Raw genomic sequence first — 115343 nt, 5'->3', positions numbered from 1 at the left:
ACAGCTCGTTCATCACGGTGTCCTTGACGACCTGCTCCATGCGCCCCTTGATCGCTTCGGCGACGGCGGACGGCGTGCGGCTTTCGTCAGTAGCGGAAGGCACGGGCGCGATCTTCTGCGCGGCGCGGCGCGCAGCGGCTTCGGCGGCTTCGCGCGCCCAGTCGGGCGTGTCGATCACCGGCGGCACGGCGGCCGGCCGCGCGTCGACCGCGCTGCCGAGGCCTTTGGCGGTCGCGACGGCGGGCGTCATCGCGGCGGGACGCGCGCTGTATTGGCCGCTCTGTTGCTGCTGCTCGGCTGCGAGGCGGCGCGCGTGATCGATGAGCCACGGATTCGACTCGGCCATCGTGCGCGGCGCGGCGGCTTCGTTCGATGCGATAGCCGGCGGTACCGGCACGCCGGCAGCTTTCAGCACATCCGCGCGGATGTCTTTCGACAGGCGCGCGGCCGCGGCGCGGGCGCTCGCGCCGGAAGGCGCGGCGGCAGCGGCGGGCGTGGCCGGTGCGTTGAACGATGTGGCCGCGCTGGACGCCGACTGGCTCACGGCGGGCGCGGGGCCTGTCGCGATGGCCGCGGACGCGCCGCTCGTGCCCGGCATCGCCGGGCCGATTGGCGAATTGCCGGGCAACGCGGCGGCCGACGCTGCTTGATTCGCGGACATGCTGAGCGCCTGGCTGAGCGCCGAATTGAGCGTCGTCCTGTTCACCGAGCCGGCCATGAAATCCGCAGCCGCATTCGCCGGCTCGATCGCCGGCGTCGCTTCACCACCCGCTTCCGGGCTCGCGCCGAACACCGACGAAAACACGTCCGGCATTGCGCTCGCGTACGGATTCGTCGGCGCCGCGAACAAGCCGCGCGGGGCCAGCGTCGATGCCGCACCTGAGCCCGTGCCGAGCGCCGCGGCCTGCGCGCCTTCGCGCGCTTTCGGCGTGATCGCGGCGAGGTCGCTATCGGCGAGCGCGACGATTTCGACGCTGCCGTCGTCCATCGTGCGATTCGACAGCACGACCGCATCGGGGCCAAGTGCTTCGCGAACGAGACGCAACGCATCGCGACTGGTAGCACCGACAAATTTACGAATGTTCAAGCTGGACCCCCGATGAGGTATACGGACTGACGGACCGGCGATACACCGTTTCCCATTGCGATCAATTATTGCGAAAGGCGTCGGGCGACGATCGATGGATAAAGACCGTTAAAGGTGGGTAATTCGCGCGATGGACACACGGCAGACGCATCGTTCGACGAGCCTGGGGGAGCCGTGCAAACGCAAACCGGCGCCCCATTGGAGCGCCGGTTCGTTGTATCGACAGCCGCGGGCGAGCGACCTTCGTCAGCCGTGCGCGCCGATCAGATTGACCACCTTGACGTTGCGCGTATCGGGCACTTCCGCATACGAGAGCACCTTCAGCTGCGGCAGGCTGCGGCGCAGGAAGCGCGCGAGCATCGGCCGCAGTGCGTGCTGCACCAGCAGCACCGGAGCGAGGCCAAGGTTCTGCTGACGCGTCATCGCTTTCTGCGTTTCGGTGAGCAGCGTGTTCGCGAGACCCGGTTCGAGGCCCGGGTTCGGTCCGGTCGATAGCGCCTGCGACAGCACCCGTTCGAGGTTCGCGTCTAGGCCCATCACCTGCATGTCGGCGGTCCCGGGGAACCACTGCTGCGTGATCGCGCGGCCCAGCGCGAGCCGCACCGCGGCGGTGAGGTCGTGCGGGTCGGTGAGCTTGGTCGCGTGTTCGGCGAGCGCTTCGAGGATCGTGCGCATGTCGCGAATCGGCACGCCTTCTTCGAGCAGGTTCTGCAGCACCTTTTGCAGCGTGGTGAGCGGCAGCATCTTCGGCACCAGATCGTCGACGAGCGACGCCGTGTCCTTCTGCATCCGCTCGACCAGCGACTGCACCTCGCGGCGGCCGAGCAGCTCCGAGGCGTGCGTGACGACGAGGTGATTCAGGTGCGTCGCGACCACCGTGCTCGAATCGACGACCGTGTAGCCGTATACCTGCGCCTGTTCGCGCAGATTCGTGTCGATCCAGATGGCGGGCAGGCCGAACGCCGGGTCCTGGGTCGGCGTGCCCGGCAGCGCGGCCGATACCTGGCCCGGGTTGATCGCGAGCCACTGGCCCGGATACGCCTCGCCCGAGCCGACCTCGACGCCCTTCAACGCGATCCGATAGCCGTTCGGCCGCAATTCGAGGTTGTCGCGGATATGAATGACCGGCGGCAAGAAGCCGATTTCCTGCGCGAACTTCTTGCGGATGCTCTTGATCCGCTTGAGCAGCTCGCCGTCCGAGTTCTTGTCGACGAGCGGAATCAGCCGGTAGCCGACTTCGAGGCCGAGCGTGTCGATCATCGTCACGTCGTCCCAGCTCGCCTCGGCGTTTTCGATCGGCGCCAGCGCGGCCGGCGCGACGTCGACGAGCGCCGGTGCGTTCTTGCGCTCCTCGGTGCGCTTCTTCATCGTGCGGCCGAGCTGGATCAGGCCGCCGCCGAGAATCAGGAACGCGAAGTGCGGCATGCCCGGGATCAGGCCCATCAGCACGAGAATGCAGCCGGTGATCATCAGCACGCGCGGGTTCGTGAACAGCTGGCCGGTCAGCTGCGTGCCGATGTCCTCGTTGGTCGCGACGCGCGAGACGATCACGCCTGCCGCCGTCGAAATCACCAGCGACGGAATCTGCGCGACGAGGCCGTCGCCGATCGTCAGCAGCGTGTAGTTCTTGCCCGCCGCGGCAAAACTCATGTCGTGCTGGACCATCCCGACGATCAGCCCGCCGATGATGTTGATCACCATGATCAGGAGGCCGGCGACCGCATCGCCTCGCACGAACTTGCTCGCACCGTCCATCGAGCCGTAGAACTCGGCTTCCTGGGAGATCTCCTTGCGCCGCGTGCGAGCCTGCTCTTCGTTGATGAGGCCGGCGTTCAGATCGGCGTCGATCGCCATCTGCTTGCCGGGCATCGCGTCGAGCGTGAAGCGCGCGGACACTTCGGCGATCCGCCCCGCGCCCTTCGTGATCACCATGAAGTTGATCACCATCAGGATCACGAACACGACGATACCAACCGCGAAGTTGCCGCCCACGAGGAAGTGGCCGAACGACTCGATCACCTGACCGGCCGCATCGGGACCGGTATGGCCTTCGAGCAGCACGACCCGCGTCGAGGCGACGTTCAGCGACAGCCGCAGCAGCGTCGAGAACAGCAGCACGCTCGGGAACGCGGCGAAGTCGAGCGGCTTCATCGTGTACATGCTGACGAGCAGCACCATCACCGACAGGGCGATGTTGAACGTGAACAGCAGATCCAGCAGGAACGGCGGCAACGGCAGAATCATCATGCCGAGGATCATGCAGATCAGCACCGGCCCGGCGAGGGCGCGCAGGTTGGTGCTACTCAGCGCATCCGAGCGTCGGGCGAGGAAACCGGCGCGAGCGTTCATGCGGAGGCTCCGTTGTTGTCGTCGCTAGTGGCGTCGTTGGCGTTGTCGTCGGCCGGGTTCAGCGTGTTGGCGGCTTCCTCGGCGGCGTCCTCGTCCGATACGCCGCCCTTGTCGAGTTCGGGCGGCACGTCGAGTTCGGTCGGCGCGACCGGCACGTCGCCGCCTTCAGCCTTGAAGCGGCGCAGCTGATAGACCCACGCGAGCACTTCCGCGACCGCGCCATAGAGCGGCCCCGGAATCTCGCGATTCAGATCGACGTTGTGATAGAGCGCACGCGCGAGCGGCGGCGCTTCGAGCAGCGGCACGTTGTTTTCGGTGGCGATCTCGCGAATCCGCGCGGCCACGAGGTTCACGCCCTTCGCGACCACCTTCGGCGCGCGCATCTCGCCGTCCGTGTACTGCAGCGCGACCGCGAAGTGGGTCGGGTTGGTCACGACCACGTCGGCCTTCGGCACTTGCGCCATCATGCGGCGCCGCGCGATCGCGCGCTGCTGCTGGCGAATCTTGCCCTTGATGTGCGGATCGCCTTCGCTCTCGCGATGCTCACGCTTCACTTCTTCCTTCGTCATGCGCAGCTTCTTGTGGAACGACCACAGCTGGTACGGCACGTCGAGCGCGGCCACCGCGAACATGCCGGCCACCGTCATGCCGCAGCACACCGCGATCAGATGCACGGAGTTGGCGAGCGCGAGATTGAGCGGCTGCGTCGCGAGCGCGAGGAATTGCTCGTGGCGATTCCAGATCGCCGTGCCGCCGATCAACCCCACCACCAGCGTCTTCGCGAGCGACATGCCGAGCTGGATCGGTCCGTTGATCGAAAATATGCGGCCGAGGCCCTCGATCGGGTTCAGCCGGTTGAACTTGGGCTCGAACCCTTTCGCGGACAGTTGCCAGCCGCCCAGCGCCATCGGTGCGAGCAGCGCGGCAAGTCCGGTGACGCCGAGTATCGGCACGAGCGCGTAGAGTCCTTCGCGACCCGCTGTGCCCGCGCCGATCAGCATGCGGCTGGTGTCGAACGCGCTCGCGTGGTTGAAGGTGAGCGACGCACGCAGCATGTTCTGCAAATGCTCGCCGATGCTGCCCGACATGCCCCATACGCCGTAGAACCCGGCCGCGAGCAGCGCGAAGGTCGACAGCTCCCGCGAACGCACGATCTGCCCCTCCTCGCGCGCCTTCTGCAGGCGCCGAGGGGTGGCGGATTCGGTTTTTTCGAGGTCGCTGTCCTCTGCCACAAAGCTCTCCAGTCGGCCGAGGCACGGCGCCTCTTTCCAGTGACAGCGATTATTCCTGCTCGACGCAAGCGCCGATCGGCGGATAAGGGCGGAGAAACGGGGGTATTTCGAAGGATGAGCGGACGGCTCGCGCGTCTGTCACGCAAGCCGTCCGGCATTGGATCGACGTGCGGCTTCAGTAGCCGACGAAGGGGGAGGGACCGCCGCTCGCGGTCTGATCGAGGTGGTAGTACACGTAGCGGCCGAAGAAGTACGGCAGACCGAGGTCGAAGCTGGCGCTGCCGCCGATCTGGCCGGCGAGCGTGTTGAACGCATAGTTGCCGCCGTTGGCGAACAGCGTCTGCGCGTTCACGATGCCGATGCTCGCGACCGCCGATACGTTGTTCGACCCGACCAGCGTGACCGTGCGGGTTTGCGCCGACGACGGGCAATAGAAGCCCGCGAACTGGCTGCCGCACAGCGTGAGCGTGCTATCGCCGAAGAAATAGGCGTTCGAGCCGGAATCGAGGAACGCCTGGACGGTCGTGCCGTTGAAGGTGCTGTTGTTGAGGTCGCCGTATGGGTCGGTCGTGAACACCTGCGCAGCGGCAAGCGGGTTGTTCCCCTGCGTGCCGATGCCGAACACCAGCGTGCCGGTCGCCGATGCCTGCCCGGTGTTCGACACCGGTGCCATCTGTACGATCACGCCGTTGTTGTCGAGCGGGAAGTTCGCGACCGGATTGGCGATCTGTTGCGGAATCGGCACCGCGGTGCGCGTGCACGACGTGCCGTTCGGACAGGCGAAGTAGTTGCTGTAGGTCGCCGCGGTCGTCGTGTTCGCGCAGGTTGCGCCGCAATCGGTCAGCGCGGTGCCGATGCCGAGGATGCCGTTCGCGCCCAGATCGGCGGCCGTGTTTTCGGCCGGGCCGCTGCCGCAGCCGCTTGGTACCGTGCTCGCGGCCTTGTCGCCGATGATCTGCAGCGGGATGCTGCCGGTCGTCGTTTCGCCGCCGAGCGTCACGATCGCGGTACGCACCGAGCCCCACGTGTAACCGTCCGCGAAGGTCGCGCACTCGGCGAGCTGCGCGCCGTTGCTGCCGATCGTACTGACCGGCAGCGCGCCGAGCAGCGTCGAATTGAGCACTGAACTGACCACGCGCAGGCCGAACGAGCCAGTGTCGACCTGGATATTGTCGATGGTCTGACAGTTGCTGGTCGAGCCTGGCGCGCAGATCCTCACGCTGACGGTCGGGATGTTGATGACACCGGCCACGCCCCGGCCGACCGTGATCGGCACCGTGTTCGACGCATTCGCGGAGATCGGCTGCTGGGTCGGGCTGGCCGGCAGCGAACCGCCGTTCAGTCCGTTCGAGGTGTTGCCGCCATTGTTGGAACTGGAGTTGTTGTCGCTACCGCCGCCTCCGCCTCCGCCGCAGGCGACGAGCGTCGCCGTGAGCAGCACGGCAAGCGCGGCCTGCATCCAGCTTTTGATGTTCGCGGTCGTGAGCATGGTTCGCATCGTGGTCCTCGCCGTTACTGGATGTCGGAACCGCTGACGCCGGCCGGCAGCGCGGAGGGCAGCCACGCGACGCCGCTGAACGCGCCCATGTGGCCGCCCGAACGCACCACCAGCCCGCTCTCGTCGACGGCGACCGGCCCCCGCGCGTTGCCGCGCGCGGCCCGCACGGCCTTCACGCCGGCCACGTACTGCGGGAAATAACTGCCGAGCAGATCACTGAGATCGGGCATTTGCGGACCATGCCACGAAATGCCGAATACCGCGCCGCTCGTGCTCAGGTATTCGCGCACCACGGTGCCGTTGCCGAACGTGGTCTCGCGTACCGTGTAGGAAGCGGGTGTGGAAGATGTGGAAGACGCCGCGCTCGATTCAGAACGCATGACACTTTGCGATGTGCCGCTGGCGGGCTGCACCACGCGGGAGGACACCGACGCGTCGGACGGGGGGGTAAGCGGCGCGCTGCCCAGCGCCGCATGGGCGGATTGCGCGGCCGTCAGGGCCAGTAACGAACATGGTAATACGAGCGCCGTGACTCCGGCGCGACCAATACGACTCCACATGAGAAGCTCCTCCCGAGCCGCGGCACGCTTCGCCGACTGCGCGAAGCGGCCGCTTATAGGCAGATGATACGGCACCGCCGCGGCCGCAACGCTGAGGGATGGCCTCACCGGGCGACTGCCCGGCGTTGCGCGGGCCGGGTGCCGTACCGCTTTGACCTCGTAGTATGCCTGCGGATTCTTTCAGCCGGCGCAAGGCGCGCCCACGCGCGCGACTTGCCGACTATTACTAGCAGGAAAACGTACGGAAGATGGGTAGCCGGTACTCATTGAATGCGTGTTTGGCGCAAATCGCGGAGAAGCCACCAGCCCGGCGCGCTTGCCGGGCCGAGTCACTTGCTCAGAAACCGAGGCTCGCGAGCAGATCGTCGACCTGCGATTGATCCTGCACCACATCCGTCTTGCCTTCCGGATTGATCTGCGGACCGTTGAGCAGATGCTCCGGGCTGCCCGTCGACGACACCTCCGCCTTGAGAGCCGCGGCGTTCGCCGCGAACTGCTCGCGCCGCTCGAGCGCGATGTTCTCGACCAGCACGCCGAGCAGTTGCTGCTCGATCAGATAGACGACGTCGGTGATCTTCTTGATCACCTGGCCGGTCAGATCCTGGAAGTCCTGCGCGAGCATGATCTCCATCAGCTGCGAGTTGGTCGCGCTGGTCGCCTCGGGCACGCCGCGCAGGAAGGTGCGCGTGTCGTTCATCAGCGCGCGCACTTCCTCGCGCTCGATCGGCGCCGCGTACCACTGCTCCCAGCGAGCGTCGAGCGTGCCCGCGTCTATCTGCAGCTGCTCCTGGATCGGCTTCGCGATGTCGATCGCCGACAGCACGCGCTCGGCGGCCTGCTCGGTCATGTTGGCGATGTACTTCAGACGATCGCGCGCATCGGGCACGGCTTCGGCCGCGCGCTCGACGTGCTTGTCGAGCCCGAGTTCGCGCATCGAATCGCGCAGCGTGCGCGTCAGTTGTCCGATGCGGGCAAGGATGCGGTCCGACGCGAAGTCGCCGCTGTCGTTGTCCGCTTCGGCGCCAGGCGTTTGGGTCGGCGGCGTCACGTCAGCTCCCGGCTTTCGCCATCTTCTCGAGGATCTTGTTGAGCTTCTCGTCGAGCGTCGCGGCCGTGAACGGCTTGACGACGTAACCGCTCGCGCCGGCCTGCGCCGCCGCGATGATGTTTTCCTTCTTCGACTCGGCCGTCACCATCAACACCGGCAGGTGCGCGAGGCTCGCGTCGGCGCGGATTTCCTTCAGCATCGCGAGACCGTCGAGGTTCGGCATGTTCCAGTCGGAGATCACGAACTCGTAGCTGCCGCTGCGCAGACGCGCGAGACCGGCCGCGCCGTCTTCCGCCTCGTCGACGTTCGAGTAGCCCAGTTCCTTCAGCAGGTTGCGGACGATCCGGCGCATCGTCGGAAAATCGTCAACCACCAGAATCTTCATTCCCTTGTCCATTTCTTTCCCTTTGCTTGATCCATGTTGCGGCCCTCGGCCGCGTCATTCCATCCGGCACGCATCATACCCGCTGAACGCGGTCACCCATCGACGACAAACGTGCCATCACGCGCCGGCTCATGTCCGGCAGCGCGGCGATTTCGTCGGCCGCGCCGAGCGCGATCGCCTCGCGCGGCATGCCGAACACGATGCAACTCGCCTCGTCCTGCGCCAGCGTGTAGGCACCGGCCTTTTTCATCTCCAGCAGCCCGGCCGCGCCGTCGCGCCCCATGCCGGTCAGGATCACGCCAACGGCGTTCTTGCCCGCATGCTGCGCGGCCGAACGGAACAGCACATCGACCGACGGACGATGCCGGTTCACCGGCGGGTCGTCGGACAGATGCGCAATATAATTCGCACCGCTCCTCGCGAGCAACAGATGCGCATGGCCCGGCGCGATGTACGCGTGCCCCGGCAGCACACGCTCGCCGTGCTCTGCTTCTTTAACGGTAATCCGGCACAAACCATTGAGGCGTTGCGCGAAAGATTTCGTAAAGCCCGGCGGCATGTGCTGCGCGATCAGCACCGCGGGCGCGTCGGGTGGCAGTGGCACCAGCACTTCGCGGATCGCTTCGGTGCCGCCCGTCGAGGCGCCGACGATAACCAGCTTCTCGGTACTCAGCAGCGGGTTGTTGAAGAGCGGCGCGGCGCCGGCCGGCGCATGCGCGGTCTGGGTGGCCGCATGCTGCGCGGGCGCGGCCTGGCGTACGCGCGCGCGGGCTGCCGCGCGAACCTTGTCGGCGAGCTTTTCCGCGTAGTCGAGCATGCCGTCGCGAATGCCGACCTTCGGCTTGGTCACGAAATCGACCGCGCCGAGTTCGAGCGCGCGCAGCGTGATTTCGTTGCCGCGCTCGGTCAGCGACGACACCATCACGACCGGCATCGGCCGCAGACGCATCAGCTTCTCGAGAAAGTCGAGGCCGTCCATGCGCGGCATTTCGACGTCGAGCGTCAACACGTCCGGGTTGTGCTGCTTGATGAGCTCGCGCGCGACGAGCGGATCGGGTGCCGTCGCGACCACCGTCATGTCCGGCTGGCTATTGATGATTTCGGTCATCAGGCTGCGGATCAGCGCCGAATCGTCGACGCACAATACCTTGATCTTTTGCACAGCGCTCACGCCTCCTCTGTGGTTCTGACGTTGTTGGAATGAGTCGGGCGCGGGCTCGCGCCGAACAGTTCGATTCTCGGCCGCGCGGCGGCGGCGGCCGGCTTCGCGAACAGCTCGACCCGCTTGCGCGCGGCGGCGAGCCGCTCCGCGCGTGCTTCGGCGCTTTGCCGCACGAGCGCCTGCTCGCGCTCGGCGACGCCCGCTTCCTGTTGCAAGCGCAATTTCTTCACCATCACCTGACCGGTGCGCGGCATGAACGCGACCTTGCGCGGGTGCGAGCCCTGCAGGTCCTCGGCGACGATGCGGATCTTTTCGGTGGCCAGATAGCGGCGCACGAACTCGGAGTTGCGATCGCCGATGTTCATCGTGGTCATGCCCGCGAGCACCGCGCCGCCGCCGAACACCTTGGCCTCGAAGCGCTCGCGCCGCCCGCCCGCCTTGATCAGTTCGTTGATCAGCACTTCCATCGCGTACGCGCCGTAGCGCATCGAGTCCGACGCGGCCTGCGCGACGTCGGCGCCGTCGTCGGGCAGCATGAAGTGATTCATGCCGCCGATGCCCGCGGTGCGGTCCTGGATGCAGGCCGCGACGCACGAGCCGAGCACGGTCACGAGCACCATGTCTTCGCTCGTCGTATAGAACTCGTTGGGCAACAGCTTCACGCCGGGGCGCTGGAAGTGGTTGTCGTAGTACAGGTTCGAAGCGATCGGCAGCGTGCTGCTCATGCGGCCACCCCGCTCGATTGATGCGCGTCATGCGCGTCAGCGCGCGACGGCGCGCGCGCGCCGCCCGCGTCGCGCGTCAGTTCGTAGACGGTCTGGCCGCGCAGCCGGAACGCTTGCGTCACGTACGTGAAGTTTTCCGAATGGCCGGCGAACAACAGGCCGCCCGGTTTCATCAGCGGCTCGAAGCGCGTCAGCACCTGCGCCTGCGTCGGCTTGTCGAAATAGATCATCACGTTGCGGCAGAAGATCGCGTCGAACTGCGTGCGCAACTGGTAATCGCGATTGGTCAGGTTCAGTTGCTCGAAGCGCACGAGCGCGCGCACTTCGGGACGCACCTTGACCATCCCCGCATGCGCGCCCGTGCCCTTCAGGAAGAAGCGCTTCAACCGCTCGGGCGACAGGTGCTTGACCTGGTCGAACTGGTAGACGCCGGCCTCGGCCTTCGCGAGCACCTGGGTGTCGATGTCGGTCGCGAGCACCGACGCCTGGCGCGCGCCGCCGTCGCCGAGCGCTTCGATCAGCGTCATCGCGATCGAGTACGGCTCCTCGCCCGTCGATGCCGCCGAGCACCACACGCACACCGGTTGCGCACGGCGCGGCACGAACTCGGCGAGGATCGGAAAGTGATGGGCTTCGCGGAAAAACGCCGTGAGGTTGGTGGTCAGGGCATTGGTGAACGCTTCCCACTCGGCCGGATCGTTTTCCGCTTCGAGCAGATCGAGATACTGCCGGAACGTATCGATGCCGCGCGCCCGCAAGCGGCGCGCGAGGCGGCTATACGCCATGTCGCGCTTGTGGTCCGACAGCGAGATGCCCGCCCCGCGATGAATCAGGTCGCGGATGCGGGCGAAATCGGCCGCCGTAAATTCGAAATCGCGGCCCGTCTCGACGGACCTGGCCGGCTCTGTGCGGTCAGGTGCTGCCCGCGCGGGGCGTTGTGTTGCGCGCGTTGCCATCATGAAAATTCCTGTCTGCGATATGAGCCATCACGCTCGCCGCCCGGCCGGACTGCCTGGGAGGTAGGAATTGTCGTCGCGGGGTCGCGCCCTCCCGCGAGTACCATCGACATATGGCCGGCTCGCGACACGCGTGCTGCGCGTGCTTCGATGCTTCGCCCATCCGCGGGCGCGATGCCGGTTGACCACATGTCACTCTGCCGTTGCCTAAAATGTTTCCCAGTCCGCGTCCGAGCTCGCCTTCGCCGTGCCCGGCGGAGCGGCGCGCGTGGGCGTGTCGGTCGTGACGCGAGCCGCGGCTGCGGCCGGCCGGGGCTTCAATGTCGGTTCGACGCGTGCGGCCGCGTCGTGCTGAGTGGGGGGCGCCGCGCTCGCCGCGGTTGCCTTCGATTCCTTGCTCGCGCCCACCGGGTTCACCGGAATCGCCGCGCTCGCCGCTTGCGGTGCAGCCCTGGCGAGCCGCGCGGGCGTCTGCGCACGCGTCGCCGGGGCGCTCTGACGCGCCGGTGTGCCGGTTACCTTCCAGCCGCCCAGCACCGCCTGCAACTGCCGCGTCTGATCTTCGAGCGACGCCGCCGCGGCCGCCGCCTGTTCGACCAGCGCCGCGTTCTGCTGCGTGACCGAATCCATCTGCACGACCGCGCGGTTGACCTGCTCGATGCCGCCCGACTGCTCTTCCGACGCCGCGCTGATCTCGCCCATGATGTCGGTCACGCGACGCACCGCCTGCACGATTTCTTCCATCGTCGTGCCCGCGCGGCCGACCAGCTCGGAGCCGCTCTTGACCTTGTCGGCCGAATCGCCGATCAGCTCCTTGATCTCCTTCGCGGCGCTCGCGCTGCGCTGCGCGAGGCTGCGCACTTCGCCCGCGACGACCGCGAATCCGCGGCCCTGTTCGCCGGCGCGTGCGGCTTCGACCGCCGCGTTCAGCGCGAGGATGTTGGTCTGGAACGCGATGCCCTCGATCACGCCGATGATGTCGACGACCTTGTTCGAACTGGTCGCGATTTGCTGCATCGTCGTGACGACCTGGCTCACCACGTCGCCGCCGCGCGTCGCGATGTCCGACGCGTTGACGGCGAGCTGGCTCGCCTGGCGCGCGTTCTCGGTGTTCTGCCGCACGGTGCCGGTCAGCTGATCCATGCTCGATGCAGTTTCCTGCAGCGACGCCGCTTGCTGCTCGGTGCGCTGCGACAGATCGGTGTTGCCCATCGCGATTTCGCGCGCGCCGGTGTCGATCGATTCGGTGCCGCTGCGCACCGCGCGCACCATCGTCGCGAGGCTTTCCTGCATCCGCTTGATGCCCGCGAACAGACGGCCGATTTCATTGTTGCTGAACACCTCGACGGGGGTGGACAGGTCGCCCCCGGCGATCCGCTCGAAACAGGCGGTCGCGTCGTTCAGCGGCTGCACGATGAGACCGCGCAGCGCGAAACGGATGCCGACCACCACCAGCAGCGCGAACACCGTGGTCACGCCGATCAGCATGATCATCAGCGACGCGCTCGACTGCGCGCTCGTTTCCTGATCGGCCACGCTCTGCCGCAACGCCTGGATCACCGCGGCGCCGGCCGTGTCGTAGGCGATGAACATCGGGCTGATCTTCGTGTCCGCGACCGCGTGATACGCGTCGAGATTGTTCGCGTTCAACGCGGCGAATTCGACGTCGACGCCGTCGTGCATCACCGTCGTATGCTTCGCGAGCACATCGTCGAGCAAGGCCTGCTCGACGCGGTGCTTCGGCGCGTCGAGATACGCCTGCCAGCTCTGCTTGCTCTTGCCGAGCAGCTCCTGCCCGCGATCGAGCGCCTTCTTCGCCTCGTCCGCGTTACCGGCGGCCGTCAGCGTGTTGAAGCGATCGATCGCGATGCGCGAACGCAACAGATACGCCGACGCATCGTCGAGCGCATGAATCGCGACCAGTTCGCCGCGTGCGATGCGATCGAGCGAGCCGCTCGCGCGATTCAGCGCGGTCAGCCCGAGCGCGCCGACTACTGCGGTCAGCGTCACCAGAAGAATCCCCACCATCGTCAGCGACGTGCGGATCGACCACCTGCTCAGCATTTCGATGCTCCTTGTGCCGGGTTCCGTTACTGCCTGCGCTCAGACGCCGAGCGTTTCGGTCAGCGACATCTCGGAGCTGGTCATCAGCTTCTCGATGTCCATCAGGATCAGCATGCGGCCGTCGACGGTGCCGAGACCGGTCAGGTATTCGGTCGTCAGCGTCGCGCCGAATTCCGGCGCCGGCATGATCTGATCGACCGCGAGCGTCAGCACGTCCGATACGCCGTCCACGACCATGCCGACCACGCGATGCGCGACGTTCAGGATGATCACGACGGTCTGATGGTCGTACTCGACGCGGCCGAGATGGAACTTGATCCGCATGTCGACGATCGGCACGATGATGCCGCGCAGGTTGATCACGCCCTTGATGAACTCGGGCGCGTTGGCGATGCGCGTCACGTTGTCGTAGCCGCGGATTTCCTGCACCTTCAGGATGTCGATGCCGTACTCTTCCGCGCCGAGCGTGAAGACGAGGAATTCCTGACCGCCGGCGTCCGCCTGCGCGTCGCGGCGGCCATTCGTACCGCTCGCGTTTGCGACGCTCGAATTGATGGATTGGACTTCTGCCACGTTAGCCCCCAAACGGTTGGGATGAATTGAGTTGAAGTTGTGTTGCGATGTCTGTCAGTGCCGCGTTTGCTGCGTGCGTTAGGCGAGGCTCATCGCCTGCGCATGCCCATGCGCATGACGCGATTCGCGGTTCAGCGCCGCGACGTCCACGATCAGCGCGACGCTGCCGTCGCCCAGAATGGTCGCCGCGGAAATGCCGTGCACCTTGCGGTAGTTCGTTTCCAGATTCTTCACGACCACCTGCTGCTGGCCGACGAGTTCATCGATCAGCATCGCGAAGCGCCGTCCCTCGGTCTGCATGATCGTGACGATGCCCTGGGTCGGCTCCTGCTTCGCGTCCGACACGTTGAACACCTCGTGCAGCGCGACGAGCGGCAGGTATTCGCCGCGCACGCGCACCACGCGCTCGCCGTTGGCGACCGTGTAAATGTCTTCGGCTCGCGGTTGCAGCGACTCCATCACGAAGTTCAGCGGCAGGATGAAGATCTCGTTGCCGACCTTCACCGACATGCCGTCGAGGATCGCGAGCGTGAGCGGCAGCACGATCCGCGTGGTGCTGCCCTTGCCCGCGTGCGACGTGATCTCGACGTGACCGCCCATCGACTGGATGTTGCGCTTCACCACGTCCATGCCGACGCCGCGGCCGGACACGTCGGTGACCTGCTCGGCGGTCGAGAAGCCCGGCAGGAAGATCAGGTTCCAGACTTCCTCGTCGCTCATCGTGTCGCTGACCTGCATGCCCTGCTTGGCCGCCTTCGCGAGGATCTTGTCGCGGCGCAGGCCCGCGCCGTCGTCGCTGACCTCGATCACGATGTTGCCGCCGTGGTGCGCCGCCGACAGCACCAGCTGACCGGTGGAATCCTTGCCCGCCGCGCGCCGCGCCTCGACGGTCTCGATGCCGTGGTCGAGACTGTTGCGCACGAGGTGCGTCAACGGGTCGATGATCCGTTCGATGAGGCTCTTGTCGAGTTCGGTCGCCTGACCGAAGGTGACGAGTTCGACCTCCTTGCCGAGTTTCGCCGCGAGATCGCGCACCAGACGCGGGAAGCGGCTGAACACGTAATCCATCGGCATCATGCGGATCGACATCACCGCTTCCTGCAGATCGCGGGCGTTGCGCTCGAGTTGCGCCATGCCGTTGAAGAGCCGGTCGTGCAGCGCCGGATCGAACGTGCTGGTGGTCTCCGCGAGCATCGCCTGCGTGATCACCAGCTCGCCGACCAGATTGATCAGCTGATCGACCTTCTCGACGCCGACGCGAATCGAGCTGCCTTCGGCGCCGGCCGCCGCGGCGGCCGGACGGGCCGCCTTGCGGTCCTGATCGGCGGACGCGGCCGAAGCCGGTTTGGCCGACGCCTGAGCCGCCGCCTGAGCCGCCGCGGGTGCCGCTGGCGGCGGCTCGATGCTGTCCGCCTGACCGGGTACGCTTGCGGGCGCAGCGATGAGGGCCGCTGGGGTCGATGATGCCGCGGGCTCCGTGTGAAGGACCGGCTGCGCCTGCGCTTGCGCCGCGGGAGCGGCGGGCGCGACCTGCGCGGATTGCGCCGGTGTCGGAGCGGCAGCGTCGGGCGTTCCAGGTTCGCCCTGCTGCGCGTCGTCCACCGGCGCGGTGCCACGGCCGATCGTGATCTGACTTTCGTCGATCACGAAGCAGCACACGGCGATGATGTCGTCGGAAGATACGTCGCTCGAGAGCCACAGCGTCAGATCGCTGCCGCTCTTGACCTGCCCGACGATGTTGCCCAGGTTGCCCAGCTCTTCGGTGAGCAGTTCCTGGTCTTTCTCTCCCACGCCCCGTAGCGTAATTTTCAGATGTGGGCCGGCGCTGTCGGCCGTGCCCGCGGCTTGTCCGGTCTGTGCCGGTTCGCCGTCGATCCATTCGCCCGCCGCCTGCACCGCCTGTTCGACGACGTGCTCGGGCGGGGTGCCGCCTTGCTGCTGTACCGCGGTTGCTTGTGTTGTTGTTTGGGTTGCCGTCGCCTGCGCTGCTGCGGGCGCGGGGGCGCTCACGGCCGGCGCGGTTGCGGCGCTCGCCGCCGCTGCCGGCGCGCCGCCCATGCGGCTTTCCGCGTGCAGCTGCTCCAGCTTCGCGCAGATCGCGCGCGCCACCGCCGCATCGGGCTCGGCGCTCGCGCGATAGTCGGCGAGCTGGCCGGACAGCACGTCCTTGGTTTCGAGGAACGTGTCGATCATGTCCTTGCGCAGCACCAGCTCGTTGTTGCGCGCGCGATCGAGCAGCGACTCGAGAATGTGCGTGGTCTCGGTGAGCGCGGTGAAACCGAACGTCGCCGCGCCGCCCTTGATCGAATGCGCGGCGCGAAAGATCGCCGCGAGGTCTTCGGGGTCCGGGTGGGCCACGTCGAGATTGAGCAGCAATTGCTCCATCTGCGCGAGCAGTTCGTCCGCTTCGTCGAAGAACGTCTGATAGAACTGTGTGATGTCGAGTGTCATGCCTGGTTCACCGCGAGAGTGCCTGTCTGGCTTGAGTCGCCGTAGAGGCGCGTCGAGAGCTATCTGTACTGTGTCTAAAGGTGCTGATTGCGCGGATCAAGCCGGGTCCGGTTCGGCCAGCGCCGCCACCAGCTCGGTCAGCATGTCCGGGTCGAGCGGCTTTTCGATCCAGCCGGTCGCGCCCGCCGCGCGCGCCGCCTCTTTGAAGGGTTCGCCCGATTCCGTCGTGAGGACGAGGATGGGCGTCGCCTGATAGGCCGGATTTCCGCGCAGCGCGGTGATCAGATCGAGACCGGTCTTGCCGGGCATGTGCTGGTCGGTCAACACGAGATCGAACGCCATCGCGAGCGCGTTTTCGAGCCCTTCGTTGCCGTCCGCCGCGAGCGTGACTTCATAGCCGGCGCCCGTCAGCGTCGCGGCGAGGATCTGCCGCATCGATGCCGAATCGTCGATTGCCAGGATGTGCCTGATCATGAAAACCTCGCTGCGCTTAACACTGGGCCGCCGGGCGGTGCGCGCCGGTCGGGCGCGGGCCGCGGCCCGGCGGCCGCGGTCTGTTACTGGGCCGGTGGCGCCGCCGCCGGCAACTTCGGTGCAGCCGTCACCGGCTGCGCAAGTCTTTGCAGCAGCGGCTTCGAGCCGGCTGCGTCGTCCGACAGGGTCGTCGTCGTGGAGTCGTCGTGATCGAGCGCCTCCTCGGACTTCCTGTTCAACACGATGATGCTGATGCGACGGTTTTCCGGATCGAGCGGGTCCGCCTTGTTCAGGTTCTGCGTCGACGCGAGACCGAGCACGCGCATTACCTTCGCTTCGTCCATGCCGCCCGCGACCAGCTCGCGCCGCGACGCGTTGGCGCGGTCTGCCGACAGCTCCCAGTTGCTATAGCCCTTCTCACCGCCCGCGTACGGCACGGCGTCGGTATGGCCCTGCACGATGATGCGGTTCGGCACGTCGTTCAGCGTGTGGCCGATCTCGCGCAGGATGTCGCGCATGTACGGCTCGACGACGTCGCGTGCGGTCGCGAACATCGGCCGCTTCTGCGAGTCGACGATCTCGATGCGCAGGCCGGTCAGCGTCGAGTCGATGCGGATCTGCTGCTTGAACTGGCGCAGCACCGGGTTCGCCTCGATCGCCGCCATCAGCTTGACCTGCAGGTCGTGCAGACGCACCTGTTCCTGGCGTTCGAGCGCGCCCGTCAGCTGCTTCACGGAGTCGTCGTCGTTGTGCGACGCGGTGCGCTCGGCGCGGCTGCTGCTGCCGTCGGTCGAGCGGGTCACGCCCTGCGCGTCGGTCGAGATGTCGCGACCGCCGCCCTTCAGGATGCTCGAGTCTTCGGCGCTGCGATCGCCGCCCCACAGCGTGATCTTCAACGGCTGGTTGAAGTAGTCGGCGATACCTTTCAGCTGCACGGTGGAGGCCGAACTCAGCAGCCACATCAGCAGGAAGAACGCCATCATCGCGGTCATGAAGTCCGCGTACGCGAGCTTCCACGCGCCGCCGTGATGACCGGACTTTTTCGGCGCGCTGCGCTTGACGACGATTGCGCGGTCTTTGTCCTTGCTGCTCATCGGTTCGGTTCCCGTCGCCTGCTTATTTCGCCTTGACGCGGCGCACGTGCTCTTCGAGCTCGGCGAACGACGGGCGCTCGGTCGAGAACAGCACCTTGCGGCCGAACTCGACCGCGATCGCCGGCGCGTAGCCGTTCAGGCTCGCGAGGATCGTCACCTTGATGCACTGGAACATCTTGGTCGACTCGGTCACGCGCTGCTCGGCGACGCTGGCGAGCGGCCCGATCAGCCCGTACGAAAGCAGAATGCCGAGGAACGTGCCGACGAGCGCCTGCGCGATCATTTCACCGAGCACCGCGGGCGGCTTGTCGGCCGAGGCCATCGTGTGCACGACGCCCATCACCGCGGCGACGATACCGAACGCCGGCATCGCGTCGCCGACCTTGGTCAGCGCGTGCGCGGGCGCCTCGCCTTCCTGGTGGTGCGTCTCGATCTCCTCGTCCATCAGGCTTTCGATCTCGAACGCATTCATGTTGCCGCCGACCATCAGCCGCAGGTAGTCGGTCAGGAACTCGATGATGTGCTTGTCGGCGAGGATCTTCGGGTACTGCGTGAAGATCGGGCTCTTCGACGGATCGTCGATGTCGGCTTCGAGCGTCAGCGTGCCTTCCTTGCGCGCTTTCGCGAGCAGCACGTACAGGAGCCCCATCAGCTCCATGTAGACGTCCTTGTTGTACTTCGCCCCCTTGAACAGGGTCGGAATGACGCGCAGTGTCGCCCGGATCGTCTTCATCCCGTTACCGAGAATGAATGCGCCGACTCCGGCGCCGACGATCATCAGCACCTCGACGGGTTGCAGCAGCGCGCCGAGATGGCCGCCTTCGAGCGCGTAACCGCCGAAAACGGACAACAGCGTCACGAGTGTTCCCACGAAAATCAGCACTGCCGAGCCCTCACAAAAAAGCGACGGTTACCGTCGTTAGTCAGGTTTACGGCACCGGGGCGGAAAACTTTGGGGAAAAAGACGGCGCTCGAGTCCGGTGTAAACCAGAGGCTTGCGCTGCCTCAACGCGTGCTGCTCAGACGTCGGCGGTGACGACGGTATCGAGCGTGGGGGCGGGGCAGCGGGCCTCGTGAGCTCGCGCGTCGGACACTTGCGGCACCTCGGCCGGGACTCCGGCGACGGCGATTTGCCGCTCGGCCCGCGTTTGCGCCGCCTTCTTCGTCTTGCCCGCGCGCGACGGCGGCTGACACAGCCCGCAAACGAACCCGTGCTGCGGATCGTGCGCGTGCGCGACGAAGTGGCCGCCGCAGCGGCGGCAGGCGCTCATCTGCAGCATGCCCGAGTCGAAGAAGCGCACCAGCGTCCAGGCGCGCGTGAGACTGAGCACCGGCTCGTCGTCGTGCAACTGCACGTGCTCGAGATACAGCCGGTAGCTCTTCACGATCGATTCGATCGCGCGGCAGCCGCCGTGACCGGCCATGAAACGGTAGATGTTGTAGAACAGCGACGAATGAAAGTTCGGCTGCCAGGTCATGAACCAGTCGGTCGAAAACGGCAGCATGCCCTTGGGCGGCGACACCCCTTTCAATTCCTTGTACAGCTTGACGAGCCGGTCGCGCGACAGGCTGGTTTCCGCCTCCAGCAATTGCAGACGCGCGCCCAGTTCGATCAGCTCGATCGCGAGGGTGATTTCCCGGACTTCGAGTACGACGCTCTTACTGGCCATCAGCCGATCTGCTCGACCGGCTGGCTCGCCATCAGGATCGCCGAATGAGCCTGCGCCATCGCGCTGGACTTGTCCTTGTCCGCGAGGGCGGACAGCACCGCGTGATCGTCGAAGCGGAAGCGGCACAGCATCTGGTTGGACGCCGCGAGCTTGACGGTCTGCGCCAACGACAGATTGGCGAGCACGTCGGCCAGCTGGTCCGAAATACCCATGCGGAACATGCCCATCGGCTTGTCTTCGCGCAGCAGACGCTGGGCGAGCAGCAGATAGGAAAGATTGACTTCCCTGATCTCACTGAGCATATGGCTAGTCGTGCTCATGATTTCCCCCGTTCGTATGCCCGGCTGGTCAGGCCGATTTTTTGCGGAAACGTTTGCTCGAACGCGCGCGCTGAATCCGCGCGAATCCGCTCGTCTCTGGTCTTGCAAGCATTGTCTCGAAAGGGGGCACAGCCGAAAATCGGAGAGACACCCCAGCTGGGCGACGGATTAATCCGTCATTTGTGTAGGAATTATTCCTACAACCCGGGTTGCGGCGAGGCACGAATTGGGTCGAATTGATGCGCGGGGCGGGACTGACGATGCGCGCTGGGAATTTATACGGCTGCGGCGTGTACCGGATGGTGAGTTTTCAGAACTTCGCCGCCGCACCGTAAAACGGTGGAAAAGAATTATAAGACGTTTTCACCCGGCTGCAATCTGGCTCGGTTAGAGATCTTTCCCGGCGCATCCCGACCCTCGGGTCCGCCGCTTGCTACGGTGCATTTCGCCTGTCGAGCCTGATTAAGTCGGTGGAATTACGCTTCCCGATGATGGGGACCTGTTGGCGGCTCGACCTTGCGCGGCAGCTGTAACGGTCGATGTTTCGCGCTGTAACAACATTAAGCGTTTGAAAAATAACTCGAATTACCGCGGTCGATCCCGATAATGAAGGCTAAGGGATTACCCGATAGCTATTTCGGAGCACCCTCGGGCGGGGCAAACCGCGCCCAACCGTCCGGTTAGGCAGACGTACCACGCGCCATTCAGCCGTGGTGCGAAGCCCCGGTAAGTATCAAAAATCCGCATGGGATCCGGGTCGGCGCCACAGCGCTAACTCTGATCGACACAGGAGAAAACGCATGCGAATCGCACAAGTCGCGCCGCTCTACGAAGCTGTCCCACCGAAACTCTATGGCGGCACCGAACGTGTCGTGTCGTATCTGACCGAAGCGCTGGTCGAGCTCGGCCATGACGTCACGCTGTTCGCGAGCGGCGACTCGGTCACGTCCGCCAATCTCGAGGCATGCTGGCCGCGCGCGCTGCGCCTCGATCCGACGATTCGCGATGCATTGGCGCCGCACGTGCTGATGATGGAAAAGGTCCGCAAGATCGCGCACGAGTTCGACGTGCTGCATTTTCATCTCGACTACCTGCCGTTCCCCCTGTTCACGACGATGGACACGCCGTTCGTGACCACGCTGCACGGTCGTCTCGACCTGCCGGAATTACAGCCGGTGTTCGACGCGTTCTCGCATGTGCCGGTCGTGTCGATTTCGGATTCGCAGCGTCTGCCGCTGCAGCAGGCCAACTGGCTCAACACGATCTATCACGGTCTGCCGGACCAGTTGCTGACGCCGCAGCCGCACAAGAAGCCCGAATATCTCGCGTTCCTCGGCCGCATCTGCCCGGAAAAACGCGTCGATACAGCTATCAGGATCGCCGCGCAAAGCGGTCTGCCGCTGAAGATCGCCGCCAAGGTGGACAAGGTCGACATGGAGTACTTCAAGCGCGAGATCGAGCCGCTGCTGTCGATGGCGCATGTCGAGTTCGTCGGCGAGATCAACGAGGCGCAGAAACCCGAGTTTCTGTCGGGCGCAAAGGCGCTGCTGTTCCCGATCGACTGGTCCGAGCCGTTCGGCCTCGTGATGATCGAGTCGATGGCCTGCGGCACGCCGGTTATCGCGTTCAACCGCGGCTCCGTGCCTGAGGTGATCGACCACGGCGTGACCGGCTATATCGTCGAGGACGTGCAAGGCGCGGTAGCGGCTCTGCAGCGTCTCGACGAGCTGTCGCGCATCGAAATCCGCGCCCAGTTCGAACGCCGCTTCAGTTCGAAAACGATGGCGCAGAACTATATCGACGGCTATTCCGCCTTGATTGAAACGTCGCGGCGCCCGGTATTGCGCCAGGTCGCGGTCGGCTAGGCGCGCCTGAAAACGGCCAGCGCTTTTACGGCTGGCCGTTTTCGGCCCGCATTGAAGCGGCGCTGTGAACCTTCGCTTATAACGCCGCAATAGCGGCGAGTCCGGCATCGGAATCGTTTGCGCGAGCGAAAAACGAAGTCTTTTGGCTGCCGGACGCGAAAAAGCCGCCCTGTATGGGCGGCTTTTTTAATACAGGGATGGTTGCGCTTCCACGGTGGATTTGCGAGCGGCGAATAAGCCAAACAGCAAAGAAACCTTCAGACCGCCTTCACCTCGTCTCACATCAGGTCGGGCGAGCGTCACGCCGAGCCAATCAGAAATCGCTCGCGATTCTTGCCGACGATCCATTTGGGCGGCTTGCCGCGCCCGCTCCATGTATTGCCCGACTTCGGGTCCTGATATTTCGCCGGCAGCGGCGTCTTCTTGGGCGGGCGGCCGCGCTTGGCGGCGACCGCGAAACCGAGATCCTGCGCGGTCAGACCGTATTCGGCGATCTTTTGGCGGATGTCGGCGACGACATTGTCGATTTCCGTGCGTCGCGCTTCTTCTGCCTGTGCCTGCAATTTGGCAATCTGCGCCTTGAGGTCTGCATATTGAGACATTCGGTTCTCCCCTTTTCTAGAACTCATTCGACCGCAGACTAGCCGCAATTATAAAAATTCGCAATGGCGACTAATACCGGTTTAGCGAATTTTCCTCTGATAATTATTAAAGAGTGTGAATTGTAAAATCTGCGCTTTATCTCGCAATAGTTTATAAATTCTGTGCGGATTGACAATCTTTGACACTCAATTTGGCGCTGTCTGCCTAGAATTGCGCGCTCAAGGTACGTACTCGCCCTTTTCGATGCGTGCTTCTGAAGTACCCATTCTTTTTAGGATCACCAAAAATGCAGTTGTCAAAGCGCCTCGTTGCCGAATTGCTCGGCACCTTCTGGCTCGTGCTCGGAGGCTGCGGCAGCGCGGTCCTCGCCGCCAACTTCGCCGGACCGTTTCACGGATTGGGCATCGGCTTCGTCGGCGTGTCGCTGGCCTTCGGCCTGACCGTATTGACGATGGCTTTTGCGATCGGCCACATTTCGGGCTGCCACCTGAATCCGGCGGTGAGCGTCGGACTGGCCGTCGCCGGCCGATTTCCGGTGCGCGATCTTCTGCCCTATGTCGTCGCGCAGGTGGTCGGCGCGGTGCTCGGCGCATTCGTACTGTCGCTGATCGCGTCGGGCAAGCCTGGCTTCGACCTGGTCGCGAGCGGCTTCGCGACGAACGGTTACGGCGAGCAATCGCCGGGGCACTACTCGCTCGCCGCTGCCTTCATTTGCGAAGTGGTCATGACTGGCTTCTTCCTGTTCGTGATTCTCGGCGCGACCGACCGCCGCGCGCCGGCCGGCTTCGCGCCCATCGCGATCGGCCTGTGCCTGACGCTGATCCATCTGGTCTCGATTCCTGTCACCAACACGTCGGTCAATCCGGTGCGCTCGACGGGCCCGGCGCTATTCGTCGGCGGCGTGGCGATCGATCAGCTGTGGCTGTTCTGGGTTGCGCCGATCATCGGTGCGGTGATCGCGGGTGTCGTCTATCCGCTGATCGCCGAGGATCGCAGCAGCGATGCGCGCAAGCTGGCGCTCGACTGACGGCCAGTTCGACGCCCCGGTCTCGCGATCGTCGCGTAGTGGGTATGAATGGGCGCCTCGGCGCCCATTATTCATTGCGCTCGCCAATGCGATATGAATGCCGCGCCGGCCGCGTGCCGGTGGGCACCGCTGCTAGAATCGGGCGACTTCCCAGCCTCGCACAGGTGTTTTCGATGAACCGTTTCCGCGGATTCCTGCATGGCGTCGCACTGTCGCTCGGCGGCCTGTGCGCGAGCACGATGGCGTTGCCGGCCGCGCCCGCGGCGACGAACACGGCGACCGTCGTTGCGACCGCGGCCCCCGTTGTAGCCGCGGCGGGCGGCAATATCGAAACCCTCGTATTCGTTCGACACGGCGAGAAACCCGCGCAGGGGTACGGCCAGCTAGACTGCCAGGGGCTCAACCGTGCGCTCGCGTTGCCGGCTGTGATCGCCGCCAAATTCGGCAAGCCCGATGCGATCTACGCACCCGACCCCGGCCAGCAAAAAGACGACGGCGGTCATCCGTACTATTACGTGCGCCCGCTCGCGACGATCGAACCGACCGCGATTCAATTCCAGATGCCGGTCCAAACACCGTACGGTTTTGCGCAGATCGACCAGCTCGGCAACGCGCTCGTCGACCCGGCCAATCGCGGCAAGCTGATCGTCGTTGCCTGGGAGCACAAGCTGATCGAGAAGCTGTTGCGGCAGATGTTGAGCACGCATGGCGGTCGCGCGGCCGACGTGCCGAAATGGCAAAGTGACGACTTCGACAGCATTTACATCGTCCGACTCGACTGGCAGAACGGCACGCCGCGCGCGAGCTTCAAACACGATCGCGAAGGGCTCGACGGGCGGGCAACCGATTGCCCTTGCGCGGCCTTGCCGGGAGTGTCGGCATCTTCGGCAGGGGCGGCCTCTTCCGCAACTTCGGCCGCTTCGGCGCCCGCGGCGGATTAATTGAGCAATACAGATGTAAGCCGTGTTTACGTGCGCCGGCGCGGCAAGCGGCGTGCGTGCGCGACGAGCCGCCTGCCGGCTTGAATTGATCCGCCGCAAAGCCCCGTGCGGCGCGGCTGCAAGCGAAGTAAGGTATTTGCGCGCAACGTCCGCGCGAGCGTTTTTTTCTAGCTTCGATGACTTCGACGATGCTTGCAGTCCGTAACATCTGGTCGCAGTCCTGCCCGCCTCGAGTGCGTACATTGGTCCTGCGCGACAAACCTACGTCGCCTCACAGGAGAGACCAACATGAAACGCATCGTCACTCACTTGCTGGTTGCTGCCGGACTCGCGGCGGGCGCATGCGGTGTCGCGCAGGCGCATACGGATCTGAGCGTCGGCCTATCGCTCGGCGCCCCGGTTTATGCAGCGCCCGCGCGCGTCTACGCGGCGCCGGAGCCGGTGTATTACGGCGGCTGGGATCATCGCTACCCGCGCGGCGACTACTACCGCGACTATCACCGCGATGACCGGGGCTGGGGTCACGACAACCATCGCTGGGGTCATGACAATCGAGGCGAGCACCGCGGCTGGCGCGATTGACGAGCGCAAGCGGAGCGCACGCTGCGCGCTTCGCGAGCAACTGTTGCGGCCCGCATCCACGCGAGTGGATGCGGGCCGCTTTCAATCGCAGTGACCACGGTTCAAGATGCCAGTTCGTCGTTGAGCGCAAACAGTTTGCGCAGATGATGCGCAACGCCCGCCTCGAAATTGTTGCCGATGCGCGGCACATGCGGCAGACGGGTGATCAGATCGGGATTGGCGTTGTTCATCATGAATGGATGGCCGGCCGTCTCGAGCAGATCGATATCGTTCATGTTGTCGCCGAACGCGACGCAGTGCGACGCGTCGACACCGAGACGCTCGAGCACGATCTGCAGCGCGCGCCCCTTCGACACATTCGCGGTCATCACTTCGAGACAATCCGGCAATGAATACGTCACGTACAGTCGCTCGCCGAAGTCGCGTTCCAGATTGGCGGCCACCTGCGCGAGATCGGCGGGATCGCCGATATACAGCGCCTTGGCAATGTCGACGCCATCGTGCTTCGGCAGGTCGGTCACTTCGTACGTGAAGCCGGAATCCTGGTGAAATTCCAGCAGATGGGGCGCGTCGCGGTCGATGAGCCACGCCTCGTCTGCAAACAGACTGACGATCACTCGACCATGCGCGCCGACAATTTCGGGCTGCACGAGACGCTGAACGATCGCCGGCGGCAAATCGTCGGCGTGGATCACCGTGTTGCCAGGCGCGTGAATGCGCGCGCCGTTCGAGGTGATCAGATACGGATTGATGCCGAGCAGATCGCGGATGCCCGCGACGTCGCAGTAATGCCGCCCGGTGGCGATCACGAACTGCAGCCCGTCGCTTTCGAGCTTGCGCACCGTGGCGACCGTGAACGGGTCTACCTGGTGATCGGCATTGAGCAGTGTGCCGTCGAGATCCGTGGCGATGACTTTATACATGGTGAGTCCGGCGGCTGAACCGTCGAGGCAGCGGCAAAGCGGGTATTTTACAGGTCTCCCCGAGCCAGCCGCTGCGCCTCGCGCCGCGCCAGTTGCAAGCCGCCATGCGCCGAATCCGCGCGCGGCTCGCGCAGGCGCGCCTGATACGCCTGCGGCACGTACTCGCGCAACGGCGTACCGAGGCCTCCGCATAACGCGACCGGCAGCGCGCCCGTCGCGTCCAGCGCGGCGATCATCTTGCCGACTTCGACGCCGGCCTCGCCGAGCAGCCGCGCCGCGAACGGATGTGCGCGGTGTTCGATCGCGATCGGCGCGAGCCGCGCGTAGGCAGTCTGATTGGCCGTGCACAGCCACACGACGAGACTGTCGCGATCCCGCGCGCCGGTATGCGCGAGCAGCGCTTGCGTGAGATCGTCGACGGCAACGCGGCCATCCAGCGCCTGTTGCGCGTGCACGATCAGCCGAAGGCCGAGCCATGCGCCGCTCGCTTCGTCGCCCGATGGAAAGCCGTAGCCGCTGGCCATGCGGAATTCGCCGTCGCTCGCGAGCGAAGCCGCGACGCTGCCGGTGCCGAGTGCGACGATCACGCCGGGCGCGCCGTCGTGCGCGCCGAGCAGGGTCGTGTAGGCGTCGGTTTCGACGGCCAGTCCGGCGAGCCGCGGCGCCTGCTGGTGAAACTCGGCGAGCCAGTCGCGATTGTTGACGCCCGCCAGTCCGCAACCGAGCACGCAGCGCGACCAGTCCAGCGCGACTCCGGCTCGCTGGAACGCTTCGCCGCAGGCGGCCTGAATGGACTGCCATGCGCGCGGGATGCCGAGCCCAAGGCCCGATGGGCCGCTTGCCGCTTGCGCCAGTTCGCGGCCCTGCGCGTCGCCGAGCACGACGCGCGTGCCGGTGCCGCCGCCGTCGACGCCGATCAGAAAGAAGTCGTGGTTCATCGAATCGAATCAGTTCCGTGGGTGAATAACGCTTAGCGTGGCAGGTCAGTTTGAATCGCACAATTAGCCGATTGGCCAGCTTGCGGCGCACACCGCTTCCGCTATGCTGGCGAACGACATGACCAGGCGGGGGCACGACAGTGACACAACGATGCAACTGGGTATCGAGCGAAGCGCTCGCACGGTACCACGACACCGAATGGGGTGTGCCCTCGCGCGACGACCAGCACCTGTTCGAGATGCTCGTGCTCGAAGGCGCGCAGGCCGGTTTGTCATGGTCGACGATCCTCAACAAGCGCATCGGCTACCGCCGTGCATTCGCCGACTTCGACATCGACAAGGTCGCGGCCTTCACGCCGAAGCGCGTGGATGCGCTCGTCGCCGATGAAAGCATCGTTCGACATCGCGGCAAAATCGAGGCGGCCATCCTGAACGCGCGCGCTGTGCAGCAGATTCAGGCCGAACATGGCTCGCTCGCGAACTTCGTGTGGTCATTCGTCGACGACACGCCGATTCAGAACGAATGGACTTCGTATAAGCATGCACCTGCGTCGACGGAAGTATCCGACGCGCTAAGCAAGGCGCTCAAGCGCTACGGCTGCAAATTTGTCGGTTCGACGATCTGCTACGCATTCATGCAGGCGATCGGCATGGTCAACGATCATGAGACGACCTGCATGTGTCGTGAGCGATGCGTGTCGCTGGGCAAGAAGGGGCGTGGTCGGAAGGCGAGGTGAGGCCACGGCGTCCGCGGGACGCGCAAACGCGTGAATTGGCGCCCTTTCATGCTCGTAGTCGGCCCTTCGTCGGACGACGCACGGCGGATACTCGTCGCCATGCGCTCAGGCGATGCGCGCTCAACAACAAATAACTACCGCCTCGGACGCGGGAGACCAACCATGAAAACACTTAGCTTCCTGACCCACCAGGACATTTACGATCAGTCCGTCTCGCATCTGTTCGAACAGAAACGCGCTGCATTGCTACTGAGGGCGTCGGCGCCTGCCGCGGCTATTGCGGCGGCTGCCCGGTCGGCACCCTGATCAAGCCGCGCGATTACATGACCGCAATGGAAGGCGTTCCGGTGCGCTTCATCGGCAAGCCACCGGCCGAAGTGCCCGCTTACATGGATGTCGGCTTGGCCGCGCTGAAAAAAGCGCTGCTTCGCGCCCGCATCAACGTATACGACCCGGTGACCATCGCCTTGCTCAGTTGCCTGCAAAACGTGCACGACGTGTTCGGCACATGGGAGTGGCACGACCGGCTGGGCTCGATCGCGCGCGAGTTCAGGCTGTCGGCCGAGCGGCTGAGGAGCGCGGCGTAACGGCTGCACGCAGGGGCAAAATCCGACGCTATAAAAGCAAAACGGCGATGTGGCTTCTTTCGAAGCCCACACCGCCGTTCGGCGTATCTAAAAAAGCGTGTTCAGTGCAGCTTTTTCGGCAGCATCTGGCTGCGCAGACGCTTGTGCAGGCGCTTAACAGCTGCTGCCTTCTTGCGCTTGCGAGCCGTGGTCGGCTTTTCGTACGACTGGCGTTCACGCAGTTCAGCGATCAGGCCATTCTTTTCGATTGCGCGACGAAAGCGGCGAATTGCCACTTCGAACGGCTCGTTTTCCTTCAGAAGAATCGTCGTCATGTAATTCCTAACTCAATCACTAGATACGGGTTTAATTGCATGGCGGTAACCGCTCAGGTCACCACTCACGCGCCGGCCCTCCGGTCGCTCCGATTCATGGCCAGTAACAGGCAAACGCGAGGCTGATAAACAACCCCGGCCAAACCACGAATGAAGCGAGAGGCAAAGCGGCCACGGAGGCCGGAAAAGAGAGGTGGGGAGTTCACCGCGGAACGCGGACAGACGTAATGCAAAAGCCGCGTCAGTTGCCGTTTCGCCAACCTTTCATCAACGAAGAACACTGACGAAACAGGCAAAGATCTCAATTCACTCCCGATCATATCAGGAAACTCTCCATCCTACCAGGGGTTTACCGATTGCGCCAGGCTATTCCCTGGCGCGGATCGCCGCCGCGTTGGCGGCCGAGGTGTTCGCCTTATCAGGCGCTCGCTTCGTCCAGCTCACGAATATCGTCGGCGGAGAGGGATAGCTGGACGGCCGCGACCAGGCTCTTCAACTGCTGGACCGAGGTTGCGCTCGCAATAGGGGCCGTAACGCTCGGGCGCGCGATCAGCCATGCAAGCGCGATCGCGGCCGGCGTGCTGCCGTGCCGTTGCGCGACGCGGTCGAGCGCGCCGAGAATCCGCAAGCCGCGCCCGTTCAGGTATTTTTCGACCCGGCTCCCGCGCGCCTTGCCGGCCAGATCGGCCTCGCTGCGGTATTTGCCTGACAGGAACCCGCTCGCGAGGCTGTAATAAACGACCACGCCGAGATGATTCGCGAGCGCCACCGGCTCGCTGTCGCTCTCGTATTGCGCGCGGTCGTACAGGTTGTATTCGGGCTGCAGCAACTGATACCCGGGCAGCCCGTGCTCGTGCGATACCGCGAGCGCTTCCTCGACGCGCGCGCCACTATAGTTAGACGCGCCGATCACGCGCACCTTGCCCGCCTCGATCAGCTTCTGATACGCACCGAGCGTTTCGGCGAGCGGCGTCGCGGTGTCGTCGTCGTGGGAGAAATAGACGTCGATGTAATCGGTTTGCAGGCGGCGCAGCGAGTCTTCGACCGCCGCCTGGATATTTGCGGCCGATAGCCCCTTGCGCTGCGGATGCTTCGACACCTTGGTCGCGAGCACGATCCGCTCGCGCTTGCCGCTCTGATGGAACCACTTGCCGAGGATCGTCTCCGACTCGCCGCCCTGGTTGCCGGGCACCCAGGCCGAGTAGACATCGGCGGTGTCGATGAAATTGAGTCCGGCTTCAACGAACGCGTCGAGGATCGAGAAAGAGGTGGCTTCATCGGCCGTCCAGCCGAATACGTTGCCGCCGAACATGAGCGGGGCGACTTGCAACGAGGAAGTGCCGATCCTGCGTAGTTCCATGATGGCTCCAAGTATGAGTGGGCGAACGCAATGCGGGAAATGGCCGGGCAAACCCGGGACCGTTGAGCATACGCCGCCTTGCACTACGTTGCAGCCCCGGGCACGAAGGCTACGCCGCACGCCTCGCGCTTGAACGCGGTCGATGCATGGCGCAAAAGATGGCGCAACAGTTTGCGCGCGTCTCAAGTTTATTCAGAACACCGCTGGTGTTCACGAATGCCGCCGGCGGCAGCGTCACGAACAACCGCGACGCGGGCACGCGCGACGTGCAGGTGTCGGTCCCGCGGCAGATCACGATCATCGACAACGGTCAGACGCTGTTCCAGATCCAGAGCGTGCAGGCAGACGGCTCCGCCTACCTCGCCGCGGCCGGCTCGTCCAATCAGGGCAAGGGCACGTTAGGCACGTACACAGACGTCTCGGTAATTGTGGCCGGCTCCGTCTTGAGCGTCCCGATCTCGAGTACGCCCGAAGGACGGCGACGCGTTCAGCGTGACGCCCGGCAATGCGAGCGCCAACAGGCAACACGCCTGCGGGTACGGCGGCGTTCGATAACGCGCTCACGACGGGCGAGGCGCGGCTCTCCAACTCGTACTCGAACGTGGTCACGATCCTGGCTTCGGTAGGCGGAGGCGTCGCAGAAAACCTTCTCGTCCGCGCAGAACCCGTCGCTCTTCCAATACATCAATCCCTGGTGTGGGCGAGAGGCTGGCACACGCCGCCAGGCACACCAGCCTCCCCGCAAGCGCAGCCGCACAGCGCATATTTTTCAAGCGCGCTCCCAAAGCGCCCGCTCAGCCCCTTGGTCGTAGCGCCGCTGCCACGCACCCCAGCTCCTCGACAAAGCTCGCGCTGCTCGATGCGCTGCTGCCGGAATTGCGCGTCGGTCTCGTTTGGCGGGGCAAGCCGCAACATCACAACGACGCAAACCGGTCGTTGCCGGCGGTCGCATTGCTCGCGCAGCTCTGGCGGAAGAGGTGGTCGAGCGGGTGCGGGAGAAGTTGGCTAGTTGGCCCTCATTGAGTGCACGCCCATGGCTACGGGATACCATGCATTAGCACCGCCGATAGTCTGTCGCCTGAACTATCGCTCTACCCCACGTGCCCGCAACAAAGCTTTAGTTGACCGACCAGGCGCAATGGTCACTTCAGGAACGTGGACCATGCCTGGTGTTGGCGGTAGTACTGATCCTCCGCAGCATCCAGTCCGTTGTCCTTGTACCAGGGCAGATGCCTGCACGTGTACCGTCCACCGAAACGCACCGCAGCCAGATGAGTTTCGCGGCGGAAGTACCGCTTGTTGTAGACCGCAAAGGTCGTATCGATCGGCGCGCGAAAGATCGGGTCACCGTTGGCGGTCGCCGCGATCTGCTGTTGCCAGAAGCGTGCTTCCCAGTCGATCAGCCCATAGTTCTTCACGCCGTCCGACTGCATGATGGAGAGTGCTTTCTCGTCCATCAGCGCGGGTTGCGAGATGTCGAGAGCAAAGCCGGCCTTGCCGATTTTCAAAGCTTCCGTGGCGTCTATCAGGTCGAACAGGAAAGTATCGGGCAACTCGGGATTCAGTTCGAGATCGGGATCGGTAATGCAGAAAATGTCCGGCAGCCGGTGATAGATGACGTCTGAAAGCAAGAACGCGCGCGGCCCGACATTGTGGTCGAGCCGTGCGACGCTCACCGTATCCTGGATGCTGGCGAGGTAGTCGAGCATACCGGGGGCGCTCGATGCGTTGTCCACGACGATGAGATTGCGCAATCCTCTGCCTTGGAGCTGCGACACCATCCGGCGCAGATATGTGACGTTGTTAAAAGTCGGGATCAGAACCGGCACGTTGGCGATCAGGGCGCCGACTGGATGCCGGTATTGCCGGCTATCCGCCCTGAGCGCTGCCAGCTCGCTCGCTGGCTCAGCCTGGTTGACCGGCGCGATGCGCTCAAGATCGCTCACGTATTGTGAGACTCGGCTCAGTTCCTGGCGGATGTTCCTGTCGTTCGGCAGCAGAGTATTGGCCTTGCGCAAAGGCTCCAGTGCCTCAAAGGGTTTCCCTTGCTGCCGTAGCGACGTCGCCAGCATGTGCCATGCCTTGCCGATTTCTGGCAAGAGCGTGGTGAACTGGCGGGCTACAGCTTCGGCCTCGGCAAACTGCTGCTTGTCGAGCAGGAGCGTGAGCGTATCGACGAATTCACCGGCCAGCGCGGCGCGCTGCTCGGGCGACAGGCCTGCTGGGTTGTCCACGGCGGTGTGCGCATTGCTGACATGCGCCAGAACCTCGAAATGCTCAGGCTCCAGTCCGTCGCACCACCGCTGCCACATGGTGCGAAACGCGCGCGAGGCGGCGTTGGAGATCGCGCCGGCGTCGATCAGGACCGACTGTCTGCAGTACTCGCGCAGCTCGCCGCGCACTACCGCGAGCGCTTCGGGGTCGGCGGCCAGCGCGGCGCACTTGCGCACGAAGTCGTCCTTGTCCTGCGCAACGAAGGCTGAGTCGAGCCCGAGGTGCGAGAGCCACCCCGTGCTGCCGCGGCTCGCCATCGGAACGCCGGGCAGGGTCATGGTGGGTACGCCCATCCACAACGCTTGCATGGTCGTGGTCGAATTGCCGAAGGGCAACGTGTCGAGACAGACGTCGATCAGATTGTGCTGCTGCAGGTAAGTCGGAACATTCCCGCGCTGCAGAAAACTGATACGGCTCAAGTCGATCCCTTCGCTCGCGAACAGCCCGGTCAGCTTGTCCATCTGCTCCCGTGCCGTAATCGCGCCGATGACCATGCGCGAATCCGGTACCTCGCGCAGCACGCGTGCCCAGAGCGCCACGACTTCAGGCCCGATCTTGACGATGCGGCTGAAGCTGCCGAACGTGATGAAGCCGTTTTTCAGGGCAGGTAACTCGTTGACGTCCGGCGCTTGCGGGTGCGGCTTGAACGGCGCGAGCGCCGGCAGGAACACGAGCTTTTCCGAGAACTGGCGCTCGAATTGTTCGAGCGGCGTGACAAAACGGTCCGACAGATAATAGTCGACGGCATCCAGGCCCGTCGTGGCCGGATTGCCGATCCAGCTCGCCTGGACCGGCGCCGGCTTGTGCGCGAAGGCCACGAGCCGGTTGCGGCCGGTATGGCCGGACAGGTCGATGAGGATATCGATGCCGTCGTCGCGGATCTTCTGCACGACTGCGTCGTCGCTCATGCCGAAGATTTCGCTCCACGTCTGCGCATGCGCACGAATCTGCTCGGTGAAGCCGTCGGTCACCGCGTAGTTCGAATAGATGTGCAGTGACAGACTCGAATCGAGCGCCAGATGCTCTAGCACCGACAGGAAGAAATACGCAACCGGGTGACCGAGCAGATCGCCGGAAACAAAACCGACTCGCAGGCGCCGCGACGGATCGCGGTCATTGGTGTGCCGGGGCCGACGCGCACGCAGCGGCGCTTCGTGGCGCGCTGCAAACTCGCGGAACTCCGCGAATGCGCTGAGCGCGTCCAGATCGGGCTTGTGCATCAGGGTGAACAGCAGGTTGCTGTGGGTTATCGCCTGCATCGGTGCCAGTTCGAGCGCACGGCGGAAGGCGGTTTCGGCTTCGTCGTACAGACCATGCTTGAGCAACAAGAGGGCAAGCGCGTCGTACTCGAGGGCGTCGTTCGGCGCCAGTTCCACGGCACGGCGGAGATGGACGATCCCCTCGGCGTACCGGCCCATCTCCTGTAAGGCGGTACCCAGGTTGCGATGTAGCACGGCGCTTTCGGGATATTTTTCGAGCGCTTGGCGGCAATGCGTTTCGGCTTGCTGATACTGGCGGGTGGTGATCAGCCCGTCAGCCAGCATCGTCCGGGCGGCAATGAAGTTGGGCAGCAAGCGGGCGGCGTGCTCGGCTGCCTCGACGGACTCGTTGTAGCGGCCCGTGCGTTGCAGGACACGCCCAAGTTCGTACCAGCATTCGCCATGCGACGGATATTGATGCGTCAGGCGGCGGGACACATTCAGCGCCGCTTCGAATTTCCCGCTGTTGAAGAGATGCTGGAGCTGGCGCACCTCCTTGAGGCTTGCGCGGCGCGTATCGAGCTTCACGCGCTCGTCCGTATCGGATGCCGCAGGGGGGCGCGAGTCGCTCCCGCTCGCATCAGCCTGGGGAGCGGGAGCGGTCGCAGCCTCGGGCTCCGGCGTGGCCGGGAGCGGCGCTTCTTCCCCACTGATGCGCGCGTGCAGCATCTGGACGGCCGCCTCGGGCAGGCCTTGATGCCGCGCGAGGTCGAGCACGACGCGCGCCGCCTCGGTCTGCTGGCTGGCGACGAGGGCGTTGATGTAGTAGACCCAGATCTGCCCATTTTTCGGCATCTGCCCAAGCGCCGCCTCGAAATGCGGCACTGCTTCGGAGGGTCGCCCCGTTTGCATGAGCAGCACGCCGAGGTGGTAGTGCGCGTCGGTGTGATCGCTCGCGGCCTCCAGGACGGAGGCATAGCGCGCGGCCGCCTCGTCATATTCCTGCAGGCGATGATGTTCGATCGCGCGCTGCATGGTGAGCGAAATGTCTTGATTCTGCTGCAATTTGGCAGCAGGTGTGGCGGTGCAGAGGAAGGCGGTCATGACGAAGGCGCGCGTACGCGTCAAGAACTCGGACCGTTCGAATTATGGGCGGCGGCCAATTACGCCGATCGTCCGAGCTAGCGCCAAAACGGCCGCCAATTTGCCTTCGATGAACTCTCAGGGCAAAGAAACGGAAAAGAAAAAGCCCGCACAAGGCGGGCCAGGGTACGCGCTTGCGCCGCGAAGGACGCAATGAACCGTTGCTCCTGCTTCAGTACCGCGCCATGCTCAAATACTGCCCGGCGTTGCGGCTCGCCTGCATGCTCGCCTGATACTCGGCGCCCAGCACCTGCTGCGCGGCCTGCGCGGCCTCGACGATGCGGCTGTCGATCTCGTGGATCTCCTTGAGCCGCGCGATGACCTCCTGCGGCTGGGGCACGCCGAGCGCCGTCAGCAGGGGCGAGCGCTCGTCCGCGAGCTGCGCGGCCCGCTCCCACTCGCCAACAGCGACCGCCAGTTCGAGGTCTTTCGTTATCTGCCAGATGCGCTCGATCGGGGCGACGTTCTGCATGGCTCGCTCCTCGTCGCGCTCAGCTCTTGTTCGTGGCGAGCGCGCCTGCGCTGTTGGTGCCACCGAAGAGTTGCGTGAGGTATTGCGAGTTGTTGTTCATCGTTGCCATCAGTGTGTTGAGCGCTGTGAACTGCGCAGTATACATACTGGTGAGCTGAGCCTGCCACGCTGTAAGCGTCGTCTGCTGGTTCGAGAGGCTAGTCAGGTCGGCGTTGATCGCGTCCGTACGGTTTTGAATGATGCCGCCGGACGAGGTGTAGTTTGTGATGCTGTCGTCCAGTTGCGCGGCGATGCCATTGGTCGAATTGAACAGCGAGGCTACAACCGACTGGTTGTTCTGCAACGCATTGCTGAGCGTCGTGTTGTCCACCGACAGCGTGCCGTCCGCCTGGAGCGTAATGCCGATCGCGGCAAGCGTCGTCTGCGAGGTGCCGGTGCCCACGCCGCCGCTCACGATCTTGGCGAGCTGGTTCTGGATCGTGCTCAACGTGGAATCGCCGATTAGCACGCCCTGCGACGTCGAGTTCGCGTTGTACGCCGTCAGCGCCCCCATCGTCGTGACGAGCGTGTTGTAGAGGCTGACGAAATTGTTGATCGCCGAGGACTCCGCGCTGGTGTTCTGCGCGATCGTGAGCGTCTGCGTGGTGCCGACCGCCGCTGCCGTGAGGTTCAGCGTCACGCCGGACACGGCCGTCGTCACGGAGTTCGAGGAGCTGGTTACGCCCACGCCGCCGAGCGTGAAGTACGCATCCTGGGCGGCCTGCGTCTGGGTCCAGCCTGTGCCGGAAATGGTCGACTGGCTGGGGTTGTAGGTCTCCGGGTTGCCGTTGCTATCGAGAACCGGGTTGCCACTGCTATCCAAAACTTGAGCGGTGAGGTCGCTCGCGCTGGAGATCGCCTTGCCGTTGGTGGTCGTCACCGCGAGCTTGTTCAGGCCGTCGGTCGAGCTCGAATCGTTGATCGCGATGCTGATGCCGCTCGACGCGCCGGTCGAGGTCGATTGCAGCACGAGATGCGCGCCGTCCGCGCCGGTCACCACGGTCGCGACCACGCCGGGATTGTCGTTGGCCGAATTGATCGCCGATGCAATGCCGGCAATCGTGCTGTTCGAGCTATTCAGGGAAATCGTGCTGGTCTTGCCGTTGACCGTCAGGGCCATCGTGGCCGCGCCGGAAGCCAGGTTTTTGGTCGAGCTGTAGCCCGCCGAGGTGAGCACTTGCGACGTGGCGACCTGCGCCACATTGAGCGAGTACGAACCTGCCACCGCGCCCGTGCTGGCCGTGGCGGTAACGCCGCTGCCGCTCAAGGTGGACGAGAACGAGTTGAGCGTCGCACCGTCGCTGAGCGGCTCGGCGGCGGCCTGCAACGCGGACAGTGCCGCGGAGAGCGTGCCGTAGGCCGAGATCAGCGTGTTGTCCGCAGTCTGCTCGGCAGCGATGGTCGCGGCCTGGCCGGCAGACTTCGAGTTGACGAGCGCGGTGACGAGCGAACTTGTGTCCATCGACGAATTGGTCGAGCCGCTAATGATCGACTGGGCGGCTGCCTGCACCGTGGCGTTGGCGTCGGCTGTCGTGGTGGCGACTGCACTCGCGATCGCGCTGGTGGTGGATCCGGTTACGGTGGAGGTCGATCCGGTTACGGTGGACATGAGGAGGCTCCGTGCGTCGGCAATGCCGGTTAAAGCGATTTAACAAGCGGGGTAACGCGGGAAAAGACAATCGGGAGGCGAGCCTCCCGACGGGTTTGCGTCCGGCGCGCATCGAGCCGCGCGCCGGCTGCCTGCAGCGGGAAGCGCCTTACTGGAGGAGCTTCAGGATCTGCTGCGGCTGCGAGTTCGCTTGTGCCAGCACCGAGATACCGGCTTGTTGCAGAACCTGTGCCTTGCTCAGGTTAGCCGTTTCTTGTGCGAAGTCGGCGTCCTGGATCGACGATTGTGCGGTCGACAGGTCGGTCGACTGAGCTTGCTGCGTCGTGCCGATTGCGCTGAAGCGGTTTTGTGCCGCGCCGAGCGTTGCTTGCAGGTTGTTGACAGCGTTCAGCGCGTTGTCGATGGTCAGCATTGCTGCCGAAGCGCCGTCCTTGGTCGAGATGTCGATCTGCGAAACCGTGTTCGACTGGCTCAGCTTGTCGATGGTCGCGCCCATTGCGTCTGTAGTCTTGCCCGCAGCATCGAGATTCGGGTTATCGCCGGCCACTTGATTCGCGGTCGCGATAGCGCCCGTTACCGCTTCGACGTCGGTCGACATAGCCGCACCGGTTTCGCCGGTCAGCGTGGTATTGCCGTTGCTGTCCGTACCAATAGTACCGCCTTGGAAGACTGCGGTAGCAACAGCGTTAGTCAAGGCCTTACCGTTCTGGTCCGTGAGCGTGAAGCCGCCCTTACCGTCGGCAATCACGTTGATCTGCGAGACAGTAGCGTTCTCGCTGCCGTTCGTATTAAGCGTCCACGTCTGCGAAGCATCACCTGCTGCAGCCGGAAGCGCGGCGCCACCGGTCACTTCGGCCGCGGGGGCATTCGCGAAGGCCGTGATCGTCGAAGCATCGGTGATGGCGTTACCGTTTTGGTCCGTGTACGAGACCGAATTCGTAGCGTTGTCCCACGAAGCCGTGACCGACGTGATACCCGCAGCCGCCGCCGCAGCGCCGTTGCTATCCAGCGAGACCGAGAACGAGCCGAGCGTGTTGCCCGCTGCCGGAACGCCGCCGCCAATCGAAGCAGCGGACATCGACTGCGAGAGATTCAGCGAGATCGACTGACCGACGTTTGCGCCGACCTGGAACGACACGTTGCCCAACGAGCCGTCGAGGACGTTCATGCCGTTGTACGTCGTTTGCGACGCGATACGGTTGATTTCCGAGACTTGCTGGTTCACTTCCTGTTGAAGTGCAGCACGGTCGTTGTCGGTCATCGAACCGTTAGCTGCTTGCGTAGCAAGCTGGCGGATACGCTGGAGCGACGAAGTCAGCGACGACAGACCCGACGATGCCGTTTGCACCATCGACGTACCATCGTTCGAGTTCGACACACCCTGGTTCAGACCGTTGATCTGGGTCTGCATGATGTTCGAGATCGCAAGACCTGCTGCGTCGTCTGCTGCGCTGTTGATGCGCTTGCCCGACGACAGACGCGTGATCGCTTGCGACAGTGCGCTACCCGAGCCGGTCAGGTTCTGTTGCGCGACGAGCGAGTTGGTGTTGGTGTTGATTCCGAGCATTGACATTCTCCTGATGGGGCCATCGGCCCAGTAACGGCAGCGGTTCGTTGGCCGGCCGCCTTGTTTGTGATTACGACCCCACCTGGAAAAACTTTAGCTGCCTTGTTGATGCGACCCTCTGGGCTTACGCCCTTCCCTCGCCCGCGTGCAGTGGGGAGGCGCTTTTCAAGATGGGGGACGCCAGGCTTCGTCCTTCAGCGGTTTAAGGCCCGCAGGCGTCGAAGCCACTTCGCGTCGCAATGCTGATTGAGCATCCGATCGCCCTTGATCTGCACCCGGCCTTACGGCTTCGAAAGACAAAGCCCGCGCAGCACGTCATCGGTCGAATTGAACCGAGCTGCCAGCTCAATTCGGGCCGCCACCGCGCGTGCGCATGCCTTAAGCTGCGAATCCACAGCCCCTCTACGACGACCGTGACCGCTACGAGCCCACTTGCCCCCACGCGCCAGCACATTCTGAGCGAAGCCACTGCCCTCGGCGCCACCGGGCAGTTCGCCGACGCACTGGCGCTGCTTGCACCGCTCGTCGGCGCGAAGGCCACGCCCGAGGACGCGGAGCACGCCGATGCGCTCAACCTCGCGGCCATGTGCGCCACGGGTGTGGGCCAGCCCGCGCAGGCGCAAGCTCTATGGTTGCGCTGCATTCAAGCGAAGCCGGATTTCGCCGACGCGTATCTGGGGCTCGGAGCGATGCTCGCGACCCTCAATCAGCTTGCCGAAGCGGAAGCGGTTTACGGGCGGCTTGCCGCGATACGCCCCGATGACGCCGATGTCCACAGCAATCGCGGGATCGTGCTGCACCGTCTCGGACGGCATGACGCGGCCCAGGCCGCGTACCGGGTGGCGCTCGCACTTCGCCCGGACCACGTCGACGCGAACTACAACCTCGGCATCGTGCTTCATGAACAGCGCCGCCTCGACGAAGCGGAGGCGGCCTATCGCACAGCGCTCGCCGTGAACCCGCAATTTGCCAAGGCGAACAACAACCTCGGCAATCTGTTGCGCGAACGCGGCCGGATCGAAGAGGCTGAAGAAGCGTATCGGCAGGCGCTGCTCGCGCACCCGCAATATCCCGAGGCACTGAACAACCTGGGGGCGCTTTACAGGGCGCTCGGCCGGCTCCGGGAAGCCGAGCTGGCTTGCCGCCTCGCGCTTCAGATCCGCCCCGCCTATGCGGACGCGCTCAACAATCTCGGCTGTGTGCTCACCGAACTCAAGCGCCTGCCCGAGGCGGAGAGCGCCTACCGGCAGACGCTCGCGTTGCGCCCCGCCTTCGCCGAGGCGCACTACAACCTCGGCTGCGTCCTGCACGCACTGGACAAACTGGTCGATGCCGAATGCGCGTATCGCGAGGCGCTTCGGCTCGCGCCGAACCGCGTCGAAGCGGCCAATAACCTGGGTTGCACGCTGCTTGCGCAAGCGCGCCTGCCCGAGGCTCTCGCGGCGTTTCGCCACGCGCTCACGTTGCGTGCCGACATCGCCGAAACACACTTCAACATCGGCAGCATCGTGAAAGAGCTCGGCGACCCGGAGCAAGCCGAAGCCGCCTACCGCGGCGCGCTCGCGCTGCGCCCCGACTACGGCGACGCGAAGTTCCGTCTCGCCACGCTGCTCATCAGCATGGGCCGCTTCGAAGAAGGCTTTCTCCTCTACGAATGCCGCTACGAGATGCCTGGGTTCGCGCATCACGCCACGCAGTCGATGCTGAGGTGTCCGCGCTGGCGAGGCGAGCCGCTCGCCGGCAAATCACTCCTCGTTTGGCAGGAGGATGGACTCGGCGACATGCTGCAGTTCGGGCGTTATCTGCGCCTGTTGAAGGCTCAGGGCGCCGCGCACGTCGCGTTTGCCTGTATGGCACCGCTACAACGCCTGTTCGCCGATGTCGATGGAGTCGACGCGGTGCTCAGTCATGACGAAGCCTCGGCGCGCGCCGGCGATTTCGATTGCTGGATCAGCGCGCTCAGCGCACCGCTGTATCTGGGCACGACGCTCTACACGATTCCGCCTCCCCTGTGCATCACCCTGGCCCCGTCGCGCGTCGAGCATTGGCGCGCGCGCCTTGCCGTGCTGGGCGCGGGACACCGGGTGGGTCTCGTCTGGAAGGGCAACCCGAAACACCACAACGACGTGCACCGTTCGCTACCGTTGCTCAACACACTGGCGCCGCTCTGGAGCCTGCCGGGCGTGAAGTTCGTGAGCCTGCAAAAGGGCGCGGGGGAAGACGAAGCGCTGTCATTCCCTGCGAGCCTCCCGATCCTGCCTCTCGGCGCGGATCTCGAAGACTTCACCGACACGGCGGCGGTCATCTCGCAACTCGATCTGCTGATCTGTGTGGACACTTCGACGGCACATCTGGCGGCCTCGCTCGGCAAACCATGCTGGGTGCTCTTGCCGGCACGCGATGTGGACTGGCGGTGGATGCACGGCCGTGACGACTCGCCGTGGTATCCCAATACGGTTCGCCTGTTCAGGCGAGGGCTGGATGAACCGTGGGTCGCAGTCGCGGAGCGCGTGCGACAGGTTTGCGCTGCATGGTTCGGCGTGTGATATCAACGCCGCGCTTGCGCTGAAGTGAGGCTAGTCACACATGCCGCGAAACACCACGGCAGCGATCATAGGCGCGCAGAGCACGAGCAGCAAAGGCATCGAGGCGAACCAGGCGGTGTCGCAGATGGGCCAGATGACGCAGCGGAACGCGGCGGCGGCCAGTTCGTTGCACGACCATGCCGGTCAACTGGTTCAGCAGGCCTCGGCTTTCAGGGTGGCTTGAAGCGGCTTCCGGGCTCGCGCAGAAAGTTTTCCGGTCGTCGGCGTTGCTGGGGCGTGATGAGACCGGCAACTGATGCTGGAAGCACGCCATGTTGGAGCGCAAGACGTTGGTTCTGACGCCACGACAAAAAACTAAAGGCCCCAGGCTTTCGCCAAAGGGCCTTGTTTTATCGGGTTTTCTGCGAACCCGGATCATGCCTAATCCTGGTGCGCCCGGCTGGGATCGAACCAGCAACCCCTGCCTTCGGAGGGCAGTACTCTATCCATTGAGCTACGGGCGCTTCACCACAAAACTGCGGGGAATCTACGCGAAAGCGCGCCAACCAGAACGGACGCGACGCCAACGCGAGAGACCGCAAGGATACCCGGTTTCGGCCGAACCGTCCACAGGACAGCCTCCGACGCCCATCCCAGCGTCTTCCCCGAGCTCTGCCATCGTCCATGCCGATCCGGGTAAACGCCTGCTGAACACCGTCCTGGCCCCCTCGCCGCCGCCGAAAGCTTGCGTCTATAATCGTCCGTGGCTGATAAAGAACAAGAAGTTGCCGTCGCGCTGTACCGCTCACATACCCACGGAGACGAGACAAGCATGAGCGAAGCACCACACGGAGCCCCGATCAAAACCCCAGCACAGCTCATCGCCGCGGTCATCGCCGGGTTTGCTGTGCCGATCGTCATCATCGTTCTGCTCGCCGTCTACGTCGATAATTCGACGCGCACCGGCGCCGGCACCGACTCTCTCTCCGAAGCCGAAGTCACCTCCCGCATCCATCCGATCGCCCAAGTCGAGATCCGCGACGCCAACGCACCGCGCGTCTACAAGACCGGCGAGGAAGTCTACAAGGCGGTCTGCTCGGCGTGTCACGCGTCGGGTGCCGCAGGCGCGCCGAAATTCACCAACACCGCCGACTGGGCGCCGCGCATCGCGCAGGGCTTCGACACGCTGTGGCACACCGCGCTGTCCGGCAAGGGCGCCATGCCGCCGCGCGGCGGCACGAGCCCCGACGACTACAGTGACTTCGAGATCGCGCGCGCGGTCGTCTATATGGCGAACAATTCGGGCGCGAGCTTCCCCGAGCCGGCGCTGCCGGCATCCGGTGCGGCAGCGGCATCCGGTGCAGCAGCGGCATCCGGTGCAGCAGCGGCATCCGGTGCAGCAGGTGCATCGAATGCGGGCGCGGCCCAGGCCGCCGCGGCGATGGCCGCAATGGCCAGCGTGCCGCAGACTCCCGCCCCGGCAGCAGGTGGCGCGCAAAGCGCGGACGCCTCGCAGGCCGGCAAAGCGCTGTATCAGTCGGTATGCCAGGCCTGTCACGCGACCGGCGTGCTGAACGCGCCGAAGTTCGGTGACAAGGAAGCATGGGCGCCGCGCCTGAAGGACCCGATGAACACCGTCTATAACTACGCGCTGCACGGCAAGGGCGCGATGCCGCCGAAGGGCGGCTCGAACGCATCGGATGCGGACGTGAAGGCCGCGGTCGACTATATGGTCAGCGCGGTGAAGTAAAGCACGCGGCATCGGTCGTCGCTGAAATGAAAAATCCCTGCATGCGCTAACGCGATGCAGGGATTTTTTATGTGCAATCGCAAGCAACCGCACCTGGTGGGCACTTGCCGTCCCGCCCGCTCACGACTTCTGCAACAACGCCTTCAGGCTCGCGAGCCGGTCCTTCGGCGACATCGGCGCTTCTTCCGGTGTCGGCGGCGGCGCATCGTCGAGCAGCATTTCGTTGATGAAGCGCGACGCCTCGCAGACGACCGTCTCCCGCGCCCGCTTGCGCTTCTTGCACCAGTTCAGATGCAAGCTGCGCTGCGCGCGCGTGATCGCGACGTACATCAGCCGGCGTTCCTCCTCGATGCGCGCGTCGTCGATCGGCTCGTCGTCCGCGCCGCCGCGATGCGGCATGATGCCTTCCTCGACGCCGACCAGGAACACGTGCGGATACTCGAGCCCCTTCGACGCATGCACGGTCGACAGCCGCACCGCATCCGGATCTTCCTCGCGGCCCTCGAGCATCGACATCAGCGCGACCGTCTGGATCAGCCCGAGCAGGTTCTTGCCGGTGTCGCCGAAGCCGTCGGCGGTGTCGTAGCCGGTCGCCTCGCTGCCGCTGCCGTGCTCCGGCTCTTCCTTCGTGCCCTTGCGCTTGAGCCACTCGATGAACTCCAGCACGTTCTGCCACTTCGCCTGCGCCTGGCGTTCGTCGAACGCGTCGTACAGATACGCTTCGTAGTGGATCGCCCCCATCAGCTCATTGAGTAGCGTGCCCGCCGCGTCCTTCTCCGCGCGGTCGGTCAGGCGCTGCATGAAGTCGCAGAACGCGCGCATCGGCTCGATCTGACGCGGCGACAGACGCGCCTCGATGCCGCCCATGTACACCGCCTCGAACAGCGACACCTTCGCCTGACCCGCGAACGCGCCGAGCGCCTCCAGCGTCGTATTACCGACGCCGCGACGCGGTGTCGTGATCGCGCGGATGAACGCGGGATCGTCGTTCGCGTTGGCGATCAGACGCAGGTACGCGCAGATGTCCTTGATCTCGGCCTTATCGAAGAACGACTGGCCGCCCGACAGCACGTACGGAATCCGTTCGCGGCGCAGCACCTGCTCGAAGATGCGCGCCTGGAAGTTGCCGCGATAGAGGATCGCGTAGTCGCGGAAATTCGCGCGCCGCTCGAACTTGTGCGCGGACAGCCGAAACACGACGGACTCCGCCTCGTGCTCCTCGTCGTTGCAGCCCGTCACCGTGATCGTGTCGCCCATACCGTGCTCGGACCACAGCTTCTTCTCGAACAGCTTCGGATTGTTCGCGATCACGTTGTTCGCGGCGCTCAGGATGCGCACCGTCGAGCGGTAATTCTGTTCGAGCTTGATCAGGTGCAGGTTCGGGAAATCCTTGCCGAGCTGGCCGAGGTTTTCGAGGGTCGCGCCGCGCCAGCCGTAGATCGCCTGATCGTCGTCGCCGACCGCCGTGAACGCCGCGCGCTTGCCGGCCAGGAGCTTCACCAGTTCGTACTGGCATGCGTTGGTGTCCTGATACTCGTCGATCAGCAGATAGCGCAGCTTGTTCTGCCAGCGGTCGCGCACCTGCTCGTTGCTCGCGAACAGTTCGGCGGGCAGGCGGATCAGATCGTCGAAATCGACCGCCTGGTACGCATGCAGCGTCGCCACGTAGTTGCGATAGACGATCGCCGCCTGATGCTCGTCCTCGGTCGAGGCGGTCGCGATCGCCTGCTCGGGCATGATCAGGCCATTCTTCCACAGCGAGATGATCGACTGGATCTTGCGAATGAAGCCCTTGTCCGTCGAGCCGACCTGCTCCTGGATCATGCCGAAGCAGTCGTCGGAATCCATGATCGAGAACTGCGGCTTCAGGCCGACATGCTCCGCCTCCTGACGCAAAATCTGCACGCCGAGCGAGTGGAAGGTACACACCGTCAGCTGGTTCACGGGCACCTTGCGGCCCTCCTTGCCGGGTGCGGTCAGCGTCTTGCCTTCGAGCAGCTTGCCGACGCGCTCGCGCATCTCCGCCGCGGCCTTGTTCGTGAACGTGACGGCGGCGATGTGGCGTGGCTCGAAGCCCTTCGCTTCGATCAGGTGCGCGATTTTCTGCGTGATCACGCGCGTCTTGCCGCTGCCGGCGCCGGCGAGCACGAGACAGGGACCGTCGAGATAACGGACCGCTTCACTTTTGAGCGGGGTTCAGGCCTGCGGACATCGTTTGTGGATGGGTAATACGGTTGAGGGCCGCTGAGGTCGGACCGGCGGGTGGCGCCGGCCGAAGGCCCGGGGCATGCTGCGCGGCGCAATGCGCGCGAGAGGTGCGATGTTAACATGGCCACCGCGATGGCCACTGCGATGACCACCGCGATGGACGCCCTCGTTGGATGCCTCGATGGTTCGGACGCCCCGACGGGCTGCGCGCAAGGCCGGCCGTCATGCTCAGCCCCCAGTCCAGCCCACAAATGCCACAATGAGCAGATTGCGCGCCGCCGCCGCGGTGGCAAGGCGGCGCGCCGCTCCTCCAGGAAGACTCGCATGTCCGCATCGCTGAAAATTGGATTGATGGGCTACGGCTTCGCCGGCGCGACGTTTCACGCACCGGTGATCGAACACTGCGGACGCGCGAGGGTCGCCGCGATTGCGACCGGGCAATCCGAGCGCGCGCACGCCGACTTTCCGCACGCGAAAATCGTCGCCGATCTCGACGCGCTGCTCGCGCTCGACGACATCGACTGCGTCGTGATCGCGACGCCCAACGACACCCACTTCGACCTCGCGCGCCGCACCCTCGAAGCCGGCAAGCACGTGGTCGTCGACAAGCCTGTCACGCTGAGCGCCGCCGACGCCCACACGCTTGCCAATATCGCGCTCGCGCGCGGCAAGCTGTTCGCGCCCTTTCACAACCGCCGCTGGGACGGCGATTTTCTCACCGTGCGCGATCTGCTCGCGCGCGTGGAACTGGGTCGCCTCACGCAGTACGAATCGCATTTCGACCGCTTCCGGCCGGGCGTGCGTCAGCGCTGGCGCGAAGACGTGACGCGCGGCGGCGGTCTGCTGTTCGATCTCGGTCCGCATCTGATCGACCAGGCGCTCGCCCTCTTCGGCGCGCCGCGGACCGTATCGGCGACGGTGCGCACCCATCGCGACGACGCAAGTGCACCCGACTACGTGCACATCCAGCTCGGCTATGACGAGTTCGAGGTCGTGCTGCACGCAAGCGCGCTGACCGCGTTGCCGGGAGCGCGCTTTTCGATCCACGGCACGCGCGGCAGCTACGTGAAGTACGGCCTCGACACCCAGGAAGATCAGCTGAAAGCGGGCCTGCGCCCCGGCGACGCAGGCTTCGGCGCCGGCAACAACCCCGGCGTGCTGCGCGTGCTCGAAGGCGACGAGGAAGTCGAGTGCGAATTGCCGACCCGCAACGGCGAGTACGCAGGCTTCTATATTGCGTTGGCCGACGCGATCCAGAACCGCGTCGCATTTCCGATCAGCACGCGCGACGCGGTCGACGTGATGACGATCATCGACCTGGCCGCGCGCAGTTCCGAGCAAGGCGTGCGACTGCCGTTCGAGCGCATTCGCTGAACCCCGCCCCGCTGCGCGTCGACACCGCGCCACCACGATCTGTGTACCAAAAACGGGACCGCCTTTAGCGCCGCGAAGGCTGTCGGCGCGGGCTTTCCTGACGCTCCGGAAAGGAACATAGCGTTACAAATTCGCCCGCTGCCAGGTCAGCGGGCGTTCTTCGTCAGCCGTTGCTAGTGAGGTAGCAACCCAACACGACAACGACTCCAGGAGAATCCATGTCTCGAATCATCCGTGCCCTTGTTGCATGCGCGCTGCTCGGCTCCGTCGCCGCCTGCGTGGTAACGCCCCCGCCGGCGCCGCATCCGGGCCCGACTCCGCAGCAGATCGCGGACCAGCGTCTGCATCAGGTCGACGGCCGCATCGACAATCTCGCGCACCGTATCGATAACCGCGTGAATCAGGGCTATTACCCGCCGCCGCAAGGCGCCGCGCTGCATCATCGTCTCGAGACGATTCGCCAGGAAGCGCATGACATGGCCGCCCAGCATGGCGGCGGTTTGTCCGCGGAAGAACAGCGCGTGCTGAATCAGGAACTGGACAATGCGGCTCATGCGATCGGCGAGTGAGTCAGCGAGCAAGTGGGCAAACCGAATCGGCAAACGAGCCACCAGGTGAGCCCCCACTACCGCTCATCGTGCGGTCACGGATGGCACCGGGAGAAGCAACTGAAAAGCGCGGGCACCACGGTCCGCGCTTTTCTTTTTGACGCCCCCGAACAGCCACAGCCGGCCCCACACCGCTCCCGGGCCTTTATTTGACAAGCCCCGGCCCGTCGCGTAAATTCGCCGCACGCGTCGGGAGAGCGTGCTGGCAGGCGAAAAATCGCAGGCCGCGCCGCCGAAGGGGCACACCCGCAAACTCTCAGGCAAAAGGACCGACCGCGTCGAAAAACCCGTCTTCCGGCGGCTTTTTCGCACTCTGGAGAGCGGCAGTAGCCATCCGCGTCGCACGTCGTGCACCGCAGGCAGGCTGCCCACCGAAGGGGCGCGCGTTTCACCGTGACGGATCGAGCTCATTGAGCCAGTCGCGGCGGCGCAATCTCTCAGGTATCGAGGACAGAGGGGTCATGCAGAACCACGCTCGCAGGCACACGGCCGCGAGGCAGTGCGCCGCATGGCCTTTTTTGTTTCGCGAGATGCCCGAGGCCCCATGACCGAACTCAAACACACCCCGCTCCACGCCGCTCACCGCGCGCTCAATGCTCGCATGGTCGACTTCGGCGGCTGGGACATGCCCGTCAACTACGGCTCGCAGATCGAGGAACATCGCGCGGTGCGTACCGACGCCGGCATGTTCGACGTGTCCCACATGTGCGTGGTCGACTTCACCGGCGAGCGCGTCCGCGCGTTCTTCGAATACGCGCTCGCGAACAACGTCGCGAAGCTGCAAACGCCGGGCCGCGCGCTCTACTCCTGCATGCTGAATCCGAACGGCGGCGTGATCGACGATCTGATCGTCTATTACTTCGCCGAAGACCACTTCCGCGTGGTCGTCAACGCCGGCACCGCCGACAAAGACATCGCCTGGTTCGGCCAGCTCAACGCGGGCGGCTTCGGTCTCACCATCACGCCGCGCCGCGATCTGGCGATCGTCGCCGTGCAAGGCCCGAACGCACGCGAAAAGGCCTGGCAAACCGTGCCGGCCGCGCGCGCCGCGACTGAAACGCTGAAACCGTTCAACGCCGCGCGCGTCGACGGCACGCCGTTCGGCGAGCTGACCGTCGCGCGCACCGGCTATACCGGTGAAGACGGCTTCGAGATCATCGTGCCGGCTACCCACGTCGAAGCGCTGTGGAATGCGCTCGCGGCCCGCGGCGTGCGCCCGGCCGGTCTCGGCGCGCGCGATACGCTGCGCCTCGAAGCCGGCATGAACCTCTACGGCCAGGACATGGACGACAATGTCTCGCCGCTCGACGCCGGCCTCGCATGGACCGTCGACCTGGCCTCGCCGCGCGAGTTCGTCGGCAAGAGCAGCCTCGAAGCCGACGGCTCGCGCGCCGCGTTCGTCGGCCTGATCCTGCTGAAGGAAAACGGCAAGGCCGCGGGCGTGCTGCGCGCGCATCAGAAAGTCGTCACGCCGCACGGCGACGGCGAAATCACCAGCGGCACGTTCTCGCCGACCATGCAGGAATCGATCGCCTTCGCGCGCGTGCCGAAGGGCGTGCAGCCGGGCGACACCGTGCACGTCCAGATTCGCGACAAAGCCTGTCCCGCAAGCGTGGTAAAACTGCCGTTCGTGCGCAACGGCAAGGTGCTGGCGGTCTGAGCGGCCGGCGCACGCCCCTACATTCAAACACTACCGAACATACCGTTCAGGAGCATCCAATGAGCATCCCGGCCGAACTGAAATACACCGAATCGCACGAATGGGTCCGCACCGAAGCGGACGGCACGCTGACGGTCGGTATCACCGACCACGCGCAGGAAGCGCTCGGCGACATCGTCTTCTTCGAAGTCCAGGAACTCGGCAAGTCCGTGACCGCGGGCGACACCGTCGCCGTGATCGAATCGGTGAAGGCCGCCTCCGATATCTACGCGCCGGTCTCGGGCGAAGTCATCGAGGCGAACACGACCGTCGCGGACTCGCCCGACACCGTCAACAGCACGCCGTACGACAGCTGGCTGTTCAAGATCAAGCCGGCCGCCGATGCGTCGCTCGACCGTCTGCTCGACGCCGAGGCCTACGCGAAGTCGATCGGCGCCTGAGTCGCCGTTTGTTTTAACCGTCAGGCGCGGCGCTCGCACAACGGCGCGCCGCGCCGCCAGGAACACCCATGAAGCTCGAACACCCGGATCGTCTGATGAACCGCACTCCTCTCTCGCTCGCCGCGCTCGAAGTGCACGACGCCTTCGCCGAACGGCATATCGGCCCGGATACGGCCGACCAGCAAGCGATGCTCGAAGCACTCGGCTTCGCGTCGCGCGCGGCATTGATCGACGCCGTCATCCCGAAGACGATCCGCCGCACCGAAGCGCTGCCGCTCGGCCCCTTCGCGCAACCGAAGAGCGAAGCCGAAGCGCTCGCCGCCTTGCGCGAGCTCGCGGACAAGAACCAGGTGTTCCGCTCCTACATCGGCCAGGGCTATTACAACGCCCATACGCCGACGGTGATCCTGCGCAACGTGCTCGAAAATCCGGCCTGGTACACCGCGTACACGCCGTACCAGCCTGAAATTTCCCAAGGCCGTCTGGAAGCGCTCCTGAACTTCCAGCAGATGGTCACCGACCTGACCGGCCTCGCGATCTCGAACGCATCGCTGCTCGACGAAGCGACCGCCGCCGCCGAAGCGATGACGCTGCTGCAACGCGTCGGCAAGCCGAAGTCGAACGTGTTCTTCGTTGCCGACGACGTGCTGCCGCAGACCATCGAAGTCGTGAAGACGCGCGCGACGCCGGTCGGCATCGAAGTGAAAGTCGGCCCGGCCGCTGAAGCCGCCGACGCCAACGCATTCGGCGTGCTGCTGCAATACCCGGGCGTGAACGGCGACGTGCGCGACTACCGCGCGCTGACCGAAGCGATCCACGCGGCGGGCGGCCATGTCGTCGTCGCCGCCGACCTGCTCGCGCTGACGCTGCTTACGCCGCCGGGCGAATGGGGCGCGGACGTCGCGGTCGGCAATACGCAGCGTTTCGGCGTGCCGGTCGGCTTCGGCGGCCCGCATGCCGCGTACCTCGCGGTGCGCGACGAATTCAAGCGGCAAATGCCGGGACGTCTGGTCGGCGTAACCGTCGACGCGCAAGGCAACCCCGCGCTGCGTCTCGCGCTGCAAACGCGCGAGCAACACATCCGCCGCGAGAAGGCGACCTCGAACGTGTGCACCGCGCAGGCGCTACTCGCGATCATGGCGAGCATGTACGCGGTCTATCACGGCCCGCGTGGCCTGAAGACGATCGCACTGCGCGTCAATCGCATCGCCACGCTGCTCGCCGAAGGCGCGAAGCAGCTTGGCTATAAGCTCGTCAACGAAACTTTCTTCGACACGCTCACGTTCGACACCGGCGCCCGCACGCAAGCGCTGCACGACGCGGCTACGGCCAGGCGCATCAACCTGCGCCACGTGAGCGCGACGCAAGTCGGCCTGTCGATCGACGAAACTACCACGCGCCACGATCTGGCCGACCTGCTCGCGGTGTTCGCTCAAGCGGCCTTCGCGAGCGACGTGCCGCAAGTCGACGCGCTCGACGCCGCGCTCAACGCATCGAACTCTGCGTCGGTGCCGGCCGCGCTCGAACGCACGAGCGCGTACCTGACGCATCACGTGTTCAACCGTCATCATTCGGAAACGGAAATGCTGCGCTATCTGCGCAGCCTGTCGGACAGGGACCTCGCGCTGGATCGCTCGATGATCCCGCTCGGCTCCTGCACGATGAAGCTGAATGCGACGTCGGAAATGCTGCCGGTCACGTGGCCCGAGTTCGGCCAGATCCATCCGTTCGCACCGACCGAGCAAACCGTCGGCTACCGCGAGCTGATCGATCAGCTCGAAGAGATGCTGGTCGCCGCGACCGGCTATGCGGCCGTGTCGCTGCAGCCGAACGCGGGCTCGCAGGGCGAGTACGCGGGTCTTTTGATCATCCACGCCTATCACGCGTCGCGCGGCGAAGCGCATCGCGATGTCTGTCTGATTCCCGCTTCGGCGCACGGCACGAACCCGGCGTCGGCGCAAATGGCCGGCATGCAGGTCGTGGTCGTGGCATGCGACGCGCAGGGCAACGTCGATATCGAAGACCTGAAGAAGAAGGCCGCGCAGCACGCCGATAAGCTCGCGGCGATCATGATCACGTACCCGTCGACGCACGGCGTGTTCGAGCAGAACGTCCGCGAAATCTGCGAGATCGTGCATGCGCACGGCGGCCAGGTGTACGTGGACGGCGCGAACATGAACGCGATGGTCGGCCTGTGCGCGCCGGGTCAGTTCGGCGGCGACGTCTCGCACCTGAACCTGCACAAGACCTTCTGCATTCCGCACGGCGGCGGCGGACCGGGCGTCGGTCCGGTCGCGGTCGGCGCGCATCTCGCGCAGTTCCTGCCGAACCAGACTTCGTCGGGCTACCAGCGCTCGGAGGATGGCATCGGCGCGGTGTCGGCCGCGCCGTACGGCTCGGCGTCGATCCTGCCGATCTCGTGGATGTACATCGCGATGATGGGCGCGAAGAACCTGAGCGCCGCGACCGAAACCGCGATCCTCAACGCGAACTACGTCGCCAACAAGCTCGCGCCGCACTATCCGGTGTTGTACTCGGGCCCCGGCGGCCTCGTCGCACACGAGTGCATTCTCGATCTGCGTCCGATCAAGGACACGAGCGGCATCACCGTCGACGACGTCGCGAAGCGCCTCGCCGACTATGGCTTCCACGCGCCGACGATGAGCTTCCCGGTACCGGGCACGCTGATGGTCGAACCGACCGAGTCGGAGTCGAAGGAAGAGCTCGACCGCTTCATCGAGGCGATGATCGCGATCCGCGAGGAAATCCGCGCGGTCGAGGAAGGCCGCGCGGAGCGCGAGGACAATCCGCTGAAGCACGCGCCGCACACGGCGGCGGTCGTGATCTCGGACGACTGGAAGCACGCGTATGCGCGCGAGACCGCAGCCTACCCGCTGAAGACGCTGATCGCGAACAAGTACTGGCCGCCGGTCGGTCGCGCAGACAACGTGTACGGCGATCGCAACCTGTTCTGCTCGTGCGTGCCGATCGCCGATTACGAGTAAGCAGCGCGAGTCGGCGAGACGTCATGCGCGGCGCGGTGAAGGTCCGTCGGCGTTTGCGAGCGGTCCACCCGCGGTCCTGTCGTTGAAAGCCGCAACCGGCTAACATCACACACCGAATCAGCCTAACGAGGAGTTTCGCATGGCGCGAAAGGTGCGATTGATGCAAAGCCGGGCCGAGGCGGCAGGCGTCCGTCCGTGGCGGCCCGCTTACGCGGTACTGTTGGCCGCAGCGGCCGCGTTGCTGCCGCTGCGCGCGGCGCAGGCCGCGATGAATTTCTGCGCGGCGCCGGCGCTGCAAACGAGCGAGCGCACCAATGCCGACCCCGGCGTCAAGGCGCTCGTCGCCAACGTGCAGGCACATCTGAACGAGCAGCCGCATGCGCTCGCCAAATTGCACACCGAGGGCACGCTGCCGCACGAGGGCATCTACGATCAGAGCGTCGAAGCGGAGAAGGATCTCGACCTGCTGCGCGACGCCGCGCTCGCGTGGCGCGCGACCAGCGACGACCGCTTCCTGAAGCTCGTCGACCGTCTGCTGTACGCGTGGGTCACGACCTATCAGCCGAGCTTCAATCCGATCGACGAAACGCGTTTCGAAGGTCTGATCCTCGCGTACGACATGACCGCGAGCGCGTTGCCCGTCAAAACGCGCAACGCGGCAATGGCGTTTCTGACGAAGCTCGCGAACGGCTACATCGCGCAGATCGACGCGCAGCCGCGGCCGCTCACGGGCACGTTCCGCAACAATTGGCAAAGCCACCGCATCAAGCTGATCGCGATGGCGGCATTCACGCTCGACAACCGCAAGATGATCAACGCCGCGCAGCGGCTGTTCGTCGAGCATATCGGCGACAACATCGCCCCGGACGGCTCGACGATCGACTTCGGCGAGCGCGATGCGCTGCACTACGTGACCTACGATCTGCAACCGCTGGTGACGGCCGCGCTCGCCGCGCGCCGCCACAACCGCAACTGGCTGCAAGAAAAGGGCGCGAACGGCGCGACGCTGCTCGCCGCGCTGAATTGGCTCGTGCCGTTTGCTACCGGCGCTCAGACGCATGAGGAATTCGTGCATTCGAACGTCGCGTTCGATGCAAAGCGTCGCGAGGCCGGCTTGCCCGGCTATTCGGGTCAGTGGGATCCGAAGAACGCGACGGAACTGTTTCACCTGGCGGCCCGTCTCGATGGACGCTTTACGCCAGTCGCGCTGCAGCTCGCACCGACGCCGCCCGCGTGGCTCGCCGTGTGCTTGCCGCTGCCGGCGCGCTAAACTCTTTATCTATAGGCAGGGAGCAGTACATGGCAGTCAGCGTCTTCGATCTCTTCAAAATCGGCATTGGTCCGTCGAGCTCGCACACGGTCGGGCCGATGCGCGCGGCGCTGATGTTCGTCCAGGGACTCGAGCGCGACGGGCTGCTCGCTTCCACCGCATCGGTGAAGGCGGAGCTGTACGGCTCGCTCGGCGCGACCGGCAAGGGCCACGGCACCGATCGCGGCGTCATGCTGGGCCTGATGGGCGACGCGCCCGACACCGTCGATCCCGAGACGATCGCGCAACGGCTCGAAGCAGTGCGCACGTCGCGCCAACTCGCGCTGCTCGGCACGCACGAGGTGCCCTTCGTGCAGAAAGAGCACATCGCGTTTTATCGTCAGGCGCTGCCCGAGCATCCGAACGGCCTGAAGCTGTTCGCCTTCGATGCGCAAGGGGCAACGCTGCGCGAGTCGACCTATCTGTCGGTCGGCGGCGGCTTCGTCGTGACGGCCGGCGCGCCGAACACGAAGGTATTGAGCGCCGTCGATCAGCTTCCGCATTCGTTCCGTACCGGCAACGAATTGCTCGCGCTGTGTGCGGCGAGCGGCAAGAGCATCGCGCAGTTGATGTGGGAAAACGAGCGCGTCTGGCACAGCGAGGAAGAGACGCGCGCCGGTCTGCTGAAGATCTGGGACGTGATGCAATCATGCGTCGCGCGCGGATGCGGCATCAACAATCCCGATGCCGATGGTCACTTGCCCGGACCTTTCCAGGTGAAGCGGCGCGCGCCGCAGCTCTATCGCGCGTTGACGGGCAACCCTGAGCGCGCGTTGCAGGACCCGCTGTCCATGGTCGACTGGATCAACCTGTACGCAATCGCCGTCAACGAAGAGAACGCGGCGGGCGGGCGCGTCGTCACCGCGCCGACCAATGGCGCGGCCGGCATCATTCCGGCGGTGCTGCATTACTACACGCGCTTCATGCCGGGCGCGAACGAGCAGGGCGTGATCGACTTCCTGATGACGGCCGCCGCGATCGGCATCCTGTACAAGCTGAATGCGTCGATCTCCGGTGCGGAGGTGGGCTGTCAGGGTGAAGTCGGCGTCGCATGCTCGATGGCCGCGGGCGCGCTGGCCGCCGTGATGGGCGGCACGCCGACGCAGGTCGAGAACGCCGCGGAAATCGGCATGGAGCACAACCTCGGGCTCACCTGCGATCCGGTTGGCGGCATGGTGCAGATTCCGTGCATCGAGCGCAATGCGATGGCATCGGTGAAGGCGGTCAATGCCGCGCGCATGGCGTTGCGCGGTGACGGCAGCCACTATGTGTCGCTCGATTCGGTGATCAAGACGATGCGCGAAACCGGCGCGGACATGAAGACCAAGTACAAGGAAACGTCGCGCGGCGGACTCGCGGTAAATATCGTCGAGTGTTGAGTCGTTGAGCGCGGCATTCAATTGCGTGCGATCGCATCGGAAAAGCGCGGGCCCTGCGGCTCGCGTTTTCATTTGCGCAATCGTGTTGCGCGCACGCCGATCGAACAGTTGCGCTGCGCCATGACAGCGCCCACGTGCTCGGCGTAAGCTGTCGAAGCGCCCATCGGCCGCTGTTGCACGTTCCGCCGATGCGGCTCCATCCCAACGCACCCACGCACTGCCAGGAGGCTTCTTCGCAATGTCGCTGCCGAATGCTCCCGCTTCCCATACCGCACGCACGACCGGCGCGCGCCTCGTAGTGGAGGCGTTGCTCACACACGGCGTCGAGCGCGTGTTCTGCGTCCCCGGCGAAAGCTTTCTCGCCGTGCTCGATTCGCTGCACGACGAAACCGGGCGCATCCAGACGATCGTCTGCCGTCACGAAGCCGCGGCCGCGAACATGGCCGAAGCGCTCGGCAAGCTGACCGGCCGCCCGGGTGTCGCACTCGTCACGCGCGGTCCGGGCGCGACGCATGCGTCGATCGGCGTTCACACTGCGTTTCAGGACTCCACGCCGATGATTCTGCTGATCGGTCAGTGCGCGCGCGAACATCTCGATCGCGAGGCATTTCAGGAGATCGACTACCGGCGCATGTTCGGTCAGATGGCGAAGTGGGTCGCGCAGATCGACGACCCGAAGCGCATCCCCGAATATCTGAGCCATGCGTTTCATACGGCCACCTCGGGGAGGCCCGGGCCGGTCGTGCTGGCGCTGCCCGAAGACGTGCTGAGCGATGCCTGCGACGCGGTACCTGGCGCACCCGCTTATCACCGCGTGGCGGCGTCGCCATCGGCCGCGCAGATCGCGAAGCTGCGCGAGTTGCTCGAAGGCGCGCAACGGCCGATGGTGATCGCCGGCGGCAGCGGCTGGACAGCGGCCGCATGCGCGGACCTGCGGCGTTTCATCGAAAACTGGCAGTTGCCGATTGGCCTCGCGTTCCGCTTCCAGGACACCTTCGACAACGAGCATCCGAACTATGCGGGCGACGTCGGTCTCGGCATCAATCCGGCGCTCGCTCAGCGCATTCGCGACGCGGACTTGCTGCTCGCGCTCGGTCCGCGCCTCGGCGAAGCGACGACCAACGGCTACACGCTGCTCGACATCCCGAAGACGAAGCAGACGCTCGTGCACGTGCATCAGGGCGCGGAAGAACTGGGCCGCGTATATGCGGCCGATCTGCCGATCGTCTCGGGCATGCCTGAGCTTGCGGCGATGCTTGCGGAACTGGAACCATCGTCTTCCGGCAGGCTCGCCTGGGCGGGTGCCGCTGAGGAAGCGCATCGCGCGTATCTGGATTGGCGCAAGCCGCGCCCAATTCCCGGCGACGTGCAGATGGGCGAAGTGATCCAGCAGTTACGCGCCCACTTGCCCGACGACGCGATCCTCACGAACGGCGCCGGCAATTACGCGACGTGGCTGCATCGGCATTTCTCGTATCGGCACTTCCGTTCTCAGCTCGCGCCGACGAGCGGCGCGATGGGCTACGGCGTGCCGGCGGCGCTCGCGGCGAAGTCGCTGTATCCACAGCGCGCGGTGGTCGCGCTCGCCGGCGACGGCTGCTTCATGATGGCCGCGCAGGAGCTCGCGACAGCGATGCAGTACGACCTGCGCGTGCTGTTCATCGTCGTCAACAACAGCCAGTTCGGGACGATCCGCATGCATCAGGAGCGACACTATCCGCATCGCGTGCATGGCACCGGCCTCACGAATCCGGACTTCGCGGCATTCGCGCGATCGTTCGGCGCGCATGGCGAAACCGTTGAACGTACCGGGGATTTTCTGCCGGCGTTGCAACGCGCGATCGAATCGCAGTTGCCGGCCGTGATCGAAATTCGCATGCCGCAGGAAGCGAGCACGCCCGCGGCGACGCTCGAGATGATTCGTGAGCAGGGGAGGAAGATGCGCGGGCAGTGAAAATCGCCACGTGGCCTGACAGCGTGTCGAACGCACCGCCCATAAAAAAACCCCGCCAGAGCGGGGTTTTCTATTATCAACCGTAGTCAGCAAAAAACTTACTTGCCGCCCACGCTTTGCAGCGTCGTCCACTTGCCATCGACGACCTTGTACAGCGTGATACCGCCGTTCTTCAGATCGCCGCGCGCGTCGTACGCGAGGTTGGCCGACGTCACGGCCGGCTTCGACGTCTTGGCGAGCACCGGCAGGTACTTGGCAGGATCGGTCGAGTTCGCGTTCTTCATCGCGGTGAACATCGCCATCGCGCCATCGAACGCGTACGGCGAGTACGTTTGCACGTCTTCGTTGAAGCGCGCCTTGTACTTCTCGACGTATGCCTTGCCGCCCGGCATTTCTTCGAGCGGCAGACCGGCGAGCGAAGCCACCGTGCCGTTCGCCGCATCGCCGGCGAGCTTGATGAAGGTCGGCGTGTGGACCATTTCGCCGCCCATCAGCGGCGCCTTCACGCCGAGCTGCTTCATCTGCTTGACCATTGGTGCGGCTTGCGAATCCGCGCCGCCGTAATAGATCAGATCCGGGTTCGACGACTTCAGCTTGGTCAGGATCGACTTGAAGTCGACGGCCTTGTCGTTCGTGTATTCGCGATCGACGATCGTCGCGCCTGCCGCCTTCGCAGCCTTCTCGAACTGATCCGCAAGACCCTGGCCGTAAGCGGTGCGATCGTCGACGATCGCGATCTTCTTCATGCCGAGGTTCTTCACCGCGAACGCGCCAGCGACCGAGCCTTGCTGCGTGTCGGACGTCATCATGCGGAAGGTGGTCTTGAAGCCCTGCTGCGTGTATTCCGGCGCCGTCGCCATCGCGATCTGCGGAATGCCCGCGTTCGCGTAGATGCGCGAGGCCGGAATCGTCGTGCCCGAGTTGAAGTGGCCCAGCATGCCCTTGATGCCGTCATCCACGAGCTTCTGCGCGACCGTCGTGCCGGTGCGCGGGTCGGCCTGGTCGTCGGCCGAGTCGAGCACGATGCGAACCTGCTTGCCGCCGATCACCGGCTTCGTCGCGTTGAACTCTTCGACCGCGAGCGTGATGCCGTTCTGGAAGTCCTTGCCATAGTGCGCCTGTGCGCCCGTCATCGGACCGGCGAAACCGATCTTCACGTCTTCCGTCGATTGAGCGTTGGCCGTCCCCGCCAGCGACATGGCGGCAACCAGAGCTGCGCCTGCCAGCTGTTTCATTTTGTGTTGCATAGCTTCTCCTTGATACCAGGTGTGGATGAAGCGGTGTCGGGGTCGCCGTGCCGCTTCCTTTCTATTGAAGAAATCGCCGAGGTTCGCTCAACCGATCGTCATCAAATTCGCATTGCCGCCTGCCGCCGCGGTATTCACGCTGACCGAGCGCTCGGTGAGCAGACGCTCGAGCGCGTAGTCCTCGTCGCCGCTCGCGAGCGCACGGGCCGCGACGCCCTGCACCGACACGATCGGCCCCGCGCGCTTCGCGACCTCCTTCACGAGCGCGAGCAGCTCATCGCTGTCGCCTTCGAACAGCACGGCGTCGAACGGCACGTCGGCGCTCTTCTTCACGCTCGCGTGGGCCTTCAGCGACGCCGGCAATTGCGAAACCAATTGTTCACCGGCCGCGCCCTCGAACAACGCACGATTTCCCGTAGCCAGCGCCGCCGCGAACTGCACGCGCGCGCCGCTCGCCGTCGACGCGATACACAGCACCGTGCCGCGCGGGCCCAGTGTGTACGTATTGCGCTCGCCGGTCGGCCCCGACAGTACCGCGGTCGCGCCCGCCGGCACATGCGACAGATAGCCGTCGCAACGCGCGGCAAGCTGCGGCTCGCGCTCGGCGATCAGCCAGTCGCGCAATGCGGTCAGCGCGGCCACCGGATTGTCGCCCTGTTCTGCAGCCTGCGCCGCCTGCGGTACTTCGACCACCAGCGCCTGCGCGAGCGACTTCGGCAAACCAGCCGGACGCGTTGCGAGCAGACGCTGCAGGTATAACGCACCGCCGGCCTTCGGCCCCGTACCCGACAGTCCTTCGCCACCGAACGGCTGCACCCCGACCACCGCGCCGATCACGTTGCGGTTCACGTAGATGTTGCCTACGTGCGCGCGGCTGATCACGTGCGCGATCGTTTCGTCGATGCGCGTGTGGATGCCGAGCGTCAAACCATAACCCGTCGCGCGAATCTGTTCGAGCAGCTTGTCGAGCTGGCTGCGGCGATAGCGCACCACGTGCAGCACCGGACCGAACACTTCGCGCTTCAGCTCGTCGATGCTGTCGAGCTCGATCAGCGTCGGCGGCACGAAAGTACCCTGCGTCGCGCCCTCCGGCAGCGGCAGTTGCTCGACCTTGCGGCCCTTGTCGCGCATCGCCGCGATGTGGGCGTCGATGCCGCGCTTCGCGTCCAGGTCGATCACCGGGCCGACGTCGGTCGACAGCCGATCCGGGTTGCCGAGCGCGAGCTCGCGCATCGCGCCCGTCAGCATTTCGAGCGTGCGGTCCGCGACATCGTCCTGCAGACAAAGAACGCGCAACGCCGAACACCGTTGACCGGCGGAGTCGAAAGACGACTGCAGCACGTCGGCGACGATCTGCTCGGCGAGCGCCGACGAGTCGACGATCATCGCGTTCTGCCCGCCGGTTTCGGCGATCAGCGGAATCGGCTTGCCATCCGGATCGAGTCGGCCGGACAGCGTCTTGTTGATCAGACGCGCGACTTCGGTCGAGCCGGTGAACATCACCGCACGCGTGCGCGGATCGGCGACCAGCGCGGCTCCGACCGTCTCGCCATTGCCCGGCAGCAGTTGCACCGCACCCGCCGGCACGCCCGCTTCGCGCAGAATTCGCACCGCCTGAGCTGCGATCAGCGGCGTCTGCTCGGCCGGTTTCGCGAGCACCGTGTTGCCGGCCGCGAGCGCGGCGGCCACCTGGCCCATGAAAATCGCCAGCGGGAAATTCCACGGGCTGATACAGACCACCGGACCGAGCGGCCGATGCGTGTCGTTCGAAAACTCGTCGCGGATCTGCGTCGAGTAGTAGCGCAGGAAGTCGATCGCTTCGCGGATTTCCGCGACCGCGTTGGCGAGCGATTTGCCCGCTTCGCGCACCACGAGGCCCATTAGCGTATGCATCTGCGCTTCGAGCAGATCCGCCGCGCGCGCGAGGCAATCCGCGCGCGCCTCGACCGGCGTCGCCTGCCAGATCGGCGCGGCGGCCACCGCATGGCCGAGCGCGGCGCTCACGTGCTCCGCCGTCGCTTCGACGACCGTGCCGACGAGATCACGATGGTCGGCCGGGTTGCGCACGTCGCGCCCGGCGCCGACGGCGATCTGGTTGTCTTCGAGCATCGGCGCGGCGCGCCACGGATGATGCGCGCTCGCGAGCAGCGCCGACGACAGCGACGCGAGCCGATGCTCGTTCGACAGATCGAAGCCCATCGAATTGAGCCGTTGCGCGCCATACAGATTGCGCGGCAGCGGAATGCGCGCGTGCGGCGCGCCGAGCGGCACGATTCTCGACGCTTCCTCGACCGGATCGGCGACCAGCTCCTTGATCGCGACGGATTCGTCGGCGATGCGGTTCACGAACGACGTGTTCGCGCCGTTCTCGAGCAGCCGGCGCACGAGGTACGCGAGCAGCGTCTCATGCGTACCGACCGGTGCGTACACGCGGCACGGGCGGTTCAGCTTGTCGCGGCCGGTGACTTCTTCGTAGAGCTGCTCGCCCATGCCGTGCAGGCACTGGAACTCGTACTGGCCGGGGTAGTAGTTGTTGCCTGCGAGCTGATAGATCGCCGACAGCGTGTGCGCGTTGTGCGTCGCGAACTGCGGATAGACGGCATCGGGCGCGCCGAGCAGTTTCTTCGCGCAGGCGAGGTACGACACGTCGGTGTAGACCTTGCGCGTGTAGACCGGATAGCCTTCGAGGCCGTCGACCTGCGCGCGCTTGATTTCCGTATCCCAGTACGCGCCCTTCACGAGCCGCACCATGACACGGTGACGGCTGCGGCGCGCCAGATCGATCAGGTAGTCGATCACGAACGGGCAGCGCTTCTGATATGCCTGCACGACGAAGCCGATGCCGTTCCAGCCTTGCAGCTCCGAATCGAAGCACAGCGCTTCGAGCAGGTCGAGCGAGAGTTCGAGGCGGTCGGCTTCTTCGGCGTCGATATTGAGGCCGATGTCGTAGCGGCGCGCAAGGATCGCGAGCGAACGCACGCGCGGCAGCAGCTCGCTCATCGTGCGTTCCTGCTGCGCGCGCGAGTAGCGCGGATGCAGCGCCGACAGCTTGATCGAGATGCCGGGGCCCTCGTAGATGCCGCGGCCGCCCGCGGCCTTGCCGATCGCGTGGATCGCCTGCTCGTACGACGCGTAGTAGCGCTGCGCGTCGGCCTCGGTGGTGGCCGCTTCGCCGAGCATGTCGTATGAATAGCGGAAACCGCGCGCCTCGTACTTGCGGCTGTTCGCGAGCGCTTCGGAAATGTTCTCGCCGGTCACGAACTGCTCGCCCATCAGGCGCATCGCCATGTCGACGCCCTTGCGGATCAGCGGCTCGCCGCCCTTGCCGATCAGGCGCGTGAGCGCCGACGACAGGCTCGTCTCGCTATTGGTCGTCACCAGCTTGCCGGTGATCATCAGGCCCCAGGTCGCCGCGTTGACGAACAGCGACGGCGCCTGGCCGACGTGCGATTTCCAGTCGCCCTTGCTGATCTTGTCGCGGATCAGCGCGTCGCGGGTCGCGCGGTCGGGAATGCGCAGCAGCGCCTCGGCGAGGCACATCAGCGCGACGCCTTCCTGGCTCGACAGCGAAAACTCGTGGATCAGCCCTTCGACGCCGCCGCCCTTGCTCTTCGAGCGCAGCGTTTCGACGAGCTTGCCGGCCATCGCCTGCACGTCGCCGGCGAGGTTGGCCGGCAGACGCGCCTGGCCGAGCAGGAACGGCACGCACTCGGGTTCAGGGCGGCGATACGCGGCGGTGATCGCCGCGCGCAGCACCGACTGCGGTTGCACGTTCTGCGCGAAATCGAGGAACGGATGGGACGCGCCGTCTTCCTCGTTCTCGACCGCCGCGCCGTCGGCGAGATCGGCCGTGCCGGTCGCGCCTGACAGTTCGGGCGGCAACTGGCCGTGCTCGATCTTTTCGAGGTAGGCGAAAATCGCCTGCTTGATCAACCAGTGCGGGGTGCGCTCGAGGCGGGTGGCGGCATCTTTGAGCCGGGAACGCAGGAGGTCGTCGACCTTGACGCCAAGGGTGGTGCTAGCCATGTTTCCTTCTCTGATATCGGGCGCGAGCCTGGCGAAAGACTAAAAGTTGGGCGAATCGTACGCCTCCAAATAAAAAGGTGCAACCAAATCGGCAGGTTGGTTGCACCCCGTCGGAAGCCTTATGGAACATGGGTTTCCGGACGGTGACCGACAGTCGAACCGGGGTGTTTTCGATCGGTACTTTCCCTGGCGTGATTCTTTTTGAAATAAGCCTTATCAAACGACTTCGCGCGCCGATATACAGAAGCACGAAGACGGACGGCCCGAAACGTCGGTTTCAGGGCACGCAGAAAAGATAAACGGGGTTCTCGAGGGTTGGTGTAATGGAAAAGTGGCTGGTAATACTGGGCATCTGGGCGCTGTGCGCGGCCTGTGCGGTGTTTTTCATTCGAGGCGCGACACGGGGCTTGAATCGGCGCGAAGAGGAGCGCAAGCGTGCGAGCGCGGCCTCGCGTGGATCGGCGGGCGATACGCGAAACGCGCTGAACGACTGAGATCAGGAGAGGCGCGCAACGGCTCATGAAGCCGGATGCGCGCGAATGTGGGGATTCGCGACTGGATTGGCGCGGGGAGTTGCGCCTGAAGATCGCTGTTGGATCAGCGCGGCCCGAGCGACGGCGCAACCGGCTCGAACCGCGCACAGACATCGCCGGGCGATACCAACTGGTCATGCAGACCACACAGTCGGCTATCGGCGACGCTCGCGCCGAACCCTGAACCGAACACGGCAAGCCCTGGGATACGCTGCTCGAGCGCATCCCGTTCGCTCACGCGATGCCGGCATGCGGCGCAGCAGGGCGCGTCCGCCGCGCAGTTGCGCTCTACAGCGCCTACGTGTGGCGCAGCGCCGGCGCCACGATCCATCGGAATCTTCACGGCGTTATCCGAGGCTGTTCCAGTACGACGCGAACACGTGTGCGGACAGCGCGTAACCGATCGCGATATTGACCACCACGCCCGCCGTGAACGCGAGGAACGGCTTCAGACCGGTCGCGGCAAGCGAGCGCAAGCGCGTCGTCAGACCGATGCTCAGGAAGCAGAAGGTGAAGGCCCACGTGCGCAGCACCGTGATCGGCGCGACGAACTCCGGCGTGACGACCTTACGGTAATCGGCGAGTGAATAATGGCTCGCGATCCACGTGACCAACGCCGACGCGACCACGAAGCCGATCACGAACTTCGGGAAACGCGCCCAGATCTCACCCGCATTCGCGCGCGCGGCGACGCCGCTGTCCTGCGCTTCCCAGCGCGTCGTCGCGACGATTGCGAGCACGAACGCCCAGATGCCGATCCAGATGTCGCGGCCGACCACCTTCATCAGCGTGAAGGCCTGCAACGACGCTTCCGGCGCGCCGGCGATCGCGCCGCCCGCGTGGCGCGCGAAATCGCCGTAGGCCTGGGCCGCGGCGATGCCCGCGGCGTCGGCGAATTCGGAGGTGCCGATCCAGGCGCCGGCGACGGGCGTCGGCAGTCCGAGCGAGCGCGACGCGAACGGCAGCACGAAGATCATCACGATCGCCCACAGCACAACCAGCGTGATCGCGACCGACGCCTGCTCGCGTTTCGCCCGTACCGCACCGGCAATCGCGATCGCCGCCGACACGCCGCACACCGCGCCGCCGACACCGAGCACGGCGGCAAAGCGTCGATCGAGTCCGAATGCTCGCGCAACGAGAAAGATCACGAAGAACGTCGCCAACGACACGATGCTCGCCTGGACGACCGCGACCGGACCGGCCCACACGAGCAGCGTGAACGGCAGCGTCGCGCCGAGCAACACGATACCGACCTTGATGTAAAACTCGACGCGCAGCCCGGCCGCGAGCCACTCCGGCAGCGTGAACAGGTTCGACACGAGCAGCCCGAGCGCGAGCGCGACGAGCGGCGGCTCGAGGTTGTACCTGGACGCGTCGACCCATGCGCCGAGCGTCAGAATCAACGCGGAAGCGACGAACACCACGACGAACGCGGCGAGAAACGCGCCGACGCGCTGCCGGAGCAGGCCGACGCTCGCGCCGAACAGCACCGCGAATGTCGCGAATAGCGCGAGGTAGTTGGGTAGATGCTTGCCGATGTCCTGCGCGGCCTGCGCGACGCTCGACCATTTGGCCGGCGCGACCGCGAGCCACTTGATGCTGCTGCCCGACGCGAACAGCGCCCACGCGATCACGATCACGAGCAGGCCGACGCCAGCGGCGAGCCAGTCTTCGGTCAGCGAAAAGCCGCTGCCTCGTGCGGTTTGCGCGTCTTGTGTACCTTGCCGCTGAGCCGGCGCGGCGCCCTCCGGCACGGTGTGACGGGTGTCGCTCATTGCGGATGCCCCGCGAAAGTTGAGTGGCATCGGCGCGAAGTTATTGTCGTTTAGCCCCAAAATGCGCCGATTTGGCGACTATAGGCGAGCGGGATCGCAAAGCGAAACGATCATTCGCTCTATGGATATGACTCAAAGAAGTATGGCGGGCGTCATCTGGCCCGTGGCGTCAGATGTCGAGCGGATCGACTTCGAGGTTCCAGCGCAGCACGCCCCTGAGCGCGCGCAACATTGGCTGCCACGCGCGCAGCGTAGCCTGCAGCGCCGCGCGCGATGCGCTTTCGATCAGCAGCTGCGCGCGATGCACGTGCATCACCTTGACGATCGTGAGCGGCACTGCGTCGTAGACGGTGACGCGCCCGGCGGCAGGAATCCGCGCAAGTTCGGCGGCGGCCTGCTGCAGAAACGCGAGCGCCGCTTCGAGCGTGCGGCCTTCGGCGCGCAACAGCGCCTGATAGACGAACGGCGGCAGGTGCGCGTCGCGTCGCTCGGCGAGCGTCGCATTGGCGAAGCCGACGTAGTCATGACGGCACAGCGCGTGATACAGCGCGTGACGCGGATAGCGCGTCTGCACCAGCACTTCGCCCGGCAGACCGGCGCGGCCCGCGCGGCCGCTCACCTGCATCAGCTGCGCGAACAGGCGCTCGCTCGCGCGGAAATCATGCGAAAACAGCGCGGTATCGGCGTTCAGCACGCCAACCAGTGACACGCGCTGGAAATCGTGTCCCTTCGCGATCATCTGCGTGCCGACCAGAATATCGACCTCGCCCGCGTGCACGTCCGAGAACAACGCCTGCGCGCTGCCCTTGCGGCGCGTGCTGTCGGCGTCGATACGCAGCACACGGGCGCCCGGTACCGCGCTCGCAAGCGTTTCCTCGACGCGCTGCGTGCCGCGCCCGAGCGGTGCGATATCGACGTTGCCGCACTCCGGGCACGAACGCGGGATACGAGACTCCCAGCCGCAGTGATGGCAGCGCAGCGCGCGCTCGGGCTTGTGCAGCACGACGTAGGCGCTGCAGCGCGGACAACCGGCCACCCAGCCGCACGCGTCGCAGGCGAGTTGCGGCGCGTAGCCACGGCGGTTGAGGAACACGAGGCTCTGCTCGCCGCGTTCGAGCCGCGCCTTCATCGCGGCGATCAACGGGCCCGACACACCTTCGATCGATGCCCGCCCGCGCCGGCGCTCGTCTTCGAGATCGATGAGACGCACGCTCGGCAGTGCGGCCTCGGCGACGGCGCGGCGCGACAGCGTGAGCCGCTCGTAGCGGCCCTGATCTGCCTGCCACCAGCTCTCGAGCGACGGCGTTGCCGAGCCAAGCACGACCGGCACGCCGAGTTGCTTCGCCCGATAGATCGCGAGATCGCGCGCCGAATAGCGCAAGCCTTCCTGCTGCTTGTAGGCCGGATCGTGCTCCTCGTCGACGACGATGATCGCCAGCCGCGGCAGCGACGCGAGCACCGCGAGCCGCGTGCCGAGCACGATGCGCGCGCGGCCGGTGTGCGCGGCGAACCAGTTGCGGGCGCGCTCGCCTTCGGCGAGGCCGCTATGCAGCGTGACGATCGCGCTGGCGTCGAGCGCGGCGAAGCGGGCGCGGAACGCCGCCTCGAACTGCGGCGTCAGGTTGATTTCCGGTACCAGCACGAGCGCTTGCGCATCGGGCTTGCCGGCCAGAATCGCGGCGAGCGCGCGCAGATACACCTCGGTCTTGCCGCTGCCCGTCACCCCGTGCAGCAGGAACGGCGCGAAGCCGTGGGCGTCGCGGATCGCTGCGACGGCACTCGCCTGTTCGTTGGTGAGGGTTGGCAGGGCAGGCGCGGGCATGTTCGGCAGCGACGCGGCGGCGGGCACCGTGGCGGCGTCGATCACATCGAGCGTGACCCAGCCTGCCGTCTGCCATGTGTCGAGTGTCGCCCGCGCCTTCGGATGCAGCGCGCGGGCGTCGGCAGCGAGGAGGAAGTCGGCTCGAGCGAGCGCTTGCGCGAGCGCTCGGAGCGCGGTCGCGCGGGCCGGCAAGGCGTCAGGCAATACCGTGCGGCCCTCGGCCGTCAACCGATAGCGCTCTTCCGGCGCGAACAGCCGCGACCAGCGCGACGCGTCGCGCAGCGCCTGCGGCAGCCCCGGCAGCGCCACCTCGCCGAGACCGCGCTGATAGTAGTCCGCGGCGAATGCGGCGAGCGCGAGCCAATGTGCCGACACCGGCGGACACGCCGTGCAGATCTGATCCACATCACGCAGGCGCTCGGCCGGCACGTCGCTGTGAGCGGTCACTTCGCAAACGAGCCCCACCACGTGCCGCTTGCCAAACGGAACGCTGACGAGCCTGCCTACGACAGCCGCCCCGGAGATGTCGCAGCGGTAGTCGAACAGGGTCGGCAGCGGATGGTCGAGCGCGACGCGGACGAACATTTCGTTCACTCGGCGTGGCGCTGAGGATGAGCCGGCAGGAGGCCAACTCGCGGCGCGGGGTGGGTCGCATGGGACGCGAAGCCGTAGAAGTTAAAGTAAAACCTTAATTTCACCGCTAAGTTTTGGATTCGACTGAACAATTGCGCTCGGCTCGCGGCCCTGTGGATAACTTTGTTGAGAACTTCGCTTCGACGGGCCGCAAACGGCGCCGCGACGGCCTTGTGTGGGATTCCGCACATTTCATCACGCGCCCCGCAAACCCTTGCCCGGCAAGGCTCAGATCAAATGCGCCGAGTATGTGCAAGGGTCGGGGCACGATTAAAGTCTCTGCCGCGCCGCAGCGTGCGAAGTGTGCATAAGTCAGCTCTTGACTTTCGTAAGACCACCATCTGGCGGCGTATTCGCGGAGCCGCGGTCCTTAGGGCGAGAGCCCAATTCGCTGCGATGCAACAAGAAACGGTAATGATTACACACTCACGCGGGCGTAGGTGCGCCACTACGAATAGCGCGGCTGTGACGATGCACTTCGTCGACCAGTTCAGCAACATGCTCTGGCGGCGCGAACTGTGAAATGCCGTGACCCAGATTGAAAACGTGGCCGGGATGGTTGCCGAAACTGTTGAGCACCGCGCGCGCTTCCATGCGGATCGCGGCAGGCGGCGCAAACAGCACAGACGGATCGATGTTGCCCTGAAGCGCCACCTTGCCACCGACACGTTCGCGCGCCGTGCCGAGGTTCACTGTCCAGTCGAGGCCCACCGCGTCGACGCCGCTCGCGGCGATGTCGTCGAGCCATAAGCCGCCCCCCTTCGTGAACGCGATTACGGGCACTTTTTCGCCGTCGTGTTCGCGCTTCAGCTGGCTGACCACCTGCTCGATGTAGCGCAGCGAAAAGCGCTGATAGATGCCATCGGCGAGCGCTCCGCCCCATGTGTCGAAAATCATCACCGCTTGCGCGCCGGCTTCGATCTGCGCGTTCAGATATGCCGCGACCGAGCGCGCGTTGACCTCGAGAATCCGCTGCAGCAGATCGGGACGCGCGTACAGCATCGATTTGACGGTGCGAAAGTCCGCCGAGCCGCTTCCTTCCACCATGTAGCACGCGAGCGTCCACGGGCTGCCTGAGAAGCCGATCAGAGGTACGCGCTGGCGGCCTTGCGCGTCCTTCAGCGCCGAGCGGATTTCACGCACGGCGTCGGTCACGTAGCGCAGTGTCGCGTCGATGTCGGGCACCGCCAGGCGCGCGACGTCGTCTTCGGTGCGCACCGGACGGGCAAATCTCGGCCCTTCGCCGTTGACGAACTCGAGACCGAGGCCCATCGCGTCGGGCACGGTCAGGATGTCGGAGAACAGGATCGCGGCGTCGAGCGGATAGCGATCGAGGGGCTGCAAGGTGACTTCCGTCGCGAAAGCCGGGTTCTTCGCGAGACCGAGGAAACTGCCCGCGCGGCCGCGCGTGGCGTTGTATTCCGGCAGATAGCGGCCAGCCTGCCGCATCAGCCAGATCGGCGTGTAGTCGGTGGGCTGGCGCAGCAGCGCGCGCAGAAAAGTGTCGTTCAGGAGTTGATGGGCCACGTTGCGTGCGACTGAAGAGCTGAGGGCAAAGGAGCATTTTACCGGAGGCGGCTCCGGACATCGCGCGTCGCGGGTAATGAATGTGGCGACGACGCGTCGTGGGAAGCGGGCGGGAAGCAGCTCGGACGCACCTCGATCAGCTACCGCCCGCCACTGCCCGCACGGGCCCAAGGTCGATGTCTTCCGCTGCCCGGGTCGCCCTGGCTGAACGGCCGATGTTCAAGCCCGCGCTGCCAAGCTACTATCCAACAGCTTTACCAATGAATTGCACACTACACACCACCAGGATACTCGATGAAGAAGGCAGCACTCGCAATGCTCGGCGCGCTCGCCGGCGTCCTGATGCACGTCGGCGTAGCCAGCGCGCAAAACGCCGCGCCCGCGCCCTCCAGGCTCGACGACATCATCAGCCGCGGCACGCTGCGCGCTTGCACTACCGGCGACTACAAGCCGTATTCGTTCTACAGGGGCGATGGCCAGTTCGAGGGCATCGATATCGACATGGCTGAATCGCTCGCGAAGTCGCTCGGCGTGAAGGTCGAGTTCGTCAAGACGTCGTGGTCGAACCTGATGAACGACTTCGTCGCAAAGTGCGACATCGGCATTGGCGGTGTGTCGCCGACGCTCGAGCGCCAGAAGCATGCGTTCTTCACACAGGCTTACATGATCGACGGCAAAACGCCGATCGTCCGTTGCGACGACGTCAACAAATATCAGACGGTCGCGCAGATCGATCAACCGTCCACACGAGTGATCGTCAATCCGGGGGGCACCAACGAGAAGTTCGCGAAGCAATACTTCACGCACGCAAACGTGACCGTTTATCCGGACAACGTAACGATCTTCAAGCAGATCCTCGCGGGCAAGGCGGACGTGATGGTGACGGATGCGTCGGAAACGCTGCTGCAGCAGAAACTCAATCCCGGCCTCTGCTCGGTGCATCCGGACAAGCCGTTCCAGTACGGCGAGAAGGCCTGGTTGCTGCCGCGCGGGGATGTCGCGTTCCAGCAATACGTCGATCAGTGGCTGCATCTCGCTCGAGCAACCGGCGAGTATCAGGCTATCTCGGACAAGTGGTTGAAGTAAGCCGACCGTGTCCGTTGGAGGCCGTCAGCTGCTGACTGATTGGGAGGGCGCCCTGCGCGCGCCTGGAGATTTGGGTGCCGGCAATGATGTAACGAAGGGCGACGTCGTCGGGTCGTATAACTGTCCGGGTCAGGTCCAAGGTGCAGCGATGCGCCCCTTTCCAATACGCGGCACAAGCGGACTCGCTTTGCTGCATTGCATCACAGGTTTTTCATCGAATTGCGATGTATTTCGGGGCAGGGTCACAGCGCTGGTTCCGCAGGAAATTCGTCGCTCGAACGCTGCAGACGCAACCATTTCATGCTGATGAGTGACCCAATTTCTGCTGCACCAGACGTCATGAATGGCATCAATCATGCGTATTAAATTGCGGCGTAGTCATCGGTAATAACTACGTTTTAAAGGTTTCATTTTGGCAATAAATCCCGCAGCGCCTTATCTGGCGGGCGTTACAACCTGAAACACTTTGTTACCGCGTTCATAGGGTAATTCGCCCACAATGCCCTCAACGGTTTCAACACGGATGTGGCTGTGTGCGTGGTGTGAGCGGATACGATGCACTTGCCGGTCGGCGCTTGCCGAAGCCCTGTAAAGGGGCATCCCTGCTGGGGCCGTCATCGACGCAGGGGCGTCGTAATAACCGTCCCATCTTTGGTCTCCTCGCGCTAACCCCGTAGCGTGTGGTTTTTAGCGGGCTCCAGGCCCGCTTTTTTTTCGCCTGCTCAAACGTTTGCGCGCGACGAATCCTCGCCGCGCAACTCCTGTTCTACCGTACCTATTTGGCATATTTGGCTGCGCAGCGTGCTGCGGCGGCGTCACGCCGTCTTGTCCTCTCTGAGTTTCAACTCGCCGATCATCCGTTCGCGCATCACGAATTTTTGCACCTTGCCGGTCACGGTCATCGGCAGTTCTTCGACGAAGCGGATATATCGCGGCACCTTGTAATGCGCAATCTGTCCCTGGCAGAACTGCTGGATTTCTTCTGCCGTCGCCTGTTCGCCGGTCCGCAGCACGATCCACGCGCATACTTCTTCGCCATACCTGGTATCGGGCACGCCGAACACCTGCACGCTTTGGATCTTCGGGTGACGGAACAGAAACTCCTCGATCTCGCGCGGATAGATGTTTTCACCGCCGCGAATCAGCATGTCCTCCAGCCGGCCTACGATGTTGCAATAGCCTTCGGCGTCGAGCGTCGCCAGGTCGCCCGTGTGCATCCAGCCGTCGACGATACTCTCGTGCGTCTTCGCTTCGTCCCCCCAGTAACCGAGCATCACCGAGTAGCCGCGCGTGCATAGCTCGCCCGTTTCGCCGACCGGCACGATATTGCCGAGCGGATCGACGATTTTCACTTCGAGATGCGGCTGGATGCGCCCGACTGTCGTCGTACGCTTGTCGAGCGGATCGGTCGTCGAGCTCTGGAACGAGACTGGGCTGGTTTCCGTCATGCCGTAGGCGATCGTGATCTCGCTCAGGTGCATCTTCGACACGACCTTCTTCATCGTCTCGATCGGACACGGCGAGCCCGCCATGATGCCGGTGCGCAGCCGCGAGAAGTCGTACGAGGCGAAGCTCGGATGGTCGAGTTCTGCGATGAACATCGTCGGGACGCCGTGCAGCGCGGTGCATTTTTCCTCCGCGGTCGCGGTGAGTGTCGCGGCCGGATCGAAGCCCTCGCCCGGAAACACCATGTTCGCCCCGACCGACACGCACGCGAGCACCGCCAGCACCATCCCGAAGCAGTGGTACAGCGGCACTGGAATGCACAGGCCGTCCTGCTCGCTGAGCCGCATCGCCATCGCGATATAGCGCGCGTTGTTCACGACGTTGCGATGCGTCAGCGTCGCGCCCTTCGGATTGCCCGTCGTGCCGCTCGTGAACTGGATGTTGATCGGCTCCCGGCACGACAGCGTCGCGCCGATCGCATCGAGCCGAGTGGCGTCGAACGACGCACGGCCACGCTCGATCACGTCGGAAAAGCTCAGCATGCCTGGGGTCTCCGTGTCGCACATGCGGATCACGTAGCGCAGTTCCGGCAGCCGCGCGGCATGCAGTTCGCCCGGCGGCTGCGTCGCCAATTCGGGCGCGAGTTCCTGCAGCATCTCGAGGTACATCGACGTCTTGAAGCGCTCGGCGGTGATGATCGCCTTGCAACCGGCCTTGTTCAGCGCGTATTCGAGCTCCGCGAGCCGGTAGGCAGGATTGATGTTGACGAGGATCGCGCCGATACGCGCGGTCGCGAACTGCGTCAGCAGCCACTCGACGCGGTTCGGCGACCAGATGCCGACGCGATCGCCCTTCGCGATGCCGAGTGCAAGCAGCCCGGACGCAAGCACATCCACTTCCTGCGCGAATTCGCTCCACGTCCAGCGGATGCGCTGCTCCCGAAACACCACGGCCGGCCGGTCGGGAAAGCGCGCCGCGGTGTCGCGCAGAAGCTCGCCGACGGTCGCTTCGCTCAACGGATTTTCAGTCGACCCGCGCACATACGACAGTCCATCCGCGGGTTCGATGAGCGCACCTTCTCCCGAGCTATGCGTTGCCATGGTGTTGTCTCCGTGAGCGCAAGCGCGCTCGATTGAAATGAATTTGAAATCGATTGTGCACCGGCGCGTATCCTGCCGGCATCAAGTCTTACCCGCACCGCGTCGCATCGACCGCGGCGAGCGGCGACCGTCCGTTTCTCCAACCTCGTCGATTTTGCCGACCTTTACGTAAACGTCAACTAGCTATCAAAAAAAAGCAGCCGCGCAGGCTGCTTTCTTCTACTACGTGCTGCTTTAGTGCTGGCCGCGCAGCTTGCGCAGACGCTGGATTGCCGCGAGCTGCGCCGTCGCGTACGCGAGTTCCGCCTGTGCGGTCGCGTACTCGAGGTTCGAGCCCGTGTTCTGCAGCGCCTCTTCCGCACGCTTGCGTGCGTCTTCGGCCTTGGCTTCGTCGAGATCCTTGCCGCGGATCGCGGTGTCGGCGAGAACCGTCACTGCACCCGGTTGGACTTCGAGGATGCCGCCGGCGACGAACACAAACTCTTCTTCGCCGTTTTCAACTTCGATGCGCACCGCACCCGGACGGATCCGCGTGATGAGCGGCGTGTGGCCCGGCAGAATGCCGAGTTCACCCGCTTCGCCTGGCAGCGCGACGAACTTCGCCTGGCCCGAAAAGATTTGCTCTTCCGCGCTGACGACGTCTACTTTAATGGTTGCCATATGTGTCGACTCCTGTCGACGAGAGTTAGCGCTTGAGTGCTGACTCCCGTCCCATGCAAGGCGGGTTGAGCGTAATCAGAGACGCTGGCTTTGCGCAACACTACCGTTTTGGCAGCCGTGATGCGCGAGGTCGGCGCCCGCTTCGTTACACCCGACCTTTACTGGATCTTCTTGGCTTTTTCGAAGGCTTCGTCGATCGTGCCGACCATGTAGAACGCTTGCTCCGGCAGGTGGTCGCACTCGCCTTCGACGATCATCTTGAAGCCACGGATCGTTTCCTTCAGCGGCACGTACTTGCCCGGCGAACCCGTGAACACTTCAGCGACGTGGAACGGCTGCGACAGGAAACGCTGAATCTTACGAGCGCGCGCGACGGCGAGCTTGTCTTCCGGCGCGAGTTCGTCCATGCCCAGAATCGCGATAATGTCGCGCAGTTCCTTGTAGCGCTGCAGCGTTTGCTGCACGCCGCGCGTGATCGAGTAGTGCTCTTCGCCGATCACGTGCGGGTCGATCTGACGCGAGGTCGAATCGAGTGGGTCCACCGCGGGGTAGATACCGAGCGAAGCGATGTCACGCGACAGCACGACGGTTGCGTCGAGGTGGCCGAAGGTCGTAGCCGGCGACGGGTCGGTCAAGTCGTCTGCAGGGACGTACACGGCCTGCACCGACGTGATCGAGCCAGTCTTGGTCGACGTAATACGCTCTTGCAACTTACCCATTTCTTCAGCCAGCGTCGGCTGATAGCCCACTGCCGACGGCATACGGCCGAGCAGTGCCGACACTTCGGTACCGGCCAGCGTGAAACGGTAGATGTTGTCGACGAAGAACAGCACGTCGAGGCCTTCGTCACGGAAGTGCTCGGCCATCGTCAGGCCGGTCAGCGCGACGCGCAGACGGTTGCCCGGCGGCTCGTTCATCTGGCCGTACACCAGCGCGACCTTGTCGAGAACGTTCGAGTCCTTCATTTCATGATAGAAGTCGTTCCCTTCGCGGGTACGCTCGCCCACACCGGCGAACACGGAGTAACCGCCGTGTTCCTTCGCGATGTTGTTGATCAGTTCCATCATGTTCACGGTCTTGCCCACGCCGGCGCCACCGAACAGACCCACCTTACCGCCCTTCGCGAACGGGCAGATCAGGTCGATAACCTTGATGCCGGTTTCGAGCAGCTCGGTCGACGGCGACAGTTGGTCGAACGCCGGAGCCTTCTGGTGGATCGCACGCGTGGTTTCGCTCGAGATCGGGCCGGCTTCGTCGATCGGACGGCCAAGCACGTCCATGATACGGCCGAGGGTCGGCTTGCCGACCGGCACGCTGATCGGGTTGCCCGTGTTCTTCACGATCGTGCCGCGGCGCAGACCATCCGAAGCACCCAGACAGATGGTACGGACCACGCCGTCGCCCAGCTGCTGCTGGACTTCGAGCGTCAGTTCCGAACCTTCCAGAATGAGCGCGTCGTAGATCTTCGGCATGGTTTCACGCGGAAATTCCACGTCGATCACCGCGCCGATGCACTGTACGATCTTGCCTTCTACCAAAGCAGTAGTACTCATCGCTTTTCCTTTAGATACTCAATTCTTCACTCGCGCAAAGGCGCAGTTTCTCCGATGGGCGCGCCGCTCGGGCGCACACGCAACGACCTGCCTGACCGGGGTCAGACGGCCGCCGCTCCACCGACGATTTCCGACAGTTCTTTCGTGATCGCGGCCTGACGGCTCTTGTTGTAGACGAGCTGCAGATCGTTGATGACCGTCTTCGCGTTGTCCGAAGCGGCTTTCATCGCGACCATGCGGGCCGACTGCTCCGATGCCATGTTTTCCGCGACGGCCTGATAGACCAGCGCTTCGACATAACGCACCAGCAGTTCGTCCACCACTGCCTGCGCATCATCCGGCTCGTAGATGTAGTCCCATTGCGTGCTCGGCGTCGTACCGTCTTCTTCCGTGCGCTCGAACTGGTCCGCCGACAATGGCAGCAGTTGCTCGATCACCGGCTCCTGCTTCATCGTGTTGACGAAGCGCGTGTACGCGAGGTACACCGCCGAAATCTTCCCTTCCGAGTACAGGTCGAGCTGCACCTTCACAGCGCCGATCAGTTTTTCCAGATGCGGCGTATCGCCCAGTTGCACGACGTTCGACACGACTTTCGCCTGCAGTCGGTTCAGGAAGCCCAGGCCCTTGCTGCCGATCGCGGTTGCCTCGATCGTCTTGCCCTGGCCTTCCAGTTCCTTGAACTTCTGCAGCGACGCACGCAGCACGTTGGTGTTCATCCCCCCGCACAGACCTTTATCAGTCGTGACGAGGATGATGCCGGCCGCCTTCGCGCCTTCGTTCGACACCATGAACGGGTGACGATACTCCGGGTTCGCACGGCTCATGTGCTCGGCGATATCGCGGACCTTGTCGGCATACGGGCGAGCAGCGCGCATGCGCTCCTGAGCGCGGCGCATCTTCGATGCGGCCACCATCTCCATCGCTTTCGTGATCTTGCGCGTGTTTTGCACGCTCTTGATCTTGCCGCGAATTTCCTTCATTCCAGCCATTGCTTGCTCCTTTGTCGGCCCGAGTTAGCGCTTTAGCGCTAACTCGGGTCCCATGCAATGCGGCCGAAGTAGCGCGGGAGCATTCGCATGCGGCCCGCGCCGCTTCAAGGTCCGTTTATGCCTTGCGGATCACTCGCGGATCAATAAGCGCCGGACTTCTTGAAGTCTTTGACGGCCGTGTGCAGCAGGCCTTCGTCGTCCTTCGAGAGTTCCTTGGTGTCTTCGATACGCTTGACGAGGTCAGCATGGCTCGACTTCAGGTGGTCGCGCAAGCCCTTTTCGAACGGCAGGACTTGAGCAACTTCGAGGTCGTCGAGATAGCCGTTGTTCGCCGCGAACAGCGACACAGCCAGTTCCCACACTTGCAGCGGCTGATACTGCGGCTGCTTCAGCAGTTCCGTCACGCGGCGGCCGCGCTCGAGCTGCTTGCGGGTCGCTTCGTCGAGGTCCGATGCGAACTGCGCGAACGCAGCGAGTTCACGGTACTGCGCCAGGTCGGTACGGATACCGCCCGACAGCTTCTTCACGACCTTCGTCTGAGCCGCGCCACCCACACGCGACACCGACACGCCAGCGTTAATCGCCGGGCGGATACCTGCGTTGAACAGGTCGGTTTCAAGAAAGATCTGGCCGTCGGTAATCGAGATCACGTTCGTCGGAACGAATGCGGTCACGTCGCCTGCCTGCGTTTCGATGACCGGCAGTGCCGTCAGCGAACCGCTCTTGCCCTTCACTTCGCCGTTGGTGAACTTCTCGACGTACTCTTCCGACACGCGAGCAGCACGCTCGAGCAGACGCGAGTGCAGATAGAACACGTCACCCGGATAAGCTTCACGGCCCGGCGGGCGGCGCAGCAGCAGCGAGATCTGACGGTATGCCCAAGCCTGCTTGGTCAAGTCGTCATAAACGATCAGCGCGTCCTGACCGCGGTCGCGGAAGTATTCGCCCATCGTGCAGCCGGCGTACGGTGCGAGGTACTGCATCGCAGCCGATTCCGAAGCCGAAGCGGACACGACGATCGTGTATTCCAGCGCGCCGGTTTCTTCCAGCTTGCGCACCACGTTCATGATCGACGAAGCCTTCTGGCCGATCGCGACGTAGATACAGAAGAGGTTCTTGCCCTTCTGGTTGATGATCGCGTCGACTGCGACTGCGGTCTTGCCGCACTGGCGGTCGCCGATGATCAGCTCACGCTGGCCACGGCCGATCGGCACCATCGCGTCGATCGACTTCAGACCGGTCTGGACCGGTTCCGAAACCGACTTACGCCAGATCACGCCCGGAGCAATCTTTTCGATTGCATCGGTCTTCTTCGCGTTGATCGGGCCTTTGCCGTCGATCGGGTTGCCGAGTGTGTCGACCACGCGGCCGAGCAGTTCCGGACCCACCGGCACTTCCAGAATGCGGCCCGTCGTCTTGACGATGTCGCCTTCCGAAATGTGTTCGTATTCACCCAGAATCACGGCGCCGACCGAGTCGCGCTCGAGGTTCAGCGCGAGACCGAAGGTGTTGCCCGGAAATTCGAGCATTTCGCCCTGCATCACTTCCGACAGGCCGTGGATACGCACGATACCGTCGGTCACGGAGATCACGGTGCCTTGGTTGCGAACGTCTGCGCTCGCGTCAAGGCCCTGGATCCGGCTCTTGATCAGCTCGCTGATCTCAGAGGGATTGAGTTGCATTATTCGCTCCTGATAGTCAATTCTGTTGCGTGCCAGCCGCTAAAACGCGAAGCGCTTCAGGCCGTCAGGGCCGTTTGCATGCTGGCGAGCCGCGCGCGGACCGAGGTATCGAGCACTTCGTCGCCGACCGTCACGCGTACGCCGCCGATCAGCGAGTGATCGACTTCGACCGTCGGCTTCAGCTTGCGCTTGAACTTGCGTTCGAGGCTTGCGACGAGTTCGTTCAACTGCGCACCTTCGAGCGGGAATGCGCTGACGATCAGCACATCTGCTGCCCCTTCGCGGGCGTTCTTCAACTCTTCGAACTGCGAGGCGATTTCCGGCAGCAGCTGCAGGCGATGGTTGTCCACCAGCATCTGCACCAGATTCTTCGCTTGCGCGTTGTCCTTGAGCGGCGACTTGACCGCGGCCAGCAGCAGATCGCTTACCTGGGCACGGCTCACTTTCGGGCTCGAGGCGATCGACAGCACTTCGGGCAGACGCGCAACCTGTGCCAGCTCCTGCACGAGCGTGGACCAGGCGGCGATGTCACCAGCTTCGGCCACGCCAAACAGCGCTTCCGCGTACGGACGGGCGATGGTTGCAAGTTCGGCCATGATCAGAGCTCGGCTTTCAGTTGATTCAGCAGGTCAGCATGAGCCGCCTGGTCGACTTCGCGCTGCAGGATCTGTTCAGCGCCCTTCACAGCGAGTGCAGCAACTTCGCCACGCAGCGCTTCGCGCGCCTTCACGACTTGCTGATCCGCGTCGGCCTTCGCCTGCGCGATGATGCGGGCGGCTTCCGCCTGCGCCTGAGCCTTGATTTCGTCGGCGACTGCGACAGCGCGCTTTTCAGCGTCGGCAATGCGTTGCTGGCCGTCGTTGCGAGCCTGAGCCAGTTCCTGGTCGACGCGCTTGTGAGCGGCTTCGAGTTCCTGCTTGCCCTTTTCCGCGGCGGACAGACCGTCGGCGATCTTCCTCGCGCGCTCGTCGATGGCGTTGATCAGCGGCGGCCACACGAATTTCATCGTGAACCACGCGAGGATCAGGAACACGACCATTTGCGCAAACAGGGTTGCGTTGAGATTCACGGTGTTTCCTTAAACGTTGCTAGTTCGGAAAGTGAAACGGCAAGGCGCTCATCGATTCTGCTCGATCAGCGCCCCAGTACCCGTTCCGCCCTGCGCCTTTACCTGTTATAGCTCAGGCGCAAACCTCCGAGGAACCTCAGCCTGCCAGCTTCGAGAGCAGCGGGTTCGCGAACGCAAACAGCATTGCCACACCAACGCCAATCAGGAACGCCGCATCGATCAGACCAGCCAGCAGGAACATCTTGGTTTGCAGCGGGTTCATCAGTTCCGGTTGACGGGCGCATGCTTCGATGTACTTGCCGCCCATCAGACCGATACCGATACAGGCGCCGATAGCACCCAGGCCGATGATGATGCCGATACCGATGGCGGTCAGACCCTGGATGTTGGCGATGAAAGCTTGCATGATCACTCCTTTGTGAAAAGTCTTTTAGAACTGGTTGGAACTGGGATTTGAAAAACTACGATTCTTTTACCGACGGCGCAGGTTAGTGCGTGTCGTGTGCCTGGCCGATGTACACCAGCGTCAGCATCATGAAAATGAACGCCTGCAGCAGAACGATCAGGATGTGGAAGATTGACCACACTGTGCCGGCGACCACGTGGCCGATGAAGCCAAGCACCGTCGTGTCCGCGCCGAAGCTCCAGAGGCTGCCGAGCAGGGCAATCAGCAGGAACAACAGTTCGCCCGCGTACATGTTGCCGAACAACCGCATGCCGAGCGAGACCGTCTTCGCGACGAACTCGATGATGTTCAGTGCGAGGTTCGGGATCCACAGCAGCGGATGCGCGCCGAACGGAGCGGACAGCAGTTCATGCACGAAGCCGCCAACGCCCTTGATCTTGAAGTTGTAGTAAATCATCAGCACGAACACGCCGAGCGCGATACCGATCGTGCCGTTCAGGTCGGCGGTCGGCACGATGCGGTGGTGCGGGATGGCTTCGGACAGACCCAGCCAGCCGATCACACGGCCCGGCAGGTCGACGGGAATGAAGTCGAGTGAGTTCATTAGCGCGACCCAGACGAACACGGTCAGCGCGAGCGGCGCGATGAAGGTGCGCGAGCCGTGGATCATGGCCTTCGATTGATCCTCGACCATTTCGACAAGCATTTCGATCGCGCATTGGAAGCGACCCGGCACGCCGGCCGTTGCCTTGCGGGCTGCCAGATGCAGCACGAAGATCGTGACGAGGCCGCACACGATCGACCAGAAAAGGGTGTCGAGATTCCACACATGGATGTCGAAAATCGACGTCTGGTGTGCGGTGGAAAAGTTCTGCAAGTGGTGCGCGATGTACTCGGACGGATCCATTGCGCGCGTGCCTTCGCTAGCTGCCATATCGTTAAAGCCACCCAAATTGTCGAAAATCGTTCGAGGCCGCTCCCGCCGAAACACTGTGTTGCGGGAACGCGCCGGGTGCGGGCCCTGTCTCACCCGCACACCCGTGCCGGCGCTGCGCGCCGGCCTTAAATTCTTTTTGCTGCTGTTTTTTGTGCTGCTACCTTAGCGCCACGCCAAGGCGATCCAGTAAGTCTTCAGCGCGATGAGGTAGGTCACGAGCAGCGGAATCCAGCGTACGTCGTGATACCAGAAGGCGATTGCGACAAACATCGCAATCGTTGTCCCCATCTTGAGTGCTTCGCCGATCATCCAGCTCATCACGGTCTCGGCGCCGCCCTGCTTTTTCAGTCGTGCCGCGAACAACGCGCCCGGCACCCAGCAGATCGCCCCCCCGAGGAACGCGGACAGCGCAGCAGCGCCCGGCGGCTTGTAGAACAGCCACCACAACAGCGTTGCGACCAGGGACAAAACCATTTGCGCTGCGACGACCCTGAACGGCGTTACGCGCGATGGACGACCCACGCCGGGACCAAACAGCTTTTCCGCCTCGGCCCGCGTGAGCGGAACGATATTGTTATCTTCCTGCGCGTCATCCCACGCTTCGGCCGGATCGAACTGCCGACTGGAGGACATCTCGGGTGCGGAGCGTTCAGCGCGGTGTCTGTCGTCACCATTCTCCGGCGACAGATTCGACGTTTTGACCGCCATCGCAATGTTCCGAAAGTCTCGTTCAGCCCGCGAGTTTACGCAGCGCTTACGGGGTTGCCGTGCAATTAAATCCGGGCGATTGTAAGCGATAGTTGCAGGCAATTCAAGACTTTAGGCCAGCCTATAACCGCGTGAAACTTCCCTTCACGATGCGGTAAAACGTACGCTAACGACGCGAAACACGTCAAATGTAAGGCAGGCGGGGGGGCGGCAAAACCCGTGCGGGTGGTCGCGTGGATCGAAGCTCGTTGGCAGTGCGTTCCGACGCAGCGGCAGACGTCTCGAAAATGCAACAAATGCCTCTTTTTTAAGGGCTGAACGGGATAGCTCTTCTAATCAACTGAATCAGCCTCACCGCAAATTTCGATGATGATCGGGTCGCTTTTAATAGCGGCTCGTCAGGATGATTATCGCGTGAATGGGGAGCGTCTGAAGCTAGGATTCCTGATTATTCGTGCATCGGTTGTTTTGGAATCCGCAATAGTCGCTCGCACCGAGGTAGACCAACTCGCGGCAGTGCTCATGCACAGGCCGCCAGCCGTTCACCACTCTTGCCTGCTGAGCGCCAATCTGTGCTCAGACGTTCGCGTTCCCGCGCAAACGAACCAGAATGCCTTCCAGCGCGTCGAGATCGCCGAAGTCGACCAGCACCTGGCCGCGACCGCGTCGGCCGAGCTTGATTTTCACCGTAGCGGACAGCAGGTCCGACAGTTCCTCTTCCAGGCGTCGCGTGTCACGGCCGCCGTCCGGATTCGCGCGGGCCTTGGCCGCCGGCGTCACCTTCGTGGTCATCGCAACCAGCTTTTCCGTCTCGCGCACAGACAGGCGCTTGTTGACGACCTGGTTGGCCAGCGTGATCTGCGTCGCGGCATCGACGGCGAGCAGCGCGCGAGCGTGGCCCATGTCGAGATCGCCGGCGAGCAACATCGTCTGTACCGGTGTCGCAAGGTTCAGCAGACGCAGCAGGTTCGACACCGCGCTGCGCGAGCGGCCCACCGACTCTGCCGCCTGCTCATGCGTGAAATTGAATTCGTCGAGCAGGCGCTGGATCCCCTGGGCCTCTTCGAGGGGATTCAGATCCTCGCGCTGGATGTTTTCGATCAGCGCCATCGCCGCGGCGGCCTGGTCGGGCACGTCCTTCACAAGCACCGGCACCTCGTCGAGGCCCGCAAGCCGCGCCGCGCGAAAACGCCGCTCCCCCGCGATGATCTCATAGCGGTCCGCCGCGATCGGACGCACGAGAATCGGCTGCATCAGCCCTTGCGCGCGGATGCTCGCCGCAAGCTCCTGCAGCGCGCCTTCGTCCATGCGCGTGCGCGGCTGGTATTTGCCCGCCTGCATCTTGCCGAGCGGCAATACGTTCGGCGCGCCGTCGATCACCGCTGCCTCGGTGATATCGGCGGTGCCGCCGAGCAATGCCTCCAGACCGCGGCCCAGTCCCTTCTTTCTCGCTACTGCATTCATCGTGCTTCCTCGATCCGCTTAGGATGCCTGGGGCGCGTCATTCAGCGCGCGCACCCGCTCAATCATTTCGACGCCGAACTGCACGTACGCCTGCGCGCCTCGCGACGCCCTGTCGAACACCACACCGGGCAGCCCGTAGCTGGGCGCCTCGGCCAATCGCACGTTGCGTGGAATCACCGCGTCGAAGACCTTGTCGCCGAAGTGCTCTTTCAATTGATCCGAGACTTGCTGTTGCAACGTAATGCGCGGATCGAACATGACGCGCAGCAGACCGATCACCTTGAGGTCGCGATTCAGATTCGCATGGACCTGCTTGATCGTGTTGACGAGGTCGGACAGACCTTCGAGCGCGAAGTATTCGCACTGCATCGGAATGACGACGCCGTGCGCGGCGCATAGTCCGTTGAGCGTCAGCAGTGACAAAGCCGGCGGGCAATCGATCAGCACGAAATCGTACTCGCCCTCGACCCCGGCGAGCGCCGCCTTCAGTTGACGCTCGCGATTCTGCATGCTGACGAGTTCGACCTCGGCGCCCGCGAGCTCACGGTTCGCGGGAAGCACGTCGTATCCGACCGCCTCGGGCCGTACGCGCGCATCGGCCACCGACACGTTGTCCACGAGCACCTCGTAGACCGTGTTCGTACATTCGGCCTTGTCGATACCGCTGCCCATCGTGGCGTTGCCTTGCGGGTCCAGATCGATGAGAAGGACTCGCTGTCCCTGCGCTGCCAGGCTCGCGGCCAGATTGACTGTGGTGGTCGTCTTGCCGACGCCGCCCTTCTGGTTCGCAACGCAGAAGATTTTTGCCATCGTTGGTGTGTCCCTTTTGCTGCTTGGATGAAGTGAAAATCGTTGAGGGTGCTGACAGGCCGAAGTGGCCGTCAGCTTTCGGGGTCCACTCGCACCTCGATCAGATGCCGCTCGGCATCGAGCGACGGCACGTTCAGCCGGATGATCTGTTCCACGTGAGCGCCCGCCGGCAGACGCGCGATTTCGGCATCCGGCCGCATACCCTTCATCGCCCAAATTGCGCCCTGCTCCGCAACCAGATGACGGGCCAGTGTAACGAAATCCGAGAGTTCTGCGAACGCGCGCGAGACAATTACGTCGAACTTTGCCGGTACTTCGGCGCCAGGCCGCAGCGTCTCCACCCGACCGGTCACAACCGACAGGTTCGCGAGGCCCAGTTCCGCCTTCGCCTGCGACTGAAAGGCAGTCTTCTTATGGACGATGTCGTTCGTCGTGATGGTCCAATCGGGCAGCACGATCGCGAGCACGATGCCCGGCACCCCCCCGCCCGAACCGACGTCGAGTACCGACGACGGCCCGCGCGGCGCCAGGTGCGGCACGATCGATAGCGAATCGAGAATGTGCTGGATTAGCATCTGCCTCGGATCGCGGATCGCTGTCAGGTTGTAGACGTTGTTCCACTTCGCGAGCAGCGCGACGTAATCGAGCAGCTTGCGCTGCTGCGCGTCGCTGAGTTCGAGACCAAGTTGACGGACACCGTCCGCCAGCAATGACGCCAAGGCCTGCTGGTCGATTCCCCTCTGCGCTGCCGTCATTGAACCACCGGCGTGCTGTCGGCGCCGGGCTCGGCGGACTTCGACGGACGACGCCCGAGGCCACGCTTCAGATGGACCATCAGCAGAGAGATGGCGGCAGGCGTGATACCGGAAATACGCGACGCCTGTCCGATCGTTTCCGGCCGGAACTGCATCAACTTCTGGCGAGCTTCGAACGACAGCCCACGGACCTCGGTGTAGTCCAGCCCTTCAGGCAGACGCGTGTTCTCTTGCGCCTCGTTGCGTTCGATCTCACCGGCCTGTCGGTCGATGTAGCCCTGATATTTGACGCCGATTTCGATCTGTTCCTGGATTTGCGCGAGCAGCACGGGGTCTTCCGCAAGTGCTTCGGGCGCGCCACAGGTGCCGTCACGCAGCCCGCAGACGCCGTCGTAGCTGACGCCCGGACGACGCAGCAGGTCCGCGAGACTGTATTCGTGGTCGATTGGCTTGCCAAGCAAGGCGGTCGCCTCTTCTGCCGGTAAGGTCTTGGGATTGACCCAGGTTGAACGCAAGCGCTGTGTTTCACGTGAAACAGCGTCACGCTTGCGACTGAAGGCGTCCCAGCGGGCGTCATCGACCACGCCGAGTTCGCGCCCGATCTCCGTCAACCGCATATCAGCGTTGTCTTCGCGCAAGCTCAGACGGTACTCCGCGCGGCTCGTGAACATCCGGTACGGCTCGGACACCCCGCGCGTGACTAGATCGTCCACGAGCACGCCGAGATAAGCTTGGTCGCGACGCGGACACCACGCTTCCTTGCCTTGCACGAACAGACCGGCGTTGATGCCGGCCAGAGTGCCCTGTGCAGCTGCCTCTTCGTAGCCGGTCGTACCGTTGATCTGTCCGGCGAAGAACAGGCCACTGATTACCTTCGTTTCTAGGGATGCCTTCAGGCCACGCGGATCGAAATAGTCGTACTCGATCGCGTAGCCCGGGCGCAGGATATGCGCATGCTCGAGCCCACGCATGGAACGCACCAGCTCGAGCTGCACGTCGAAGGGCAGGCTCGTCGAGATCCCGTTCGGATAGAACTCGTTGGTCGTCAGACCTTCCGGCTCGAGGTAGATCTGATGCGATTCCTTCGACGCAAACCGGTGAATCTTGTCCTCGATCGACGGGCAATAGCGTGGCCCCACCCCCTCGATGACGCCCGTGTACATTGGCGAACGATCGAGACCGCCGCGAATGATGTCGTGTGTCCGTTGATTCGTACGCGTGACCCAGCACGGCACCTGGCGCGGGTGCTGCTCGACACGCCCGAGGAACGAAAACACCGGCACCGGGTCCAGATCGCCGGGCTGCTCTTCGAGCTGCGAATAGTCGATCGTGCGACCGTCGATTCGCGGTGGCGTACCGGTCTTAAGCCGGCCCTGCGGTAGCTTCAGCTCTTTCAACCGCGCCGACAGCGAAACCGCAGCCGGGTCGCCCGCGCGTCCGCCGGTGTAGTTGTTCAACCCCACGTGAATCTTGCCGTCAAGGAACGTGCCCGCGGTTAGCACCACCGCGCGCGACCGGAAACGAATACCCACTTGCGTGATGGCGCCGACCACGCGGTCGCCCTCGACCATCAGATCGTCGACGGCCTGCTGAAATAGCCAGAGGTTCGGCTGATTCTCTAGACGATGGCGGATCGCCGCTTTGTACAGCACGCGGTCAGCCTGAGCGCGCGTCGCGCGGACCGCCGGTCCTTTCGACGAATTCAGGATCCGAAACTGGATGCCGCTTTCGTCGGCAGCGGCCGCCATGGCGCCACCCAGCGCATCGACCTCCTTGACCAGATGGCCTTTGCCAATGCCGCCAATCGACGGATTGCAGCTCATCTGACCAAGGGTCTCGATGTTATGGGTCAAAAGCAGCGTTTTGTTGCCCATGCGCGCCGACGCTAAAGCAGCTTCGGTGCCGGCATGACCGCCGCCGACGACGATTACGTCAAATTCTGTGGGAAAAAGCATCGCGGGATCTCACGCCAGATCGTCGCGTGAGCCTTCAAAAGAAATGTATGGGCGAATTATAACGGGTTCAGTTTCGGCCCGAATTTCGTCCGAGTGGTGAAACAATAAAAAAGCGGTGTGTTTCACGTGAAACACACCGCTTCCAGAGACAGCGATCAGCGAAATAAGTGCGGGCTTATGCGACCTTTTTGGCAAGACCGAGATAGGTTTCGATCACCCGGGGATTTTGCGCGAGGTCGGTTGCCGGTCCTTCCAGTGCCAACTCGCCGGTTTCCAGCACGTAGCCGTAGTCCGAGATCTGCAATGCAGCGCGCGCATTCTGCTCGATTAGCAGCGTCGCGACGCCCGTCTGCCGCAAGGCGCTGATGATGTGAAAGATTTCCTTCACGATCAGCGGCGCGAGACCGAGGCTCGGCTCGTCCAGCATCAGCAGATCGGGCTTGCCCATCAGGGCGCGGCCGACCGCGAGCATCTGCCGCTCGCCGCCGGAAAGCGTGCCGGCCGCCTGCTTGCGCCGCTCCTTCAGCCGCGGAAACAGTTCGAACACCGGTTCCAGCTGATCGAGAAAGTTGCGCTCCCCTGCTCGCTTGCGCCGGTAGGCGCCAAGCAGCAGATTGTCCTCGACGGTCATCGAAGCGAAAAGCTCGCGCTTTTCCGGCACCAGACACATTCCAAGCGCAACGCGTTTTTCGACCGGCATCGCGCTGACGTCGTCGCCCTGATAGGAAACCGCGCCTTTCGCATGACCGGACGTCGGCAACGCGCCCATGATCGCATTCAGCAGCGTCGACTTTCCCGCGCCGTTCGGGCCGATCACGGAGACGATCTGCCCCGCCCGCACCTTGATCGCCGCATTGTGCAGCGCTTCAACCTTGCCGTAGCGCACGGACAGTTGGCTCACTTCGAGAATCGGTCCCGTTGCCGCCACGCCGGTCGTTGTCATGTCGTCCATCATTCCACGCCACCCAGATACGCTTCGAGCACCGCCGGATCCTGCTGGACTTCCTGCGGCAGGCCCTCAGCGATCCGCGTGCCGAACTCCATCACCACGAGCCGGTCAGTCAAATTCATCACGAAATCCATGTCGTGCTCGACGAGCAGCACGCTCATCCCTTCTGTCTTCAGTCTGCGCAGCAGTTCGGCGAGCTGAAGCTTTTCCTGATACCGGAGACCAGCGGCCGGTTCATCGAGCAATAGCAGAGTCGGGTCGCAGCACAGGGCGCGCGCAATTTCGAGAATCCGCTGTTGACCAAGCGCGAGGCTGCCCGCTTCGTCATACATGTGCTGTTCGAGGCCGACGCGGCGAATCTGCCGAGCGGCTTCGGCCATCAACCGCTGCTCTTCGGAGCTGTTCAGCCGCACGACACTGCGCCACACGCCCGCATGGCCACGTAGATGCGCACCGATCGCGACGTTCTCGAGCACGGTCATACCCGGCAGCAGCTTCACGTGCTGGAACGTCCGGCCGATGCCGCGCTTGACGATTTCACGCGAACTCAGCGCATCGATGCGCTCGCCGCGGAACGTGATCTCGCCGCTTGTCGCCTGCAGCACACCGGTCACGAGATTGAAGGTCGTCGACTTGCCCGCGCCGTTCGGTCCGATCAGCCCGATGATCTGCCCTGCTTTGACCTCGAAGCTGACGTCGTTCACCGCGACCAGACCGCCGAACTGCTTGCGCGCCTTGTTCACCGTCAGCAGGTCTTCGCCGGTCTGTGGCTTGTTGCGCTGCGGCAGAGGATCCGCGTGATCTGCGAGATGCGCCCGCGGGCCACGCGGGAAAAAGCGCGCGACGAACGGCCAGACGCCCTGCCGCGCGTACTGCAGAAGCAGCACCATGATGATGCCGAACACGATCACTTCGAAGTTGCCGTTCTCGCCGAGCAGTTTTGGCAGCAGCGTCTGCAAATAGTCCTGCAGCACGGTCAGGATCGCCGCGCCGAGCACCGCGCCCCAGACGTGCGAGACGCCGCCCACCACCGCCATGAACAGGAACTCGATGCCGTGATTCAGTCCAAACGGCGTCGGATTCACGGCGCGCTGCAAGTGCGCGTACAGAAAACCCGAGACCGACGCAAGCACCGCCGCATAGACGAAAATCACGACGCGCATCCAGCCGGTGTTGACGCCCATTGCCTCGGCCATCAGACCGCCGCCGCGCAACGCGCGGATTGCGCGACCCGGCCGGCTATTAAGCAGATTCTGAACAGAGACGACCGCACCGAGCACGACCACCCAGATCAGGTAATAGATATGGCGGCCGGACTCAAGATTGATCCCGAAAACATTCAACACCGGGATGCCGTTGATGCCGTCGTACTTGCCGAGCATGTCGAGATTGCCGAACAGGTAGAACAGCGCGAGCCCCCACGCAATCGTGCCGAGCGGCAGAAAGTGGCCGGATAGGCGCATCGTCACGAGACCGAGCATCAGCGCAACCAGGGCAGTGACGATCACGCCCGCGATCAGTGCGAGCCACGGCGACACGCCGAAGTTCGTCGTCAGATACGCGGTTGCATACGCGCCGATGCCAACGAACGCGGCCTGCCCGAAGCTCGTCATCCCGCCGATGCCGGTCAACAGCACGAGGCCGATCGCGACGATCGAATAGAGACCGATGTAGTTCAGCAGCGTGACCCAGTACTCGGGTACATGGATCGGATGCGGCAGAACCGGCAAAGCGAACAGCACCACGAGGAACAACCAGAAGAACTTCTTTTGCATGATTCGTTTCATCGTGTCACTCCGCTTCCTCTTCGGCGTGCGGGCTCGCAAGACTGCGCCACAGCAGCACCGGGATGATTAACGTGAAAACGATCACTTCCTTATAAGCACTAGCCCAGAACGACGAATACGACTCCAGCAGACCAACGAGAATCGAGCCGGCCGCCGCCAGCGGATAGCTGACCAGACCGCCGATGATCGCGCCCACGAAGCCCTTCAAACCGATCAGGAAGCCCGAGTCGTAGTAGATCGTCGTGAGCGGCGCGACGAGGATGCCGCACAGTGCGCCGAGCCCCGCCGCAAGCGTGAATGCGAGGCGTCCCGCCTGCGTGGTGCCGATGCCGACGAGCCGCGCGCCGAGCCGGTTCACCGACGTCGCGCGCAACGCCTTGCCCGAAATCGAGCGATCGAAGTACAAATACAGCGCGCCGATCAGCACGGCCGCGGTGCCGATCACCCACAGGCTCTGTCCGGAGATCGACAACGTGCCGATGTTGAACGTCGCATCGGAAAACGCGTTGGTGCGCGAGCCTTCGGCGCCGAACATCACGAGGCCGAGACCGACCATCACGAAATGCACGGCCACCGCGACGATCAACAGCAGCAGCGTGGTCGCCTCCGCGATCGGCTCGTAGGCAAGGCGATACACGAACGGACCCATCGGAATCACGATCAGCAGCGTCAGCGCGATCTGCACGATCATCGGCAGCGGCTGCAGGAAGATGCCGCGCGTGAGCGCGTAGACCGCGATCGGAAACAGCAGGTACTTCCCCGCCAGCACGGGCAGCGTGCGCGCCGCATGACGACGCCGCTCAGCATGCCGCAACACGGCCGCCGTCTCGACGACGAAGCATGCCGCGCCCATCGCCATCAACAGCCAGCAGGTGGCCGGAAACTTCTGCGTTTGCAGTGCGGCGAGCGTCAACGCACCGTACGAAACGAACTCCCCTTGCGGGATGAAGATCACCCGCGTGACGGAGAACACCAGCACCAGCGCAAGCGCGAGCAGCGCGTAGATCGCGCCGGTCGTGATGCCGTCCTGCGCGAGGATCGCCGCAATTGATAGATCCATACTTCCTCGTCCTGAAGCGTCGAAATCGAAAAACCGGGAAACAGTCGCGACGGCGCGGTGCGAAGCCGGCCATCGATCTGCATGTCAGAAAAGACAACCGCCGCGCCGGGACGCGGCGCGGCGGTCGATGCCATTGTCGTCGAACACAATGGCAATGCGGCGTCATGCACCGCAGATTGCGCGAGAGGCGCGTACCGCTACTTGTTTTTGTAAATAGTCTTAGTTGTTCTGCAACTTCCACTTGCCGTCGACGATCTGCACGATCACGCGTGCGCGCTGGTCGAGGCCGTTGTGGTCGTTCGCGGTGGTGTTCATGATGCCGTGCGACACTGGCAGCTCCTTGATGTTTTCGAGCGCGTTGCGCAGCGCCACGCGGAACTCCGGCGTGCCCGGCTGGGCGGTCTTCAGCGCGACCGGAATCGCAGCCTGCAACATCTGGCCGGCATCCCATGCGTGGCCGCCGAAGGTCGCGACCGAACCCGCGCCATAAGCCTTCTCATAGGCGTTCTTATAGGCTTCCGCCGACTTCTTCACCGGGTTCGAATCCGGCAATTGATCGACGACGAGAATCGGACCGGCCGGCAGCAGTTCGCCGTCGCAATCCTTGCCGCACACACGCAGGAAGTCGTTGTTCGCGACCCCGTGAGTCTGATAGATCTTGCCCTTGTAGCCACGCTCCTTCAGCGTCTTGGCCGGCAGCGCCGACGGCGTGCCCGAGCCCGCGATCAGCACCGCGTCGGGATTCGCGCCCATCGTCTTCAGCACCTGGCCGGTCACCGATGCATCGGTGCGGTTGAAGCGCTCGTTCGACACGATCTTCAGGTTGTGCGCTTTCGCGGCGGCGTCGAACGTCGTGTTCCAGCTGTCGCCGTATGCGTCCGAGAATCCGATGAAGCCGACCGTCTTCACGCCGTGATGCTGCATGTAATCGGCGATCGCTTCGGCCATCAGGCTGTCGTTCTGAGGCGGTTTGAATGCCCATGCGCGCTTCGCATCCATCGGCTGAATGATCGCGGCCGATGCCGCGAGCGAGATCACCGGTGTCTTGCCCTCAGCGGCCGGATCGAGCATCGCGAGCGAATTCGGCGTGACGGTCGAGCCGATGATCGCGTCGACGTGGTCTTCGTCGATCAGCTTGCGCGTGTTCTGCACGGCCTTGCTGGTGTCCGACCCGTCGTCGAGGATGATGTACTGCACGCTCTTGCCGCCGATCTCCTTCGGCAGCAACGCGATCGTGTTCTTTTCAGGAATCCCGAGCGACGCGGCCGGCCCCGTCGTCGACAACGTGACGCCGATCTTCACCTGCGCGAATGCAGCCCCCGCGCCGCACATCAGCGCCATCGCGATGCCGGTGCGTACCCAATGCCTTGTCTTTTTCATTGCGAGTCTCCAAACGCTTTGAAATGCGCCTATCTGTAAACCGGCTTGCTGGGCCGGGTGTTTGAATCTAGTGAGCGGGTTCAGGTGTGCCAAGCATGGTTTTCCCTGCTCGGCGCGCATACCTTCCCCCGCTGCGTCGGGTACCGCTCCTCTCGCGTCGCGCGAGCGCGCATTCGCGTCATACGCCGCGTTTCTGTGCCGCGGCTTTATTCCAACCAGGCATTTCATAAACCACTAATATGTTAGTAGTTTGCGTTCTGCATGATCGACGGTCAAGAGAGCGTGCGCCAAATGCGGGTTTGTCCTGAAGCAGCGAAACCACACTTTTGCGCGATGCGGACACCTGGCCCGGATAATAAAAAAGACGCGTCAACCGCACGCGTCTTTTTCGATGAGGTCCCGTGGCGCAGAGCCTTCGCTCAGTCGCCGGCGAGCTTCCACTTGCCGTCGACGATCTGCACCATCACGCGCGCCCGCTGATCGAGGCCGGCATGGTCGTTCCCGCTCATGTTGAAGATGCCGTGCGACGCGGGCAGATCTTTCGTGCCTTCGAGCGCGGCACGCAGCGCCTCGCGGAATGCCGGCGTGCCTGGCTGCCCCTTCTTCAACGCGAGCGGGATCGCATGCTGCAGCAGCAGACCCGCGTCCCATGCGTGACCGCCGAACGTCGACACCGACCCCGCGCCATATGCCGTTTCATACGCATGCTTGTACGCAAGCGCGCTTTTCTTCACCGGATTCGCCTCGGGCAGTTGCTCGGCGACCAGCAGTGGGCCAGCGGGCAGCCACGTGCCCTCGCAATCCTTGCCGCACACGCGCAGAAAGTCGTTGTTCGCGACGCCGTGCGTCTGATAGTACTTGCCCTTGTAGCCGCGCTCCTTCAGCGTTTTCTGCGGCAGCGCGGCCGGCGTGCCCGCACCGGCGATCAGCACCGCGTCCGGGTTCTGCGACATCATCTTCAGCACCTGGCCCGTGACCGATGCATCGTTGCGCGCGAAGCGCTCGTTCGCGACGATCTTGATCTTCGCGAGGTCAGCGGCTTTGCTGAATTCCTTGAACCAGCTCTCGCCGTACGCGTCGGAAAAGCCGATGAACGCGACCGTCTTCACGCCGTGATTGGCCATGTGCTGCGCAATCGCCGTGGCCATCAGAATGTCGTTTTGCGGCGTTTTGAAGACCCATCCACGCTTCGCGTCCATCGGCTCGACGATGCCCGCGGCCGCGGCCAGAGAGATCATCGGCGTCGAGGTTTCGGCAGCGACGTCGATCATGGCGAGCGAGTTCGGCACGACGGTCGAGCCGATCAGTGCATCGACGTGATCTTCGCTAGTGAGCTTGCGGGCGTTCTTGACCGCCTGGGTGGAATCGGTTGCGTCGTCGAGGACGATGTAGTCGATCTTCTGGCCCGCCACTTCTTTCGGCAGCAGCGCGATCGTGTTCTTTTCCGGAATGCCGAGCGATGCGGCCGGTCCTGTTGCCGACACGGTGACGCCGATTTTCACGTCCGCGAATGCATGGCCGCTCCAGGCAGCCGAGACCCCTGTGGCGACCAATGCCGCGCTGATCCAACGCAATGCCGACTTCATCCTGCTCCTCTATTAACCCCGTTATTCAATTGCAATTAAATCCGCAGATTTAATTGCCAACCCAGTGGTCGGTGAATAAGCGAGTGTAGCGGACGCAAGCGCCGTGCTGCAAGCGTTTCGCAGGCTTGTGATGTTTACCCCAGCGGCTAACGGAGAGTAAAAAATGGCGCGTGAAATAGCCGGGAGATTGCGTCAAAAAATTCGATAAACACAAATAAAAAAGCGCTGTTGGATATCAATCCAACAGCGCTTTCTTCTGGGCACTGAGTGCCTCACTTGTCTCCTCGTTCTCCACCTGCAAATTCGTGGTGCATCAGAACTGCATGAAGATTAAACGACCACCCCCAACAGTCACAACTAGCAATTACCCTAGTGGTGCACTGCGGCACCGGATTGGGGCGCGTAGGGCGCATTTCGTCACACGGTTTGCCACAGGTTCGCCCGAGCCCTTGATCCAGCGGACCTTCTGCATGAGCCGCAATTAGATCGGAGGTCGAAGCAATCTCGTATCGCACTGCATCAAGCGAGCGACCACGCGGGCGGGATCAAACAGCCAATCTCAAGCCCGCAACGGTCGCACTCGCGCGACGATCTCACCGACGATGCCGCGCCGGAACGCCAGCACACACGCGATGAAAATCAGCCCGGTGACGATCGTCACCGATTCGCCGAGCGAGCGGAACCAGTCGATGCCGGTCATCGACGCGAGTGCCGCGCCGATATCGCCGAGCCTGTCTTCGAGCGACACGATCAACGCGGCGCCGAGCAACGGCCCGAACAGCGTGCCCATGCCGCCCACCAGCGTCATCAGGATCACGAGGCCGGACATCGTCCAATAGGCATCGCTCAGCGTTTCGAAGCCTTGCACCAGCACCTTCAGCGAACCCGCGAGACCCGCAATGCCGGCCGACAGGATGAATGCGAGCAGCTTGAAACGGTCGGTGTCGTAGCCGAGCGACACCGCGCGCGGCTCGTTTTCCTTGATCGCGACGAGCACCTGCCCGAACGGCGAATGCACGATCCGCACGATCAGCAGGAAAGCCGCGACGATCACCGCGAGCACGACGAAATATAGCGCGAGGTCCGAAGAGAGATCGAGCACGCCGAACAGCTTGCCCCGCGGCACGCCTTGCAGCCCGTCTTCCCCGTGCGTGAACGGCGCCTGCAGGAACACGAAGTAGACCATCTGCGCGAGCGCGAGCGTCACCATCGCGAAGTAGATACCCTGACGGCGAATCGCGAAGAAGCCGACGACGAGCCCAAGCAGCGTCGCCGCCGCGGTGCCGCTCAGCACGCCGAGCTCCGGCGAAAAGCCGAGCGTCTGCATCGCATAGCCGGTGACGTAACCGGCCGACGCGAGAAACATCGCATGACCAAAGGACAGCAAGCCCGTATAGCCGATCAGCAGATTGAAGGCGGCCGCGAACAGCGCGAAGCACAGCACCTTCATCACGAAGAGCGGATAGATGCCGAGCACCGGCACCGCGAGCAGCACGATCAGCAGCAGACCGTAGAGCACCTTTCTCTGCATCATTTTTCCCTGCCGAAAAGACCCGCCGGACGCACGAGCAACACGAGCGCCATGATCACGAAGACGACGGTCGCCGACGCCTCGGGGTAGAACACACGCGTGAGTCCTTCGACTACGCCGAGCATCAGGCCGGTCAGGATCGAGCCCATGATCGAGCCCATGCCGCCGATCACGACCACCGCGAACACGGTGATGATCATCGACTGGCCCATCAGGGGCGAGACCTGAATCACCGGCGCGGCGAGCACGCCGGCAAACGCCGCGAGCGCGACGCCGAAGCCGTAGGTCAGCGTGATCATCAGCGGCACGTTGACGCCGAACGCCTCGACGAGCTTCGGGTTTTCGGTGCCCGCGCGCAGATACGCGCCAAGCCGCGTCTTCTCGATCACGAACCAGGTCGCAAAGCACACGACCAGTGACGCGACCACCACCCATGCGCGATAGTTCGGCAGATACATGAAGCCGAGATTGGTCGCGCCCGACAGCGCCGACGGCACATCGTACGGCTGGCCCGACGAGCCGTAGATCGAATGGAACACGCCCTCGATCACGAGTGTGAGGCCAAACGTCAGCAACAGGCCATACAGATGATCGAGCTTGTAAAGCCAGCGCAGCATCGAGCGCTCGATCGCGACGCCGACCAGTCCGACGATCAGCGGCGCGAGCACGAGCATCACCCAGTACGGCAGATTGAAATACGACAGCCCCATCCACGCGAGCATCGCCCCGAGCATGAACAGCGCGCCATGCGCGAAGTTGATCACGTTGAGCAGGCCGAAAATAATCGCCAGCCCGAGGCTCAGAATCGCGTAGAACGAGCCGTTCACGAGCCCGAGCAGAAGCTGGCTCAGCATCGCCGGTAGCGGAACGCCAAAGATGTCCATTGAAGCCCTTAGCCCTTCAAGCCATCGTCAAGGTGAGATCGGTGACGCACGATCCGGCCGGCACGCGACGAGAGGCGACGCTGCCCATCGCGTGCGGCATCTGAAACGGTCATCCGCCAGCGCGTGCCCCTGCAGCGCCGGCGGTCCTCTCAGGTCTGCGCGGTCCTCGACCGCTTACTGCGCCCGCGCTTACTTCCACAGCGCGCAGCGGGTCTGCGCCTTGGTCGTGAAGGCCTGGTCGCCCGGAATCGTCGCAGTGATCTTGTAGTAATCCCACGGCTCCTTCGATTCGGCCGGCGTCTTCACCTGCATCAGGTACATGTCGTGGATCATGCTGCCGTCCTGACGGATGTAGCCCTTCGCGTAGAAGTCGTCGATCTTCGTCTTGTGCAACTGCGCCATCACCTTGTCCGGATCGGTCGAGCCCACCGCCTGCACCGCCTTCAGATAGTTCATCGTCGCCGAGTAGTCGGCAGCCTGCAGGCTCGACGGCATCTTCTTCATCTTGTCGAAGTAGCGCTGCGACCACTTACGCGTGTCGGCGTCCTTGTTCCAGTACCAGCTGTCGGTCAACACGAGACCTTGCGTCGTTTCGAGACCGAGGCTGTGCACGTCGTTGATGAACATCAGCAGCGCGGCGAGCTTCATCGTCTTGGTGATGCCGAATTCCTTCGCGGCCTTGATCGCGTTGATCGTGTCGCCGCCCGCGTTCGCGAGGCCGAGGATCTGTGCCTTCGACGCCTGCGCCTGCAGCAGGAACGACGAGAAGTCCGACGCCGACAGCGGATGACGCACCTCGCCGAGCACCTGGCCGCCGTTCGCCTTCACGACCTCCGAGGTCGCTTTTTCGAGCGCCTTGCCGAATGCGTAGTCTGCCGTCAGGAAGTACCACGTCTTGCCGCCCTGCTTCGTCACGGCCGAGCCCGTGCCGTTCGCGAGCGCGGTCGTGTCGTATGCGTAGTGGATCGTGTACGGCGTGCATTGCTCGTTGGTCAACGTATCGGCGCCGGCGCCAACGTTGATATAGACCTTGTGCTTCTCGCCCGCGACGGTGTTAGTCGACAGCGCGGTCGCCGAGTTCGTGCCGCCGATCACCATGTCCACGCCGTCGCGGTCGAACCACTCACGAGCGCGCGATGCCGCGATGTCCGCCTTGTTCTGGTGATCCGCGTACAGCACCGTGATCGGCTTGCCGTTGACCTTGCCGCCGAAGTCGGCGACCGCCATCCGGATCGCTTCAAGACCGCCCTGCCCGTCGATATCCGCGTACAGGCCCGACATGTCCGTGATGAAGCCGATCTTCACAGCATCGTCGGCCGCTTGCGCGCTGCCCAGCGTCAGTGCGGGGCCGGCGGCGACTGCAAAACAGAGTGAGGCAATTCGCGCGAGGGGGTTCTTTTTCATGCATGTCTCCTGGTTCTTCGCTTGTGGTTATCAGAGGCAGTCGGGCGCGCGTGTGTCCGTATCTATACGCCCAGTAAATCGTGCAGCACCGGCATCTTGCCTTCAAGTTCGCTAGCCCCGAAATGCTCGACGATCATGCCGTGCTCCATCACATAGAAACGATCCGCGAGCGGCGCGGCGAAGCGGAAGTTCTGCTCGACCATCACGATCGTGTAGCCGCGCGCCTTCAGCGTAACGATCATGCGCGCGAGCGCCTGCACGATCACGGGCGCGAGCCCTTCCGAGATTTCGTCGAGCAGCAGCAGATTCGCGCCGGTGCGCAGAATCCGCGCGACGGCGAGCATCTGTTGTTCGCCGCCCGAGAGCCGCGTGCCCTGACTCATGCGTCGCTCGTGCAGATTCGGGAACATCGCGTAGATTTCCTCGATCGACATCATGCGCGCCTTGTCGCCGACGGGCGGCGGCAGCAGCAGATTTTCCTCGCACGACAGGCTCGAAAAAATGCCGCGCTCTTCCGGGCAATAGCCGATGCCGCAATGCGCGATGCGATGCGTGGGCAAGCCGACCGTTTCGCGTCCGTCGATACGGATCGAGCCGGTACGGCGACCCGTGAGGCCCATGATCGCGCGTAGCGTCGTGGTGCGGCCCGCGCCATTGCGTCCGAGCAGCGTCACGACCTCGCCGCGGCCGACCAACAGATCGACGCCGTGCAGAATGTGGGACTCCCCGTACCAGGCTTGCAGTCCCGCGATTTCCAGCGCGGGTGCGCCGCTTTTCGTTTCGTTCGCTTCGAGGCCTTCGCGCTCGACCGTCGTATTCATGCGTGGGCTCCGGCGAGCGCCGCGTCGGCGCTGCCCATGTAGGCTTGCATCACGAGCGGATTCTTCGACACTTCCGCGTAGCTGCCCTCGGCGAGCACTTCACCCCGTTGCAGCACGGTGATCGTGTCGGAGATTCCGGCGATCACGTTCATATTGTGTTCGACCATCAGGATCGTGCGTCCGGCCGACACTTTCTTGATCAGCGCGGTCACGCGATCGACGTCCTCATGACCCATGCCTTGCGTGGGCTCGTCGAGAAGCATCAGTTCCGGCTCCATCGCGAGCGTGGTCGCGATTTCGAGCGCGCGCTTGCGGCCGTAGGCGAGCTCGACCGTCAACACATCGGCGAAATCGGTCAGGCCGACCTGGGTCAGCAGATCCATCGCGCGATCGTTCAGACGGCGCAACGTACGCTCGCTCTTCCAGAAGTGAAACGCGGTGCCGAGCGAGCGCTGCAACCCGATGCGCACGTTCTGCAATGCCGTCAGATGCGGAAATACCGCGGAAATCTGGAACGAACGGATGATGCCGCGCCGCGCGATCTGAGCTGGCCGTTCGCCGGTGATATCGACACCGTTGAAAACGATCTGGCCCGCGGTGGGTTCGAGAAATTTGGTAAGGAGATTGAAGCAGGTGGTCTTGCCCGCTCCATTGGGGCCGATCAGCGCATGGATCGAGCCACGGCGCACGCGCAGGTTCACGCCGTTCACGGCGACAAAGCCTTTGAACTCGCGGGTGAGGCCGCGCGTTTCGAGAATCGTATCGCCGAGAATCATGTTCCCTTCCATACGGAGTAAGGCGAAGCACTACGATCTTTCCGCGCGAAGCTCTGCGCGACTTGTTATTTTTGCGGCACCCCTTGCCGCTCGTTGGCGTGCTGCACCAATCCGGACGGTGAGCCATGGCGCGGCACGCAGCATGGCTGCCATTGTCGCGCCAATGATGCAGCGCAATCATTGGGATTTGCACTTAGGGAACGAGGCCCGCGCCGTGCGCATGTGACGCGCGGTTCACACGCACGCTTCACGTCCGCGGCGGAAAACGGGACCGGTGCGCTCACCGAGTCATGTCACACAGCTGACATCGACGCGTCAACACCGGTATGCGCGGCCATGCTGCCGCTCACGCGCGCGCGACGATCCTCGCGGATCATGTCGCTGGCGCGCTCGGCGATCATCAGCGTCGGCGAATTGGTGTTACCTGACGTGATGTTGGGCATCACCGACGCATCGACGACACGCAAGCCCTCGACTCCGATAACTCGTAGCCGGTTGTCGACGACCGCGGCGGGATCGTCGGTCGTGCCCATGCGGCAGGTGCCGACCGGATGGAAGATCGTCGTGCCGACCGCGCCCGCGGCCTGCTGCAATTCTTCTTCACTTTGATACTGGAGGCCCGGCAGGATCTCCCGCGGCTGATAGCGCGCGAGCGCGGGCGCCGCGACGATGCGACGCGTCAGACGTAGCGCGTTCGCGGCGACGTGGCGGTCGTAGTCGGTCGACAGATAGTTCGGCGCGATCAACGGTGACGCGCAAGCATCGGCCGACGCAATATGAATGCTGCCGCGCGACGTGGGGCGCAGCTGACACACCGAAGCCGTGAACGCATTGAAGCGATGCAGCGGTTCCCCGAAGCGATCAAGCGACAAAGGCTGCACGTGATACTCGAGATCGGGTCGCGACAGCGAGCGATCGTCGGCGTCGGACTTCGCGAACGCGCCGAGTTGCGACGGCGACATCGACATGGGTCCACTCTGAAACAACGCGTACTGCATGCCGATCATCAGCTTGCCCCACCAGTGCGCGGACATCGTATTCAGCGTGCGCACGCCCTGCACCTGATACGCCATGCGCAGTTGCAGATGGTCCTGCAGATTTTCACCGACACCGCGCAGATCCTGAACGACCTCGATGCCGAGATTCTGCAAACGCGCGCCATTGCCGACACCGGACAATTCGAGCAGTTGCGGCGAGTTGACCGCGCCGGCGGAAAGGATCACTTCGCAACGCGCTTTGGCGAGATAGTCGACCTCGCCGCCACGATATTCGACTCCGGTGCAGCGGCGGCCATCGAACACGACACGCTGCGTGTGGGCACCGGTGATGACAGTGAGGTTCTCCCGCTTCAACGCGGGCCGCAAAAATGCCTTCGACGCATTCCAGCGAATGCCACGCTTCTGGTTGACGTCGAAGTAGCCGACACCGGTGTTATCGCCGCGATTGAAATCGTCGGTGGCGGGGATGCCGGTTTGCTGCGCGGCTTGCGCGAACTCTTCGAGAATCTTCCATTTGAGGCGCTGCTTCTCGACGCGCCACGGTCCGCCCGCGCCGTGCGCTTCGTTGGCGCCGCCGTGGTGATCCTCGCTGCGCCTGAAGACCGGCAGCACCGCGTTCCAGGACCACGTCCTGTCGTTCGTCACACGCGCCCACTCGTCGTAGTCTTCCCGCTGACCGCGCATGTAGATCATGCCGTTGATCGACGAACTGCCGCCGAGCACACGCCCGCGCGGATACGACAGCGTGCGGCCGTTCAGACCCGGCTCGGCCTGGGTCTTGTACAGCCAGTCCGTGCGCGGATTGCCGATGCAATACAGGTAGCCGACCGGCACGTGAATCCAGTGATAGTCGTCCTTCCCCCCGGCTTCGAGCAGCAGCACGTGGATGTCGGGATCTTCGGTGAGCCGGTTCGCCAGCACGCAGCCGGCGGTACCCGCGCCGACGATGACGTAGTCGAACTCGCCTTCGAGTCGCCGTGCGGCGCGAGGCGTACTGTCGGTATGACTCATCGTTCAGCCTCCTAAGCATTTTTGCGGCGCACGCGTGGCTGCTCGATCGCTTCCACCCGTGCGCCGCGAAGCGCTTTTATTGCGCTTTTATTGCGCTTTTATTGCGCATTTATTGTTTTCCTGGCGCGCTTGCCGACTTGATGCCGCGCAAAGCCGCCAGCTTATTTGGCGACCGGCATCGTGAATTCGGCGCCCTTCGCGATGCTGTCAGGCCAGCGCTGCATGATGCTCTTATAGCGCGTGTAAAACCGCACGCCTTCCTCGCCGTACGCATGATGATCGCCGAACAGCGACTTCTTCCAGCCGCCGAACGAATGCCAGGCCATCGGCACCGGAATCGGCACGTTGATGCCGACCATGCCGATCTCGATCTGCCGGGAAAACGCGCGTGCAATGCCTCCGTCGGACGTGAACAGCGACACGCCGTTCGCAAACTGATTCGCGTTGATCAGTTCGACTGCGGAGGCGAAGTCGGGCACGCGCACGACGCATAGCACCGGTCCGAAAATCTCCTCGCGGTAGATCTTCATGTCGGGTAACACGTCGTCGAACAGCGTGCCGCCGAGGAAGAAACCCTTCTCGTGCCCCGCGACCTGATGACCGCGCCCATCGACGACGAGCTTCGCGCCCGCGGCGACGCCAGCGTCGATATAGCCGAGCACCTTGTCGCGATGCGCGCCGGTGACGAGCGGCCCCATCTCGGCCGCCGCTTCCATGCCGTTGAGGATCTTCAGGCTCTTCACGCGCGGCGTCAGACGCTCGATCAGCTCATCGGCGATATGCCCCACCGCGACCGCCACCGAAATCGCCATGCAGCGCTCGCCGGCCGAGCCGTAGGCGGCGCCGATCAGGGCGTCGACGGCCTGGTCGAGATCGGCGTCGGGCATTACGACGAGGTGATTCTTGGCACCGCCCAACGCCTGCACGCGCTTGCCGCGCTTCGTGCCTTCGGTGTAGATGTATTCGGCGATCGGCGTGGAGCCGACGAACGACAGCGCGCTGACTTCCGGATGCACGAGCAGCGCGTCGACCGCGACCTTGTCGCCGTGCACGACGTTGAACACGCCGTCCGGCAGGCCGGCTTCCTTCAGCAGTTCGGCGAGCCGGTTCGACGCGGACGGATCGCGTTCGGACGGTTTCAGCACGAAAGTGTTGCCGCACGCGAGCGCGACGGGGAACATCCAGCACGGCACCATCATCGGGAAATTGAACGGCGTGATGCCCGCGACCACGCCGAGCGGCTGCCGCAGATTCCAGTTGTCGATGCCGCCGCCAATCTGATCGGTGAAATCGGTCTTCAGCAGATTCGGGATGCCGCACGCGAATTCGACGATCTCGATGCCGCGCATCACCTCGCCCTTGGCGTCGGAAAACACCTTGCCGTGCTCGCGCGTGATCAGCTCCGCGAGCTCATCGTGATGACGGTCGAGCAGTTCCTTGAACTTGAACAGCACCCGCGCGCGTTTGATCGGCGCCGTTTCGCTCCAGGCGGGAAACGCGGCTTTGGCGGCAGCGACCGCGGCGTCCACCTCGGCGACGCTCGCGAGCGGCACGCGCGCGCTGACGCTGCCGAGCGCCGGATTGAAGACGTCGCCGAAGCGCCCGCTCGTGCCTTCGACCGTCTTGCCGTTGATGAAATGGCTCAGCGCGCGTGCACTCGCCGCGCTGCGTGCGGCTTCGTCCTGCGCGGTTGCGTCGGAATATGTCTCGCTCATCTCGTTCCTCTTTCCTGTGAAATCTTCCGCTTCGCGCGCGATGCCGCGCGCACAAGCGTGCTGAACACCAAGCGTACGGCCCTTACGAGCGACAAATCCAATAAGTAATGCTCATCTGCGCTATAAGCCGCGCTAATATCAGCATATGGATCTCACTCTCCTTAGGGCCTTCGTCACCGTCGCACGCGAGGGCAACCTTACGCGTGCCGCGGTGCAACTGCATCTGACCCAACCTGCCGTCAGCCTGCAAATCAAGCACTTGCAGGAGACGCTCGGCGTGACGCTGTTCACGCGGACTTCGCACGGGCTCGCGCTGACCCGCGACGGCCAGGCGCTGCTGCCGCATGCCCAACGCGCGCTCGGCGCGGCAGCCGACGTCCAGCGGGCGGCGCAGACGCTGCGCCAGGAAGTACGCGGGCGTCTGCGCATCGGCACCATTCTCGACCCCGAGTTTTTGCGCCTCGGCGGTTTCCTGAAGCAGCTCGTCGAGACCTGGCCGCAGATCGAAACCGCGCTGCGCCACGGCATGTCGGGCTGGGTGCGCGAACAGATTCGCGCGGGCGAGCTCGACGTCGGCTATTACATTGGCCTGCCCGCCGACGACGAGACGCGCGACGGCGCCACGTTTCACGCGGTCACGCTCACGCATTTCCAGTATCGCGTGCTCGCGCCGGCGGGCTGGAAAGATCGCGTGAAGGGTGCGCGAGACTGGCGCTCGCTCGCGGCGCTGCCGTGGATCTGGACGCCGCCGGCGTCCGCGCACAACCGGCTGCTGTCGCGCTGTTTCGGCGAAGCGGGTGTGAAGCCGGTCAAGGTGGCCGAGGTGGACCAGGAGCCGTCGATGCTCGATCTGGTCAAATCGGGCGTCGGTCTCACGCTTGCGCGCGATGCAACCGCGATCGCGGAGGCGCATGCGCACGCGCTGACGATCGTCGATGGCATAACGGTGCCGACGCAGCTGAGCTTCATCACGCTCGACGAGCGCAAGGACGAGCCAGCGATCGCGGCGGCGTTGAAGCTGATCGAACAGCAGTGGGCGATTTGAGCGGGGACGGTCTGACGCGTTGCGATATGAGCCTCGCTAATGCCCGCCCTCTTCCACTTGTCCGCCGAGCTGAAACCGCTCCGTCACGAAGTTTTTGCTAGATTAGCGGTTTGCGCTCGCGTAGCGCCCTCGCAGCTTTCCGTTCCGCCTGGCTTCGTCCTTCCCGGCGGCCTCCGCCTGGCAACACCAGCAACTCCGGAGCCGCCGGTCACTTCCCCCATCCACAGGAGCCTGACATGGCACGCAACATCGAAATCAAAGCCCGCGCCCAGCATTTCGACCAACTGCGCGAGCGCGCCGCACAGCTCGCGACGGACGCGCCGCTGATCTTCCGCCAGCAGGACTTTTTCTACGACGTGCCGCGCGGCCGCCTGAAGCTGCGCCAGTTCGACGACGGCACGCCGGCCGAGCTGATCTTCTATCAGCGCGACGACCGCGACGGCCCGAAGGCGTCGTACTACACGCGCAGTCCGGTGACGAATCCCGAAGCGATGCATGCGCTGCTCGCGACCGCGCTGACCACGCGCGGCATCGTCTCGAAAGAGCGGCACGTATATCTGAGCGGGCGCACGCGGATTCATCTGGATCGCGTCGACGGTCTCGGCGATTTCGTCGAACTCGAAGTGGTGCTCGCGCAGGACGACGACGAAGAAGGCGGCCACGCGGAAGCACAAGCGATGTTCAAGAGCCTTGGCGTATCGGAAGCGGATCTGGTGCCGGTCGCGTATGTCGATCTGCTGAATGCCGACGACGAGCCGAAGCGGGCGGCATAGAGTTCCCGTCACCGCAGGGGCCGCGGCAAGGCATGCGCGGCTCCCCTCTTCCTGTCAGTCGGCACTGCCGGCAACGGCTTCGAACCCTCAAACCGCCGCCGCCCCCGGCGCCAGATGCCCGAGCGGCAACGGCCCATTGCGCTTGAACGTGGTCAGCACGATATTCGAGCGCACGCTATCGACACCCGGCACGCGCATCAGCTTCTTCATCACGAAGGTCGACAGGTAATTCAGATCCGGCGCGACGATGCGCAGCAGATAGTCGGCATCGCCGACGACCGCGTGACATTCGAGCACTTCGGGCAGCAAGTCGATCTGCTGCTGAAACTGCTCGATGATCGAATCGCCGTGATGCTTCAGCTTCAGGCTCGTGAAAGCGGTGACGCCGAGCCCAAGCTTTTCGGGCCGCAGCACGACGCGATAGCCATCCACCACACCGACCTGTTCCAACCGTTGCAGGCGTCGCCCGATCTGCGACGGCGACAGCGGCACCTGCTCCGCCAACTGCTGATGCGTGGCGCGGCCGAAGCGCTGCAGCACGTCGAGCAGTGCGAGATCGAAGTGGTCGAGTTCAAGCATGATAATATCCCGCACTAATCTGCCATTTAACACACGATTATCGCATAACCATCCGCTTTTACGCGAAGCTTTCGCCCTTTCCGCACGTGCTCCGCTCTACACTCGCATACACCAATTTCAGGCAATTCGTCTTACTGCAGCCTAGTCATGTCCACCGCCAGCACCGCCAAACTCAAGGAACAGTTCGACGCCGGTCTCGAGACCCGCGCCGACTTCACGATCGATCAGCCCGCTTGAGCGCTACGGCCCGCTGCCGCTGCTCGCGCGGCTCTATTGGTACACAGTGGAGTTCGGGCTGATCCGCGATGACCCGGGTCCGAACGGCGTGAAGACGCTGCATAGCCAGCAAAGCGCAGCGCCGAACCGGCTCGGCTTCGCGTTGGAACGCGTGATGCGCACCCGTTATCGCATCGATACGTTAAAACAAACCTATTTCGTCATCGATGACTTCGCGCAACTTTTCCACGTCGCGCAAACAGACTTCACACCGCTGCTGACGAAGCTCGCCAACGCACCTGCCTACGCGGCGGGCGACCTGTTCGACGGCGACTGCGTGATTACGCGCGGAATCCGCGAGGGTTGGAACACCGGCGGCGACGTTTGAACGAAAAGCCATCGCAAACCGATCCGGCCCAGCGTGCGGCGAGCGTTGCGCAACCATGAAAAAATGACGGATTCGTCCGCCTGCCGGCGAGCGGTTTCCACGAGCGAGGTAACACCATGATTCAGAAACTGACTTCCGACGAGCGAACCCGGCAACTGGCGAAACTGAATCGCTGGCAAAGGGTGGCTGAGCGTGATGCGATTCGCCGCGCGTTCGAGTTCGCCGACTTCAACGAGGCCTTCGGCTTCATGACGCGCGTCGCGATCAAGGCGCAGGAGATGGACCACCATCCCGAGTGGTTCAACGTGTACAACAAGGTCGACATCACGCTCTCCACCCATGAAGCGAACGGCGTGACCGAACGTGACATCGCGCTTGCCGCATTCATCGACGGGATTACTATGTAATACAAATAATTACGGGCCTTTATGGGTGTTTATGCCTAACTTGCCGCGTAATCAGGTGACCATGAAAGGACAATGCAGGCAATTCCCTAGGCAAACCTTCAGTTCTACAGGCTATTCTTAAGTTGAACGTAAGCTTCCCAGGCCTGCCTTGCAATCGGGTCGAAACGATCGAGTGATAGCGACTGCTGACGCTGTACAATCAGCAGCGCATACGGCTTGGAGAGCGCGCTTGCCTCCTTGCACAGAACGTGTTCGTCGCCGCTTGAAGGTGAGCGGGTGCGCCAGAAGTTGATCGCGGCTTCCAGTTCGTGAATGCTGATCTCGGACATGACTTCGTGATGGCTGGCACGGTGCTTCGATTCGGCTCGACAGCTGCTTCGTGGCGCGTCTGCCGCCGCTTCGCACGCTGGCTGTGTAGCAGGCGCCCCGGCGAACCGCTTGCCCAAACGCCTAAACCCATTGTACTTGAGCGAAATCCATGCGACTCCTTCTGATCGAAGATGACCGCCCCATCGCGCGCGGCATCCAAAGCAGTCTCGAACAAGCCGGCTTCACCGTCGACATGGTCCATGACGGCATCTTTGCCGAGCAGGCCCTCACGCAAAATCGCCACGAACTCGTGATCCTCGATCTGGGTCTGCCGGGCATCGACGGCATGACGCTGCTGTCGCGTTTCCGCCAGAGCAACCGTCACACGCCGGTGATCATCCTGACCGCGCGCGACGAACTGAACGACCGCGTGCAAGGCCTGAACTCGGGCGCGGACGACTACATGCTGAAGCCGTTCGAGCCGGCTGAGCTCGAAGCGCGTATTCGCGCGGTGATGCGCCGCAGCGGTCCGCACGGTGACATGCCGCGTCCGGAAGTGTCGCTGGGCGGCGTGCGGCTGTCGGGCGTCGATCGCCGCATCTTCAACGACGACAAACCGCTCGAACTGTCGCCGCGCGAATTCGCGGTGCTCGAAATGCTGCTGCTGCGTCATGGCCGCGTCGTCAGCAAGGCGCAACTACAGGATCATCTGACACACTTCGGCGGCGACCTCGGCGATACCGCGATCGAAGTCTACGTGCACCGCGTGCGCAAGAAGCTCGAGAACTGCCGTGTCGAAATCGTCACCGTGCGTGGCTTTGGCTACCTGTTGCAGGAAATTCGCCAGGCCGCATAATCGTCGTGAAGGCCGCGCATTGCGTCGCGGCCTGACGGCCCCGGAGCGGCGCCGCGCATCGGCTGTGCCCGCGGCGCCTTGTGCCGGGCCCCGGGCCGTCTCAAGGCGCCTCGCGCCATTACTACCGCAGTTGCCACCGCAGTCACAACTTTCCCGCGCGTTCGATCATGCACCAGCCGGCCGCCAATAGTCTGCGCCGCACGCTGCTGCGGCGCCTCGCTGCTCCCCTGTCGCTGCTCGCGCTGATGAGCGGCCTGATCGCTTACTGGCTCGCATGGCAGTACACGCAGCACGTGGTCGACCGTTCGCTCGCGGACCTCGCGACCGCGATCTCCAAACAGATTCAGATTGCCGGACCGGAAGCGCCGATCACGGTGCCGCCGCTCGCGCAGGCGATGTTCTCCGACCCGGTCGAACATCTGGTCTACCGGATCAGCACCGGCGACACCGAAATCGCCGGCGATCACAATCTGCCGCTGCAAGGGACCAACGTGCGCCGCATGCATTACGCGTACGTGTTCGAGACGCAGCACGAAGGCGTGACCGTGCGGGTCGCTCAGGTGCGCGTCGATCAGCCGAGCGGTAATCCGATCGTCGTCGAAGTCGGCCAGCCCGTGCATCACCGCTTCCGCATCGCCGCCGAGTTCCTCGTCGCGATCATGATGCCGTTATTGCTGCTGCTGCTAGCCGGCTGGGTGATCGTGTGGCGCGTCGTCAATCAGCAGCTCAATCCGCTGACGGCGCTCGCCGATTCGCTGAACCGGCAAACGCACACGTCGCTCGAGCCGGTCGACGAAACCTATGTGCCGGTCGAGATCCGTCCGCTGACGGGCGCGCTGAACGCGTTGCTCGATCGTCTGAAAGCCGCCCTCGATGCGCAACGTAAATTCATCGCCGATGCCGCGCATCAGCTGCGCACGCCGCTCACCGCCGTGAAGCTGCATGCGGAGCAGGCGGTCGTCGCACGCGATCCGCAGCAGACGCTCGCTGCCGTGCACGAACTGCGCGCCGCGGCCGATCGCGCCGTGCGGCTGTCGAATCAATTGCTGTCGCTCGCGCGCGCCGAGCCGGGCGAACAGGCGGCCCGCTTCGTCAATGTCGACATGGCCGCGCTCGCGTTCGACACCGGCGCCGAATGGGTGCCGCGCGCGCTACCGGTACACGTGGACCTCGGCTTCCAGCGCCTCGACGATCCGTCCAACGATGACCCGCTGATGGCGCGCGGCAACCCTGTGCTGCTCCATGAAGTGATCGCGAATCTGCTCGATAACGCGCTGAAGTATGTGCCGCCTTCGCGGGCCGACGGCGGGCGTATCACGGTCACAGTTTCGCAGACGCTGATCGACGATCTGCGCATGGCCGAGATCGTCGTCGAAGACAACGGGCCGGGCGTGCCGCGTTCGCAGCAGGCGGATCTGTTCAAGCGATTCTTCCGCGGCGACGGGCAGACCGAGGCGGGCGTCGACAGCGGCGCGGGTCTGGGCCTCGCGATCGTCCACGACATCATGGTGCTGCATCATGGCAGCGTGCATTACGAGGACGCACCGGAGGGCGGCGCACGCTTTATCGTGCGGATTCCGTTGCTGCCGCCCGGTGCGTCCGCAGGCGCTGCCACCGCCAACGATGCCAACGCACGGCGCGCCACGAAAAAACCGGCGCACTCGGCGCCGGTCGATTTGTAGAAGGTTTGCCCGGCTGCCGCGGCGGCGTTCGCCTCAGCGCTTCGATCAGCGCAGACAGCTACCGCCGCGCACCGACCCGCGCCTCATTTCTTCTTCGATTTCTTCGCCGATTTGCTCGACTTTTCGCCCTTGTCGGCGCCTTTACCCGACTTGCCGCCGCCCTTGCCCTTCTGCGGCGGTGCCAACATCGTGCCGCGGCACTTGCGCGCGCCGCAGCGGCATTCGTATTCTTTTTTCAGCTTTTTCGTCTGACGCGCGTCGATCACGAGGCCGTAGTCGTAAAAGACTTCCTCGCCCTCCGCGATATCGCGCAGCGCATGCACGTACACGTGTCCGTCGATTTCCTCGGCTTCGCAGTTCGGCGCGCATGAATGATTGATCCAGCGCGCGCTATTGCCGTTCACCTTGCCGTCGATGACCTTGCCGTTATCCAGCGCGAAATAAAACGTGTGATTCGGTTCAGCCGGATTATGCGGATGGCGGCGCAACGCTTCTTTCCAGGTAATCCGCTCGCCCTTGTATTCGATCAGTCGCTCGCCGGCCGCGATCGGTTCGAGAGCAAACACGCCTTTGCCGTGCACACCCGAACGGCGCACGGCGATCCTGCGTGAATTCATTGAATGAATCCTTGTGAAGAACTGGGGAATCAAATCTGGCAATCGTCAGGCACGTCGTGCGCGCGGCTTTTTTCTGACGCGAATAGCAAACGCGGCGCCCTGAAAGCGCCGCGTCGACTTGCGACGCGCACCGCGCCACAACCGGCATCCTACACGTTGTCCACGGCTTCCTTCAACCGTCAGCCGATGCGTTCGTTCAAGGTGCGACGGGCGTCACCGTTGACCAAACGAAATGTCGCCGAACAGCGCTTTCTGCTCACGCGGTTGTGAACGCCAGTACTGCGGCGGCGCTTCGACGGTCGCACCGAGGTTAGCGGCGGCGTGCCACGGCCAGCGCGGGTTATAGAGCAGCGCGCGAGCCAGCGCGATCAGATCGGCATCGCCCGTTTCGATCAGCTGCTCGGCGTGCAGCGGATCAGTGATAAGTCCGACGCCGATCGTCGTCAGACCGGTTGCGTGCTTGACCGCCTTCGCGAACGGAATCTGATAGCCTGGCTCGAGCGGAATTCGCTGCAGCGGCGAGACACCGCCCGACGACACGTCGATCCAGTCGCAGCCGCGCTTTTCCAGCTCGTGTGCAAACGCGATCGTGTCTTCGAGCGTCCAGCCGCCTTCGACCCAGTCCGTCGCCGACACGCGCACGCCGACCGGTTTGTCGGCAGGAAATGCGGCACGCACGATGTCGAAGATTTCGAGCGGAAAACGCATGCGGTTTTCGACCGAGCCGCCGTAGTCGTCGGTGCGCTGATTGGCGATCGGCGACAGGAACTGATGCAGCAGATAGCCATGGGCGGCGTGCACTTCGAGCGCGTCGATGCCAAGACGCGCGGCACGCCGCGCGGACGCGGCGAAGGCCTCGCGAATCCGGTTCAGGCCGACGACATCGAGCGCGAGCGGCGGCTCCTCGCCCGGCTTGTGCGGCAGCGCCGACGGCGCATGCGGCAGCCACCCGCCTTGCGACACCGAAATCAGCTGGCCGCCTTCCCACGGCACGTGGCTCGATGCCTTGCGGCCCGCGTGCGCCAGTTGCATCGTCACGTTGACGTGCGAATGCTTGCGGATCGCGGCCAGCACCGGCACGAGCGCCTCTTCGGTCGCGTCGTCCCACAAGCCGAGATCGCCGGGGGTGATGCGCCCGTCCGGCTCGACGGCGGTTGCTTCGATGCACAGCATGCCCGCGCCGGACAGCGCGAGACCGCCGAGGTGAATCATGTGCCAGGCGGTCGCTTCGCCGCGTTCGGCGGAGTACTGGCACATTGGGGAAACGACGATCCGATTGGGAAGCGTCACGCTACGCAGCGTGAGCGGAGAGAAAAGCGCGCTCATGGATTACGCCCAGTGAAAGCCCGAGAGCGATCGAGGATAGCACCGCACGCGGTTTACTGCATGAACGTGGCACCTGGCTGGCCGCTTACGTCGCCATTCGGCTAGCCATTCAGACTTGCGTCTCGACGCGATCGAGCCATTCGCCGAACATGCGGCACGCGGCGGCTTCGAGCACGGGACCGTATCGGCCGGTGTCGGCGCGCAACTGACGCGCGTCGATGCCGTGGCCCGAGAGTTCGTTCGCATTCCCTATCAGCCAAGGTTCGAACCGATCGGTGCGGATCTCGGGATGACACTGCAAGCCCAGCACGTGATCGCCCCATGCGAAGGCCTGATTCTCGCAAGCCGGGGTCGATGCCAGACGGGTCGCGTTGGCCGGCAGATCGAAGGTGTCGCCGTGCCAATGCAGCATCGAGGTATGAGCGCCATCGAGATGACGCAGCGGCGAGGCGCGGCCGGCATCGGTCAGCTTGAGCGGCGTCCAGCCGAGTTCGGCCTGAGCCGCGGGGTAGACGCGCGCACCGAGCGCCCGCGCGATCAGTTGTGCGCCAAGGCAGATACCGAGTGTCGGCAAACCGGCCGCGATGCGTTTTTCGATCAACGACAGCAGCGGCGCGAGCGTGGGGTACAGCGCGTCGTCGGTAGCGCTGATGGGGCCGCCCAGCACGACCATCAGCGACGCGGCAACCGGATTGGGCGCCTCGATACGGGCAACGCCCACATCGAGATAACGGACCGGACGCCCGCGCTCGCCGAGCACGAGCTCGAGACTGCCCAGATCCTCGAAGTGCACATGGCGGATGGCGAGTACTTCCCGATTCATCGGCCTGCCCTATCTTCAGGTTGACTAACGACCTGCCGCCAACGACTTTATCCGTGCACGGCACCAGCCGGCAAGCAGGCGGCGCATACCGCCCGCCGTCGCCGGCCAGGCCATGTAGCGGATTGCCCAGGAAGACGCCCGTTATTGGGCGAAGATCTTCCAGGTCTTCTTCTGGGTGGCGACGTCCGCCGTTTCATGCACGGAGCAGTCGAGACGCACATCGGTGTCCAACATGTTCAGGTCGAGCAGCGCGCAGTGATGCGGCGTCTTCTTCGGATTCTTGCTCGGCTGGAAATGCGTGCAGCTCAGGCACATACGATGCGACGGAATCGTGTTTTGCGCTTCGAGCTGATAGATGGTCTTGAGCAGCGTGCGATAGAACACGGACTGCTCGTCGTCGCGCAGCGTACCGACCGCCTTCGAGAGGAAGTCCGGCCATTGCGCGGCGCGTTTGGCAGCGGTGCGGCCACGCGAGGTCAGACGTACCGCGAGCGCGCGACCGTCGTCGAGTGCGCGACGCTTTTCGACGAGGCCCTTGGTCTCGAGCGTGCTGACCGCATCGCTGGTGGTCGCGGCAGTCAGCGCCGTTTCACGCGCGATTTCGCCGAGACGCATCGGCCCCTTACGTTGCATCAACAGCACGAGGATCTCGCCCTGGGTCGGCGTAAGGCCCGCACCTTCCGCCCATTCCCAAGCCTGGCTTCGCATCGCCGTGCTCAATCGCAAGAGGCTGTGGGTCACTCGCCCGGCTGCCTGTTCTCCGTATACGCCTTCGCTCATAATCTTCGATTCGTTTATTTACCGCTTTGGTGCAATGCCGGCGGCTGCCTGCCGGAGTACACCCGTTGCGTGTGTGGGGTAGCTTCGTCCAACCGCGGATGAAACCGTTTGTACTATCTCAAAAATACACCGTCTTGGAAGCCGAAGGCGGCGAAAAACGACATTCTATGCGACAGCGGCTAATCGTACAGCTAACTTATCCAACGCGAGCTGTGGATAAGCAGGGGAAAACGTTTGGACAGCCTGTGTACCGTTTTGCAACAAGCACTTGCAGCGTGTTGAACGTTTCCTCGGTTGCGCTTGCCAGGCGTGGCCGGAGCCCGTTTTACGAGCCCAGTTATCATTTCCCCAGCGCATTGACTTTGCAGGAAATTATTCAGTTGTCCACAGCCTTTGGCAATGCCTGCTTACGACTACTACGCTGGTATACGTAAACTTTCGAAAAACCTGAAGGGTTGCGCGCGCGAAAAACCATAAAAATTTTCTTACGAAAAAAAACCCGCACGCGGCGGGTTTCGTCGGAACGTCGCGTAGCTGGCGCACGCGAACGGTTTCATGAAGTCTTCGCGACTAGGCGCGCCATTGCAGACACTGCTGGCGTACCGCTTCGTGCAAGGACTTTTCCTGCGCAAACACACTGCGCAGCCACGTCGCGTCGTTGACCTGACCGCGCGCGATCGCGCCGACTTCGGCCAGCGCATTCACCGAGCCGAGCGCTTCTGCATGCGGTCCGATCTGTTCGAGCGTTTCGAGAATATCTTCGGAAATCGTCTTGCGTTCACCGGTTTGCGGATTGATGCAGGTGCCACCGAGTCCGAACCGGCAGGCTTCGAAACGGTTGAACGTGTAGACCAGATAATCGTCTTCCTGCGGCATGATCGGCTTATCGAGCAACAAATGACGCGCGAGCGTCTGGATGTAGCAGGCGATCGCCGCGGCGCGATCCACCGAAAACGGCGTATCCATCACGCGGACCTCAATCGTGCCGAAGCCCGGCTTCGGACGGATATCCCAGTAGAAATCCTTCATGCTGTTGACCACGCCCGTGTGGACCATCTTCGAGAAATACTCCTCGAAGCTGTCCCACGTCAGCACGAACGGCGCGCGGCCCGACAGCGGAAACGCGAACACGGAATTCAGACGTGCCGAATGAAATCCGGTATCGACGCCCTGTACGAAAGGCGACGAGGCGGACAACGCAATGAAATGCGGGATGAAGCGCGACATCGAATGCAGCAGATACAGCGCGCTGTTCGGATTCGGGCAACCGATGTGCACATGCTGGCCGAACACGGTGAACTGCTTCGCAAGATAGCCGTATAGCTCGGAAATATACTGAAAGCGCGGCGTATCGACGATCTGCCGCTCGCTCCATTGCTGGAAAGGATGGGTGCCGCCACCGCACAGACCGACGTTCAGATGATCGGCCGCGGACACCAGCGTGTCGCGAATCTTGCGCAGATCGGTGACCGCCTGTTCGTGCGACGTGCAGATGCCGGTCGACAGCTCGATCATGCTTTCGGTGATTTCCGGCGTGATATTGCCGGGGATTTTCTCGTCCTTGATGAGGCGCAGCAGATCCGTGCCGGCTTTGGTCAGATCATAGTCGTGCGTATTGACGATCTGCATTTCGAGCTCGATACCGAACGTGAACGGTTTCGAGTCGATGAAGGGTTCGAGTGACATGGCGTCCCCTGAGTCAGGTCGTTTGAGGCGAAGGAATTGAAAGACGGGTTCGTGAAACGCGCATGGCAGCCCATGCGTGTTTCACGCTTACCCCTCGCGCCGCTCGGCGACGAGCGCGAGGCTGCGATAGACGAGCCACGGCCCGAGAATCTGCAGCACGAAAATCGAACACATAGCGATTGCGCGCAGTTGCGGATCGAAGTTCGGATACAGGTTGTACGTGTCGTCGACGAGCAGATACGCGAGCGCCGACATCGGTGACAAGGACAGGCCGAGCGCGATGCCCTGCTTCAAGTCCAGGCCGCTCGGCTTCGCGAACGCCAGCACGCCGACCAGCTTCGCGACGAGGCGAGCAACGATCAGACCCAGCGCGGCGACTCCGCCCAACGCGATGTGCTTCCATTCGAACGACGTCAGCGTCAGCACGAACAGGATCACCGTCAGCAGCCAGCCCGCGGTGCCGAAATGCTCTGGCCACAACTGCGGACGCACTTCGTGATTCTTCACGATGATGCCCGCGGCGAGCAGCGCGAGAATCGTCGACAGCTTGAACAGATGCGCGATCGCGATCGCGAGCAGCACGAGACCGAACAGCGCCACGAACGAATGCTCGTCCTGCATGTTCAGGCGCCGATAGAAGAACGTGCAGGTGCGCGCGAGCAGATACGCGAGCACGAGCGAGCCGACCAGCAGGTACAACGGCTGCAGGATGGTCGCGAACACGTTGCCGTAAACCTCCTGATGCAGCCAGCTCGACACGAGCTTTTCGATCACGACCGCGTACATGCTGTTCAGCGCGGTCAAGGTCAGAAGACGCTGCGTGACCTGGCCTTCCGCGCGTAGTTCGGTTTTGAGCTGGATCACCATCGCGGGCGATGTCGCCATCGCGATCGCGGCGAGTACGGTTGCGACCATCAGCGGCACGTGCAGAAACAGCAACACGGGCAGCACCAGCACGAAAGTCAGCGTGGCTTCGGCGACGCTCGACAGAATCAGCCACGGATTACGGCGGATCCAGCGCAGATCGAGCCGGCTGCCGAGTTCGAACAGCAACAGGCCGAGCGCGACGTCGAGCAGCGGCCGCGCGGCGCTCGCGGAATCCGCATCGATCACGCCAAAGCCTGCCGCGCCGGCCACGAGTCCGATCACCGCATAGCCGGAAATGCGCGGCAAACGCCACGCGCGATAGCAAAGCTCGCCGCACAGACCGGCGGCAAGCAATGCAAGACCCGCCCAGAAAATGGCGTCGGGCGAAAGCGGCCACGCTGGCAAAAACGAAAACGCCGAATTCATCGTAATGGGTTCTCCTTGGCAGCAACGGCAGACGACACGAACCGGCGCACACGCACGCCGTCACGAGCGCACGGGGAGCGCACGTTGTCGCAAGCGCTTCGCGAAATCAGCGTTGCGAGGTTTCAATGATCGGATGATCGGAATGCGCCACGGCCGCGAAGAACCGCACGGAGTCGGGCACATACACGGGATGCGGCAGTAGCAACAGGCATGCTGAAGGAACGCCGTCGACCTTGAATCAGATTCTGTTTGACCGGCACCGTTCCATTGCTGCGCGTGCCGTCAGTTGCTGTGGCACGACGCGGAAAAACGGGGATTGTGCCATAGCTTTTTCCGGGTTAACCGAAAAGACGTTAACTCGCAGGCAAAACGGTAAAAAAGAACGTTATTTTCCCAGTGAACGGAAAAAGCGACCTTTTTTCGAGGTATCGCATCAGTTTCGACCACGTCGCGAACGGCGAATCCGCTCCCGGGCGTTGCCGCTGCTTCGGTGATTTCGATGCGCGGGTTTGTCGTTAACGCAGCGCGTCGAGCGATCCGTTTTACGCGAACTCGAACGAAATTCAGCTAGCCCGATAGGCGGGGCGTTAGCCCCCGTCCTTGCTGTTTACTGGTTTACCGTATGTATACGTAGTAACAGTTAACAAGCTGCCTCGGTTTCTGTGGATAACCTATGTTTACCGAAACAAATCATCGAGTTCCCGCCCGCATAACCGGATGCACAGCATGTGCGGCGGCTGCCGGTATACGCGAGCAACTTTTCGCACTTTTTCGCGATGTCCCAGTTACCCCGTTTACGTCCACAACGGTTCCACACGACTTGCGCCGGTTAACCGCGCCGTTATCCACAGGTCGCAGTGGATAAGCCGGAATCCTGGTTAACCTGGTTTACAGGGAGGGCGGAGTTAACGTGCCGGGCGCAGAGATAACTTCGCAATGGTCGAAGCCGGTTAACCGATCGTTCCCTGTCGCAAGGAGCGCAGCAGAAAACGCCCAGGGTCGATGTCTTCGGCGAGATCGCGTTCGAGCGGCCACGGCTCGCCTTCGATCTGCGACGCGATCAGTTCAGCGCCGAGCGCGGCCCACACCAGCCCGCGAGAACCATAAGCGAATGCGCCGTACAGACCGTCGAGACGCGGCAGATCGAGCGGCCATGCGCCGCGCAGGCGGGCAGCATCGCGGGCGGCAGCGGCTTCGTCGGCGAGCTGGCCGATCATCGGCATGCGATCCGAGCTCACGCAGCGAAACGCAACGCGTCCGGCGAGCGAGGTCAGCGGCGCGGCATCGAGTGCGCTTGCGAACGACGGCAACATCTGCGCGACGCGCTCGATATTCTCGCGATGACCGTCCGCGCGCAGCGACGTGTCGGGATCGTCGAGTTCATAGGTCGCGCCTGTCAGCGTGACATCGTTCGCGAGCGGCACGGCGTAGCCCTCGCCGATCACCGGCAGCGCAAGCGGCGCGACGGTACCCGCCGGCAGCAAGCTCAACTGACCACGAATGCTGCGTGTCGGCGCATGACGCAAGCCAGCGATGCGCGCAGCTTCATGCGCACCAGCGACGATCACGACCGGCGCTCGCGCGACTACCTTTCCCGCGATATCGAAGACGGTCCACTGATCGCCGGAACGTTCGAGCCGCGCGACGTCCACACCGAAGCGTCGTTCGAGCAAGCCGCCTGCCGATGCGAATTGCGCCGCGCACAGCGAAGCCGGATCGATCCAGCCGCCGCGCGGAAAGAACCAGCCGCCACGCGCGAGCGGCACGCCGGCGAGTCGCTCGGCATCGGACGCGCACACCGGCGTCACGTAGTCGGACGGATAGCGGAACGCGCCGATGGCCTCGCCGATTGCGCGCGCCTCGTCGTCGTCCGCGGCGATCTGCAGCAGACCGCGATCGCCGCGCGCGAGCCGATGCCCTGCACTTTCGAGCGCGGCCCAACGATTGAGCGCGTACAGAAAGCCCGCCCGCGTGACGCGCGACGCGACGCTGTCGTCGCGCGAAATCATTGGGTGGAATACGCCGGCTGGATTGCCAGACGCATCTTGTGCAACCGACGCATGCCGCTCGAGCGAAGTCACGCGCCAGCCGCGCGCCGCAAGCCGCTCGATCACCGCGCAGCCGGCCAGTCCCGCACCGATCACGACCGCGTGTCGTTCGTCGTGCCCGAACGGCGCGGGCGGCTCGTAACGGCGCACACGCCAGCGCGGCGCGAAGCGACCGACCAGCATCGCGCGTTTCCAGCCGAAGCCGTCGACCTTGCGATACTCGAAGCCGCATTGCGTCAATGCGCGTTTGACGTCGCCCGCGCTGCTATAGGTGGAGAAGGTCGCGTCATCGCCGGCGACGCGCGCGAGCGCCTTGAAGATCGCCGGGCTCCACAGCTCTGGATTTTTCGCGGGCGCAAAGCCGTCCAGATAGAACGCATCGGCACG

Annotated in this window: 91 protein-coding genes, 1 tRNA gene, 3 pseudogenes and 2 riboswitches (2 of these 97 cut by a window edge); of the genes and pseudogenes, 24 read left to right on the top strand and 71 right to left on the bottom strand. The window is 63.9% G+C overall.

Annotation, left to right across the window (positions count from 1 at the left end; genetic code table 11):
- From flhF to flhD, 18 genes are all read right to left on the bottom strand, one after another.
- Positions 1-1087, bottom strand: partial view of a flagellar biosynthesis protein FlhF gene (flhF, locus tag OKW38_RS19315; RefSeq protein WP_429362721.1) — the 5' portion only. Its footprint begins 953 nt before the window's first position; only the first 1087 of its 2040 coding nucleotides appear in the window; it begins with the start codon at positions 1085-1087; its stop codon lies off the left edge, out of view.
- Between the two features lie 246 nt (positions 1088-1333).
- Positions 1334-3436 (bottom strand): flagellar biosynthesis protein FlhA, encoded by a 2103-nt coding sequence (gene flhA, locus OKW38_RS19310; protein ID WP_090802492.1) that lies wholly within the window; start codon positions 3434-3436, stop codon positions 1334-1336.
- Positions 3433-4668, bottom strand: coding sequence for a flagellar biosynthesis protein FlhB (gene flhB, locus OKW38_RS19305; RefSeq protein WP_429335467.1), 1236 nt, complete (start codon positions 4666-4668; stop codon positions 3433-3435). The genes flhA and flhB overlap by 4 nt, the downstream gene beginning before the upstream one ends.
- 175 nt (positions 4669-4843) lie before the next feature.
- Positions 4844-6166 carry a DUF3443 domain-containing protein gene (locus tag OKW38_RS19300; protein WP_429362719.1) on the bottom strand — a complete coding sequence of 441 codons (1323 nt, stop codon included), beginning with the start codon at positions 6164-6166 and terminating at the stop codon, positions 4844-4846.
- A gap of 14 nt (positions 6167-6180) precedes the next feature.
- Positions 6181-6726, bottom strand: coding sequence for a DUF2844 domain-containing protein (locus OKW38_RS19295; protein ID WP_184065972.1), 546 nt, complete (start codon positions 6724-6726; stop codon positions 6181-6183).
- 337 nt (positions 6727-7063) lie between these two features.
- Entirely contained in the window at positions 7064-7774 is a 711-nt protein-coding gene (cheZ, locus tag OKW38_RS19290) for a protein phosphatase CheZ (RefSeq protein ID WP_429362717.1), read from the bottom strand.
- A 1-nt stretch (position 7775) separates the two neighbouring features.
- Positions 7776-8171, bottom strand: coding sequence for a chemotaxis response regulator CheY (cheY, locus tag OKW38_RS19285; RefSeq protein WP_018418782.1), 396 nt, complete (start codon positions 8169-8171; stop codon positions 7776-7778).
- Positions 8172-8232: 61 nt separating this feature from the next.
- Complete coding sequence (locus OKW38_RS19280; RefSeq protein WP_429336602.1) at positions 8233-9321, bottom strand: protein-glutamate methylesterase/protein-glutamine glutaminase; 1089 nt, start codon at positions 9319-9321, stop codon at positions 8233-8235.
- Between the two features lie 5 nt (positions 9322-9326).
- Complete coding sequence (cheD, locus tag OKW38_RS19275; protein ID WP_429335470.1) at positions 9327-10046, bottom strand: chemoreceptor glutamine deamidase CheD; 720 nt, start codon at positions 10044-10046, stop codon at positions 9327-9329.
- Complete coding sequence (locus tag OKW38_RS19270) at positions 10043-11005, bottom strand: CheR family methyltransferase (protein ID WP_429362715.1); 963 nt, start codon at positions 11003-11005, stop codon at positions 10043-10045. The genes cheD and OKW38_RS19270 overlap by 4 nt, the downstream gene beginning before the upstream one ends.
- 204 nt (positions 11006-11209) lie before the next feature.
- A complete protein-coding gene (locus OKW38_RS19265) occupies positions 11210-13066 on the bottom strand; it encodes a methyl-accepting chemotaxis protein (RefSeq protein WP_429362713.1) in 1857 nt (618 codons plus the stop codon).
- A 39-nt stretch (positions 13067-13105) separates the two neighbouring features.
- Complete coding sequence (locus tag OKW38_RS19260) at positions 13106-13639, bottom strand: chemotaxis protein CheW (protein WP_090802480.1); 534 nt, start codon at positions 13637-13639, stop codon at positions 13106-13108.
- Positions 13640-13717: 78 nt separating this feature from the next.
- Positions 13718-16090, bottom strand: a complete 2373-nt coding sequence (cheA, locus tag OKW38_RS19255; protein WP_429362711.1) for a chemotaxis protein CheA — start codon at positions 16088-16090, stop codon at positions 13718-13720.
- A gap of 96 nt (positions 16091-16186) precedes the next feature.
- Entirely contained in the window at positions 16187-16564 is a 378-nt protein-coding gene (locus OKW38_RS19250) for a response regulator (protein WP_018418789.1), read from the bottom strand.
- A gap of 83 nt (positions 16565-16647) precedes the next feature.
- Positions 16648-17658: a flagellar motor protein MotB gene (motB, locus tag OKW38_RS19245; protein WP_090802477.1), complete on the bottom strand. Its 1011-nt coding sequence runs from the start codon at positions 17656-17658 to the stop codon at positions 16648-16650.
- A gap of 22 nt (positions 17659-17680) precedes the next feature.
- The gene (gene motA / locus OKW38_RS19240; protein ID WP_090802475.1) at positions 17681-18541 is read right to left on the bottom strand and encodes a flagellar motor stator protein MotA; all 861 of its coding nucleotides are present in this window, start codon (positions 18539-18541) and stop codon (positions 17681-17683) included.
- Positions 18542-18677: 136 nt separating this feature from the next.
- Positions 18678-19328 (bottom strand): flagellar transcriptional regulator FlhC, encoded by a 651-nt coding sequence (gene flhC, locus OKW38_RS19235; protein ID WP_429335474.1) that lies wholly within the window; start codon positions 19326-19328, stop codon positions 18678-18680.
- Entirely contained in the window at positions 19328-19648 is a 321-nt protein-coding gene (flhD, locus tag OKW38_RS19230) for a flagellar transcriptional regulator FlhD (RefSeq protein ID WP_090802472.1), read from the bottom strand. Before flhD ends, flhC begins: the two co-directional genes overlap by 1 nt.
- A gap of 800 nt (positions 19649-20448) precedes the next feature.
- On the opposite strand from flhD, the gene OKW38_RS19225 reads away from it, so the two are divergent.
- Complete coding sequence (locus tag OKW38_RS19225) at positions 20449-21513, top strand: glycosyltransferase family 4 protein (protein WP_090802471.1); 1065 nt, start codon at positions 20449-20451, stop codon at positions 21511-21513.
- 299 nt (positions 21514-21812) lie between these two features.
- Here OKW38_RS19225 and OKW38_RS19220 read toward each other — a convergent pair whose 3' ends face one another.
- On the bottom strand, positions 21813-22115 hold the full coding sequence (locus OKW38_RS19220; RefSeq protein WP_013090908.1) for an H-NS family nucleoid-associated regulatory protein: 303 nt from the start codon (positions 22113-22115) through the stop codon (positions 21813-21815).
- Between the two features lie 287 nt (positions 22116-22402).
- Here OKW38_RS19220 and aqpZ point away from each other — a divergent pair, with 287 nt between their 5' ends.
- The 3 genes from aqpZ to OKW38_RS19205 all read left to right on the top strand — a co-directional run bounded on the left by aqpZ (position 22403) and on the right by OKW38_RS19205 (position 24666).
- A complete protein-coding gene (aqpZ, locus tag OKW38_RS19215) occupies positions 22403-23143 on the top strand; it encodes an aquaporin Z (protein WP_429362709.1) in 741 nt (246 codons plus the stop codon).
- A 173-nt stretch (positions 23144-23316) separates the two neighbouring features.
- A complete protein-coding gene (locus OKW38_RS19210; RefSeq protein ID WP_090802467.1) occupies positions 23317-24084 on the top strand; it encodes a histidine phosphatase family protein in 768 nt (255 codons plus the stop codon).
- Positions 24085-24372: 288 nt separating this feature from the next.
- The gene (locus OKW38_RS19205) at positions 24373-24666 is read left to right on the top strand and encodes a PXPV repeat protein (protein WP_090802466.1); all 294 of its coding nucleotides are present in this window, start codon (positions 24373-24375) and stop codon (positions 24664-24666) included.
- A 101-nt stretch (positions 24667-24767) separates the two neighbouring features.
- Here OKW38_RS19205 and OKW38_RS19200 read toward each other — a convergent pair whose 3' ends face one another.
- The gene (locus OKW38_RS19200; protein WP_090802464.1) at positions 24768-25589 is read right to left on the bottom strand and encodes a Cof-type HAD-IIB family hydrolase; all 822 of its coding nucleotides are present in this window, start codon (positions 25587-25589) and stop codon (positions 24768-24770) included.
- Positions 25590-25636: 47 nt separating this feature from the next.
- Complete coding sequence (locus OKW38_RS19195) at positions 25637-26527, bottom strand: BadF/BadG/BcrA/BcrD ATPase family protein (RefSeq protein ID WP_429362707.1); 891 nt, start codon at positions 26525-26527, stop codon at positions 25637-25639.
- Between the two features lie 140 nt (positions 26528-26667).
- Between OKW38_RS19195 and OKW38_RS19190 the strand changes: the two genes are divergently transcribed.
- The gene (locus OKW38_RS19190; protein WP_090802461.1) at positions 26668-27264 is read left to right on the top strand and encodes a DNA-3-methyladenine glycosylase I; all 597 of its coding nucleotides are present in this window, start codon (positions 26668-26670) and stop codon (positions 27262-27264) included.
- Positions 27265-27426: 162 nt separating this feature from the next.
- Positions 27427-27851: pseudogene (locus tag OKW38_RS19185) on the top strand (hypothetical protein).
- A 101-nt stretch (positions 27852-27952) separates the two neighbouring features.
- On the opposite strand, the gene rpsU reads toward OKW38_RS19185, so the two are convergent.
- Positions 27953-28165 (bottom strand): 30S ribosomal protein S21, encoded by a 213-nt coding sequence (rpsU, locus tag OKW38_RS19180; RefSeq protein ID WP_006050883.1) that lies wholly within the window; start codon positions 28163-28165, stop codon positions 27953-27955.
- A gap of 418 nt (positions 28166-28583) precedes the next feature.
- Positions 28584-29525 (bottom strand): aldo/keto reductase, encoded by a 942-nt coding sequence (locus OKW38_RS19175; RefSeq protein WP_429362705.1) that lies wholly within the window; start codon positions 29523-29525, stop codon positions 28584-28586.
- 146 nt (positions 29526-29671) lie between these two features.
- Between OKW38_RS19175 and OKW38_RS19170 the strand changes: the two genes are divergently transcribed.
- Entirely contained in the window at positions 29672-30151 is a 480-nt protein-coding gene (locus OKW38_RS19170) for a hypothetical protein (protein WP_429362703.1), read from the top strand.
- Positions 30152-30667: 516 nt separating this feature from the next.
- On the opposite strand, the gene OKW38_RS19165 is transcribed toward OKW38_RS19170, so the two are convergent.
- The 4 genes from OKW38_RS19165 to OKW38_RS19150 form a co-directional block, all read right to left on the bottom strand.
- On the bottom strand, positions 30668-34102 hold the full coding sequence (locus tag OKW38_RS19165) for a tetratricopeptide repeat protein (protein WP_429362701.1): 3435 nt from the start codon (positions 34100-34102) through the stop codon (positions 30668-30670).
- Positions 34103-34313: 211 nt separating this feature from the next.
- Positions 34314-34613: a flagellar protein FliT gene (locus OKW38_RS19160; protein WP_090802452.1), complete on the bottom strand. Its 300-nt coding sequence runs from the start codon at positions 34611-34613 to the stop codon at positions 34314-34316.
- A 19-nt stretch (positions 34614-34632) separates the two neighbouring features.
- A complete protein-coding gene (gene fliD / locus OKW38_RS19155; RefSeq protein ID WP_429362699.1) occupies positions 34633-36261 on the bottom strand; it encodes a flagellar filament capping protein FliD in 1629 nt (542 codons plus the stop codon).
- Between the two features lie 148 nt (positions 36262-36409).
- Positions 36410-37828, bottom strand: a complete 1419-nt coding sequence (locus OKW38_RS19150) for a flagellin (RefSeq protein ID WP_429335479.1) — start codon at positions 37826-37828, stop codon at positions 36410-36412.
- 413 nt (positions 37829-38241) lie between these two features.
- Here OKW38_RS19150 and OKW38_RS19145 point away from each other — a divergent pair, with 413 nt between their 5' ends.
- The gene (locus OKW38_RS19145; RefSeq protein ID WP_429362697.1) at positions 38242-40374 is read left to right on the top strand and encodes a tetratricopeptide repeat protein; all 2133 of its coding nucleotides are present in this window, start codon (positions 38242-38244) and stop codon (positions 40372-40374) included.
- Positions 40375-40408: 34 nt separating this feature from the next.
- On the opposite strand, the gene OKW38_RS19140 is transcribed toward OKW38_RS19145, so the two are convergent.
- The gene (locus OKW38_RS19140; RefSeq protein WP_429362695.1) at positions 40409-40792 is read right to left on the bottom strand and encodes a hypothetical protein; all 384 of its coding nucleotides are present in this window, start codon (positions 40790-40792) and stop codon (positions 40409-40411) included.
- Positions 40793-40801: 9 nt separating this feature from the next.
- Positions 40802-40877: transfer RNA gene (locus OKW38_RS19135), tRNA-Arg, on the bottom strand.
- Positions 40878-41185: 308 nt separating this feature from the next.
- Here OKW38_RS19135 and OKW38_RS19130 point away from each other — a divergent pair.
- The gene (locus OKW38_RS19130) at positions 41186-42103 is read left to right on the top strand and encodes a c-type cytochrome (protein WP_429335493.1); all 918 of its coding nucleotides are present in this window, start codon (positions 41186-41188) and stop codon (positions 42101-42103) included.
- Between the two features lie 120 nt (positions 42104-42223).
- On the opposite strand, the pseudogene OKW38_RS19125 reads toward OKW38_RS19130, so the two are convergent.
- Positions 42224-44315, bottom strand: a pseudogene (locus OKW38_RS19125) (UvrD-helicase domain-containing protein).
- A gap of 320 nt (positions 44316-44635) precedes the next feature.
- Between OKW38_RS19125 and OKW38_RS19120 the strand changes: the two are divergent.
- From OKW38_RS19120 to OKW38_RS19085, 8 genes are all read left to right on the top strand, one after another.
- A complete protein-coding gene (locus OKW38_RS19120; RefSeq protein WP_429362693.1) occupies positions 44636-45685 on the top strand; it encodes an oxidoreductase in 1050 nt (349 codons plus the stop codon).
- Between the two features lie 218 nt (positions 45686-45903).
- Positions 45904-46254, top strand: coding sequence for a hypothetical protein (locus OKW38_RS19115; RefSeq protein WP_018418835.1), 351 nt, complete (start codon positions 45904-45906; stop codon positions 46252-46254).
- A 219-nt stretch (positions 46255-46473) separates the two neighbouring features.
- Positions 46474-46575: riboswitch (glycine riboswitch) on the top strand.
- A gap of 21 nt (positions 46576-46596) precedes the next feature.
- A riboswitch (glycine riboswitch) is annotated at positions 46597-46757 on the top strand.
- Positions 46758-46837: 80 nt separating this feature from the next.
- Positions 46838-47953 carry a glycine cleavage system aminomethyltransferase GcvT gene (gene gcvT / locus OKW38_RS19110; protein ID WP_429362691.1) on the top strand — a complete coding sequence of 372 codons (1116 nt, stop codon included), beginning with the start codon at positions 46838-46840 and terminating at the stop codon, positions 47951-47953.
- A 59-nt stretch (positions 47954-48012) separates the two neighbouring features.
- The gene (gene gcvH / locus OKW38_RS19105; protein ID WP_090802422.1) at positions 48013-48393 is read left to right on the top strand and encodes a glycine cleavage system protein GcvH; all 381 of its coding nucleotides are present in this window, start codon (positions 48013-48015) and stop codon (positions 48391-48393) included.
- 68 nt (positions 48394-48461) lie between these two features.
- Complete coding sequence (gcvP, locus tag OKW38_RS19100) at positions 48462-51398, top strand: aminomethyl-transferring glycine dehydrogenase (protein ID WP_429362689.1); 2937 nt, start codon at positions 48462-48464, stop codon at positions 51396-51398.
- A 139-nt stretch (positions 51399-51537) separates the two neighbouring features.
- Positions 51538-52668 carry an alginate lyase family protein gene (locus OKW38_RS19095; RefSeq protein WP_090802419.1) on the top strand — a complete coding sequence of 377 codons (1131 nt, stop codon included), beginning with the start codon at positions 51538-51540 and terminating at the stop codon, positions 52666-52668.
- A 29-nt stretch (positions 52669-52697) separates the two neighbouring features.
- Entirely contained in the window at positions 52698-54086 is a 1389-nt protein-coding gene (locus OKW38_RS19090) for an L-serine ammonia-lyase (RefSeq protein ID WP_429362687.1), read from the top strand.
- A 238-nt stretch (positions 54087-54324) separates the two neighbouring features.
- Entirely contained in the window at positions 54325-56040 is a 1716-nt protein-coding gene (locus OKW38_RS19085; RefSeq protein WP_429362685.1) for a thiamine pyrophosphate-binding protein, read from the top strand.
- A gap of 98 nt (positions 56041-56138) precedes the next feature.
- Here OKW38_RS19085 and OKW38_RS19080 read toward each other — a convergent pair whose 3' ends face one another.
- The 6 genes from OKW38_RS19080 to hemE form a co-directional block, all read right to left on the bottom strand.
- On the bottom strand, positions 56139-57287 hold the full coding sequence (locus OKW38_RS19080; protein ID WP_090802413.1) for a branched-chain amino acid ABC transporter substrate-binding protein: 1149 nt from the start codon (positions 57285-57287) through the stop codon (positions 56139-56141).
- 87 nt (positions 57288-57374) lie between these two features.
- Positions 57375-61313 carry a trifunctional transcriptional regulator/proline dehydrogenase/L-glutamate gamma-semialdehyde dehydrogenase gene (gene putA, locus OKW38_RS19075; RefSeq protein ID WP_429362683.1) on the bottom strand — a complete coding sequence of 1313 codons (3939 nt, stop codon included), beginning with the start codon at positions 61311-61313 and terminating at the stop codon, positions 57375-57377.
- Between the two features lie 597 nt (positions 61314-61910).
- A complete protein-coding gene (locus tag OKW38_RS19070; RefSeq protein WP_244144777.1) occupies positions 61911-62084 on the bottom strand; it encodes a hypothetical protein in 174 nt (57 codons plus the stop codon).
- A 109-nt stretch (positions 62085-62193) separates the two neighbouring features.
- Positions 62194-63624 carry a YeiH family protein gene (locus OKW38_RS19065; RefSeq protein ID WP_429362681.1) on the bottom strand — a complete coding sequence of 477 codons (1431 nt, stop codon included), beginning with the start codon at positions 63622-63624 and terminating at the stop codon, positions 62194-62196.
- Positions 63625-63793: 169 nt separating this feature from the next.
- The gene (locus OKW38_RS19060) at positions 63794-66031 is read right to left on the bottom strand and encodes a primosomal protein N' (RefSeq protein WP_429362679.1); all 2238 of its coding nucleotides are present in this window, start codon (positions 66029-66031) and stop codon (positions 63794-63796) included.
- 474 nt (positions 66032-66505) lie between these two features.
- Positions 66506-67606 (bottom strand): uroporphyrinogen decarboxylase, encoded by a 1101-nt coding sequence (hemE, locus tag OKW38_RS19055; RefSeq protein ID WP_429362677.1) that lies wholly within the window; start codon positions 67604-67606, stop codon positions 66506-66508.
- Between the two features lie 294 nt (positions 67607-67900).
- On the opposite strand from hemE, the gene OKW38_RS19050 reads away from it, so the two are divergent.
- Complete coding sequence (locus OKW38_RS19050) at positions 67901-68692, top strand: transporter substrate-binding domain-containing protein (protein WP_184051712.1); 792 nt, start codon at positions 67901-67903, stop codon at positions 68690-68692.
- A gap of 815 nt (positions 68693-69507) precedes the next feature.
- Here OKW38_RS19050 and OKW38_RS19045 read toward each other — a convergent pair.
- The 26 genes from OKW38_RS19045 to OKW38_RS18920 all read right to left on the bottom strand — a co-directional run bounded on the left by OKW38_RS19045 (position 69508) and on the right by OKW38_RS18920 (position 100128).
- Entirely contained in the window at positions 69508-71238 is a 1731-nt protein-coding gene (locus OKW38_RS19045; protein WP_429362675.1) for an AMP-binding protein, read from the bottom strand.
- 234 nt (positions 71239-71472) lie between these two features.
- A complete protein-coding gene (locus OKW38_RS19040; protein ID WP_090802403.1) occupies positions 71473-71898 on the bottom strand; it encodes a F0F1 ATP synthase subunit epsilon in 426 nt (141 codons plus the stop codon).
- 158 nt (positions 71899-72056) lie between these two features.
- Positions 72057-73451 (bottom strand): F0F1 ATP synthase subunit beta, encoded by a 1395-nt coding sequence (atpD, locus tag OKW38_RS19035; RefSeq protein ID WP_090802401.1) that lies wholly within the window; start codon positions 73449-73451, stop codon positions 72057-72059.
- Positions 73452-73552: 101 nt separating this feature from the next.
- Positions 73553-74440, bottom strand: coding sequence for a F0F1 ATP synthase subunit gamma (gene atpG / locus OKW38_RS19030; RefSeq protein ID WP_429362673.1), 888 nt, complete (start codon positions 74438-74440; stop codon positions 73553-73555).
- Positions 74441-74580: 140 nt separating this feature from the next.
- Positions 74581-76122 (bottom strand): F0F1 ATP synthase subunit alpha, encoded by a 1542-nt coding sequence (atpA, locus tag OKW38_RS19025; protein WP_090802398.1) that lies wholly within the window; start codon positions 76120-76122, stop codon positions 74581-74583.
- A 56-nt stretch (positions 76123-76178) separates the two neighbouring features.
- Positions 76179-76718, bottom strand: a complete 540-nt coding sequence (locus OKW38_RS19020) for a F0F1 ATP synthase subunit delta (protein ID WP_090802396.1) — start codon at positions 76716-76718, stop codon at positions 76179-76181.
- Between the two features lie 2 nt (positions 76719-76720).
- Positions 76721-77191, bottom strand: coding sequence for a F0F1 ATP synthase subunit B (locus OKW38_RS19015; protein WP_090802394.1), 471 nt, complete (start codon positions 77189-77191; stop codon positions 76721-76723).
- A 136-nt stretch (positions 77192-77327) separates the two neighbouring features.
- The gene (atpE, locus tag OKW38_RS19010; protein ID WP_007180033.1) at positions 77328-77597 is read right to left on the bottom strand and encodes a F0F1 ATP synthase subunit C; all 270 of its coding nucleotides are present in this window, start codon (positions 77595-77597) and stop codon (positions 77328-77330) included.
- 82 nt (positions 77598-77679) lie between these two features.
- Positions 77680-78531, bottom strand: a complete 852-nt coding sequence (gene atpB, locus OKW38_RS19005) for a F0F1 ATP synthase subunit A (protein WP_090802392.1) — start codon at positions 78529-78531, stop codon at positions 77680-77682.
- A 165-nt stretch (positions 78532-78696) separates the two neighbouring features.
- Positions 78697-79242: an ATP synthase subunit I gene (locus OKW38_RS19000; protein ID WP_090802391.1), complete on the bottom strand. Its 546-nt coding sequence runs from the start codon at positions 79240-79242 to the stop codon at positions 78697-78699.
- A gap of 576 nt (positions 79243-79818) precedes the next feature.
- Positions 79819-80706, bottom strand: a complete 888-nt coding sequence (locus tag OKW38_RS18995; RefSeq protein ID WP_090802389.1) for a ParB/RepB/Spo0J family partition protein — start codon at positions 80704-80706, stop codon at positions 79819-79821.
- 18 nt (positions 80707-80724) lie between these two features.
- Positions 80725-81516 (bottom strand): ParA family protein, encoded by a 792-nt coding sequence (locus tag OKW38_RS18990; protein ID WP_090802387.1) that lies wholly within the window; start codon positions 81514-81516, stop codon positions 80725-80727.
- A 71-nt stretch (positions 81517-81587) separates the two neighbouring features.
- Positions 81588-82271: a 16S rRNA (guanine(527)-N(7))-methyltransferase RsmG gene (rsmG, locus tag OKW38_RS18985; protein ID WP_429362671.1), complete on the bottom strand. Its 684-nt coding sequence runs from the start codon at positions 82269-82271 to the stop codon at positions 81588-81590.
- Positions 82268-84226, bottom strand: coding sequence for a tRNA uridine-5-carboxymethylaminomethyl(34) synthesis enzyme MnmG (gene mnmG, locus OKW38_RS18980; protein WP_429362669.1), 1959 nt, complete (start codon positions 84224-84226; stop codon positions 82268-82270). Before mnmG ends, rsmG begins: the two co-directional genes overlap by 4 nt.
- Before the next feature lie 175 nt (positions 84227-84401).
- Positions 84402-85178, bottom strand: a complete 777-nt coding sequence (locus OKW38_RS18975) for an ABC transporter ATP-binding protein (protein WP_429362667.1) — start codon at positions 85176-85178, stop codon at positions 84402-84404.
- Positions 85178-86962, bottom strand: a complete 1785-nt coding sequence (locus OKW38_RS18970; protein ID WP_184051700.1) for an ATP-binding cassette domain-containing protein — start codon at positions 86960-86962, stop codon at positions 85178-85180. Before OKW38_RS18970 ends, OKW38_RS18975 begins: the two co-directional genes overlap by 1 nt.
- A 4-nt stretch (positions 86963-86966) precedes the next feature.
- Entirely contained in the window at positions 86967-88022 is a 1056-nt protein-coding gene (locus tag OKW38_RS18965; RefSeq protein ID WP_187612230.1) for a branched-chain amino acid ABC transporter permease, read from the bottom strand.
- A 219-nt stretch (positions 88023-88241) separates the two neighbouring features.
- On the bottom strand, positions 88242-89402 hold the full coding sequence (locus OKW38_RS18960; RefSeq protein ID WP_429335512.1) for an ABC transporter substrate-binding protein: 1161 nt from the start codon (positions 89400-89402) through the stop codon (positions 88242-88244).
- A gap of 419 nt (positions 89403-89821) precedes the next feature.
- The gene (locus OKW38_RS18955; RefSeq protein ID WP_090802374.1) at positions 89822-90988 is read right to left on the bottom strand and encodes an ABC transporter substrate-binding protein; all 1167 of its coding nucleotides are present in this window, start codon (positions 90986-90988) and stop codon (positions 89822-89824) included.
- A 559-nt stretch (positions 90989-91547) separates the two neighbouring features.
- Entirely contained in the window at positions 91548-92519 is a 972-nt protein-coding gene (locus tag OKW38_RS18950; RefSeq protein WP_167368667.1) for a branched-chain amino acid ABC transporter permease, read from the bottom strand.
- Positions 92519-93403, bottom strand: a complete 885-nt coding sequence (locus tag OKW38_RS18945; protein WP_184036882.1) for a branched-chain amino acid ABC transporter permease — start codon at positions 93401-93403, stop codon at positions 92519-92521. Before OKW38_RS18945 ends, OKW38_RS18950 begins: the two co-directional genes overlap by 1 nt.
- A gap of 189 nt (positions 93404-93592) precedes the next feature.
- Complete coding sequence (locus OKW38_RS18940) at positions 93593-94807, bottom strand: ABC transporter substrate-binding protein (protein WP_429362665.1); 1215 nt, start codon at positions 94805-94807, stop codon at positions 93593-93595.
- A gap of 62 nt (positions 94808-94869) precedes the next feature.
- Complete coding sequence (locus tag OKW38_RS18935) at positions 94870-95628, bottom strand: ABC transporter ATP-binding protein (RefSeq protein WP_429362663.1); 759 nt, start codon at positions 95626-95628, stop codon at positions 94870-94872.
- Positions 95625-96404, bottom strand: coding sequence for an ABC transporter ATP-binding protein (locus OKW38_RS18930; RefSeq protein ID WP_018418872.1), 780 nt, complete (start codon positions 96402-96404; stop codon positions 95625-95627). The genes OKW38_RS18935 and OKW38_RS18930 overlap by 4 nt, the downstream gene beginning before the upstream one ends.
- A 293-nt stretch (positions 96405-96697) precedes the next feature.
- Positions 96698-98413, bottom strand: coding sequence for a GMC family oxidoreductase (locus tag OKW38_RS18925; RefSeq protein WP_429362661.1), 1716 nt, complete (start codon positions 98411-98413; stop codon positions 96698-96700).
- A gap of 161 nt (positions 98414-98574) precedes the next feature.
- Positions 98575-100128, bottom strand: a complete 1554-nt coding sequence (locus OKW38_RS18920) for a CoA-acylating methylmalonate-semialdehyde dehydrogenase (protein ID WP_429335519.1) — start codon at positions 100126-100128, stop codon at positions 98575-98577.
- Between the two features lie 145 nt (positions 100129-100273).
- Between OKW38_RS18920 and OKW38_RS18915 the strand changes: the two genes are divergently transcribed.
- Positions 100274-101173, top strand: coding sequence for a LysR family transcriptional regulator (locus OKW38_RS18915; RefSeq protein WP_090802362.1), 900 nt, complete (start codon positions 100274-100276; stop codon positions 101171-101173).
- Between the two features lie 236 nt (positions 101174-101409).
- The gene (locus tag OKW38_RS18910; RefSeq protein WP_018418876.1) at positions 101410-101946 is read left to right on the top strand and encodes a class IV adenylate cyclase; all 537 of its coding nucleotides are present in this window, start codon (positions 101410-101412) and stop codon (positions 101944-101946) included.
- Between the two features lie 87 nt (positions 101947-102033).
- Here the strand turns inward: OKW38_RS18910 and OKW38_RS18905 are convergent, their stop codons facing one another.
- A complete protein-coding gene (locus OKW38_RS18905; RefSeq protein WP_090805519.1) occupies positions 102034-102525 on the bottom strand; it encodes an Lrp/AsnC family transcriptional regulator in 492 nt (163 codons plus the stop codon).
- 250 nt (positions 102526-102775) lie between these two features.
- Here OKW38_RS18905 and OKW38_RS18900 point away from each other — a divergent pair.
- Together OKW38_RS18900 and OKW38_RS18895 are read left to right on the top strand one after the other, a co-directional pair.
- Positions 102776-103129: pseudogene (locus OKW38_RS18900) on the top strand (phenylalanine 4-monooxygenase); the annotation flags it as partial.
- Between the two features lie 116 nt (positions 103130-103245).
- Complete coding sequence (locus OKW38_RS18895) at positions 103246-103536, top strand: 4a-hydroxytetrahydrobiopterin dehydratase (RefSeq protein ID WP_429362659.1); 291 nt, start codon at positions 103246-103248, stop codon at positions 103534-103536.
- A 104-nt stretch (positions 103537-103640) separates the two neighbouring features.
- Here the strand turns inward: OKW38_RS18895 and OKW38_RS18890 are convergent, their stop codons facing one another.
- Positions 103641-103865 carry a DUF3717 domain-containing protein gene (locus OKW38_RS18890; RefSeq protein ID WP_090802357.1) on the bottom strand — a complete coding sequence of 75 codons (225 nt, stop codon included), beginning with the start codon at positions 103863-103865 and terminating at the stop codon, positions 103641-103643.
- A 149-nt stretch (positions 103866-104014) separates the two neighbouring features.
- Here OKW38_RS18890 and OKW38_RS18885 point away from each other — a divergent pair, with 149 nt between their 5' ends.
- The gene (locus tag OKW38_RS18885) at positions 104015-104701 is read left to right on the top strand and encodes a response regulator (protein WP_013090980.1); all 687 of its coding nucleotides are present in this window, start codon (positions 104015-104017) and stop codon (positions 104699-104701) included.
- Positions 104702-104868: 167 nt separating this feature from the next.
- Positions 104869-106383, top strand: a complete 1515-nt coding sequence (locus OKW38_RS18880) for a sensor histidine kinase (protein WP_429362657.1) — start codon at positions 104869-104871, stop codon at positions 106381-106383.
- 83 nt (positions 106384-106466) lie between these two features.
- On the opposite strand, the gene OKW38_RS18875 is transcribed toward OKW38_RS18880, so the two are convergent.
- The 7 genes from OKW38_RS18875 to mnmC all read right to left on the bottom strand — a co-directional run.
- Entirely contained in the window at positions 106467-107000 is a 534-nt protein-coding gene (locus tag OKW38_RS18875) for an SET domain-containing protein (protein WP_018418882.1), read from the bottom strand.
- A 213-nt stretch (positions 107001-107213) separates the two neighbouring features.
- Positions 107214-108326: an NADH:flavin oxidoreductase/NADH oxidase gene (locus OKW38_RS18870; protein ID WP_090802351.1), complete on the bottom strand. Its 1113-nt coding sequence runs from the start codon at positions 108324-108326 to the stop codon at positions 107214-107216.
- Positions 108327-108435: 109 nt separating this feature from the next.
- A complete protein-coding gene (locus tag OKW38_RS18865) occupies positions 108436-109149 on the bottom strand; it encodes a glutamine amidotransferase (RefSeq protein WP_090802349.1) in 714 nt (237 codons plus the stop codon).
- Positions 109150-109290: 141 nt separating this feature from the next.
- On the bottom strand, positions 109291-109929 hold the full coding sequence (locus OKW38_RS18860; protein ID WP_090802348.1) for a MarR family winged helix-turn-helix transcriptional regulator: 639 nt from the start codon (positions 109927-109929) through the stop codon (positions 109291-109293).
- Between the two features lie 570 nt (positions 109930-110499).
- Positions 110500-111615: a YbdK family carboxylate-amine ligase gene (locus OKW38_RS18855; protein WP_090802346.1), complete on the bottom strand. Its 1116-nt coding sequence runs from the start codon at positions 111613-111615 to the stop codon at positions 110500-110502.
- A gap of 87 nt (positions 111616-111702) precedes the next feature.
- Entirely contained in the window at positions 111703-112908 is a 1206-nt protein-coding gene (locus OKW38_RS18850) for a cation:proton antiporter (RefSeq protein WP_429362656.1), read from the bottom strand.
- 950 nt (positions 112909-113858) lie between these two features.
- Positions 113859-115343, bottom strand: the 3' portion of a protein-coding gene (gene mnmC / locus OKW38_RS18845) for a bifunctional tRNA (5-methylaminomethyl-2-thiouridine)(34)-methyltransferase MnmD/FAD-dependent 5-carboxymethylaminomethyl-2-thiouridine(34) oxidoreductase MnmC (protein WP_429362655.1). It continues 483 nt past the right edge of the window; only the last 1485 of its 1968 coding nucleotides appear in the window; the start codon falls outside the window, past its right edge — the gene reads right to left on this strand; its stop codon occupies positions 113859-113861.

Origin of the sequence: Paraburkholderia sp. MM5496-R1 (assembly GCF_050436205.1) — a bacterium.
GTDB classification, from domain to species: Bacteria; Pseudomonadota; Gammaproteobacteria; order Burkholderiales; family Burkholderiaceae; genus Paraburkholderia; species Paraburkholderia tuberum.
This window is presented reverse-complemented; position numbering and strand designations above follow the sequence as displayed.

Excerpts from the sequence above, each read along its gene's own strand:
- flhA (WP_090802492.1), bottom strand. The coding sequence starts at position 3,436 with ATGAACGCTCGCGCCGGTTTCCTCGCCCGACGCTCGGATGCGCTGAGT.
- OKW38_RS19300 (WP_429362719.1), bottom strand. The coding sequence starts at position 6,166 with ATGCGAACCATGCTCACGACCGCGAACATCAAAAGCTGGATGCAGGCC.
- OKW38_RS19295 (WP_184065972.1), bottom strand. The coding sequence starts at position 6,726 with ATGTGGAGTCGTATTGGTCGCGCCGGAGTCACGGCGCTCGTATTACCA.
- cheY (WP_018418782.1), bottom strand. The coding sequence starts at position 8,171 with ATGGACAAGGGAATGAAGATTCTGGTGGTTGACGATTTTCCGACGATG.
- cheD (WP_429335470.1), bottom strand. The coding sequence starts at position 10,046 with ATGAGCAGCACGCTGCCGATCGCTTCGAACCTGTACTACGACAACCAC.
- OKW38_RS19270 (WP_429362715.1), bottom strand. The coding sequence starts at position 11,005 with ATGATGGCAACGCGCGCAACACAACGCCCCGCGCGGGCAGCACCTGAC.
- OKW38_RS19265 (WP_429362713.1), bottom strand. The coding sequence starts at position 13,066 with ATGCTGAGCAGGTGGTCGATCCGCACGTCGCTGACGATGGTGGGGATT.
- cheA (WP_429362711.1), bottom strand. The coding sequence starts at position 16,090 with ATGACACTCGACATCACACAGTTCTATCAGACGTTCTTCGACGAAGCG.
- OKW38_RS19250 (WP_018418789.1), bottom strand. The coding sequence starts at position 16,564 with ATGATCAGGCACATCCTGGCAATCGACGATTCGGCATCGATGCGGCAG.
- motB (WP_090802477.1), bottom strand. The coding sequence starts at position 17,658 with ATGAGCAGCAAGGACAAAGACCGCGCAATCGTCGTCAAGCGCAGCGCG.
- flhC (WP_429335474.1), bottom strand. The coding sequence starts at position 19,328 with ATGGCCAGTAAGAGCGTCGTACTCGAAGTCCGGGAAATCACCCTCGCG.
- flhD (WP_090802472.1), bottom strand. The coding sequence starts at position 19,648 with ATGAGCACGACTAGCCATATGCTCAGTGAGATCAGGGAAGTCAATCTT.
- OKW38_RS19225 (WP_090802471.1), top strand. The coding sequence starts at position 20,449 with ATGCGAATCGCACAAGTCGCGCCGCTCTACGAAGCTGTCCCACCGAAA.
- OKW38_RS19220 (WP_013090908.1), bottom strand. The coding sequence starts at position 22,115 with ATGTCTCAATATGCAGACCTCAAGGCGCAGATTGCCAAATTGCAGGCA.
- aqpZ (WP_429362709.1), top strand. The coding sequence starts at position 22,403 with ATGCAGTTGTCAAAGCGCCTCGTTGCCGAATTGCTCGGCACCTTCTGG.
- OKW38_RS19210 (WP_090802467.1), top strand. The coding sequence starts at position 23,317 with ATGAACCGTTTCCGCGGATTCCTGCATGGCGTCGCACTGTCGCTCGGC.
- OKW38_RS19205 (WP_090802466.1), top strand. The coding sequence starts at position 24,373 with ATGAAACGCATCGTCACTCACTTGCTGGTTGCTGCCGGACTCGCGGCG.
- OKW38_RS19200 (WP_090802464.1), bottom strand. The coding sequence starts at position 25,589 with ATGTATAAAGTCATCGCCACGGATCTCGACGGCACACTGCTCAATGCC.
- OKW38_RS19195 (WP_429362707.1), bottom strand. The coding sequence starts at position 26,527 with ATGAACCACGACTTCTTTCTGATCGGCGTCGACGGCGGCGGCACCGGC.
- rpsU (WP_006050883.1), bottom strand. The coding sequence starts at position 28,165 with ATGACGACGATTCTTCTGAAGGAAAACGAGCCGTTCGAAGTGGCAATT.
- OKW38_RS19175 (WP_429362705.1), bottom strand. The coding sequence starts at position 29,525 with ATGGAACTACGCAGGATCGGCACTTCCTCGTTGCAAGTCGCCCCGCTC.
- OKW38_RS19170 (WP_429362703.1), top strand. The coding sequence starts at position 29,672 with ATGGCGCAAAAGATGGCGCAACAGTTTGCGCGCGTCTCAAGTTTATTC.
- OKW38_RS19165 (WP_429362701.1), bottom strand. The coding sequence starts at position 34,102 with ATGACCGCCTTCCTCTGCACCGCCACACCTGCTGCCAAATTGCAGCAG.
- OKW38_RS19160 (WP_090802452.1), bottom strand. The coding sequence starts at position 34,613 with ATGCAGAACGTCGCCCCGATCGAGCGCATCTGGCAGATAACGAAAGAC.
- fliD (WP_429362699.1), bottom strand. The coding sequence starts at position 36,261 with ATGTCCACCGTAACCGGATCGACCTCCACCGTAACCGGATCCACCACC.
- OKW38_RS19150 (WP_429335479.1), bottom strand. The coding sequence starts at position 37,828 with ATGCTCGGAATCAACACCAACACCAACTCGCTCGTCGCGCAACAGAAC.
- OKW38_RS19140 (WP_429362695.1), bottom strand. The coding sequence starts at position 40,792 with ATGATCCGGGTTCGCAGAAAACCCGATAAAACAAGGCCCTTTGGCGAA.
- OKW38_RS19130 (WP_429335493.1), top strand. The coding sequence starts at position 41,186 with ATGAGCGAAGCACCACACGGAGCCCCGATCAAAACCCCAGCACAGCTC.
- OKW38_RS19120 (WP_429362693.1), top strand. The coding sequence starts at position 44,636 with ATGTCCGCATCGCTGAAAATTGGATTGATGGGCTACGGCTTCGCCGGC.
- OKW38_RS19115 (WP_018418835.1), top strand. The coding sequence starts at position 45,904 with ATGTCTCGAATCATCCGTGCCCTTGTTGCATGCGCGCTGCTCGGCTCC.
- gcvT (WP_429362691.1), top strand. The coding sequence starts at position 46,838 with ATGACCGAACTCAAACACACCCCGCTCCACGCCGCTCACCGCGCGCTC.
- gcvH (WP_090802422.1), top strand. The coding sequence starts at position 48,013 with ATGAGCATCCCGGCCGAACTGAAATACACCGAATCGCACGAATGGGTC.
- gcvP (WP_429362689.1), top strand. The coding sequence starts at position 48,462 with ATGAAGCTCGAACACCCGGATCGTCTGATGAACCGCACTCCTCTCTCG.
- OKW38_RS19095 (WP_090802419.1), top strand. The coding sequence starts at position 51,538 with ATGGCGCGAAAGGTGCGATTGATGCAAAGCCGGGCCGAGGCGGCAGGC.
- OKW38_RS19090 (WP_429362687.1), top strand. The coding sequence starts at position 52,698 with ATGGCAGTCAGCGTCTTCGATCTCTTCAAAATCGGCATTGGTCCGTCG.
- OKW38_RS19085 (WP_429362685.1), top strand. The coding sequence starts at position 54,325 with ATGTCGCTGCCGAATGCTCCCGCTTCCCATACCGCACGCACGACCGGC.
- OKW38_RS19080 (WP_090802413.1), bottom strand. The coding sequence starts at position 57,287 with ATGCAACACAAAATGAAACAGCTGGCAGGCGCAGCTCTGGTTGCCGCC.
- putA (WP_429362683.1), bottom strand. The coding sequence starts at position 61,313 with ATGGCTAGCACCACCCTTGGCGTCAAGGTCGACGACCTCCTGCGTTCC.
- OKW38_RS19065 (WP_429362681.1), bottom strand. The coding sequence starts at position 63,624 with ATGAGCGACACCCGTCACACCGTGCCGGAGGGCGCCGCGCCGGCTCAG.
- OKW38_RS19060 (WP_429362679.1), bottom strand. The coding sequence starts at position 66,031 with ATGTTCGTCCGCGTCGCGCTCGACCATCCGCTGCCGACCCTGTTCGAC.
- OKW38_RS19050 (WP_184051712.1), top strand. The coding sequence starts at position 67,901 with ATGAAGAAGGCAGCACTCGCAATGCTCGGCGCGCTCGCCGGCGTCCTG.
- OKW38_RS19045 (WP_429362675.1), bottom strand. The coding sequence starts at position 71,238 with ATGGCAACGCATAGCTCGGGAGAAGGTGCGCTCATCGAACCCGCGGAT.
- OKW38_RS19040 (WP_090802403.1), bottom strand. The coding sequence starts at position 71,898 with ATGGCAACCATTAAAGTAGACGTCGTCAGCGCGGAAGAGCAAATCTTT.
- atpD (WP_090802401.1), bottom strand. The coding sequence starts at position 73,451 with ATGAGTACTACTGCTTTGGTAGAAGGCAAGATCGTACAGTGCATCGGC.
- atpG (WP_429362673.1), bottom strand. The coding sequence starts at position 74,440 with ATGGCTGGAATGAAGGAAATTCGCGGCAAGATCAAGAGCGTGCAAAAC.
- atpA (WP_090802398.1), bottom strand. The coding sequence starts at position 76,122 with ATGCAACTCAATCCCTCTGAGATCAGCGAGCTGATCAAGAGCCGGATC.
- OKW38_RS19020 (WP_090802396.1), bottom strand. The coding sequence starts at position 76,718 with ATGGCCGAACTTGCAACCATCGCCCGTCCGTACGCGGAAGCGCTGTTT.
- atpE (WP_007180033.1), bottom strand. The coding sequence starts at position 77,597 with ATGCAAGCTTTCATCGCCAACATCCAGGGTCTGACCGCCATCGGTATC.
- atpB (WP_090802392.1), bottom strand. The coding sequence starts at position 78,531 with ATGGCAGCTAGCGAAGGCACGCGCGCAATGGATCCGTCCGAGTACATC.
- OKW38_RS19000 (WP_090802391.1), bottom strand. The coding sequence starts at position 79,242 with ATGGCGGTCAAAACGTCGAATCTGTCGCCGGAGAATGGTGACGACAGA.
- OKW38_RS18995 (WP_090802389.1), bottom strand. The coding sequence starts at position 80,706 with ATGAATGCAGTAGCGAGAAAGAAGGGACTGGGCCGCGGTCTGGAGGCA.
- OKW38_RS18990 (WP_090802387.1), bottom strand. The coding sequence starts at position 81,516 with ATGGCAAAAATCTTCTGCGTTGCGAACCAGAAGGGCGGCGTCGGCAAG.
- rsmG (WP_429362671.1), bottom strand. The coding sequence starts at position 82,271 with ATGACGGCAGCGCAGAGGGGAATCGACCAGCAGGCCTTGGCGTCATTG.
- mnmG (WP_429362669.1), bottom strand. The coding sequence starts at position 84,226 with ATGCTTTTTCCCACAGAATTTGACGTAATCGTCGTCGGCGGCGGTCAT.
- OKW38_RS18975 (WP_429362667.1), bottom strand. The coding sequence starts at position 85,178 with ATGGACGACATGACAACGACCGGCGTGGCGGCAACGGGACCGATTCTC.
- OKW38_RS18970 (WP_184051700.1), bottom strand. The coding sequence starts at position 86,962 with ATGAAACGAATCATGCAAAAGAAGTTCTTCTGGTTGTTCCTCGTGGTG.
- OKW38_RS18965 (WP_187612230.1), bottom strand. The coding sequence starts at position 88,022 with ATGGATCTATCAATTGCGGCGATCCTCGCGCAGGACGGCATCACGACC.
- OKW38_RS18960 (WP_429335512.1), bottom strand. The coding sequence starts at position 89,402 with ATGAAAAAGACAAGGCATTGGGTACGCACCGGCATCGCGATGGCGCTG.
- OKW38_RS18955 (WP_090802374.1), bottom strand. The coding sequence starts at position 90,988 with ATGAAGTCGGCATTGCGTTGGATCAGCGCGGCATTGGTCGCCACAGGG.
- OKW38_RS18950 (WP_167368667.1), bottom strand. The coding sequence starts at position 92,519 with ATGCAGAGAAAGGTGCTCTACGGTCTGCTGCTGATCGTGCTGCTCGCG.
- OKW38_RS18945 (WP_184036882.1), bottom strand. The coding sequence starts at position 93,403 with ATGGACATCTTTGGCGTTCCGCTACCGGCGATGCTGAGCCAGCTTCTG.
- OKW38_RS18940 (WP_429362665.1), bottom strand. The coding sequence starts at position 94,807 with ATGAAAAAGAACCCCCTCGCGCGAATTGCCTCACTCTGTTTTGCAGTC.
- OKW38_RS18935 (WP_429362663.1), bottom strand. The coding sequence starts at position 95,628 with ATGAATACGACGGTCGAGCGCGAAGGCCTCGAAGCGAACGAAACGAAA.
- OKW38_RS18930 (WP_018418872.1), bottom strand. The coding sequence starts at position 96,404 with ATGATTCTCGGCGATACGATTCTCGAAACGCGCGGCCTCACCCGCGAG.
- OKW38_RS18925 (WP_429362661.1), bottom strand. The coding sequence starts at position 98,413 with ATGAGTCATACCGACAGTACGCCTCGCGCCGCACGGCGACTCGAAGGC.
- OKW38_RS18920 (WP_429335519.1), bottom strand. The coding sequence starts at position 100,128 with ATGAGCGAGACATATTCCGACGCAACCGCGCAGGACGAAGCCGCACGC.
- OKW38_RS18915 (WP_090802362.1), top strand. The coding sequence starts at position 100,274 with ATGGATCTCACTCTCCTTAGGGCCTTCGTCACCGTCGCACGCGAGGGC.
- OKW38_RS18910 (WP_018418876.1), top strand. The coding sequence starts at position 101,410 with ATGGCACGCAACATCGAAATCAAAGCCCGCGCCCAGCATTTCGACCAA.
- OKW38_RS18905 (WP_090805519.1), bottom strand. The coding sequence starts at position 102,525 with ATGCTTGAACTCGACCACTTCGATCTCGCACTGCTCGACGTGCTGCAG.
- OKW38_RS18895 (WP_429362659.1), top strand. The coding sequence starts at position 103,246 with ATGATTCAGAAACTGACTTCCGACGAGCGAACCCGGCAACTGGCGAAA.
- OKW38_RS18890 (WP_090802357.1), bottom strand. The coding sequence starts at position 103,865 with ATGTCCGAGATCAGCATTCACGAACTGGAAGCCGCGATCAACTTCTGG.
- OKW38_RS18885 (WP_013090980.1), top strand. The coding sequence starts at position 104,015 with ATGCGACTCCTTCTGATCGAAGATGACCGCCCCATCGCGCGCGGCATC.
- OKW38_RS18880 (WP_429362657.1), top strand. The coding sequence starts at position 104,869 with ATGCACCAGCCGGCCGCCAATAGTCTGCGCCGCACGCTGCTGCGGCGC.
- OKW38_RS18875 (WP_018418882.1), bottom strand. The coding sequence starts at position 107,000 with ATGAATTCACGCAGGATCGCCGTGCGCCGTTCGGGTGTGCACGGCAAA.
- OKW38_RS18870 (WP_090802351.1), bottom strand. The coding sequence starts at position 108,326 with ATGAGCGCGCTTTTCTCTCCGCTCACGCTGCGTAGCGTGACGCTTCCC.
- OKW38_RS18865 (WP_090802349.1), bottom strand. The coding sequence starts at position 109,149 with ATGAATCGGGAAGTACTCGCCATCCGCCATGTGCACTTCGAGGATCTG.
- OKW38_RS18860 (WP_090802348.1), bottom strand. The coding sequence starts at position 109,929 with ATGAGCGAAGGCGTATACGGAGAACAGGCAGCCGGGCGAGTGACCCAC.
- OKW38_RS18855 (WP_090802346.1), bottom strand. The coding sequence starts at position 111,615 with ATGTCACTCGAACCCTTCATCGACTCGAAACCGTTCACGTTCGGTATC.
- OKW38_RS18850 (WP_429362656.1), bottom strand. The coding sequence starts at position 112,908 with ATGAATTCGGCGTTTTCGTTTTTGCCAGCGTGGCCGCTTTCGCCCGAC.